The sequence below is a fragment of the Pseudomonas sp. VS40 genome, assembly GCF_018587885.1.
In the GTDB taxonomy this organism is placed as follows: Bacteria; Pseudomonadota; Gammaproteobacteria; order Pseudomonadales; family Pseudomonadaceae; genus Aquipseudomonas; species Aquipseudomonas pergaminensis.
Window position 1 is genome coordinate 109,678 of record NZ_JAGYWD010000009.1, and the last position, 113,237, is coordinate 222,914.

Genomic DNA, 113,237 nt, shown 5'->3' on the forward strand with positions numbered 1-113,237 from the left:
TTGGTCAGGAAGCCCCGCGTTGCTTGATGGGGCCTCATCGGGGGCAAGTCGAACCGTCGCACCGCCCCTCCCACAGGGGAATGCATTCCAAATGTGGGAGGGGCGGTGCGACGGTTCGACTTGCCCCCGGTAGCGATGTTAAATCTTGCGTACCCGCAAGCAGCGCCACAAGGCTGCCGTCATGAGCAGGCTCACTACCGCCCAGCCCCAAGCCTGCTGGTTCAATAACCCCTCACGGTACAACTGCGGCGCAATGCCCGCACCGATGATAAAGGCCAGCAGTGCAATCTCCCGACGTGGTCCGGTCACCGGACGCGCCAGGTACACCAGGGCCGGCAACACCAGCGCGGCACTCGGGAAGCTGCGGTAGCGTGGGTCGAACACCAACGCCAGCATCATCACGGCACCGGCAAACCCGGCAATTGCCACCAGCCAGCCCGCGCGCTGCTCCAACCAATTGAACGCGCGTGCGCGCCAAGCTTCTCGCGAGCTCAGGGCCAGTGCTGCATGGGCCAGTACCAGCAGGTTCAACACCACCAGCAAGCCCGCCCACACCCATTCATCATTAAAGCGCGCAGTCACGCGGGTCAGCTCGGCCCAGGTGCCAATGGAACAGGCCGCTACCGCACCCAGCAGTGGCAGGGCAATTGCCGCGCGGGTAGTGCGTACACGTCCGCCCAACACCAAGGTGCCCAACAGGATGATCCCACCCACGCCCAGCCATAGCGGCCAGTACGGCACATTGGTTACCGGCCCGGCGAGGATGCCCTTGTCCTGGCGATCGGCATCGAACAGGCCCCAGTAACCACCCACGGCGCCTTCACTGGCCCGCTTCCACGGCTGGTCAAAGGCTTCGATCAGGTTGTAACGCCAGCCATTGGCCTCGGCCATGGCCACGAAGCCGCGCATGAACTTGGCTTCATTCACCCGGCTCGGCACGGCCGTTTCGCGCTGGCGGCCTTCGCTCGGCCAGCCGGTTTCACCGATGAGTATGTCCTTGGGCGCAAACTTGTTGCCGAAGGTCTGGCGCACATCGCCCACGTGCTTGAGGGCCTGGTCGATGCCCGACGGGTCATCTTCCCAGTACGGCAAAAGGTGGATGGTCAGGAAGTCCACCGCCGGCGCGATTTCCGGGTGCTGCAGCCAGAACTCCCACACATCTGCATAGGTCACCGGCTGCTTGATCTGGCTCTTGACCGTATGGATCAGCGCCACCAGCTGCTTGGCGGTCACTTCCTTGCGCAGCAAGGCTTCGTTGCCGACGATCACCGAAGTCACGACATCCGGGTGGGCGTTGGCCGAAGCGATCAATTCGTTGATTTCCTTTGCGGTCGCCACCGGGTCACTGCTGACCCAGGCCCCGGCCATTACTTTCAGCCCGTGCTTGCGCGCCATCTCCGGCAAGGCTTCCAGGCCGGTCATGGAGTAGGTGCGGATGCACTCGAAGCGGGTCGCCAGAAGCGCAAGGTCAGCGTCCATGCGTTCGGGGCGCAGGGTGAACGGCTGGTCGAACGGCGATTGGTCTTTATCGAATGGGGTGTAGGACGCGCACTGCATCTTGTGCGTGGCACTGGCGACATCAGGCAGCACCACGGGCCGGCCGAGGCCATACCAGTAAGCGAACAGGGCCAGCAGGCCGAGGATCAAGGCGAAGCAATAGGGCAGGGCGGGGAAGCGGGCAGTCGCGGGCATGGTCGGCTTATCTGGAAGAGCAAAGGCGCGCATCTTACCCGGATTTGGCCCGACCCAGTGGGGCTGCATAATTTTGACATGCAAAGTTCGGGCGGGATTTTGGCGTCAAGTCCTACAAAGCATCCTGCTGGCGATGTGATGTCGTTCCTTGCTTGTAGGATGTCGCTGACAGAGCAGGTCCAACACCCGAGCAGGTTGATGATCGAAGTGTCAGTACTCCGCTGACGGCGCACTACCGTGATCGATGCGCGTGAAGGGGGCGCGGTGCACCACATAACAACAGGTTGACGTCGCTCGGCATCCGCCGGGCGCAGCACTTTCGGGGAAGTACTATGAAGATGCGACGACTCTTGGGCGCAGCTGCCACTCTGGTAGTTGCGATGAGCTCCACACTGGCCAGCGCCGACAGCAAGACCCTGAGCATCGGCTATGTGGATGGCTGGTCCGACAGCGTTGCCACCACCCACGTGGCGGCAGAGGTGATCAAGGCCAAGCTCGGTTATGACGTCAAGCTGCAAGCGGTCGCCACCGGGATCATGTGGCAGGGCGTGGCCACCGGCAAGCTCGACGCCATGCTATCTGCCTGGCTGCCGGTGACCCACGGTGAGTACTGGGCCAAGAACAAGGACAAGGTGGTCGACTACGGCCCCAACTTCAAGGACGCGAAGATCGGCCTGATCGTGCCGGAGTACGTCAAGGCCAAGTCCATTGAAGACCTCAAGACCGACACCACCTTCAAGAACAAGATCGTCGGCATCGACGCCGGTTCAGGCGTGATGCTCAAGACCGACGAGGCGATCAAGGCTTATGGCCTGGACTACAAGCTGCAAGCCAGCTCGGGTGCGGCGATGATCGCCGAGCTGACCCGTGCCGAAGACAAACAGGAATCCATTGCGGTCACCGGTTGGGTGCCACACTGGATGTTCGCCAAGTGGAAACTGCGTTTCCTGGACGATCCAAAAGGGATTTATGGTGCTGCTGAAACCGTCAACAGCATCGGCAGCAAGGGCCTGGAGAAGAAAGCGCCGGAAGTCGCGGCCTTCCTGAAGAAATTCCAATGGGCCTCCAAGGATGAAATCGGCGAAGTCATGCTGGCGATTCAAGAAGGCGCCAAGCCTGATGCAGCGGCCAAGGATTGGGTCGCCAAGCACCCTGAGCGTGTCGCCGAGTGGACCGGTAAGTAACCAATAACCGGTAGAAAGTACGCCGCAGACCTAATGTGGGAGCGGGCTTGCTCGCGAAAGCAGTGTGTCAGTCGATGCATAAGTTGACTGAACCACTGCATTCGCAAGCAAGCCCGCTCCCACATTTTTTCGCCTGTATTTCAGGCTGCTGTTTATTTGTTCGACGCAAAACTTGCGAAGTTGCTATCTCCTTCTACTACTAAGGTCGTCTGGAACCTCTACGGCAGCCGCATACAGTGGATACGTTCCAATAATAAAAAAGCTGTGCTGCGAGGATAAAAACAATGAACGACAGCATTTACCTCTCGATTCAAAACAGCCCGCGTTTCAAGGAGCTGGTGAGAAAAAGGGAAAGGTTCGCCTGGATTCTCTCGGCGATCATGCTAGGGCTTTACTCCGCTTTCATCCTGTTGATTGCCTATGGGCCACAAGTACTGGGGGCCAAGCTCAGCCCCGGTTCGTCGATTACCTGGGGCATTCCCCTGGGCGTCGGGCTGATTGTGTCCGCCTTCATCCTGACCGGCATCTACGTGCGCCGGGCCAATGGCGAGTTTGACGACCTGAACAATGCGATTCTCAAGGAGGCTGCGCAATGATCCGGCGTCTACTGGCAGTATTCGGCGCTTCGCTCTTTGCCCCGGCCGTTTGGGCGGCGGACGCATTGACCGGTGAAGTGCACAAGCAACCCCTGAACGTTTCGGCCATCGTGATGTTCGTCGCGTTCGTCGGCGCCACCCTGTGCATCACCTACTGGGCCTCCAAGCGCAACAAGTCGGCGGCCGACTACTATGCGGCCGGCGGCAAGATCACCGGTTTCCAGAACGGCCTGGCGATTGCCGGTGACTACATGTCGGCGGCGTCCTTCCTGGGGATTTCCGCGCTGGTCTACACCTCTGGTTATGACGGCCTGATCTACTCGATCGGCTTCCTGGTGGGCTGGCCGATCATTCTGTTCCTGATCGCCGAGCGCCTGCGTAACCTGGGCAAGTACACCTTTGCCGACGTGGCGTCCTATCGCTTGGGCCAGACCCAGATTCGCAGCCTCTCGGCCTGTGGCTCGCTGGTGGTGGTGGCGTTCTACCTGATTGCGCAGATGGTCGGTGCGGGCAAGCTGATTCAGCTGCTGTTCGGCCTGGACTACCACGTTGCGGTGATCCTGGTCGGTATCTTGATGGTGATGTATGTACTGTTCGGCGGCATGCTGGCGACCACCTGGGTACAGATCATCAAGGCTGTATTGCTGCTGTCCGGTGCCTCGTTCATGGCACTGATGGTGATGAAGCACGTCAACTTCGACTTCAATACCCTGTTCTCCGAGGCGATCAAGGTTCACCCTAAAGGTGAGGCGATCATGAGCCCCGGCGGCTTGGTGAAAGACCCGATTTCCGCGTTCTCCCTCGGGCTTGCGCTGATGTTCGGTACGGCTGGCCTGCCACACATCCTGATGCGCTTCTTTACCGTCAGCGACGCTAAAGAAGCGCGTAAGAGCGTGTTCTATGCCACCGGTTTCATTGGTTACTTCTACATCCTGACCTTCATCATCGGCTTTGGCGCGATCCTGCTGGTCAGCACCAACCCGGCGTTCAAGGATGCGGCAGGCGCCTTGCTGGGCGGCAACAACATGGCGGCGGTGCACCTGGCCAATGCGGTGGGTGGCAGTATCTTCCTGGGCTTCATCTCGGCCGTGGCCTTCGCCACCATTCTCGCGGTGGTTGCCGGCTTGACCCTGGCCGGTGCGTCGGCGGTGTCCCATGACCTGTACGCCAGCGTGATCAAGAAAGGCAAGGCCAACGACAAGGATGAGATTCGCGTTTCGAAAATCACCACCGTTGCCTTGGGCGTCCTGGCGATTGGCCTGGGTATCCTGTTCGAAAGCCAGAACATCGCGTTCATGGTTGGCCTGGCGTTCTCCATTGCCGCCAGCTGTAACTTCCCGGTGCTGCTGCTTTCCATGTACTGGAAAAACCTCACCACTCGTGGCGCGATGATTGGCGGCTGGCTGGGCTTGATCAGTGCCGTTGGCCTGATGGTGCTGGGCCCGACCATCTGGGTCTCGATCCTGCACCATGAAAAAGCCATCTTCCCTTATGAGTACCCGGCGCTGTTCTCGATGATCATTGCGTTCGTCGGCATCTGGTTCTTCTCCATTACCGACAAGTCGGCGGCAGCAGAGAAAGAGCGTGCGCTGTACTTCCCGCAGTTTGTGCGTTCGCAAACTGGCCTGGGGTCGAGTGGGGCGGTTTCTCACTAAGGTCGTAGCTGGATAGGAAAAAACCCCGGTCGAAAGGCCGGGGTATTTTTTTCTCTATAAATTAGGGATTGATCTGACAAAACTGTTTCTCAAATCCTGCACAAATAAAAACGGCCTCCGCTAAGGGAGGCCGTTTTCAGTGCAACTAAGCGATGCTTACTTGCGATCTTCCAGCTTGGTGATGTCACGCGACTCGTAGCCGGTGTACAGCTGGCGCGGGCGGCCAATCTTGTACGGGCTGGAGAGCATTTCTTTCCAGTGGGAGATCCAGCCCACGGTCCGCGCCAGGGCGAAGATCACGGTGAACATGCTGGTTGGAATGCCGATCGCCTTGAGGATGATCCCCGAGTAGAAGTCGACGTTCGGGTACAGCGAGCGTTCGATGAAGTACGGGTCGGTCAGGGCGATCTCTTCCAGGCGCATGGCCAGTTCGAGTTGCGGATCGTTCTTGATGCCCAGTTCCTTCAACACTTCGTCGCAGGTCTGCTTCATGACGGTGGCGCGTGGGTCGCGGTTCTTGTAGACCCGGTGACCGAAGCCCATCAACTTGAACGGATCGTTCTTGTCCTTGGCCTTGGCGATGAACTTGTCGATGTTCGAGACATCGCCGATTTCATCGAGCATGGTCAATACGGCTTCGTTCGCACCGCCGTGGGCAGGGCCCCAGAGTGCGGCGATACCGGCGGCGATACAGGCGAACGGGTTGGCACCCGAAGAGCCTGCCAGGCGGACGGTAGAGGTGGATGCGTTCTGCTCGTGGTCGGCGTGGAGGATGAAGATCCGGTCCATCGCCTTGGCAAGCGTCGGGCTGATCGGTTTGATCTCGCACGGCGTGTTGAACATCATGTGCAGGAAGTTTTCCGCGTACGTCAGGTCGTTGCGCGGGTACATCATGGGTTGACCCATGGAGTACTTGTAAACCATTGCGGCCAGGGTCGGCATCTTGGCAACCAGGCGGATCGCGGAGATTTCGCGATGCTGCGGGTTATTGATGTCGAGGGAGTCGTGATAGAAGGCCGACAGGGCGCCGACCACGCCGCACATGACGGCCATCGGGTGGGCGTCGCGACGGAAGCCGTTGAAGAAGGTCTTCAACTGCTCGTGAACCATGGTGTGGTTCTTCACGGTGCTGACGAACTGGGCTTTTTGCTCGGCTGTTGGCAGCTCGCCATTTAGCAGCAGGTAGCAGGTTTCCAGGTAGTCCGACTGTTCGGCGAGTTGCTCGATCGGGTAGCCGCGGTGAAGCAGAATGCCATTGTCACCATCGATATAGGTGATCTTCGACTCGCAAGAGGCGGTCGACATGAAGCCTGGGTCGAATGTGAAACGGCCCGTGGCCGTCAGGCCCCGTACGTCGATAACATCGGGACCAACGGTGCCGGTTAAAATGGGCAGCTCGACGGGGGCTGCGCCCTCGATGATCAACTGCGCTTTTTTGTCAGCCATGTGGCCTCCTATTTATGCTTCAAATCATCAGACAGACCCCCCACGCAGGGCCCGCACCACTATATTGATATAAATCCAGATGTCAATTTGCCTAAAGTCTTGCGCCAGAAGGCTTTAACCGTACTTTTTCCTCGAAATTGCCTGCCATTTACGCCTTTTATTCCTCCAGCGCAATCCGCTATTAGGGTGAGGAGTGCGCGTTGTCATTAGTAACCTAACTGTCTATACTCGGCCACCGACCGCCAAGGGCTTTTGGGCTTGCTTTCATTGGGGGTCGCACTCCCTGGGTGGTGCTTACCTGACCAGTGCACTCCCCAACAACTTTGCCCTGATTGTTAGGGGCTCTTCAGTGTGAAAAAAAGCCGTGAATAGCCAACGACCTGTAAACCTAGACCTAAGGACCATCAAACTCCCCATCACCGGCGTTACGTCGTTCCTGCACCGTGTTTCCGGCATCATCCTGTTCCTGGGCTTGGGCATCATGCTTTATGCATTGAGCAAATCCCTGGGTTCCGAGGAAGGATACGCCGAGGTGAAGGCATGCTTGACCAGCCCGCTGGCCAAGTTCGTAGCATGGGGCCTCCTGTCTTCTCTTCTGTATCACCTGGTAGCCGGTGTGCGCCACTTGATCATGGACATGGGCATCGGTGAGACGCTGGAAGGCGGCCGCCTGGGCTCGAAAATCATCATCGCCATTTCCGTGGTGCTGATCGTTCTGGCAGGAGTTTGGATATGGTAACCAGCGTTACGAACCTTTCGCGTTCGGGCCTCTATGACTGGATGGCACAGCGTGTGTCTGCGGTCGTTCTCGCGGCTTATTTCATTTTCCTGATCGGATACCTCGTCGCAAACCCGGGCATCGGCTATGAGCAATGGCACGGCCTGTTTTCCCACAATGCGATGCGAATCTTCAGTCTGCTGGCCCTTGTTGCCCTGGGCGCACACGCCTGGGTAGGCATGTGGACCATCGCGACCGACTACCTGACGCCGATGGCGCTGGGCAAGTCCGCGACTGCAGTACGTTTCCTCTTCCAGGCAGTATGCGGCGTCGCGATGTTCGCTTACTTCGTCTGGGGTGTGCAGATTCTTTGGGGTATCTGATTCATGGCTAACATTCCAACTATTTCATTCGACGCCATCATTATTGGTGGCGGCGGTGCTGGCATGCGCGCTGCGCTGCAGCTGGCCCAGGGCGGTCACAAGACTGCCGTGATCACCAAGGTGTTCCCGACCCGTTCCCACACCGTATCGGCCCAGGGTGGCATCACCTGCGCCATCGCCTCCGCCGACCCGAACGATGACTGGCGCTGGCACATGTACGATACCGTCAAGGGTTCCGACTACATCGGTGACCAGGACGCTATCGAATACATGTGTCAGGAAGGCCCGGCCGCGGTGTTCGAGCTGGACCACATGGGTCTGCCGTTCTCCCGTACCGAGCAAGGCCGTATCTACCAGCGTCCATTCGGCGGCCAGTCGAAGGATTACGGTAAAGGCGGGCAGGCTGCCCGTACCTGCGCCGCATCCGACCGTACCGGTCACGCGCTGCTGCACACCCTTTATCAGGGCAACCTGAAAGCCGGTACCACGTTCCTGAACGAGTACTACGCGGTCGACCTGGTGAAAAACGCCCAGGGCGAATTCGTCGGTGTAATCGCCATCTGCATCGAAACCGGTGAAACCACCTACATCCGCGCCAAGGCTACCGTGCTGGCGACGGGCGGTGCAGGCCGTATCTACGCGTCGACCACCAACGCCCTGATCAACACCGGCGACGGCGTTGGCATGGCACTGCGTGCTGGCGTACCGGTGCAAGACATCGAAATGTGGCAGTTCCACCCGACCGGCATTGCCGGCGCTGGTGTACTGGTTACAGAAGGTTGCCGTGGTGAAGGCGGTTACCTGATCAACAAGCACGGCGAGCGTTTCATGGAGCGTTACGCTCCGAACGCGAAAGACCTTGCTGGTCGTGACGTTGTGGCTCGTTCGATGGTTAAAGAAATCATCGCCGGCAACGGCTGTGGCCCGAATGGCGACCACGTACTGCTGAAGCTCGATCACCTCGGCGAAGAAGTCCTGCACAGCCGCCTGCCAGGTATCTGCGAGCTGTCCAAGACCTTTGCCCACGTTGATCCGGTGGTTGCTCCGGTTCCGGTTGTTCCGACTTGCCACTACATGATGGGCGGCGTGCCGACCAACATTCATGGCCAGGCGATCACCCAGAACGCCGAAGGCGAGGACGAGATCATCCACGGTCTGTTCGCTGTAGGCGAAGTGGCGTGCGTATCGGTTCACGGTGCCAACCGCCTGGGCGGCAACTCGCTGCTCGACCTGGTGGTCTTCGGCCGTGCTGCCGGCCTGCACCTGGAAAAGGCGCTGACCGACGGCATCGAATACGACGACGCTACCGACGCCAACATCGAGGCCGCCCTGGCGCGCCTGAACGCTCTGAACGAGCGCACTGATGGCGAAGACGTGGCTACCCTGCGTCGCGAGCTGCAAAGCTGCATGCAGAACTACTTCGGTGTATTCCGTACCGGCGAATACATGCAGAAGGGTATCGCCCAGCTGGCTGACCTGCGCAAGCGCATTGCCAACGTCAAGATCAACGATAAGAGCCAGGCGTTCAACACCGCTCGTATCGAAGCCCTTGAACTGCAAAACCTGCTGGAAGTGGCTGAAGCGACCGCAATCGCCGCCGAGGTTCGTAAGGAATCCCGTGGTGCCCACGCCCGTGAAGACTTTGAAGATCGCGACGACGAAAACTGGCTGTGCCACACCCTGTACTTCCCGGGTGACAAGCGCGTGACCAAGCGTGCCGTGAACTTCTCGCCGAAGACGGTTCCGACGTTTGAACCGAAGATTCGGACTTACTAAGGGTGGCTGCCATGTTGAAAGTCAGTGTTTATCGCTACAACCCTGATCAGGACGCTGCGCCGTTCATGCAGGAATTCCAGGTCGATACCGGTGGTAAAGACCTGATGGTGCTGGATGTATTGGCACTGATCAAAGAGCAGGACGAAGGTTTCTCCTATCGTCGCTCTTGCCGTGAAGGTGTATGCGGTTCCGACGGCATGAACATCAACGGCAAAAACGGCCTGGCGTGCATCACGCCGCTGTCCGCCGTCGTTAAAGGCAACAAGCTGATCGTTCGTCCTCTGCCAGGTTTGCCGGTTATCCGTGACCTGGTCGTCGATATGAGCATCTTCTACAAGCAATACGAGAAAGTTAAGCCGTTCCTGCAGAACGATACGCCGGCTCCGGCCATCGAGCGTCTGCAGTCCCCGGAAGAGCGCGAGAAGCTCGACGGTCTGTACGAGTGCATCCTGTGCGCTTGCTGCTCGACTTCGTGCCCGTCCTTCTGGTGGAACCCGGACAAGTTCCTGGGCCCAGCTGCCCTGCTGCAAGCGTACCGCTTCCTGGCAGACAGCCGTGATACCAAGACGTCCGAGCGTCTGGCTTCGCTGGATGACCCGTTCAGTGTATTCCGCTGCCGCGGGATCATGAACTGCGTCAACGTATGTCCCAAAGGCCTGAACCCGACTAAGGCCATTGGTCACATCCGTAACATGCTGCTGCAGAGCGGCGTGTAACCGACGTTGTAGTAAAGGCAGGACCGTTGTGCCCGTAAATGCTACGGCGCAGGCTTCAACCGGCGCCGTAGTTTTAACTTGAGCAGCGACTTACAAAGCCGCGGCTCTTATTTTGAAGAAATGAGACAAGCAGGGGCATTCGGGTTGGTACCCGAACTATCAGCGTGATCCTAAGTGGCTTGTTTTGGTCGCTGCACTTGGCCTTTTGCAAGCAAACTCGGTGTTTTCGCCGGTGGTGTCCCCAAATCGAGGGTGACCAAGCATGCAAGAAAGCGTGATGCAGCGCATGTGGAACAGCGGCTATCTTTCAGGTGGTAACGCTGCCTATGTGGAAGAGCTTTATGAGCTCTACCTGCACGACCCTAACGCTGTGCCAGAAGAATGGCGCACCAAATTTCAGACGTTGTCTTCAGACGGCAACGCTGCCACCGATGTATCGCATGCAACAATTCGCGATCAGTTTGTGCTGCTGGCAAAGAACCAGCGCCGCGCCCAACCGGTTTCCGCCGGGAGCGTGAGCAGTGAGCACGAGAAGAAGCAAGTTGAAGTACTGCGACTGATCCAGGCCTACCGGATGCGTGGCCACCAGGCGGCCCAGCTTGACCCGCTGGGGCTCTGGAAGCGTCCTGCACCTGCTGACCTGTCGATCAATCATTACGGCTTGACCAATGCCGATCTTGATACGACCTTCCGTGCCGGCGACCTGTTCATCGGCAAAGAGGAAGCGAGCCTACGCGAAATTCACGAAGCGTTGCAGCAGACATATTGCCGCACCATTGGCGCTGAGTTCACGCACATCACCGATTCCGAGCAACGCCACTGGTTCCAGCATCGCCTGGAAGGTGTGCGTGGTCGTCCGGTGCTGTCTGCCGACGTACGCAGCCACCTGCTCGAGCGCGTAACCGCTGCCGAAGGCCTGGAAAAATACCTGGGCACCAAATACCCGGGCACCAAGCGTTTCGGCCTGGAAGGCGGCGAAAGCCTGATCCCGATGCTCGACGAGCTGATCCAGCGTTCCGGTTCCTACGGCACCAAGGAAATCGTGATCGGCATGGCCCACCGTGGTCGCTTGAACGTGTTGGTCAACACCTTCGGCAAGAACCCGCGTGAGCTGTTCGACGAGTTCGAAGGCAAGAAGAAGGTCGAGCTGGGTTCCGGTGACGTTAAATACCACCAGGGCTTCTCGTCCAACGTGATGACCACCGGCGGTGAAGTTCACCTGGCCATGGCCTTCAACCCATCCCACCTGGAAATCGTTTCTCCAGTGGTCGAGGGTTCGGTGCGTGCTCGCCAGGATCGTCGTAATGACACCACGGGTGAGAAGGTCCTGCCGATTTCCATCCACGGCGACGCGGCATTCGCCGGTCAAGGCGTGGTCCTGGAAACCTTCCAGATGTCGCAGACTCGCGGCTTCAAGACGGGCGGTACCGTTCACATCGTCATCAACAACCAGGTCGGGTTCACCATCAGCAACCCGCTGGACGCGCGTTCCACCGAGTACGCCACCGACGTTGCCAAGATGATCCAGGCGCCGATCCTCCATGTGAATGGTGATGATCCGGAAGCCGTGCTGTTCGTGACCCAACTCGCCATCGACTACCGCATGCAGTTCAAGCGTGACGTGGTGATCGACCTGGTCTGCTACCGCCGTCGCGGTCACAACGAAGCCGACGAACCAAGCGGCACCCAGCCGTTGATGTACCAGCAGATCACCAAGCAGCGCACCACCCGTGAGCTGTACGCCGAAAGCCTGACCAAGGCCGGCGTGGTTGACGATGCGCGTGTTCAGGCGAAAGTCGATGAATACCGCAACGCGCTGGACAATGGTCTGCATGTGGTGAAAAGCCTGGTCAAAGAGCCGAACAAAGAGCTGTTCGTGGACTGGCGTCCGTACCTGGGCCACGCCTGGACTGCGCGTCACGACACTTCGTTCGACCTGAAGACCCTGCAGGAACTGTCCGCCAAGCTGCTGGAAATTCCAGAAGGCTTCGTGGTGCAGCGCCAGGTTGCGAAGATCTACGAAGACCGTCAGAAGATGCAAGCCGGCGGCCTGCCGATCAACTGGGGTTACGCCGAAACCATGGCGTACGCGACCCTGGCGTTCGAAGGCCACCCGATCCGCATGACCGGCCAGGACATCGGCCGCGGTACGTTCTCGCACCGTCATGCCGTGCTGCACAACCAGAAAGACGCGGGCACCTACATCCCGTTGCAGAACCTGTACGAAGGCCAGCCACGTTTCGACCTGTACGACTCGTTCCTGTCCGAAGAAGCCGTGCTGGCGTTCGAATACGGTTACTCGACCACCACGCCAAACGCGCTGGTGATCTGGGAAGCCCAGTTCGGCGACTTCGCCAACGGTGCCCAAGTGGTTATCGACCAGTTCATCACCAGCGGCGAGCACAAGTGGGGCCGCCTGTGCGGTCTGACCATGCTGTTGCCACACGGTTATGAAGGCCAGGGCCCTGAGCACTCCTCGGCCCGTCTGGAGCGTTACCTGCAGCTGTGCGCCGAGCACAACATCCAGGTGTGCGTGCCGACTACCCCGGCCCAGATCTACCACTTGCTGCGTCGCCAGGTGATCCGCCCGCTGCGCAAGCCGCTGGTAGTGCTGACGCCGAAGTCGCTGTTGCGTCATAAGTTGGCCATCTCGACCCTGGAAGATCTGGCTGATGGTTCGTTCCAGACCGTTATTCCAGAAATCGACACGCTGGACGCGGCCAAGGTGACTCGCCTGGTGCTGTGCAGCGGCAAGGTCTACTACGACCTGCTGGAAAAACGCCGTGCCGAAGGCCGCGAAGACATCGCCATCGTGCGTATCGAGCAGCTTTACCCGTTCCCGGAAGACGACCTGATGGAGGCCATCGCGCCTTACACCAACCTCACTAACGTGGTGTGGTGCCAGGAAGAACCGATGAACCAGGGCGCGTGGTACAGCAGCCAGCATCACCTGCGTCGCAGCATCGGCAACCACAACAAGGCCCTGGGCCTGGAATATGCCGGCCGTGATGCTTCCGCTGCACCTGCGTGTGGTTATGCGTCGATGCACGCCGAGCAGCAGGAAAAACTGCTGCAAGATGCTTTCACTGTTTAACGCCTTCGCGCTGACTGAAACCGAATTTTAAGGACCCACAGATAATGGCTATCGAAATCAAAGCCCCGTCATTCCCGGAATCGGTTGCCGATGGCACCGTTGCCACCTGGCACAAGAAACCAGGCGACGCCGTAAAGCGTGACGACCTGATCGTCGACATCGAGACCGACAAAGTTGTGCTGGAAGTGTTGGCCGAAGCTGACGGCGTGCTGGGTGCAATCGTTGCCGAAGAAGGCGCTACCGTTCTGTCGAACGAAGTCCTGGGCTCGATCGAAGAGGGCAGCGCTGCTGCTGCCGCTCCTGCCGCCGCTGCTGCACCGGCTGCTGCTGCCTCGGCTCCTGCCGCCGCTCCGGCTGCTGGCGCTGAAGACCCGATCGCTGCACCGGCTGCCCGTCAGCTGGCTGAAGAGAACGGCATCAACCTGGCGTCCGTCAAAGGCACCGGCAAAGACGGTCGCATCACCAAGGAAGACGTGGTTGCCGCTGTTGAAGCCAAGAAAAACGCGCCAGCCGCCGCGCCAGCCAAGGCTGCTGCCCCGGCTGCCGCTGCGCCTGTGTTCGCCGCTGGCGACCGCACCGAGAAGCGTGTACCGATGACCCGTGTACGTGCCACCGTGGCCAAGCGCCTGGTTGAAGCACAGTCGAACATGGCGATGCTGACCACCTTCAACGAAGTCGACATGACTGAAGTCATGGCCCTGCGCTCGAAGTACAAGGACCTGTTCGAGAAGTCCCATAACGGCGTGCGCCTGGGCTTCATGTCCTTCTTCGTGAAAGCGGCCACCGAAGCGCTGAAACGCTTCCCGGCAGTCAACGCTTCCATCGACGGCAACGACATCGTTTACCATGGCTACGCAGATATTGGCGTTGCCGTGTCCAGCGACCGTGGCCTGGTGGTGCCGGTACTGCGTAACGCCGAACTGATGAGCCTGGCTGAAATCGAAGGCGGCATCGCTACCTTCGGCAAGAAAGCCCGTGACGGTAAGCTGACCATCGACGAGATGACCGGCGGTACCTTCACCATCACCAACGGTGGTACCTTCGGTTCGATGATGTCGACCCCGATCGTCAACCCGCCACAAGCTGCGATCCTGGGCATGCACAACATCATCCAGCGTCCGATGGCCATCAACGGCCAAGTCGTGATCCGCCCGATGATGTACCTGGCACTGTCTTACGATCACCGCCTGATCGATGGTAAAGAAGCCGTGACTTTCCTGGTGACCATCAAGAACCTGCTGGAAGACCCGGCTCGTCTGCTGCTGGACATCTAAAGACGCAGCGGCAAGTTGCGAGCTACAAGCTGTAGGAAAAAGCAGCTTGGCTTGCGGCTTGTCGCTTGAAGCTTGTCGCTGAATAGAGGAACTATTTTCATGTCGCAGAAATTTGACGTTGTAGTGATTGGTGCCGGTCCTGGCGGCTACGTCGCCGCCATCAAGGCCGCACAACTGGGCCTCTCGACTGCTTGCATCGAAAAATACACCGACAAGGAAGGCAAACTGGCACTGGGCGGTACTTGCCTGAACGTCGGTTGCATTCCTTCCAAGGCGCTGCTGGACAGCTCCTGGAAATTCCACGAAGCCCAAGACGGTTTCGCGATCCACGGCATCAACCATGCTGGCGTGACCATGGACGTACCCGCAATGGTCGGCCGTAAAGCCAACATCGTTAAAGGCCTCACCTCCGGCGTTGCCACTTTGTTCAAGGCCAACGGCGTGACTTCCCTGCAAGGCCACGGCAAGCTGCTGGCGGGCAAGAAAGTTGAAATCACCAAGCCAGACGGTTCGGTAGAAGTCATCGAAGCCGAGAACGTGATCCTGGCTCCAGGTTCACGCCCAATCGACATTCCACCGGCTCCGGTTGACCAGAACGTGATCGTCGACTCGACCGGCGCCCTGGAATTCCAAGCCGTGCCTAAGCGCCTGGGCGTGATCGGCGCTGGCGTGATTGGCCTGGAACTGGGTTCGGTATGGTCCCGCCTGGGTTCTGAAGTCACCGTGCTGGAAGCCCTGGACACGTTCCTGCTGGCTGCCGACACCGCCGTGTCGAAAGAAGCGCTGAAAACCCTGACCAAACAAGGTCTGGACATCAAGCTGGGCGCCCGTGTGACCGGTTCCAAGGTCAACGGTGAAGAAGTTGTCGTGACCTACACCGACAAAGACGGCGAGCAGACCATCACGTTCGACAAGCTGATCGTGGCCGTGGGTCGCCGTCCAGTGACCACCGACCTGCTGGCTTCCGACAGCGGCGTAAACATCGACGAGCGTGGTTTCATCCACGTTGACGATCACTGCGCTACCACCGTGCCGGGCGTCTACGCCATCGGTGACGTGGTTCGCGGCATGATGCTGGCGCACAAGGCTTCCGAAGAAGGCATCATGGTTGTCGAGCGCATCAAGGGCCACAAAACCCAGATGAACTACGACCTGATCCCATCGGTTATCTACACCCACCCGGAAATTGCATGGGTCGGCAAGAACGAACAGCAGTTGAAAGCTGAAGGCGTTGAAGTTAACGTCGGCACCTTCCCGTTCGCTGCTTCTGGCCGTGCCATGGCAGCCAACGACACCGGTGGTTTTGTCAAAGTCATCGCTGATGCCAAGACTGACCGCGTATTGGGCGTCCACGTGATTGGCCCAAGCGCTGCAGAACTGGTTCAGCAAGGCGCGATCGGTATGGAATTCGGCACCAGTGCCGAGGATCTGGGCATGATGGTCTTCTCTCATCCGACCCTGTCCGAAGCGCTGCATGAAGCCGCGTTGGCAGTGAATGGCGGCGCCATCCACATCGCCAACAAGAAGAAGCGCTAAGCGAGATAATAAGAAACCACGGCGGAGTTGCCCGTCGTGAGCCTTGCGCGCAAGACTCACCGCGGAATATCCGCTGGACGCAGTCTTGCGCAGCTTTACGGGCCTTGAGCCCCGCAAGTTGCGCAAGCAGCAGTCACAGGTGGCGCGGCACTCATAATGAGCGCAGCGCCGAATGCGCAGTACCTAACGAAGACGGTAAAAAGCATGAATCTTCACGAGTATCAGGGTAAGCAGCTGTTCGCTGAATACGGCCTGCCAGTTTCCAAGGGCTACGCAGTAGACACCCCGGAAGCAGCAGCAGAAGCTTGCGACAAAATCGGCGGCAGCGAGTGGGTTGTCAAAGCCCAGGTCCACGCCGGTGGTCGCGGTAAAGCGGGCGGCGTTAAGCTGGTTCGCAGCAAAGAAGACGCCAAGGCCTTCGCACAGCAGTGGCTGGGCAAGCGTCTGGTGACTTACCAGACTGATGCCAATGGCCAGCCAGTCACCAAGATCCTGGTTGAATCGTGCACTGATATCGCTAAAGAGCTGTACCTGGGCGCTGTCGTTGACCGTTCGAGCCGTCGCATCGTGTTCATGGCGTCCACCGAAGGTGGCGTGGACATCGAGAAGATCGCTCACGAAACCCCAGAAAAAATTCTGAAAGCCACTATCGATCCACTGGTTGGCGCTCAGCCATTCCAGGGTCGCGAGCTGGCTTTCCAGTTGGGTCTGGAAGGCAAGCAAGTTGCCCAGTTCGCCAAGATCTTCGTAGGTCTGGCCAAACTGTTCCAGGATCACGATCTGGCCCTGCTGGAAGTGAACCCGCTGGTGATCAAGGCTGACGGCGATCTGCACTGCCTGGACGCCAAGATCAACATCGACGCCAACGCCATGTACCGTCAGCCTAAGCTGAAGACTTTCCACGATCCGTCGCAAGACGATCCGCGCGAAGCGCACGCTGCCAAGTTCGAACTGAACTACGTAGCGCTGGAAGGTAACATTGGTTGCATGGTCAACGGTGCTGGCCTGGCCATGGGTACCATGGACATCGTCAACCTGCATGGCGGCAAACCAGCCAACTTCCTCGACGTGGGCGGTGGTGCTACCAAAGAACGCGTAACCGAAGCCTTCAAGATCATCCTGTCCGACTCCAACGTCGCTGCAGTACTGGTCAACATCTTCGGCGGCATCGTTCGTTGCGACATGATTGCCGAAGGCATCATCGGTGCAGTGAAAGAAGTTGGCGTTAAAATCCCGGTTGTTGTTCGCCTTGAAGGTAACAACGCTGAACTGGGCGCTAAAGTACTGGCAGAAAGCGGTTTGAACATCATCGCGGCTACCAGCCTGACCGACGCTGCTCAACAAGTTGTCAAAGCTGCGGAGGGCAAATAATGAGCGTCCTGATCAATAAAGACACCAAAGTTATCTGCCAGGGTATTACCGGTTCGCAAGGTAGTTTCCACACCCAGCAAGCCATTGAATACGGCACCAAGATGGTTGGCGGCGTAACACCGGGTAAAGGCGGCACCGAGCACCTGGGCCTGCCAGTGTTCAACACCGTGAAAGACGCTGTAGCTGCCACTGGCGCCACCGCCAGCGTGATCTACGTTCCAGCTCCTTTCTGCAAGGACTCGATCCTGGAAGCAGCATTCGGCGGCATCAAGCTGATCGTCTGCATCACCGAAGGCATTCCTACCCTGGACATGCTGGACGCTAAAGTTAAGTGCGACGAGCTGGGCGTAGTCCTGATCGGCCCTAACTGCCCAGGCGTGATCACTCCAGGCGAATGCAAGATCGGCATCATGCCAGGTCACATTCACTTGCCAGGTAAAGTCGGTATCGTTTCCCGTTCCGGCACCCTGACCTATGAAGCTGTGAAGCAGACCACTGACGCCGGTTTCGGTCAGTCGACTTGCGTCGGCATCGGCGGTGACCCGATCCCAGGTTCGAACTTCATCGACATCCTGAAGCTGTTCCAGGAAGACCCGAAGACCGAAGCGATCGTAATGATCGGTGAGATCGGCGGTTCGGCTGAAGAAGAAGCGGCTGCCTACATCAAGGCACACGTAACCAAGCCGGTTGTTTCCTACATCGCTGGTGTGACTGCCCCTGCTGGCAAGCGCATGGGCCATGCTGGCGCAATCATCTCTGGCGGCAAAGGCACTGCAGACGAGAAATTCGCTGCACTGCAAGACGCAGGCGTAAAAACCGTGCGTTCGCTGGCAGACATCGGCAAGGCCCTGGCCGAGCTGACCGGTTGGGCTGTCAAGTAAGCCTCGCGCTTAGCTGACGCTTCACCCCACAAAGGCCACCTTCGGGTGGCCTTTGTGCGTTCTGGGGTTTAATAAAGATCAAAATGTGAGAGGGGGCTTGCCCCCGATTGCAGTGGGTCGGTTAACAAATACAGTGACTGACACTCCGCCATCGGGGGCAAGCCCCCTCCCAGATTTATCTGCATTGCCAGATTAAGTATGAAAACGCGACATAGAGATGTCGCTTATCGGACAGTCCGCCCCGCAACAGTGCGTTTGTCAGCCCAATTCTGTACCCTAGCCGCCTCTTTATGCGTCCGCATCCCAAAAGGAAGCCGCGCGCTAGACCGGTCGGCTCCCATAAGGGCCGGCAGTATTTCCCTCATCCATAGGGAATCCCTCTCTAAATTCCGATTCAGTAGTGTGGTATTTCCTCAAATGAAAGTGTTGAAAAGCCAGGATATCCTGGCGCTGGGCTTCATGACGTTTGCCCTGTTCGTGGGCGCTGGCAACATCATCTTCCCGCCTATCGTTGGTTTGCAGTCCGGGCCTCATGTCTGGATGGCAGCGCTGGGCTTCCTGATCACCGCCGTTGGCCTGCCGGTGGTCACCGTGATCGCCCTGGCCAAGGTTGGCGGCGGCATGGACGCGTTGAGCAGCCCGATCGGCAAGATCGCCGGTGGCCTGCTGGCGGCGGCGGCGTACCTGGCGGTAGGGCCGCTGTTCGCCACCCCGCGTACCGCGACCGTCTCGTTCGAGGTGGGCCTGGCGCCGCTGACCGGCGAAAGCCCGCTGGCGCTGTTCCTCTACAGCTCGGTGTACTTCCTGGTGGTGTTCTTCGTTTCCCTGTACCCAGGTCGACTGCTGGACACCGTTGGGCGTTTTTTGGCGCCCCTGAAGATCATCGCTCTGGCCATCCTTGGTATCGCCGCGTTTGCCTTGCCGGCCGGTGATGTGGGCGTTGCCACGCCGGAATACGTGGCTGCACCGTTCTCCCAAGGCTTCATCAATGGCTACCTGACCATGGATACCCTGGGCGCCCTGGTGTTCGGCATCGTGATCGTCAACGCCATTCGTTCCCGTGGCGTGGAATCGCCGCAGTTGATCACCCGCTACGCGATCATTGCCGGGCTGATTGCCGGCGTGGGCCTGGCCCTGGTGTATGTCAGCCTGTTCCGCCTGGGCTCGGGCAGCCATGCCGTGGCGGCCGGTGCCAGCAATGGCGCGGCGGTGCTGCACGCCTATGTGCAACACACGTTTGGCTCCTTGGGCAGCGGCTTCCTGGCGGTACTGATCTCCCTGGCGTGCCTGGTGACTGCGGTGGGCCTGACCTGCGCCTGCGCCGAGTACTTCAGCAAAATCCTGCCGCTGTCCTACAAGGCATTGGTGGTGATCCTCGCGCTGTTCTCGCTGTTTGTGTCGAACCTGGGCCTGACCAAGCTGATTGCGTTCTCGATCCCGGTGCTCACCGCGATCTACCCGCCGTGCATCGTGCTGGTGGCGCTGAGCTTCTGCAAAGACTTCTGGCAGGAGCAGGGCCGCATCGTTGGCCCGGTAATGCTGGTGTCGTTCATCTTCGGTTGCATCGACGCGCTCAAGGGCGCGGGCCTGGCGGACTGGCTGCCCGCGCAGTTGGCGCACCTGCCACTGAGCGAGCAGGGCCTGGCGTGGTTAGTGCCATCGGTGATGACACTGGCCGTAGCGTTTGGGGTCGATCGCATGCTCGGTAAGCGCAGCGAAGCCATCGCTTAAATAACCGGGTTTACGTTACAAGGAAATGCCTCGTATCAATCGATACGGGGCATTTTTTATGCTTATAGAACACGATCCTGTAGGCGCTGGCTTGCCAGCTCCAAGAATAGATTGTGTTCACCCAACCAACGTTGATAGGACCCGCATGTCGTTCGTCGAAACCAATCAGATCCACCTGCTTGCCGCGCTCTGGTTCGTCCTGTGCTGGGGCGGCTACACCCGTTATGCCACCTGGAAGGCCCGGGATACCGCGTGCCTGGCCAGTGTGCTGCACCTGTATCGCGAAGACTGGATGCGCCGGATGCTGCTGCGCGATAACCGTATCGCCGACGCCAGTGTGATCGGCAACCTGGAGCGCAATGCCTCATTCTTTGCCTCCAGCACCCTGATCATCCTGGCCGGTATTCTTACCGTGCTGGGTGCCTCGGAGCGTGCGGTGTCGTTGCTGGCAGATATCCCCATGGTGCAACAGGCTTCCCAGGGCATGTCGGAGATCAAGCTGCTGTGTTTGGCGTTGGTGTTTGTCTATGCGTTCTTCACGTTCAGTTGGTGCATGCGCCAGTACAACTTCGCGGCGGTGCTGGTGGGCTCGGCGCCGATGATCGGCGAGCGACATGTGTCCGAACAGGAGCGCCGGGCGTTTGCCCTGCGGGCGGCGCGGGTGATTTCCATGGCCGCCAACCAGTTCAACTTTGGCCTGCGGGCTTATTACTTCGGCATGACCATGCTGGCGTGGTTTGTCAGCCCCTGGTTGTTCATGTTGATGAGCAGTGGGGTGGTGTTGGTGCTGTACCGTCGGGAGTTTCACTCCGACGTCTTGCAAGTGATGGTGTATACCCAGACGGACACACCGCCACCGGAAGCGGTTAAAGAAGCCGGTTAACTAACCCTTCAAATAAAAAAGCCAGGCAAAGAAAAGCCCGCTATCTAAGCGGGCTTTCTTTTTGCAGCGAAGCTATTTCAAACCGCGGTCTCAAGAACCGGTGGCAGGGGTAGCAGGTGCTGCTTCTTTTGCGGCGGCTTCGTTCGATTCAGCCTGAGCTTTGGCAGCATCGGCGTTTTCTTTCGCAGCGTCGTTCACTTTATCCTGAGCCTTGGCCATATCTTTCTGAGCTTGCTCAGAATGTGCTGCGGCGTCTTGGGCTTTGTCTTCGGATTTCTTATCGCAGGCAGCGAGACCGAGGGCAGCGGCCAACATCATGGAAATAGCTAAAGTCTTGCGCATGGGGTGTTTCTCCTTATTGAAGATATCTACTGGCCTTTCGAGCATGGCGGTTCGGCATTAGTTCCTTTTATTCCATAGATATATAAATCGCTGACTAGCCGGAACTTTTGCCCGCCCCACCCATTCTGCGGATCAACACTAATAAGAGTCTGGAACGAATGACCGAAAACCCCTTGTTAGAGCGTGCGACACGCTTTGTCTCGGCCTTGCGCCATTGCCAAGTGCTGGGTATTACCGCTCATCATGCCAACGCAGACGGCATCACGCTGATCATGCCCTACGCACCGCATCTGGTTGGCGACCCCCGGACCGGCGTGATCCACGGCGGCGCGCTGACCTCGCTGATGGACACCGCGTGCGGCATGGCTACCCTGTGCGTTTTACCCGAATTCGAAGTGTGCCCGACCCTGGACCTGCGCGTTGACTACATGCATCCCGCCGCGCCACATAAACCTGTGTACGGCTTTGCCCAATGCTACCGGGTGACCACCGACGTGATCTTCACCCGTGGCTTTGCCTACCAGGACGATCCGCAGGAACCCATCGCCCATGTGGTGGGCACATTCATGCGCATGGGCAAGCGCCTCAAGGGCGCGCAAGGACTGGGCAACACGATCAAGGGAGAGCAACCATGACGCACCGATTCAAGACTCGCCTGGAGCAGGCCCACGAGCGCGGCGATTACGAGGCGCTGCTGAGCCTGGTTCCCTACGCCAAGCTGATCGGCATCGAATGCACCCGGCTGGGGGATGAGTTGCTGTTTCGATTGCCGGCCAACAAGGACAATATTGGTAACCCTATATTGCCGGCTCTCCACGGCGGCGTGATTGCGGGCTTCATGGAGCTGTCCGCTGCATTGCATCTGCTGGTGTTCACCGGCGCGCCAGGCTTTCCGAAAATCATCGATTTTTCCCTGGATTACCTGCGCGCCGGCCAGTTTCGCGACACTTACGCCAAGTGCCAGGTGTGGCGCCAGGGCCGACGGGTGGCGAACGTGGCGATTACCGCCTGGCAAAGCACTGCGTCCGAGCCGATCGCCACTGCCCGCGCGCATTTCAAGATCGAGGAACCAAGCAGCCCTTGAAATCCTGGTCTTAGCCCCCAACTTTGATGACAACCCGCCGCCAACCCTTTAGGGCGCGGCCACTGCCATCCAATTGGAGTTTGATGACCATGAGTGTGGAAACTCAAAAGGAAACCCTGGGCTTCCAGACCGAGGTGAAGCAACTGCTGCACCTCATGATCCATTCGCTGTATTCCAACAAGGAAATCTTCCTTCGCGAATTGATCTCGAACGCCTCTGACGCTGTCGACAAATTACGTTTCGAAGCCCTGTCCAAGCCTGAGTTGCTGGAAGGTGGCGCCGAACTGAAAATCCGTGTGAGCTTTGACAAGGACGCCAAGACCGTCACGATCGAAGACAACGGTATTGGTATGAGCCGCGAAGATGCGATCACCCACCTGGGGACCATCGCCAAATCCGGTACTGCCGACTTTATGAAGAACCTGTCGGGCGACCAGAAGAAGGATTCGCACCTGATCGGCCAGTTCGGCGTGGGCTTCTACTCGGCCTTTATCGTGGCCGACAAGGTTGAAGTATTCAGCCGCCGCGCCGGCCTCGACGCCAGCGAAGGCGTGCACTGGTCGTCCAAAGGCGAGGGCGAGTTCGAAATCGCCACTATCGACAAGGCCGACCGTGGTACCCGCATCGTCCTGCACCTGAAATCCGGTGAAGACGAATTCGCCGATGGCTGGCGCCTGCGCAACATCGTCAAGAAGTACTCCGACCACATCGCTTTGCCGATCGAGCTGCCGAAAGAACAAGCGGCCGCCGAAGGCGAAGAGGCACCTGCCCAGGAATGGGAAGTGGTCAACCGCGCCAGCGCGCTGTGGACCCGTCCGCGTACCGAGATCAAGGACGAGGAATACCAGGAGTTCTACAAGCACATCGGTCACGACTACGAAAACCCGCTGAGCTGGAGCCACAACAAGGTCGAAGGCAAGCTGGAATACAGCTCGTTGCTCTACGTACCGGCCCGTGCCCCGTTCGACCTGTACCAGCGTGAAGCGCCAAAAGGCCTGAAGCTCTACGTGCAGCGCGTGTTCGTGATGGACCAGGCGGAATCCTTCCTGCCGCTGTACCTGCGCTTCATCAAAGGCGTGGTCGACTCCAACGACCTGTCGCTGAACGTGTCGCGGGAAATCCTGCAGAAAGACCCGATCATCGACTCCATGAAGTCGGCGCTGACCAAGCGCGTGCTCGACATGCTGGAAAAACTGGCGAAGAACGAGCCTGAGCAATACAAAGGTTTCTGGAAAAACTTCGGCCAGGTCATGAAAGAAGGCCCGGCGGAAGATTTTGCCAACAAGGAAAAAATCGCCGGCCTGCTGCGTTTTGCCTCCACCCAGGGCGACGACGGCGAGCAGGTTGTGTCGCTGGCCGAGTACTTGGCGCGCGCCAAGGAAGGTCAGGACAAGATCTACTACCTCACCGGCGAAACCTACGCACAGGTCAAGAACAGCCCGCACCTGGAAGTCTTCCGCAAGAAAGGCATCGAAGTGCTGCTGCTGACTGACCGTATCGATGAGTGGCTGATGAGCTACCTCAACGAGTTCGATGGCAAGTCCTTCGTCGACGTGGCCCGTGGTGACCTGGACCTGGGTAACCTGGATTCCGAAGAAGAGAAGAAAGAAGCCGAAGAAGTCGCCAAGTCCAAAGAGGGCCTGGTTGAGCGGATCAAGGCGTCCCTGGGCGATGCGGTCAGCGAAGTGCGGGTTTCCCACCGCCTGACCGATTCCCCGGCGATCCTGGCCATCGGCGAGCAGGACCTGGGCATGCAGATGCGCCAGATCCTCGAAGCCAGCGGCCAGAAGGTTCCGGATTCCAAGCCGATCTTCGAATTCAACCCGGCTCACCCGCTGATCGAGAAGCTCGATGGCGAGCAGAGCGAAGAGCGTTTTGGCGACCTGTCGCACATCCTCTTCGACCAGGCGGCCCTGGCCGCTGGTGACAGCCTGAAAGACCCGGCTGCCTATGTGCGCCGCCTTAACAAGTTGTTGGTAGAGCTGTCGGTCTGACCCCGTTGTAGAAAAACCCGCTTCGGCGGGTTTTTTCGTTCTAGTGCACCTCAACTGGAGTAAATGATGAGCCAAGTCACTGTACGTTCCGTGGTCTATCAGATTGATGGCCAGTCTTACGAAAGCCGCCTCGCGTTCGATGCCAGCCACACGGGCCCGTTGCCCGGCCTGCTGATGGCGCCGAACTGGATGGGGGTGAGTGCGGGTGCTGAAGAAATTGCCAAAAGCGTGGCCGGCAAGGGCTACGTGGTACTGATCGCCGACCTGTACGGGCAGACCGTACGCCCGTCGAATGGCGATGAAGCCGGCGCTGCGATGATGCCGTTGAAGAACGACCGTGCATTGTTGAACAAGCGCATGCAGGCGGCCTTCGAGCAACTGCAGGGCCAGACCGAGGCAGCGGTTGATACCTCGAAACTGGCGACCTTTGGTTTCTGCTTCGGCGGTTGCTGCTCCCTGGAGCTGGCGCGTACCGGTGCGCCGGTCAAGGCTGCCATCTCGTTCCACGGCACCCTCGACACGCCAAACCCGGCGGATGCGAAGAACATCAAGGGCTCAGTGCTGGTCCTGCATGGCGCTTCTGACCCGTTGGTCCCTAAAGAGCAACTGCCGGCGTTCGAAGATGAAATGAACGCGGCCGGCGTGGATTGGCAATTGCTGAGCTACGGCGGCGCGGTGCATTCCTTCACCGACCCGCATGCGAATGTGCCGGGCAAGATGATGTACGACGCGAAGACGGCCAAGCGGGCTTTCCAGTCGATGCATAACTTGCTGGATGAAGTGTTCAAGGGCTGATTCTTCAGCGCCTGTTCTGGCCTCTTCGCGAGCAAGCCCGCTCCCACATTTGATTTGTGAACACCGTCAAATGTGGGAGCGGGCTTGCTCGCGAATGCTACCTCACCGGCAACTCAATTCTTTCAGACTCACCCGGCACCGTCGGCCAATCCCCAGCCGCCCACCGCTGCCTGGCCTGTTCGATCACCGCCGGATCACTCGCGACAAAATTCCAATTGATCCGCCGAGGCCCATCCAGCGGCGCACCGCCAAACACCACCAGGTGGCAATCGCTTTCGGCAAACAGTGTCATCTCCTGACCAGCCGGCAGCACCACCAGGCTGTGCACTTCAAGCGTCTCGCCGTCCAACTGCGCTTCCCCCTCCAGCACATACACCGCGCGTTCCTCATGCTCATCCGGAATCAGCAGGGTTGTGGCCGTTTGCATCTGCACCTCGGCATACAGCGTGGGCGACAGCACCGGCACCGGCGATTTGAGGCAGAACCCATCGCCCGCGATCAGGCGTATCTGCACGCCCAGGTTGTCACTCACCGGCAGGCTGGCTGCCGGGTGATGGCTGTAGTGCCCCGGCCCAGTCTCGTGGTCCTTGGGGGAGGCCAGCCACACCTGCAACCCGTGCAGGCTGAAACCTTCGGCCCTGACTGCTTCGGGGGTGCGTTCGACGTGAGCAATGGCGCTGCCGGCGGTCATCCAGCTGACGTCGCCGGCCTGCACCACTTGGTCCGAGCCCAGGCTGTCTTTGTGCTGCAACGCGCCTTCAAACAGGTAGGTGAGGGTCGACAGCCCGATATGCGGATGTTGGCGGATATTCATGCCGTCACCCGGCGCATAGCGGGTGAGCAACATGTGGTCAAAAAACACAAAAGGCCCGACGCTGCGGCATTCTCGCGAAGGCAGCGGGCGCAGGATAGGTTGGCCTTCGACATCTTCGGGGCGAGGGCGGATCACGGTAAGGGTGGTCATGGTGCGTCCCAGTCTGAGCGGGTTAGATGCTGCTGAGCATAACCCGCTCGACGGGAGGTTGCCGCTATTGGCTGAACGCGCCTTCCGACAGTTGGGTGTCGATGCTGATCTCGGCGGTGGTCATCAGCTTGTGCACCGGGCAGCGATCGGCCACGCGATGCAGTTCATCGCGCTGTTCGTCGGTGAGTACGCCCTTGAGCGTCAGCTTGACGTTGAGTGTGTATTTGCCCTTTTGTTCTTCGGCGGCATCGTGGGTGACTTCCACGGTCACACCGGTCAACGGGATGTCTTTTTTCTGTGCGTAAAGCTTTACGGTCAGGGCTTTGCAGGAGGCCAGTGCGGCGTCGAAGTAGTCATGGGGGGAGGGCGCCGAATCATCGCCACCCAGGCTTTTGGGCAGGTCGGTGAACAACTCGTGGTTGTTGATCGTGACGCTATGGCGGAAGTTGTCCTGGTTCAGGGTATTTACGGTAACTGGCATGGCAAACCTCACAAGATGGCAGGATGAAGGTCATGCAGTTATAGAGCATGCTGGCACTTCGGTGTTCCGCGTTTTTTGCCGGATGAACCCCGGCAGGGCGCAAAAGGTCTACCCGTATCAGCCCTTATCGAGGTTTTACCGTGCCCTGGACCCGCCTGAGCCTTGCCCTGTTGCTCACCGCCAGCAGCCTTGCCGTGCAGGCCCGCGACTATGCCTACAGCGATGCGCACCTGCATTACGTCGATTTTTTCCAGGAAACCGCCGGCATGGACAAGCTGCTCAAGGCGATGGCTGACAACCGCATCGAGCACGTGATGATTTCCGGCATTCCGGTCGCAAAGAAATGGCACGAAGACGAACCCAAGCGCCCGCGCTACTACGCCGGTGACGATGCCGATGCCTACTGGTACAGCGCCACCGACGTGATCGTGGCCGCAGCGGTCAACAAACTGCCCCCTGAGCAGCGCCCACGCTTTCATCCGTTTCTGTCCGGCTTCAACCCCAACGACAAGAACTCGGCGGCCCATATCCAGCGCATGCTCGACCTCAACCCGGGGCTGTGGCAGGGCATCGGCGAAGTCTTCACCCGCCATGACGACCTCACGGCCATCACCGCCGGCGACACCCCACGCGCCAATAACGAAGCCATGACCCGCATTTATCACTTGGCGGCGGAACATGACCTGCCCGTGATGCTGCACTCCAACATCACCTCCAAGCGCGAGCGCAACCCGCTGTACCTGGCCGAGGTCGAGCAGCCCCTGCGCAACCATCCCCATACCCGCTTCATTTGGGCCCATGCCGGCACCAGTAAGGAAATCCACCGCCATCAGGTGCAGATGGACTTTTTGCTGCCGACCTTGAGCCGCCTGCTGGAGACTTACCCCAACCTGTACATCGACCTGTCCTGGAGCATGCTCACGCCGTATTTGCTGGATGACGCAGGGCTGCCGCGCCCGGAGTGGGTCAAGCTGGTGGAGCGCTTCCCCGAGCGGTTTATGCTGGGCTCGGACGTTGTAGGGCGGTTCAACAAGCTCGGTAAGGAAATGCGCCGCTTCGACCCGTTCCTGGATGCCCTGCCGGAGGACGTCGCTCGCAAAGTCGCACGGGACAACTTTTTGGCGATCCTGCCTAAAGCGCCGAGCGATGGTGTAGCGCGTTGATATCGCGTTTTCGTCTTACGCAAAACGAGCAATAGGCCGATACCTTTCAAGAGCCAGCTGCAAATGGATGCAGCGCAATTGGAAGGAGCCAAGGCATGAGTATCAGAAGTCTGAATATCGCCCCGCGCGCGGGCTTGGGGTTTGGCCTATTGGCGTTGATGGTATTTGCCCTGGGCGGCTTTGCCCTGTTGCAGATGGCCAATATGCGCCAGCAATCGGACCAGGTGGAGAACAACTGGCTGCCCAGCGTGATGGCGGTGGGGCAGATGAGTCAGGACTTGCTGCGTGTTCGGGCGCTGACCTTGCGCCTGCTGGTCAACCGCGATTCCCAGGCGCTGGCGCAGAACGAACAGAAACTGGGCGACCTGAAAAGCGGCCTGCATCATGCGCAGACTCTCTACGAGGCGCTGATTGTGCTGCCCGAGGAACGCACGCTGTTTGATCGCTTCAAGGCCCAGGAGCAGCAATACCTGCAACGCCAGGAGCAGGTCATGGGGTTTTCCAAGGCCAACCAGCTGGAAGACGCGATCAGGGTGGTCAATGGCGAGATGAACCAGATCGCCGATGAAATGGCCGCGACCCTGCACGAATTGGTCAACCTCAACAAAGCCAACGCCAACCAGGCGGCCAGCCTGGCGCAGAGCGTGTTCAGCCAGTCGCGCAGCTGGGTGGTCGGCATGATCGTGCTCACGGCGCTGATCACCATCGGCCTGGCGGTGTGGCTGACGCGCAGCATCGTGCTGCCCCTGGCGCAGTCGTTGAAAGTGGCCCAGGGCGTGGCCAGTGGCGATCTGACGGGCGAGATCAGCGTCAGTGGCAACGACGAGCCGGCGCGCCTGCAGCAGGCGCTCAAGGGCATGCAGGAGAACCTGCGCGACACCATCCGGCGTATCTCCGAGTCTTCCAACCAGTTGGCGTCAGCCTCGGAAGAACTCAGTTGCGTGACCGAAGACGCCACCCGCGGCTTGCACCAGCAGAATCAGGAAATCGAGCAGGCCGCCACGGCGGTCAATCAGATGACCTCAGCGGTGGAGGAGGTGGCAAGCAATGCAGTGGCCACGTCCCAGGCGTCACGCGAGTCCGACCGCATTGCCCAGCACGGGCGCGAGCAGGTGCACCAGACGGTGGTGTCCATCGAGGCGCTGGCCACTGACGTGACCGACAACGTGACGCAGGTCGAGGACCTGGCGCAAAAGGTCTATGGGATCAGCAAGGTGCTCGACGTGATCCGCTCGATTGCCGAGCAGACCAACCTGCTGGCGCTGAATGCCGCCATTGAAGCCGCACGCGCCGGGGATGCCGGGCGTGGCTTTGCGGTGGTGGCTGATGAAGTGCGCGCCCTGGCCCATCGCACCCAGCAGTCGACCCAGGAAATCGAGCAGATGATCAGCGGCATTCAGCAGGGCACCGATCAGGCGGTCAGCTCGATGCAGCAGAGCAATACGCGGGCGCGTTCGACCTTGGATATCGCCAAGTCGGCGGGCACGGCGCTGGAGGAAATTGCGTCGGCGTTCACCTTGATCAACGAGCGCAACCTGGTAATCGCCAGCGCATCCGAGCAACAGGCGGCGGTGGCGCGGGAGGTGGATCGCAACTTGATGAACATCCGCGACCTGGCGCATCAGACATCGACCGGGGCGAATCAGACCAGTGCGGCGAGCCAGGAGTTGTCGCGCTTGGCGGTGGACCTGAACACGATGGTGGCGCGGTTTTCGGTGTAGGGCCGGGTACCGAGTTGGCGCTATCGCGGGCAAGCCAGCTCCCACAGGGGAATGCGTTTCAAATGTGGGAGCTGGCTTGCCTGCGATGAAGCCGACTCGGTCTCAAATCCATTACCCACAAAAAAGCCCCGAACCAGTCGGGGCTTTTTCATGCAATCAAGCTACAGGTCTTACTGACCCTGCCAGCGTTTCAGCACCAGGGTAGCGTTAGTGCCACCAAAGCCGAAGCTGTTGCTCATCACGGTGTCGATTTTTGCATTCTCAACGGTCTTGGTCAGGATCGGCATGTCAGCCACCACCGGATCAATCTCGTCGATGTTGGCCGAACCGGCCATGAAGTTGCCTTCCATCATCAACAGGCAGTAGATCGCTTCGTGAACGCCGGCGGCGCCCAGGGAGTGACCGGACAGGCTCTTGGTGGAGCTGATGGCCGGGGCCTTGTCGCCGAATACCGCACGCACGCCTTCCATTTCCTTGGCGTCGCCGACCGGAGTCGAGGTGCCGTGGGTGTTCAGGTAGTCGATTGGAGTATCCACAGTGGACATGGCCATCTGCATGCAACGGATGGCGCCTTCACCGCTCGGGGCAACCATGTCGTAGCCGTCGGAGGTCGCGCCGTAGCCAACGATTTCCGCGTAGATCTTGGCACCACGGGCCAGAGCGTGTTCCAGCTCCTCGACCACCACCATGCCGCCACCGCCGGCGATGACGAAACCGTCACGCTTGGCGTCGTAGGCGCGGGAGGCCTTTTCCGGGGTTTCGTTGTACTGGGTGGACAGCGCGCCCATGGCGTCGAACAGGAACGACTGGCTCCAATGCTCTTCTTCACCGCCGCCGGCGAAGACGATGTCCTGCTTGCCCAGCTGGATCTGCTCGACGGCAGTACCGATGCAGTGAGCACTGGTGGCGCACGCGGAGGAGATCGAGTAGTTCACGCCCTTGATCTGGAACGGCGTGGCCAGGCAGGCAGAAACGGTGCTGCCCATGGTCCGTGTAACACGGTACGGGCCAACGCGCTTCACGCCTTTTTCGCGCAGGATGTCCAGCGCTTCCATCTGGTTGAGGGTCGATGCGCCGCCGGAGCCGGCGATCAGGCCGGTGCGTACGTTCGATACCTGGTCTTCGCTCAGGCCGGAGTCGGCGATCGCGTCTTTCATCGCCAGGTAGGCGTAGGCGGCAGCGTGGCCGACGAAGCGATAGATCTTGCGATCGATCAGTTCTTCGAGGGGCAGGTCGATGGAGCCGGAAACCTGGCTACGCAGACCCATTTCGGCATATTCCGGGTTGAAGCGGATGCCAGGGCGACTTGCACGCAGGTTAGCGGTGACGGTCTCTTTGTCATTGCCCAGGCAAGAAACAATGCCCAGACCAGTGATAACGACGCGGCGCATGCGGATAACCCTTAAAAGTTGTCAGTGGAAGTGAATACGCCGACCCGAAGGCCTTCGGCAGTATAGATCTCGCGACCGTCGACGCTCACCGAACCATCGGCGATGGCGAGGTTCAGCTTGCCCTTGAGGACGCGCTTGATCTGAATGTTGTAGGTGACTTTCTTGGCGGTCGGCAGGACCTGGCCAAAGAACTTCACTTCGCCCGAACCCAGGGCGCGACCGCGACCCGGCAGGCCTTGCCAGCCGAGGAAGAAACCGACCAGTTGCCACATGGCGTCAAGGCCCAGGCAACCTGGCATCACAGGGTCGCCTTCGAAATGGCAGGCGAAGAACCACAGGTCCGGGGTGATATCCAGCTCGGCGACCAATTCACCTTTGCCGTACTTGCCACCCTCTTCGCTGATATGGGTGATGCGATCCACCATCAGCATGTTCGGGGCGGGCAGTTGCGCGTTACCTGGGCCGAACAGCTCACCGCGACTGCAGCGCAGCAGGTCTTCCCGAGTAAAGGCGTTTTGTTTGGTCATGCGAGCTCCTCAATAATCCCATGCGGCAGGGTAGGGCAAATCTTCCCGAACCGAATGAAGCGTTCATGCCTCATGTCGGCAGCCTACACATAGACTATTGCGTTGTAGTGAAAGTCACAGCGGCAAGGCACTGAATGTACACTTGTTCACTGAAATTTTAAACCGGGCCTGTTTATGGGCCCGTTCGGGTGCCTAAGACTGCCGCACTTTCGTCTTTCACGCCAGTCGGAGTTGGCTGATGGCGCGGCGCTATTGCACCCAGCGCTGCAGGATTTGCTGCAAATCCGTGCGTTTGAACGGCTTGGCCAGGTAATCGTTCATTCCGGCTGCCAAACAGGCTTCCCGGTCACCCTGCAAGGCGTTGGCGGTGAGGGCGATGATCGGCAGGTCGGCGCAGCCCGGCAGTTGGCGAATTTGCCGGGTGGCCTCGTAGCCATCGATCAGCGGCAACCGGCAATCCATCAGGATCACCGTGAAAATCAGGCTCTCGGCGCTGCGGATCGCTTCGGCGCCGTCGGCGGCCAGGCTCACTTCAAAGCCCAGGCTGCGCAGCATGGCTTCGACCACGGTGCGGTTGACCGGGTTGTCTTCCACCAGCAGGACATGCCGGCCATTGCCGGCGCTGGCCTTGCCGTCGGCATCGCTGGCAATGGCCGGCACGCTGTGCTGGTCGATGGCCAGGGGGATTTCCAGGGTGAACACCGAACCACGGCCTTCTTCGCTCTGGGCGCGCAGGGTGCCGCCCATGCGTTCGGCCAGGGTGCGGGCGATGGGCAGGCCCAGGCCGGTGCCGCCGTAACGTCTTGAAATGGAACTGTCGGCCTGCTGGAACGCGTCGAACATCAATTCCAGGCGTTCGGTGGAAATCCCGATGCCGCTGTCGCGCACGGTGCAGGTGAACCACACCAGTTCATGGTCGAGGGTCTGCCAGTGCGGCTCGACGCTGACGCTGCCGTGTTCGGTGAACTTCAAGGCATTGCCGATCAGGTTCACCAGGATCTGGCGGATTCGCGTCGGGTCACCCTGCACCCGCAAGGCGTCCATCCCCGGCGGGATCGACAGCTGCAGCGCCAACCCGCGCTGCTGGGCGCTGTGCTGGAATGCCTGGGCGCAGCTGTTGATCAGGTCCGCGAGGTTGAATGGAATGTGCTCCAACTCCAGGGCGGCGCGTTCGATCCGCGAGAAGTCGAGGATGTCGTTGATGACCTTGAGCAAATGCTCGGTGGATTCGGAGGCCAGCGCCGCGTACTCGGTCTGCTCCTCGGTCATCTCGGTGGTTTCCAGCAACTGCAACATGCCCAGCACGCCGTTCATGGGCGTGCGCAACTCATGGCTCATCATCGCCAGGAAATCCGACTTGGCGTTGTTGGCGCGCTCAGCCTCTTCGCGGGTCTGGATCAACTGGGCCATGGCTTGTTGCTGTTCGCGACTGGCCTGGTTGAGGCCCTCGGCGAGGTTGTTGATATGCCGCGACAGGTCGCCCAGTTCCGAGTCATCCACGATGGGCAGCGGGGTCTTGTAGTCGCCTTGCTGGATGGCCTTCACCGCGTGGCCCATGGCACTGATCGGCTGCGACAGGCTGGCGGCCAGGCGCCTGGCGAGCAGGAAGGTAAACAGCAGGGCGAACAGCGCGAGGATGCCGGCCTTGAACAGGATCTCTTGCTGGCGCTGGCTGAACGCGTCGTTGGACATGCCGACGATCACCCGGCCCAGGTAGTCCGCGCGCGGCGCCTTGGGTTCGTTGAGGTTGTCCTGGAAGAAGTCATTGCCCAACTGGATGTGTTGCAGGCGGATCGGCGCCTGGAACACTTTGACCGACAGCGAGCGGTCATGTTTTTCCGACGGTTGCTCGACATACACCAGGATGTTCTCGCTGCTGTCCTGGATCTCCAGGAACCGCACGTGGGGCGTGGCCAGCGTGGCGCGCAACAGGCTGTCGAGCACATCGTTGTTGCCGGAAATCACCCCGTACTCGGTGGCGGGCGCCAGTTGGTTGGCGATCAGCTGGCCGGTGTGGTCCAGTTCCTGGCGCAGGTCCTGGATACGCACGAAGGTGAAGAAGCTGATCAACAGCAACGTCAGCAACAGCGCCGGGCCCAGGGTGATGAGCTGGGTGCGGGTGTTGATGTCCCAACGACGACGCAAGGTCATGGGCGTTTTTCTCCTTCGGCCAATCGGGTGGCGACACTGGCTTCGTCCACCTGTTCGATCCCCAGTGAGCGGGCGACTTGCGGGTTGCCCACGACTTTGAAGCGTTCCGGGTACAGCGAGCGCGGCCAGTTCCCCGGTGGATGGTCGAGCAAGCGGTCGAGCACCGTCAGCCAGTCGGCCTGGTCGCTGTAGGTGCTGGCCAGGCTGCCGGCGCGCACAAAGCCCGCGTTCGGGCCCACCAGCGGCAGTTGCTGGGCGTAGCTGCTCAGCAACAGGTTCTTCGCGGTCTTGGGGTTGTACAACTGCGGGTCGTCGAGGCCGAGCAGCACGTCACTGTTGCGAAACAGGGTTTGCAGCGGCCGACTGTCATTAATGTTGCCCCAGAGCTGCGGCACGATCTCCAGGCCCAGGGGCGTGGCGTGCTGGCGCAGTTCGGGCAGGAGAAATTCACTGTCGGCGCCATAGAGCACGCCGATGCGCCGCGCCTGGGGCAGGATGCTCGCGATCAGGCGCAGTTGGCGCTCCAGCGGCGGGTCGCTCCACAGCAGGCTGATGCGTGGGTGCTGGGTGCTGCCCAGGCGCTGGTGGGCCTGCAGCCGGCTGATGCGCAGCACCAGTGTCGGCGGGCCCTGGGTGTCCTGCAAACGCCAGTCGAGGCCCGGCAGGTCGAGCAGGATCAGCCGTGTGTTGGCCGGCAGGCGGCTGGGGGCCGGCATGTCTTTGAGCGGTGTGAAGGTGACGTGGTCTTCGGGGCGTTGCTGGGCCAGGGCCTGGGTGAAGGCCTGCACGCCGGCGCCGTCTTCGGCGGCGGTCAGCAGGATATCGGCGCTCCAGGCTGGCGCGCTGAATAGCAGGCACGCGAGCAGCACCGCGCGTCGCCAGCGCCGAGTGATAAAGAAGCAGGTCATCCGTGACGAGTCGCCCATGTCAGAACTCTAACTCCGCGCTGAAGTAGAGCACATGGCGATGGTCATAATTGTTGTCGGCCCAGGTGGTGGGCTGGTTATCCAGGCGTTCCTGCAACATGCCGGCCAGCTCCACGTTGGCTTTGCCCAGGGCAATGCGCTTGGCCACCCGCAGGTCGACCCGTTCGAAGCGATATTGGTTGAGCGCGTCATCGCCGTAGTAGAACAGCGCGCTGGACCAGCCTCGGCCCCATTCGCGCAACCAACCGGCGGAGCCGCTGTTGCGCGCGGTCTGCGCTTTGTCCCGCGGGTTGCTGCTGGTGGCGTCGATGTAAGCATAGGTCAGCCGCAGGCGGTCGGCGTTGCTCACGCGCCAGTCGAACTGGGATTCGGCGCCGGTGAACCGCGAACTGTTGGCGTTGCTGGCAATGTATTGGTTATTGCGCAGCGGCGAGCTGATCATGTCGGTGATCTCGTCATAGAACAGTTTCACGTCCATGTTCAGCCCGATGTCGGCAAAGAAGCCGTTGTACCCCAGTTCCCGTGACTTCATCATCTCTTTATCGAGGTTGCCCGGGCCCCGGGTCTTTACGAAGTATTGCCCGGTGGTCTGCCCATAGGCGGGGGAGCTGAGGTTGGTGACGCGGTAGCTCCAGTTGACGTTGTTCTCGAACATGTCCGGTGAGCGGATCGCTTCGGAGTACACCGCGCGCAGGCCGTGGCGCGGGTTGATCAGGTAGTTGACCGCCACCCGGGGCGTCAGCGAGTTGCCGCTCAGGTGGGTGTCTTCATACATGGCGCCGCCTTGCAGCAGCCAATGCTCGCTGGCACGCCACTCCAACTGGCCGAACAGGCGCCAGGTGGTGTCGTCCAGGGTGCCGTTGAAGTAGGTGTCGGAGTCGGCGCGGTCGTAGCGGTAGTTCATGCCGCTGACCAGGCGCAGGCTGTCGGACAGGCTGAGGGTGTCCTGAACCTCCAGGTCATAGCGGCTTTCGCGGGTGCTCTGGTCGATGTCACCGCACACGCTCTGGCTGGCACCGTCGCGCCATTGCTGCAGCACTTGGTTGGCCAGCGCTTGCTCGGCGGCGCTGCCGGGTGGTGCGCTGCCCTGGCTGTAGGTGTCCATGTGCCGGGCGAGCAGTTCGGCGTAGTTGGGGTTCATCTGCCACAGCTGGGTCAACTCGGGGCTGAACGACACCTTGGCGTCACAGGCCTTCCAGATTTGCCGGCGGTCCCACTGTTGCGCCGAGCCTTGGATATACAGGCTGTGGTCTGGGTTGAAGTCGAAGTTCCAGCGCAGGGAGCCGGCGTAGTCCTTGGCCGTGACGTCGGAATTGTTGCCGCCTTCGGTAATCCCGGCAAATACCGGGCTGTAGGTATAAGGACGCTGGTTGGTGCCTTCCTTTGCATCCAGCTGCAAGTCGATGCTTTGTTGCGTGTTCAGCGTCTGGCTGATCGCCAGGCTGAAGCGGTTCAGACGCCGGCTGTCACGGCGGTCGGCGCCTGCGGCATCGCTGTCGAAGCCGTCGTCCTGTTGCCCGGAGAGGGACAGGCGCAAGTCACCGGTTTCCCAGCCCGCGCCCTGGCTGGCATAGAAGTCATTGATGCCGCGTTCGCCGCGCACCACCTTGACCCGCGTGCCGTGGCTGTTGGCCGGTGAGCGCGTAAGAATGTTGACCACTGCCATCAAGGCATTGGCGCCATAGCTGACGGTGTTGGGGCCGCGGAACACTTCGATGCGCTCGATATCTTCCATGGCCACCGGAATGTCACTCCAGTCCACAGTGGCCAGGCCGGCGCGGTACACCGAGCGGCCATCGATCAACACCTGCATGCGCCGAGCATCGCTGGCACTGGTGCCGTGGTAGTTCACTGCTGCCTGGTTGCCGGTGGTGTAGCCGACCATCATCCCCGGCACCAGGCGCAGCAGCTCACTGATGTCCCGTGCACCGCTGGCCTTGATCAGCTCGCTGTCGATCACGGTCATGCTGCCGGGCACGGCGGCGGCCGATTGCTTGAGGCGCGTGGCAGTCAGCACCTGGGGCAGCGGCTGGCTGTCGAGGAACAGGTCGTCGGCCAGCGCCGGTGCGCTGCACAACAACATCAACCAGAGGGATGAGCGAGGAGGAGGGCCCAAATACACGGCACGGCCTTGATAATTGCGGATAGCCGCCCATGTTAACTGAGGTGGGGCCTTTTGCCAGTCGCCGGACTTGCAATTACTTCATGTAAACCTGGCATTTTCCGACAAACGCACGAATTGATACGGGGGCTGGCCGCAAGCGGGTCGGCCCGTATAATGCCGGCATCGCCACTGGTATGGATTAACGGATTGCATATGACTGAACAGCGCCCTATCGCGGTCCTGGGAGGCGGAAGTTTTGGTACCGCCGTGGCAAACCTGCTGGCCGAGAACGGTCACGCTGTGCGCCAGTGGATGCGCGATCCCGAACAGGCCGAGGCCATCCGGGTGCACCGGGAAAATCCGCGTTACCTCAAAGGCATCAAGATTCATCCGGCCGTCGAGCCTGTTACCGACCTGCTGGAAACCCTCACCGCCTGCGACCTGTGCTTCGTCGCGCTGCCCTCCAGCGCCTTGCGCTCGGTGCTGGCGCCCCACGCCGAACGCCTGGCGGGCAAGCTGCTGGTCAGCCTGACCAAGGGCATCGAAGCGCAAACCTTCAAGCTGATGAGCGAGATCCTCGAAGAGATCGCGCCCCAGGCGCGCATTGGCGTACTGTCCGGGCCGAACCTGGCGCGGGAAGTCGCCGAGCACGCGCTGACCGCCACAGTGGTGGCCAGTGAAGACGAGGAACTGTGCGAGCGCGTCCAGGCGGTGCTGCATGGCCGTACCTTCCGGGTCTACGCCAGCAGCGATCGCTTTGGCGTCGAGCTGGGCGGTGCACTGAAAAACGTCTACGCGATCATCGCCGGCATGGCCGTGGCGCTGGGCATGGGCGAAAACACCAAAAGCATGCTGATCACCCGTGCCTTGGCCGAGATGACCCGCTTTGCAGTGAACCAGGGCGCCAACCCGATGACGTTCCTGGGGCTGGCCGGCGTCGGCGACCTGATCGTCACCTGCTCCTCGCCGAAAAGCCGCAACTACCAGGTGGGGTTCGCCCTCGGCCAGGGCTTGAGCCTGGAAGACGCGGTCACGCGCCTGGGCGAAGTGGCCGAAGGCGTCAACACCCTCAAGGTGCTCAAGGCCAAGGCCCAGGAAGTCGGTGTGTATATGCCGCTGGTCGCCGGGTTGCACGCGATCCTGTTTGAAGGGCGCACCTTGAACCAAGTCATCGAGTTGCTGATGCGCGCCGAGCCGAAAACCGATGTCGACTTTATTTCCACCAGTGGTTTCAACTGAGGAACGCGTCATGAACGATCCGAAAGCAGCCCCCAAGTACGAATCCATTGCCTTGCGCATCCTCTGGATGCTGGTGTTTGCCCTGGTGTGGCAGGTGGCGCAGTTCCTGCTCGGTGCGTTGGTGGTGGTGCAGTTGATCTACCGCCTCGTCTACGGCGCGCCGAACCTGGGCCTGATGAACTTCGGCGACAGCCTCAGCCAGTTCCTTGCACAGATCGGCCGTTTCGGCAGCTTCCACACCGAACAGAAGCCCTGGCCGTTCGCCGACTGGCCCACCCCCCGCGCGCCCGAGGGCGAAACCGCCCACAGCGTGCCGCCCGCGCCACACCCGGTGCGTGACGAGGAGCCGAAGCTGTGAAGCTGTGGATACTGCGCCACGGTGAGGCCGAAGGGCATGCGCGCACCGATGCCGAGCGCAACCTCACCGAGCATGGCCGCGCCGAAGTGTTGCGCAGTGCTGCGCAACTGATCGGTCAGCCCCTCAGCGCGATCATCGCCAGCCCCTATGTGCGGGCGCAACAGACCGCACACCTGGTGCGTGAGGCGTTGGGTTTTGAGCCGCAGATTCGCACGGTGCCGTGGCTGACACCGGAGGGCAACCCGCAGTTGGTGCTGCAAAACCTCGACAGCGATGACAACGTGCTGCTGGTCAGCCATCAACCGTTGGTGGGCAGCCTGATCAGCTTCCTGCAGCATGGCCATCAGCGTCAGCCGCAGCCGATGCACACCGCCAGCCTGGCGGAACTGGAGGGAGATTTCCCGCTGGCAGGGCTGATGAACCTGGTCAGTGTGAAGAATCCGTAGGCGTTATCGCTGCTTTGTGTGTGCTATATAGTCAACCGAGCAAGTGCTTGGTTGGCTATCATCGGACCACAAAGGAGCGCGTCCCATGCCCGTCGCTTTTCGTTTGCCGTTGCAGGTCTTCTTTGAACGTGAAGCGCGACATCCGCGCCAGACTTTTCTGGTCCAGCCCGTCGGCGGCGGCCAGGTCCAACGCCTCACCTGGAGCGAGGCCGGCCACCAGGCCCGCTGCGCCGCGCACTGGCTGCGCGCCCGGGAGTTGCCTCAGGGCTCGCACATTGCCCTGATCTCGAAAAACTGCGCCCACTGGATCATCGCCGACCTGGCGATCTGGATGGCCGGGCATGTCTCGGTGCCGCTGTACCCCAACCTCACCGCCGACTCCGTTGCCCATGTGCTCAGCCATTCCGAGGCGGCGCTGGTGTTTATCGGCAAGCTTGACGACTGGCCAGCCATGGCGCCCGGCGTGCCGTCCGATGTCCCGACCATTAGCTTGCCGTTATGCCCGCCGGGCGCATTCAATTTCACCTGGGCCGACCTGCAAGCCAGCTCGCCGATCCAGGACAATCCTCAGCCGGCCGCCGCAGAGCTGGCCACCATCATCTATACCTCCGGCACCACCGGCTTGCCCAAAGGCGTGATGCACAGCTTCGGCGCGCTGGGGTTTGCCGCCACCCGTGGCACCGAGTTGTTCGGGTTGGGGGAGGGCGACCGGCTGCTGTCGTACCTGCCGTTGTGTCACGTGGCAGAACGGATGTTTGTGGAAATGGCGGCGATCTACACCGGGCAGACGGTGTTTTTCGCCGAAAGCCTGGATACCTTTCTGACTGATCTGCGTAGGGCGCGTCCGACCGCACTGTTTGGTGTGCCGCGCATTTGGACCAAATTCCAGATGGGCGTCTACGCCAGGATCCCGGAAAAGCGCCTCGACTTCCTGCTGCGCCTGCCCTTTATCGGCAAGCGCGTGGGCCACAAGGTGCTCGCCGGCCTGGGCCTGGATGCGTTGCGCATCGCGCTGTCCGGCGCGGCGCCGGTGCCCGAGGCGCTGCTGCGCTGGTATCAGCGCCTGGGCCTGGATGTGCTGGAGTGTATGGCATGACCGAGAGCTGTGGCTACTCCCACGTGTGCCGACCCGGCCAGCAGACCCTCGGCTGGATCGGCCTGCCGTGCCCCGGTGTGGACGTGCGCATCGACCCCTCGGGCGAAGTCCAGGTGCGCAGCGGCGCGACCATGCTCGGCTATTACAAGGACCCGCAGAAAACCGCCGAGACGATCACCGCCGATGGCTTCCTGCGCACCGGTGACAAGGGCGAGCAGGATGCCGATGGCCGGCTGCGCCTGACCGGGCGGCTCAAGGAAATCTTCAAGACCAGCAAAGGCAAATACGTCGCTCCCGCGCCGATTGAAAACCGCCTGGCCGAACATGCGCGTATCGAGCAGGTGTGCGTGGTGGGCGATGGTCTCACCGCGCCGATTGGGCTGTGCGTGTTATCGGCGGTAAACGAAGACCCGCACGCACTGCGCAGCAGCCTTGAACGCTGGCTGGAACAGGTCAATCAGGCGCTGGATAAACATGAACGCCTGCGCCAGTTGGTGGTGGTGAAAGACAACTGGGCGGTGGAAAACGGCTTCCTGACCCCGACCCTGAAGATCAAGCGCAACGTGATCGAATCGACTTACGGTGCACATTTCCAAGCCTGGAGCGAGCGCTCCGAATCCGTTCTGTGGCAGGATTAGGCTCATCATAAAACCAAAAAGGACAACGGCATGAGCCTGTGGCGCACTCAACCGAATATCGATCAACTCAATGCGATCCAGAAAAACACCATCGGTGAACTGCTGGACATTCGCTTTGAAAGCTTTGACGACGACTCCCTGACAGCCAGCATGGTGGTTGATCATCGCACCCATCAGCCCTACGGCTTGTTGCATGGCGGTGCGTCGGTGGTGTTGGCCGAAAGCGTGGGTTCCATGGCCGCCTACTTGTGCATCGATGCCAGCAAGTTCTATTGCGTGGGGCTGGAGGTCAACGCCAACCACCTGCGCGGTGTGCGCAGCGGGCGCGTGACGGCGGTGGCCAAGGCGATCCACATCGGCCGCACCACCCAGGTCTGGGACATCCGCCTGACCAGCGACGATGGCAAGGCCAGTTGCGTCTCGCGGCTGACCATGGCCGTGGTGCCACTGGGCGAGAACCCACCGGCGCGATAGGCGTGGCATGAGTGTCATCATTCCTGGCAGTTACAGTCATTGCTGTGCCGGCCGGGCATGGTGACAATCAATCTCTGTTTTTGTAGATGGATCTGGTATGTCGCAGCACGTGTTTTTTGCCCACGCCAATGGCTTCCCCTCGGCCACCTACGGCAAGTTGTTCGCCGCGCTGGCCCCGGAATACGCGGTGGCTCACCTGCCGCAGCACGGTCACGACCCCCGGTTTCCGGTGGACGATAACTGGCAGAACCTGGTGGACGAGTTGATCCATCACCTGGAGCAGCAACCTGAACCGGTGTGGGGCGTGGGCCATTCCCTTGGGGGCGTATTGCACCTGCACGCGGCCATGCGCTGCCCGCAGCTGTATCGCGGGGTGGTCATGCTCGATTCGCCGGTGCTGACCCGTGCTGACCGCTGGGTGATCCGCGCGGCCAAGCGCTTCGGCTTTATCGACCGCCTGACCCCGGCCGGGCGCACCCTGGGACGCCGCGAAGAGTTCAGCGACCTGGACGCCGCGCGCAGCTATTTCGCCGGCAAGACCTTGTTCCGTGGCTTTGACCCGGAATGCTTCGACGCTTACCTGCAACACGGCCTGCACCAGGTCGGTGACCGCCTGCGCCTGCGTTTCGACCCGGCCACCGAAATCAGCATCTACCGGGGCGTGCCCCACACCAGCCCCGGTCAGGTGCGCCAGTTGAAAGTGCCGCTGGCGGTGGTGCGCGGCCGGCAGAGCCGGGTGGTGATGCGTCACCACGCCAGCGGCGTCGGGCGCCTGCCCATGGGCGAAATGCTCACCATGCCCGGCGGCCACATGTTCCCCCTTGAACGCCCCCAGGACACCGCGGCCTTGATCAAAAACCTGTTTTCCCGCTGGCAAGCCCGCGAGCGCAGTTGCGCATGAGCACACCGGTCGAAGAAGTGCGCCTGAGCCTGCCGCATATCGAACTGGCGGCCCATCTGTTCGGTCCCGAGGACGGTTTGCCGGTGATCGCCCTGCATGGCTGGCTGGACAACGCCAACAGCTTTGCGCGACTGGCGCCGAAACTCCAAGGCTTGCGCATCGTTGCACTGGACATGGCCGGGCATGGGCATTCGGCGCATCGTCCTACGGGGGCCGGTTATGCCTTGTGGGATTACGTCTTCGATGTGCTGCAAGTCGCCGAGCAACTGGGCTGGAAACGTTTTGCATTACTTGGCCACTCCCTCGGCGCCATTGTGTCGCTGGTGCTGGCCGGTGCGTTGCCGGAGCGCGTGACGCACCTGGGATTGATCGACGGTGTGATCCCACCGACGGCCAGCGGTGAGAACGCCGCCGAGCGCCTGGGCATGGCGTTGCAGGCGCAATTGAACCTGCAGGACAAGCGCAAGCCGGTCTATAACACCCTGGACCGAGCGGTGGAGGCGCGCATGAAAGGCGTGGTGGCGGTCAGCCGTGAAGCCGCAGAACTGCTGGCCCAGCGCGGTTTGATGCCGGTGCCGGGCGGCTATACTTGGCGTTCCGACAGCCGCTTGACCCTGGCGTCGCCGGTGCGTCTGACCGATGAGCAGGCGATGGCCTTCGTGCGGCGGGTAAGTTGCCCTACGCAGTTGGTGGTGGCCGCCGACGGCATGCTGGCGAAACATTCCGAATTGCTTTCTCAGCTACCTTTTACGGTAACCACGCTGCCGGGTGGCCATCATTTACACCTGAATGACGAGCCCGGCGCGGTCCTTGTTGCAGACTGTTTCAATCGGTTCTTCTCCACGCCTTGACTTGGCGCGGTCAACTGCCGAGGCTGGGCGGATTGAAAGGGAGTCAACCATGAACCATCTCAACACCGCTGTGCTCTCCGATGGCCAGGGCACATTGATCCGATGAGCCTTCGTAAAGGATGTATCCGTGCCCTCGGGCTGTGCTGTTTCAGCCCCCTGGTGTTCGCCGCCGATGTGCCGGGAAGCCAGGATTTACCGGCAGTGTCCCGTCAGGTCGACTCACAGATCGTCGACTACCGCCCGGCCGAAGAGAAGGAGCGCATCTACCCTATGGGCGCGATCCGCAAGATCAGCGGCCAACTGCGTTACGAAGGCCAGGCCACCGCCCGTGGGCAAGCCACGGCAATTACCTACGAATTGCCCGCCGAACACACCTCCAGTGCAGCTTTTACCGCAACGCGCGAAGCGTTGCAGGCGAAGGGCGCGCAGTTACTGTTCTGGTGCCAGGCCCGCGATTGCGGCGAAAGCAGCCTGTGGGCCAATGAAGTATTCGGCAACGCCAAGCTGGTGGGCGCCGACGGCCAGCAGGAATACCTGCTGCTGCGCCTGGCAGCCCCCCAGGACAATTCCCTGGTGGCGCTGTACGGCATCACCCGCGGCAATCGCCGCGCCTACCTGCATGTGGAGCAATTGGATGCCAACGCGCCGCTGGGTGACCTGTTGCCCACGTCGGCCACGCTGTTGCGTGAGTTGAAAAGCACCGGCGAGCTGGACTTCCCCGCGCTCGGCGGCGACCCTGACGACACCTGGCTGACCCTGATTTCCCGTGGGTTGAACCTCGATACCACCTTGCGCGTCAGCCTTACCGGCCCGAACGCCGAAGCCTGGCGCCAAGCCCTGGTCGACAAAGGTGTGCGCGCTGCGCGCATGGAAACCGGCGCCGCTGAAACCAAAGGCCTGCACCTGCATCTGATACGCTGACCGTCACAAGGCGAGCGGACCCGCGCCGTTCGCCTAAGCTCTCTTCCTACAGCCTTCTTCTAGAGATACTCCATGCCCAATAACGATCGCCTACTGGTGCAAATCCTGCTGCTGGTGCTGTTCGGTGCCAGCTTCTGGGTGATGGCGCCGTTCTGGTCGGCGCTGTTCTGGGGCGCGGTGCTGGCGTTTGCCAGTTGGCCGCTGATGGTCCTGCTCACGCGCTGGCTGGGCGGTCGCGAATCCTTGGCCGCCGGCATCCTCACGTTGTGCTGGATGTTGCTGGTGGCGCTGCCGCTGGTGTGGCTGGGTTTCAATCTCGCAGACCATGTGCGCGATGCGACGGCGTTGATCAAGGATATCCAGGTCGATGGCCTGCCGGAGGCGCCCACCTGGCTTGGCTCGATCCCCTTTGTCGGCGAACGGCTGGTGGCGATGTGGGACAGCATCGACCAGCAGGGCGCAGCCTTGATGGTCAGCATCAAGCCGTACCTGGGGCAAGTCGGCAATTGGCTGCTGGCGCGCAGTGCGCAGATCGGCGGTGGAATCCTGGAGCTGACCCTGAGCCTGGTCTTCGTATTCTTTTTCTACCGGGACGGGCCGCGCCTGGCGATGTTCGTCCACCGTCTGCTGGAGCGCTTGATCGGCGACCGCGCCGGCTACTACATCGAACTGGTGGCGGGGACGGTCCAGCGGGTGGTCAACGGCGTGATCGGCACCGCCGCCGCCCAGGCCGTGCTGGCGCTGATCGGTTTCCTGATCGCCGGCGTGCCGGGTGCGCTGGTGCTGGGTATCGTCACCTTCCTGCTCAGCCTGATCCCCATGGGCCCGCCGCTGGTGTGGATCCCGGCCACGGCCTGGCTGGCCTGGAAAGGCGACTACACCTACGCGGTGTTCCTCGGTGTGTGGGGCACGTTCATCATCAGCGGCGTGGACAACGTGCTCAAACCCTACCTCATCAGCCGTGGCGGCAACCTGCCGCTGGTGATTGTGCTGCTCGGGGTGTTCGGCGGCTTGATCGCCTTCGGTTTCATCGGCCTGTTTATCGGCCCGACCCTGCTGGCGGTGGCCTATAGCCTGTTGATGGATTGGAGTGCGACCCAGGCCCAGGGACGCCGAGAAGACAAACCGCTGTGATCCATGGGAACCGGGGTCAGGTCCTGGGCAACCACATCACTGCAGTCAAGCCACCGCCTGGGGTTTCTTCGAGTTCCAGTCGACCGCCGAGGCGCTCCGCAGCCTCCTTGGAAATCGTCATGCCCAGGCCGACCCCGCCGGAGTTGCGGTTGCGTGAGCCCTCAAGCCGATAGAACGGCTCGAAAACCGCCTCGCGCTTGTCCGCCGCGATGCCGGGGCCGTGGTCGATCACGCGGATGACCAGGGCTTCGCGGCTGTCCGTCAGTTCGATGCGCGCCGTGCCGGCATAGCGCAAGGCGTTGTCGATCAGGTTGTTGAGGCACGAACGCAAGGCCATCGGCTGCACCTGCAGCGGCGCGCAGGTGCCGGCGAATTGCACATCAGAGCCTTGGTCCTGGGCGTTTTCGCTCATCGACTCCACCAACGCCTGCACGTCCAGCCAATGCCGGGTTTCGCTGGTGCGTTGCTCGTGCAGGTAGCTCAACGTGGCGTCGAGCATGCCGATCATGTCGTCGAGGTCCTGGCGCATCTGGCCCTGCAGCTTGGTGTCTTCGATCTGTTCCAGGCGCAGCTTGAGGCGTGACAGCGGGGTGCGCAGGTCATGGGACACCGCGCCGAGCATGCGCGCACGCTGGCTGACCTGTTCGCGGATACGTCGTTGCATCAGGTTGAAGGTCGACGCTGCCTGCCGTGCCTCCCGTGGCCCCGACTCGTCGAGAGGTGGGCTGTCGAGGTCCAGGCTCAAGCGCTCGGCGGCTTCACTCAGGCGCTGGATCGGCCGGCTCAGCAGCTTGGCGCCGTACCAGGCAGCAATGATCAGCGAGATGAATTGGAACGTCAGCGGCACCACCGGGCCACCGAACCAGGGGCGGCGATGCTCCTTGTGCAGCGGCTTCATGGATCCGTCCGGCTGCTCCACGAAGACTTCCCGGGGCGGTGGCGGCGGGGGCGGGCCGTAGTAGCGAAACCAGGAGATTGCCAGCACGTGGGCCAGCACAATGGCCACCAACAACACGCCAAACAGCCGACCGAACAGCGTGTTGAAGGCGTTGCGCATCAGCCGATATCCCGGGCGTCGAACAGGTAGCCTTCGCCGCGTACGGTCTTGATCAGTTGCGGCGCCTTGGGGTCATCCCCGAGTTTCTGCCGCAGGCGCGACACCAGCAAGTCAATGCTGCGATCAAAGGCTTCGATCGAGCGGCCACGGGCGGCATCCAACAATTGCTCGCGGCTCAGCACCCGACGCGGACGCTCGATAAACACCCAGAGCAGGCGGAATTCGGCGTTGGACAGCGGCACCACCAGGCCATCGTCGGCCACCAGTTGGCGCAGCACACTATTAAGACGCCAGTTGTCGAAGCGGATATTGGCGCGCTGTTCGGTGCGGTCATCGCGCACGCGACGCAGGATGGTCTGGATGCGTGCCACCAGCTCACGCGGCTCGAAGGGCTTGGACATATAGTCGTCGGCGCCCAGCTCCAGGCCGATGATGCGGTCGGTGGGTTCACAGCGGGCGGTGAGCATCAGGATCGGGATGTCCGATTCCGCGCGCAGCCAGCGGCACAGCGACAAGCCGTCCTCGCCTGGCAGCATCAGGTCGAGCACGACCACGTCAAAGGTTTCGGCCTGCATGGCCTGGCGCATGGCGGTGCCGTCGGTGACACCGGTGGCCAGGATGCCGAAGCGGGCGAGGTAGTCGATCAGCAGTTCGCGGATCGGCACATCATCATCAACGATCACCGCGCCTTTTTGCTCGTCGGTCATGGAGACGGAAGGGGTATGCATAATGCGATCATCTGCCCTGTTGTTGCGGTCAGCATAGGCGCCCAGCCCCATGGCTGGAAGTGCTGGTCGGTGGGTCGTGCGAGCGAGGCTAGCCGTGGGGCGTGTTGGGGGCATGTCGTGAATGTATCAGCTTTGAAATAATTGCCCGAAAACGCCCGCCCAATGGCGCTTGGTCAGTATTTACCGATCATCGGATCCCGCAACGGCGCTGCTTGCGCTACAATCCGCGCCGATTTCGACTTGCCTGAGAGCCCATTCCAATGTCCGTCTGCCAGACTCCTATCATCGTCGCCCTGGATTACCCCACTCGTGACGCCGCACTGAAGCTGGCTGACCAGTTGGACCCGAAGCTGTGTCGGGTCAAGGTCGGCAAGGAACTGTTCACCAGTTGCGCCGCAGAAATCGTCGGCACCTTGCGTGACAAAGGTTTCGAGGTGTTCCTCGACCTGAAATTCCACGATATCCCGAACACTACTGCCATGGCGGTCAAGGCTGCCGCCGAGATGGGCGTGTGGATGGTCAACGTGCATTGCTCCGGTGGCCTGCGCATGATGAGTGCCTGCCGTGAAGTGCTGGAACAGCGTAGCGGGCCTAAGCCGTTGCTGATCGGTGTGACTGTGCTGACCAGCATGGAGCGTGAGGACCTGGCCGGTATTGGCTTGGACATTGAGCCTCAGGAGCAGGTGTTGCGCCTGGCAGCGCTGGCACAGAAAGCTGGCCTTGATGGCCTGGTGTGTTCGGCGCTGGAAGCCCAGGCGTTGAAAACTGCGCACCCGTCGCTGCAACTGGTGACCCCGGGGATTCGTCCGGCGGGCAGTGCCCAGGATGATCAGCGGCGCATTTTGACGCCGCGGCAGGCGTTGGATGCGGGCTCCGATTACTTGGTGATCGGCCGGCCGATCAGCCAGGCGGCTGATCCGGCCAAGGCGTTGGCGGCGGTTGTTGCCGAAATCGCCTGACCGAGACGTCCTGTTGGAGGCGGCCTGACCGATGGCCGCTGTCTGACTGAAGCCCCGCGATCCAAGTGAGGGAGCGGGCTTGCCAGCGACGGTGGCATAACTGCCGACCACTCTTCAACTGCTGCCCTGCGATCCAAATGTGGGAGCTGGCTTGCCTGCGAAGGCGGCCCGACAGCCGACCACACTCCAACTGTCACCCCGCGATCCAAAACTGTGGGAGCTGGCTTGCCTGCGAAGACGACCCGACAGCCGACCACTCTCCAACTGTCACCCCGCGATCCAAAACTGTGGGAGCTGGCTTGCCTGCGAAAGCGGCCCGACAGCCGACCACAATCTAACTATCACCGCGCGATCTAACTGTAGGAGCTGGCTTGCCAGCGATGGCGACCTAACGCCGACCACAATCTAACTGTCACCTCGCAATCCAAATGTGGGAGCTGGCTTGCCTGCGAAGACGGCCTGACTGCCGATCACTCTCTAACTGTAGCCCCGCGATCTAAAAATGTGGGAGCTGGCTTGCCTGCGAAGGCGGCCTGATAGCCGACCGGGATGTTGGATCAGACCGAGTACATATCCGTTACTCGGGTAACGGCTGCTAATGGTTCCGCCCTTACGGCGGGTCACTTTGGAAAAGAGCCCCAAAGTAACCAAAGGGCTCTTGCCCCAACACTCGGCACCTCGCCTAGGCTCGGTGTGCCCGTAATCCGACAGGGATTTGGGGGGCCGCCGCCACGCGCCATCCATGGCGCGGGGCGGCTAAACCGGCATCCCTGCCGGTTTACCCCCCAAATCCCTGTCGAATTCCGGCCAGCGTGTTTGACGGGGCGCCTAAGGTCAAAAGCCAGATCAAAAGCTAGATCAAGATCACGATCAACAGCGGCTCGCTTCGCATCGTGGTTACGTTGGGGCAGCTTTTTCAGATGACTTTGAGTACGAGTTTCCCAAAGTTTTCGCCGTTGAATAGCTTCATCAGCGTCTCGGGGAAGGTTTCCAGCCCTTCTACGATGTCTTCTTTGCTCTTGAGTTTGCCCTGGGCCATCCAGCCGGCCATTTCTTGGCCGGCGGCGGCGAAGTGGGCGGCGTGATCCATGACGACAAAGCCTTCCATGCGTGCGCGGTTGACCAGCAGTGACAGGTAGTTGGCCGGGCCTTTCACGGCTTCCTTGTTGTTGTATTGGCTGATGGCACCGCAAATCACCACGCGGGCTTTTAATGCCAGGCGGCTGAGCACTGCGTCGAGAATGTCGCCGCCGACGTTATCGAAATACACGTCTACGCCTTTGGGGCACTCGCGCTTGAGTGCGGCGGGTACGTCTTCGCTTTTGTAGTCGATAGCCGCATCGAAGCCGAGTTCGTCCACCAGGAACTTGCATTTGTCTGCGCCGCCGGCAATGCCCACCACGCGGCAGCCTTTGATTTTGGCGATTTGCCCAGCAATGCTGCCCACGGCACCGGCCGCACCGGAGATCACCACGGTTTCGCCGGCCTTGGGCGCACCGGTGTCCAGTAGGGCGAAGTAAGCCGTCATGCCGGTCATGCCCAGGGCCGACAGGTAACGGGGCAGCGGGGCCAGTGTCGGGTCAACCTTGTAGAAACCCCGAGGCTCGCCCAGGAAGTAGTCCTGTACGCCCAAGGCGCCGTTGACGTAGTCGCCGACCGCAAACTTTGGGTTGTTCGAGGCAATCACTTTGCCCACGCCGAGGGCGCGCATTACTTCACCGATGCCGACCGGCGGGATGTAGGACTTGCCTTCATTCATCCACCCACGCATGGCGGGATCGAGGGACAGGTATTCATTGCGCACCAGCACCTGGCCGTCCTTGGGCGTGCCCACGGGCACTTCCTGATAGGTGAAGGTTTCCCGGGTGGCCGCGCCGACCGGGCGCTTGGCGAGCAGGAATTGGCGATTGGTCTGGGCGGTCATGGCAGCGACTCTTCTGGAAATGAACCTGAAGTGATAGACCTTGAACAGTCTGGGAGCAAGGTTCACCGAGGGCGCGAATGCCGCTCGATAGGCACTGCTGATAGTCGGGCGGTGGCTCTTATCACTGCGATTCATGCAGCCTCAACTGGCCTTCTGATAGTGCTGACGCGCTCGGCGCGGCGTTGGCTAGACTCGACCCACAGTTATTTTTCCCACGGGACATCTTCCATGAGCATGACGTTTTCCGGCCAGGTTGCCCTGGTGACTGGCGCCGCCGCCGGTATTGGCCGCGCTACCGCGCTGGCGTTCGCCGCCGAAGGCTTGAAGGTAGTGGTTGCCGACCTGGATGCAGCGGGCGGTGAAGGCACCGTCGCCCTTATCCACCAGGCCGGTGGCGAAGCGCTGTTTGTGCGCTGCAACGTCACGCAGGAAGCCGAAGTACAGCAATTGATGGCCCAGACCCTCGCCGCCTATGGCCGCCTGGACTACGCCTTCAATAATGCCGGCATCGAGATTGAGAAAGGCAAGCTGGCTGACGGCAGCCTGGATGAGTTCGACGCGATCATGGGGGTCAACGTCAAGGGCGTGTGGTTGTGCATGAAGCACCAATTGCCGCTGCTGCTGGCCCAGGGCGGCGGGGCGATCGTCAACACTGCATCGGTCGCGGGGCTGGGCGCGGCGCCTAAGATGAGCATTTATGCCGCGTCCAAGCATGCCGTGATCGGCCTGACCAAATCGGCGGCCATCGAGTATGCGAAGAAGAAAATCCGCGTCAATGCGGTGTGCCCGGCCGTGATCGATACCGATATGTTCCGGCGTGCCTACGAAGCCGACCCACGCAAGGCCGAATTTGCCGCCGCCATGCACCCGGTGGGACGCATTGGCAAGGTCGAGGAAATCGCCAGCGCGGTGCTGTACCTGTGCAGCGACGGTGCGGCCTTTACCACCGGCCAAGCCTTGGCGGTGGACGGTGGCGCGACGGCTATCTAGGACCTCGGGTCGCCCTTCATTCGAAAACGGTGTGGGGGGCGTGAGGTATTTCCATAGCTGGCACCGTGCCTTGTCAGATTGTGTATCAACAGGTAAATAACTCAATAAAATCAATACTTTAATAAAACTTGGCGAGCGGCCGGGGTGGGCTTCTGTGCTTAACTGTCTTGGGTTGAATAACAGACAGTGAAGTGAGTGGCGCATGGATTTAGGGATCGATCGACAAGCCCTTGTACCGGTGGTGCAGCAAATCATCAGCGCGGTGGCGCAATGGATTCGCACGAGTGGGGCGAGCCCTGGCACACGCTTACCGTCCGTTCGCCAGGTGGCCCTTGATAACCTGCTCAGCCAGTCCAGCGTGATCGAGGCGTTTGAACGATTGGTCGCGCAGGGAGTGCTGGTTTCAAAACAAGGTTCGGGTTTCAGCGTTGCCCAACCGCCGACGTCGCACGAAGGCCAGTGGTACGAAGGGGCCGAGCAAGACTGGGGAGCCTTCGCCGATAACCCGTTGGGTGAGCTGAAACTGGGCTGCGGCTGGTTGCCGGATACCTGGCGTGAAAGCGATGACATCAGTTACGCGGTCCGCGAAGTGACCCGTACCGACACCGCTGGCCTGTTCAACTACAGCACGCCCTTGGGGCTGCCCGCGTTGCGCGAGCAATTGCTCAAGCGCCTGGGCCAGGTCCACATCGCTACCCATCTTGACCACATCCTCACCACGGCCGGCGCCAGCCATGCCCAGGACCTGCTGATCCGCACATTGCTCAAGGCCGGCGATTGCGTGGTGGTCGAAACGCCGGGGTACGGCAACCTTTATCGGCAATTGGCGTTCCACGGCGTGCAACTGCTGCTGGTGCCACGCACTCGCGGTGGCCCGGACATCCCGGCGCTGGAAACGCTGTTGCAGCAGCATCGGCCCAAGTGCCTGTTCATCAACAGCCTGTACCACAATCCCACCGGCTCCAGCCTGAGCCGCACGGTGGCCGAGCGTTTGCTGGAGCTGGCGCGCCGCGAAGATTTCCTGATCATCGAAGAGGATGTCTTCGGCGACCTGCAGCACGCCAGTTGCACACGGCTTTCGGCGTTGCCCCATGATGACCGGGTGATCTACGTATCGAGTTTTTCCAAGACCCTGAGCAGCGCCTTGCGCGTGGGTTACCTGAGTGCCAGCGCGGCGATCATCGGGCAATTGGCCAGTCTCAAGACCTTGACCGGCTTCGGTACCTCGCGATTTGCCGAGGCGGTGGTGGCCACGCTGCTGGCCAACGGCACCTACCGCAAGTGGGTGCAGCGTTTGCGCAAGCGCCTGAATGCGCAAATGGCTGCCACGTTGCAGGTGCTGGAAGACGAGGAGTGGGAGGTGTTCACTGCTCCGGCCGGCGGGATGTTTGTGTGGGCGCGGCCGGGGTCGGGGGATCGGTCGCGGTTGCAGGCTTGTGCGCGGCGGCTCGGGGTTTTGTTATCGCCGGGGGCGCTGTTCAGTCCAACCCATGAGCCCTGCGACTGGCTGCGCATTAATGTAGCCTATGCGGCGGATCAACGCGCCTTGGCGTTGTTCCGGGCCATGGGCCCCGCCAGATCGACCTCGACCATTCTGAAAACGACGAGCGTGTAGCTTTTTGCCATTATTGTGGCGCCAACGACTTGTGCTCAGTGCCTTGTGGTTGCGAATCTCGCCTGTGTAAACCGGGCTCGATGGCAATTGCCATTGCAAGAGGATTCAAGTGCAATGATTTCGGCCGTGCAACGACAATTCGCCAACCTCGGTATGGCAAAAAAACTGGGCTTGGGCTTCACCCTGGTGCTGCTGTTGACGGCGGTGGTCGCGGCGATCGGCGTGTGGTCCCTGCAAACCGTTGGCCAGCGTTTCGAAGGCCTCAAGGCCATGTCCTCGCTCAACAGCGGCTTGCTCAAAGTGCGCCTGATCGAGCAGGACTACGCGCTGCATGCCGACCCCAAGGCCGTCGACGCGCTGCATGAAAGTGTCGACGCGTTGGCGGCCCTTGCCGCGAGCCTCAAGGCCCAGTCGGCGACCAATGTGCCGGTCATGACCGACGTCGAGCAGGCCCTGGCCGCTTACCGCAAGGCGTTCGATGAGTTTGTCGAACTGACCCAGACCAAGGACCTGGCGTTGGAAATGGCCAGTTGGTCGGTGTCCAGCGTGGCCAATAACCTCGATGTGCTGCAAGCCGGGCTGGCAGATGACGGTGCCTATGGCCTCAAGGAAAGCCAGGGCAAGGAGGGTGCCGAATTCATCGAGCAGGCCGGGCAAGTCAGCCAGGTGTCGCGCCTGATGCTGCAAGCCATGAACGAAGCGCGGGTGCGCCTGGACCAGAGCCGCAAGGTGAGCGAGGAAGAAACCGAACAGGGCAAGATCGAGCAGGCCGACCAGGCTTTGGCCCAGGTCGAGCAACTGAAGACCTCGGTCAAGGACCCCGGCTACCAGACTGTGCTCAACGAAGTGTCCGGGCATATTGCCGCCTTCAGTGAAAAACTCGGTGAGTACACCGGCTTGCTGGCCCAGGAGAAGGTGGTCTACAAACAGCTGCATGACCGCGCGGGTGAGGTAGTCAGCCGGGTCAACCAGGCGTATGACGCTGAAGACCAGTCCATGCAGGGGCAGTTGAAGAAAAGCGCGATGCTGATCATCGGCTCGTCGGCCCTGGCCTTGCTGGTAGGGTTGATTGCGGCGTGGGTGATTACCCGGTTGATCGTCGCCCCGCTGCGCAGTGTGATCGCGGTAGCCCAACAGATTGCCGCCGGCGACTTGAGCGGGCGCATGGAGGTCAGCCGTCGCGATGAAATCGGCCAACTGATGCAGGCCATGCAACAGATGGGCAACGGCCTCAGCCAGATGGTCAGCGGCCTGCAAGCCGGTATCGAGCAACTGGCGAGCTCGGCGCATTCGCTGTCCAGCGTCACCGAGCAGACCAACGTCGAGGTCAGCAGCCAGAAAGAAGAAACCGAGCAGGTCGCCACGGCGATGAACCAGATGACCGCCACGGTACACGACGTGGCACGCAACGCTGAAGAGGCCGCGCAAGCTGCACAAACCGCAGACGACAAGGTCGACAGTGGCCAGCAGGTGGTGCGCCAAAGTCTGCAGCGCATTGAATTGCTCGCCACCTCCAGCACCAGTGCCAGCGCCAGCATCGAGAGCCTGAGCGTCGAGATCCAGAATATCGGCACGGTGTTGAGTGTGATCAAGAGCGTGGCCGAACAGACCAACCTGCTGGCCCTCAACGCCGCCATCGAAGCCGCCCGTGCCGGCGAGCAAGGGCGTGGCTTTGCGGTGGTGGCGGATGAAGTACGGGCCCTGGCCAAGCGTACCCAGCAATCCACCGAAGAAATCGAGCGCCTGATCAGTAGCTTGCGCAGCGCGGCCCAGTCGTCGGTGCAGCAGATCCAGCAAAGCGGGGAGCTCGTAAAGCTGGCGGTGAGCGACGCCCTGGAAACCGAGAGTGCCCTGGGCAGCATCGCCGTGGCGGTGTCGTTGATCCAGCAGATGAACCAGCAGATCGCCGCGGCCGCCGAGGAGCAAAGCTCAGTGGCCGAAGAGATCAACCGCAGTGTCACCAGTATCCGCGCCAGTGCCGATCAGTCGGCGCTGAGCATGCAGGGCAACGCCGCGTCGAGCATCCAGCTGGCGCAGTTGGGGGCGGAGCTCAAAGGGATGGTGGGGCATTTCCGCCTGTGATCGCCGCGTTGGCGCAGCGATCACAGGGAAGGGGGGTCAGGCGTTGTTGGCGAGGAAGGTCAGCAGCGCTTCGTTGACGAAGTCCGGATTTTCCCGGGCGCTGATATGGCCCGCCTCTGGAATCAGGATCAGGCTGCAGCCAATCAGGCCGGCCATTTCCTCGGACTCGGCGGGTGGGCGTGGTTTGTCCTGCTCGCCACACATCACCAGGGTGGTGTCGGCGTCCAGGCGTGGCAACTGCTCCAGCACAGCCTCGCGACTGAAGATCAAGCGGCCCAGGGGCACGATGCTCTGCAGCAGGCGCTCTTTGGAGTAGCCCTGCAATTGCCTGCGAAAATCCTGGTACAGCGCTGATTCGCGGTCGATACCCGGGCGGAAAAAGATCGGCGCGACCACGTCCAGCAAGGGCTCAGGGATGGCACCGGCATCTTCGATCATCTTGAACAGCGAGAAATAGTACTGGCGCGTGGCTTCGGGCTCGGCGCCCAGGTACGTGTCCATCAGCACCAGGCTGTTGATGCGCTGCGGCGCCAGCAACGCCAGGCGTGCGCCCCACATGCCTCCGACGGAGAGCCCCACGAGGTTGATCTGGGGGATGTCCAGTTGGTCCAGCAAGGCCAGGGCCTGGCGCGCGAGGTCGTCAAGAGAGCGGGTGTGCGCCGGCAGTGGGCCGGATTCGCCATGGCCCCACAGCTCGGGCACGATCACGCGGTATTGTTGCGACAGGGCTTCGATCTGCGGCGCCCACATGTCGGCGCCCCATAGGTAGCTTGAGCCCAGCAGGACGACGGGGCCTGAGCCCTGGTCGACGTAGTGCAGTGGTTGTCCATCAATGACGGCGACAGGCATAGCAGGCCTCTGACTTCGTGGAGTAAGGGGCACTTTTGTACGCTAGTCGGAGGCGGGGGGATAGATGCAAAGTGATGGCATGTGGCGAACTGGGTTTGCCACAGGGGGCGTCTGGGGATGGTGCTGGACCACAAGCCACAGCTATCTAACTGTCACCCCGAGATCCAAACTGTAGGAGCTGGCTTGCCTGCGAAGGCGGCCCGACAGCCGACCACAATCTAACTGTCACCCCGCGATTCAAAAATGTGGGAGCTGGCTTGCCTGCGAAGGCGGCCTGACAGCCGACCACAATCTAACTGTCACCCCGCGATTGAAAAATGTGGGAGCTGGCTTGCCTGCGAAGACGGCCCGACAGCCGACTACAATCTAACTGTCACCCCGCGATTCAAAAATGTGGGAGCTGGCTTGCCTGCGCAGGCGGCCCGACAGCCGACCACAATCTAACTGTCACCCCGCAATCCAAAAATGTGGGAGCTGGCTTGCCTGCGAAGGCGGCCTGACAGCCGACCACAATCTAACTGTCATCCCGAGATTTAAAAATGTGGGAGCTGGCTTGCCTGCGATGGCGGCCTGCCAGCCGACCAGGATGTTGGATCTGACCGGGTACATATCCGTTATTTGGGTCACGGCTGCTATGGGTTCCGCCCTTACGGCGGCTCACTTTTGAACAGCGCAAAAGTAAGCAAAACGCTCTTGCCCCAACACTCGGTACCTCGCCTAGGCTCGGTATGCCCGTAATCCGACAGGTATTTGGGGGGCCGCCGCCACGCGCCATCCATGGCGCGGGGCGGCTAAACCGGCATCCCTGCCGGTTTACCCCCCAAATCCCTGTCGAATTTCGGCCAGCGTGTTTGACGGGGCGCCTAAGATCAAAAGCGAGATCAAGATCAAGATCAAGATCACGATCACGATCACGATCAACAGCGACTCGCTTCGCATCGTGGTTTGGGGGTGGTGGTTACAGCGTTGTTAGGCACCTATGCACTGAGAGGGCATCATTAGTCGTAAATAACTTTTTTCTTCCACTCGGCGTCGGCGTCGACCACCTTGAGGCCTTCGGTCAGTTCGTTGACTTCGTCTTCGGCCGGTTTGCTGTTGGTCAGCACGGTGGAGTTGGCGCGGGCCAGTTGGGCTTCCAGTTGTTGCAGTTGTGCGCTGTAGATCACCGGCTCCGGCTGTTTGCGCAGGTACTGCACGCCACGTTCGAAGGCCAGGCGTGCCTGACCCGGTTGGCCTTGTTGCAGGGCGTGCTGGCCGAGGTTGTTGAAGAATTCGATGTGCAGCAACACCAGGATATGGCGGATTTCCCTGATCCAGTGCTTGGCTTCGTTGGCCGGCAGGAAACCGTCCTGGGCCGCGCGGGTGACTTGGCCATGCAGGGCTTCGAGCAGGAAGCGCACGTCCTTGGCCTTGGCTTCGGTCTGGATCGGCGCGGGTGGGTTGTTCACCGGGATGGATTCACCCTGGGCCACCAGCGTATTCAGCTCGGCAATGCGGGCCTTGATCGGTGCGCTGCCTTTGTTGAGGTTCAACAGGCGCTGGTTGACGTTGAGTTCCAGGCGAGTCAGTAACAGCTTGAGCGCCGGGGTCATCAACTGGCCGGGGAAGGTCTCGGTGATTTCACCGCAGCGGCGCAGGCGATCGTTGAGTTCGATCTCGGTGCGCTTCTTTTCCAGCTTGTTGTTTTCCACCACGTGGTTCATGTAGCCAATGGCGATCAGTATTGCGATCCCGGCTATTACCAGCAGGGTGATCATGAGTGGTGTCACCGGTGTGACCTCTTTATAGGGTTTACAGTGGAGTGTAGTGACTGGGCCATCCGGCGGATAGGACTGATCGACCAGTTGCCCGGGTACTTTGCTTCTATATAGAAAGGCGTTCCCTGCATGGATGCACATTGCCATCATTTGCTGGAACGAACTATAGCGTCTTGTCGGGCGCCAGAATATAGGCGTCAAGGGCCGGACGGGCAGAATGCCCGCCAGGGCCCGGAAAGCAGGGCGAAGTCATTGATTTAAATAAATTTATCCTTGGGGGTTGACGACCTTTCAATCCATCCATAGAATGCGCGCCACTTACAGCGTAAAGCACACAGCGAAACGCGGTAGGGAGTGAATGTTGTACGTGTGTCCCCTTCGTCTAGTGGCCTAGGACACCGCCCTTTCACGGCGGTAACAGGGGTTCGAGTCCCCTAGGGGACGCCAATATGCGGGAATAGCTCAGTTGGTAGAGCACGACCTTGCCAAGGTCGGGGTCGCGAGTTCGAGTCTCGTTTCCCGCTCCAAATTTAAGCAGTGTTGCCTTCGGGCGGTACTGAGTGAAACCAGGGCATAATCTTCGGATTTAATCTCTGGACACTGAAATACACACCATGTGTTTCAGTTGTGTGTCCCCTTCGTCTAGTGGCCTAGGACACCGCCCTTTCACGGCGGTAACAGGGGTTCGAGTCCCCTAGGGGACGCCATTTGCGGGAATAGCTCAGTTGGTAGAGCACGACCTTGCCAAGGTCGGGGTCGCGAGTTCGAGTCTCGTTTCCCGCTCCATATTCAATGAAAACGCCGATCAGCGATGATCGGCGTTTTTGTGTGTGCGTGATTTGTGCGCAAACGCCGCAGGCCTGCTGCGGCGCCGTTCAGTGCGCTGTGAGGGCTTCCTGCCCGGGCATGAAAAAACGCGCAAACAGCTCGGATTGAGACTTGATGTTCAGTTTGTTGTAGAGGTTGCGACGGTGGACTTTGATGGTCTCCGTCGACAGGTTCAGCTTGCCGGCGATTTCTTTGTTGGAAAAACCGCTCAACAGCAACCTGAGCACATCTTTTTCCCGCACAGTGATTTGTGCGCCCAATTGCACGATGGCCTCTGACCAAGGCGGCGGCTCGGCCTGGCTTTTTTCTGCATCGCTCTCAAAGCACATGCGTTGATGCATCAATGCCATCACCCAGGGCTTGATGATGTCCAGCGTGGTGATCTGCTGTGGGCTGTAGCGCACGTTGCTGCCCAATGAAATGCACAACGTTCTGTCGGCATCAAGCTGGACGTTGTATTGCACCTCATCCACGCTGACGTACTGGGCAAAATATTGGTGGTAGTACTCGGTGGTCAGGAAGTGCTCCGGCGCAATGTCGGACAGGTGAAAAAAACCACTCTGCGGCTGCTCTCGGTTGGCGATGTAAAACGGGTCCAGCAGGTACAGCCCCTTTACATAGCGCTGGGTCAGCGCGTCCACTTCATCCGCATCGGCGACTTCGGTCATGCTGATGACCCGCACGTGTTGGTCGCTGAAGATCAGCACCACCCAGTTGTCGATCTGCACGTATTCCTTTAACACGCGAACCAGCGAGCTCCAGAAGGCCGGGCGGTTGAGCTGCATGATCAGCGTCCCGGCCGACCGATGCCAGGCCAGGTTGTGAAGGTCGAGCGACATTTACTACCCCTTTAGGGTTAGTGATGCGTTGAACGGGGCTAAGTACTTATAGGTATTTACTAATCGGACGTGCCGAGTATATTCACCCCCCAATGGATGAAGGCCATGATGGCCTGTCGTTTTTGACAAGGATAGCTATATGAGTCAACCCCATTTGCGCGGCATTTTTATGTCTGTGTTGGTCTGCCTATGTGTCAGTGCGCCGGTTTCGGCGGCCGAATCACGGGTCAACCTGTACAACTGGTTCGGGCTGATCGCGCCGGAAACGCCGAAGGAATTCGAGCAGAAAACCGGTACCCGGATGCACTTGGATGCCTTCGACAGCGCCGAGATCATGCAGAGCAAGGTCATGGCCGGACGCACCGGGTATGACGTCGTCGTCGCCACCTCAAATGTCTTGCCCAGCCTGATCCAGGCCGGCGTGCTTGCACCGTTGGACCGCTCCCAACTGAGTAATTTCTCGCACATCGATCCAGCGATGCTGGCACTGCTCGAAGCCAATGACCCCGGTAACCGCTACGCCGTGCCTTACTTGTGGGGCACCACCGGCATTGGTTATGACGTGGACAAGGTCAAGGCCGCCCTGGGCGACGATGCTCCGGTGGACAGCTGGGACCTGATCTTCAAGGAAGAGAACATCAGCAAGCTCAAGTCGTGTGGCGTGGCGATGCTCGACTCCCCGAGTGAAATCATTTCGATCGCCTTGCATTACCTCGGGCTGCCGAGCAACAGCCAGAACCCTGAGGACTACCAGAAAGCCCAGGCGTTGTTGCTGAAGATCCGCCCTTACGTGCTCTATTTCGATTCATCCAGAACGGATGCTGACTTTGCCGACGGCAATATTTGTGTGGTGGTGGGCTGGGCGAGCGGGGCGCTGACGGCGCAGGCCATCAATGAAAAAAACAAAACCGGCCGCAAGATCGCCTACAGCCTGCCGCGTGAAGGTGGGCTGGTGTGGTCGGAAAACTTCGTGCTGCTCAAGGATGCGCCCCATGCCCGGCAAGGCCTGGCGTTTATCAACTACATGCTCGACCCGCATGTCATAGCCAAGAGCTCCAACCACACGCTGTACCCCAACGCCAACAAGGATGCCACCGAGTTGGTCGAGCAGAAGTTGCGCGACAACCCCTGGATCTATCCGTCCAAAGAGACCATTGCCACCTTGGTGCCCCTTGAGCCGCTGCCCTTGAAGTTGGAGCGGATCCGCACGCGTGTGTGGACCAAGGTGAAGAGTGGGACGTGATCGCGTGAATGAATAGGCATGTCCAGCGGTTGGCTATGCAGCTGTCGCAGACGTTCCAGTCAAGGAGATCAATCATGGGCCAAGGCTATTATCAGCGTGACGTGAAGTCGAACGATGACAGTGCGTACAAGGAAATCGAAGAGCAGATCGGCCACTGTACGCCCGAACAAGCCTGGGCCATGTATTACGTCTCGACGGGCATGGTGCGTGAGTACATCACGCGGGCGGTGATGGAGCATATTGGCCGGGGCAACCGGGCGTTGCTGCTGGAATTCCCGGAGCTTGCCCGGGCCGAAGAGAAATCCCGCTTCCTGCTGCCGCTTTGACCGAATGCCGATCAGTGATGATCGGCATTTTTTTGCGCGTGTGCGTGCGCGTTCACCGCGTTGGCCAGGCGTAATGTAGCCTCGCGGATCTCGTCCTGGTTGAGTGAGGCGAAGCCCAGGCGCAGCGCATTTTCTGGCTGGTCCAGCGGCGAAAATTGCCGGCCACTGCGCACGACCAGCCCATGGTCCACGGCGGTTGCCACCATCTGGTCGACGTTTATCTGATCGTCGAACCGCACCCACAGCGCCAGCCCGCCTTCGGGCTCCCGCACGCTGATCCGCTCCCCAAACGCCGCATGCAGGCATGTCTGCAAGGTTTCGCGGCGTGCACGGTATTCCTTCGATACCCGGCGCAGGTGCTTCTTGAGTTCGCCGTTGTTGATCAGGTCCGCGAGCATCTTCTGCGCCACTGCATCGGCGTCCCCCAGCATCAATGCAGCGTTGCTGTGCAGGGCTTCAACCACCGGCGCGGGGGCGACCACATAACTGCAGCGAAACGTTGAGCCGAGCGCCTTGGATAACGACCCGACATAGATCACATGGCGTTGCGAGCGGTCGCTGGCCAAGGGCAGGTAGGGCCGTCCGTTAAAGTGATATTCGTGGTCGTAGTCTTCTTCGATGATGCAGAAGTCGTGCTGCGCCGCCAATGCCAGCAGCTGTTGCCGCCGTGCTGCGTGCAGGCTCACGGTGGTAGGGAATTGGTGATGCGGCGTGAGATAGATCATCCGCACGTTATGTTCGCGACACAGGCGGTCGATCTGGTCCGTTCGACAGCCTTCGTCGTCTACGTCCACCGTGACCAGTTGCGCGCCCAGCTTGCGAAAAATCTCCCATGCCGGCGGGTAGCTCAGGCGCTCCACCAGTACCACATCGCCCGGCTTGAGCAGCAGGCTGGCGGTCAGGTACAGCGATATCTGGGTGCCTTGGGTCAGGCAGATATTCTCGGCGCTGACCGTCAGCCCACGGTTATTGCGCAGCATCTCGGCCAGCGCGCAGCGCAGCTCATAGCCGGTGCCTTCACTGCCATAGCGCACGGTGTTGGAGGCAAAGCTGTTGCGCAGGGCATTGCGGTAATAGCGATGCAGGACGGCTTGGGGCAGCAAACGGTGGTCGCTGGTGCCGTTATCGAAAAACAGCGCCCCCTGCCGATGCTGCAGGGCCGTCACCTGGGCGTTCTGAGTGAAATACGGGGCGTTCGCCTGCGCCAGGATGGGCGGTGCGAAGGACTGCTGCGCGCGACTCGGCAATGGCTTGGGCGTCAACTGCGCATTGACGAAGGTCCCGCGTCGCGGCTCGCTGACCAGCCAGCCTTTGGTCAGGGCCTCTTCGTAGGCCAGGATCACGGTCTTGCGGTTGACGTCGAGCAACTGCGCCATTTCCCGCGTGCCGGGCAGCAAGGTGCCGGGCGGCAGACGGCCTTCCACGATTGCAGTCACCAGGCCTTCGGCAATCTTGCGGTAGGACGCCTGGTTGCCACTTTCGTCCAGCTTGAGCAGCGGGCGCCATTTTCGCATCTGGACCATCTGAAGTATCCAAAACTGGAGGTTTTAATGGGCCTAGTCTAGCGCAACAATCAAGCCTCACTCACCCCGAGGTTGTTATGAATACACGTCATGTCATCGAACTGTCCCCCTCGGGGAAAACCTTTGAGGCCGGTGACGAGCTGTTGCTCGATGCGATGCTCGCCAATGGCCTGTCCGTGCCGTTTTCCTGCCGGCGCGGGGCCTGTGGATCGTGCAAGGTGGTGGTCGCAGAAGGGGAGTACCGGGCCAAGCAGCTGGGGCCAGGTGCCCCCGCGCCGTGCTATCCGTTGGCGGCGAATGAAATGCTGTTGTGCCAGAGCCATGCCTGCGGCGACATGCGCCTGGAAATCCCCGGCTGGTCGCTGGACACGCCGGTGCTGATGGTCGAGGCACAGGTCGTGAGCAAGCGCGCGCTGGCCCCCGACATTGTTGAGCTGGTGGTGATGCCGGATAGACCATTGGCGGTGCGGGCGGGCCAGTACCTCAAGTTCCGACTGGTTGACGGTGACTCGCGGTGTTTCTCGATCGCCAACCTGCCGGCCGAAGACGATGGGCGCCTGGTCTTCCAGATTCGCCGGGTCAGCGGCGGGCTGTTTTCCGAGGCCATCCTGGGCGACCTGGAAGCCGGCGATCTGGTGCAACTGGAAGGACCTTTTGGTGCCTGCACCTGGCAGGACACGGACGACAGCCCTGTCGTCCTGTTCGCCACCGGCACCGGTTATGCGGGCATCAAGCCGATACTGCTGACTGCATTGGCACGCAACATCGAGGTCACGCTGTACTGGGGCGGGGCGCAACCGACGGACTTTTATGACCGTGCCTTCCTGGCTGACGCGAGCGCCGAGCATCCGCGATTTTGCTGGCATCCGGTGCTGGCGTCGCAGGGCAGGGTGCAGGAGGTTGCGTTGAGTCACGGGCATGCCTGGGAGCACGCTCAGGTGTACGCGTGTGGTAACGGCGCAATGATCCGCCAGGCCCGCGAGCAGTGCCTCGACGCAGGTTTGCCGGCTCACCGGTTTGTCGCCGAGGCCTTTGTGCCGAGTGGGCGCTCCGGCGCGCTAACGCCGTCACCCGCGTTTGACCCGATCTGGGAAAAAGTCGGCCCGCGCTACTCGTTTGACGGCATGCTGGCGGCCCGTGACCAATCCATCCGCGCCCTGGCGGCGATCGCCAGTCGCCTGAAGGTTGGCATGACCACCGGCGAAGCCCTCGACATGGCCGCCGAACAACTGCAGGCCATGGGCGCGTCCCACACGTGGCACCCGACGTATATCCGCTTTGGCGACGACACAGTACGCCCACCGCGCGAAGGCATTGACCGCCAGCGCAGGCTGCGCGCCACCGATATCGTCGTGGTTGATTTGGGCCCGGTGTGGGACGGTTACGAAGGCGACTACGGCGATACCTTTGTGTTCGGTGACGCGCCGCTGCACCTGGCGTGCAAGACCGCACTGCATGAGGTGTTCGACGAAACTCGCGAAGCCTGGATGCGCGGCCTCACAGGTCGCGAACTGTATGACTTTGCCGAACAGAGCGCGGTGTCAAAAGGCTGGAGGCTGGCGCGTAACCTTGCAGGGCACCGCCTTGCGGATTTCCCCCACGCGTTGTTCGAGAGCAAGGTGCTGGCGGACCTGGAGATCCCGCCGAGCGAAATGGCCTGGGTGCTGGAAATCCAGCTGTGCCATCCCACGGAACCGGTCGGTGGTTTTTTCGAGGATATGTTGATGCTCCAAGCCTGAAGAGCCCGCCGTTGCGGCGGGCTGCTTTTTATCAGAGCTTCGGCAACTGGCCGATACGGCCCATCATCTCGGTGACGATCTGCAGGTCCAGCAGGAACTGGTCGACGGTCTTGAACTCGTTGTCGGTGTGCCCGGTGTACTTCACTTCCGGACGCGCCAGGCCGAATTGCACGCCGTTGGGCAGTTCATGCACGGAGGTCGCGCCGGCCGAGGTGCCGAACTTGTGCTCCATACCCAGGTTTTCGGTGGACACTGCGAGCAGGGCCTTGACCCATTCGCCTTCAGGGTTACGGTACATCGGCTCTGCGACCAAGTAGGTGAAGTCCACCTTGACCTTGGATTGCTTGTCCCAGGCGCTCAGTTTGTCGGCAATCTCGGCCTTGAGTTTCTCCGGCGACTTGCCCTTTGGCACCCGCAGGTTCACCGCCAGCTTGAAGGCTTTGTCATCCAGGCCGACAAAGGTCAGCGAGGTGGTCAGCGGCCCCATGAACTCATCGGAGAAGCCCACGCCCAACTTGCCGCCCAGGTAATCCAGGCCCCAGTTGTCGGACGCATAACGCGCGGCGTCAGTGATGTGGTTGTGCTTGAGGGCGATTTTGCCGTCGACGCTGTGGATCAGCTCCAGCATGCGCGCGACCGGGTTGACCCCAGACTCCGGCTCGGACGAGTGAGCGGACACGCCGGTGACCGTCAGCTTGACGTTTTTGCCGTCGACCTTGGCGGCCACTTCAAAATCGCCACCGTTGTTCTTGGCGTATTCAGTGCCGGCTTTTTGCAGGCTGGCGGCCAATTCGGCTGGCTTGTCGGTGACAAACGTCGCCACCGACGCCGACGGAATCTGGTTGGTAGCCATGCCGCCGGTCATCGAGATGATTTCCGCGCCTTTGCCTTCACCCTTGCGACGCGGGAACGTCGCCATCACCGTGCCGTAGCCTTTTTCGGCAATCACCACCGGGTAGCCACCGTCCAGTGCCAGGTTGTATTGCGGTGTCGGATTCTTTTCGAAGTAGTAGGGGATCGCGTCGCCGGAAGTTTCTTCGGTGGTGTCCACCAGCAGCTTGAAGTTGCGCGCCAGCGGCAGCTTCTCTTCCTTGATCACTTTCATGGCGTACATGGCGACCACGATGCCATTCTTGTCATCCTCGGTGCCACGGCCATACATGCGGTCGCCGATCAGCGTGACTTTGAACGGGTCGAGCTTGGTGCCGTCTTTCAGCACCCAATTCTCCGGCGTCACCGGCACCACATCGGCGTGGGCGTGGATGCCGACGACTTCATCGCCGCTGCCTTCCAGGGAAATTTCGTACACACGGTTATCAATGTTGCGGAAGTTCAGGTTAAAGGCCTTGGCCAGGTCCTGGATCTTGCCGGCGATCTTGATGAATTCCGGGTTCTTGTACTGCGGCACACCATCGACGTTAAAGGTCGGGATTTCCACCAGCTCGCGCAGGGTTTCGGTGGCGGCCTTGCCGTACTTCACTCGGGTGTAGATACCGAGCAGGCGATTGATCTCGTTCTGCTGATCCGCGCTCAAGGTTTTGTTATCAAGAAACGCACTGATCGCCGGGCCCACGTCACTGGTCTTGCCCAGGTCGCCCTTGGCCAGGGTGCCGAGGAAACCACGGAAATCGGTGACGGAGGTTTCGTTGAAATGCTTCAGAATCGCTGTGCTTTGGTCTGGAGTGATGTTGGCGAAAGCGGGGCTGGTGATGGCCGAAAGGCTCGCCGCGAACAGGGTGGCAGCGGCCAGTTGCTTGAGTGGAAAGTGCATGGAAAGACGCATTCCTTTGCAGGTAGTAAGTGGGAAGTTTCTGATCAAACTGTCAGAAACATTTCCACACACTACCACTGCGAAGGCGTGGGAGGGGAGATGCGAATGAAGGAAATATCTTACTTCAATAAAAAACGCCGCGTCTTCATGAGCGGCGTTTTTGCAGGGTCAGCGGGGAACCAGATACAAGGTTTGCTTGAATCTGCCGTCGGGCATGGGTTCGGAATTCATGTGTCCTGTAAAACCTCCATACTTCCCGGTGCTGCCCAGAATGGCTACGGTGGAAAGGCCTGTTTCATGCTCTTGTCCGCCTACGACAATGGTACCTACGATGTTCCCGGTGGCATCCATGAATATCAATGTCCACTGACACTGGCTGTGAGCACCAGGCAGTGTGGTGACGCAGTAGCCGCTGTTGCTGCCGATGTCCTGTCCGCCCTGATCCTGCAAAGGTTGGTCATAGACAAACAGGTCGCCTTGGGAGGGGCCCGGTGCACCTGTATCCACGGGCGTCTTGAGGCCCCGAGTACCATCGGCATAGGTGACCAGCATGACTGCTGGCGAGTTGTTGACGCAGGCGCTGAGGGAGATAAGCAGAAGCAGTGCGCACAAGGTGCGAAGGGTAGCGGTTTTCATGGCTGTGCTCTCGTGTGGGTGGGCTCCGGGCGCAGCACCGCTAAAGCTGCGTCCGGAGCCTGAAAAGGCTAGCCGCCAATTGCCAGAATTCAAATGTCCGCAAGCCGATTTCGTATCACAAGGTTCCCGGGTGCGGAGCCGCATACTCAGCCGTCACACCCAACGCCTTGGCATACGGCCCATCCCACAACTGCTCATGCAATGCCCCGACACGCTTGGCCATCGCTTCGCTGCGCATCACCACTTCCAGATTGCGCGAATTATCCAGATACCCGCCCAGCCAGTTGCTGGTGCCGATCCAGGCAACCTGTCCGTCGATCTCCATGGTCTTGCTGTGGATTACTCGCGCATACGGGATAAAACCTTGCTTGGCCTCGGGGAGGGTGACGATTTTGATCTGGACGTTAGGCAGCACCGCCAAGCTTTTGAGGTAGGGCAGTTCCAGCGTGTCGGTATTCCAGTTGGACACCATCAGCTTGATCGACACCCCACGTGCCGCCGCCGCACGGACGGCATTGTCGATCACCGCGTAGTACGGGCGGGTCTTGTCCGGTCCGTAGGACAGGGGGGCGTAGTCCAGCAGTTGCACGCGCACTTCGTGTTTTGCTTCGCTCAGTAAACGCGGCAGTTCCAGCTGTGAATCGCCTACGCCCGGTGGGTTGTAGCGTTGCGGGCTAGCGACCAGGTAGTTGCCGGTGCGCGGTGGTTCGTTGCTCGTGGCAGGCAGCGGCACCGGTTGGTTGTCGGTCAAGGCCTGCTGGGCTTTCCAATCCTGCTCGAAGATCGCCTGCACCTGGCTCACCACGGTCGAGTTGGTGATGAGCAGCCCGGTTTCGTGGATGTGTTCCAGGGAGCGCCAGTCGAAATTCTGGCTGCCGACAAAGGCCTGCTTGCCATCCACCACTAGGTATTTGGCGTGGATGATTCCACCGCTCACGCGCGCGTAGGGCAGCACACGAAAGGTCAGGTTGGGGATCGCCCGCAGGCGTTCAAGGGTGGACGCTTCCGACAACTTGATGCCTTTTTCTTCCAGCAAAAAGCGAATTTTCACACCGCGCTTACCGGCGGCTTCCAGGCGTTCGATCACGCCGTCCATCACCGAGCCTGGGTGATCGGCAGCGTAGAACTGGCCGATATCGATACGGCTTTTTGCGCCGTCAAACAGCTCGCTCCACACCGGGCCGGGCTGGCGCAGGTCGTCGGTGCCGAGGGCGGTGTCCACTGGCACGGTGTGCACCAATTCAAACCCCGGAATCGAAAAGTCCGCCTGGGCCAGCGGACTTATCAGCAAGCCGGCCAAGCCTGCGATGCGCAATTTCAAGGAAACAGACATAGGGATTCCCATCACAAAAGAAAGCGGGCGCATTGCGCGCCCGCTTGAACGTTTACGCCGTGCGGCTATGCAGCGGCGTTGGCACCAGGTGCGGCAGTTCACTCTGCACGCGGGCACCGGTGGCGGCGCGGATCAGCAGGATTTTTAGCTGGTCGTTGATGCGCTCCAGGCTGTCCTGGAAGAAGTTGTGGAACACCACGCAGAACAGCGCGATGGCGATCCCCAGGCCGGTGGCGAACAACGCCGTGCCGATGCCACCAGAAATCTGCCCTGGGTCGGACACACCGGCCGTGGCCAGCGCCTTGAAGGTGTCGATGATGCCGAGGATGGTGCCCAGCAAGCCCAACAGCGGCGCGGCGGTGGTGATCGTTTCGATGATCCACAGGCTGCGGGCCAGCGGTGCGCGGGTGGTCAGGTACTGGGTTTCGATGACGTCATCCAGGTCCTTGCGCGACCCTTGCGACGCTTTCTGTGCCAGGACCGGCAGCACCATGTTCAGCGGCAGGCTGTCACGGCGCGTCAAGCTTTCCGGCAGGTCGCGCTCGCTGTGTACGTGGGCGCCGAGCACCTCGGTCAGCGCGCGGGCCTGGCGGCGTACGTAAGCGAAGTAGATACCGCGCTCGATGGTGATAAAGATCGCGATGGCCATCGCGGCATACATCACATAAAAGGTGATGTCGTGGAGCAGGTTCATGTCCATGTTCAATTACCTCGCCGTCAGAAATTGGCTTCCAGGGAAACCGTCACAGTGCGTTCCAGGCCCACGATGTAGGCCGGGTCGCCGTCGCGGAACCCGCCGTAGGTGGCCGCGTTGGTCTTGGTGGTGTACACGCCGTCCAGGTACTTCTTGTCGAACAGGTTGTCGACGTTCAGGCGCAGCGTTGCGTCCTTGACCACCTTCTTGTCCACCGGCAGGTAGATACCGGCGCCGGCGTTGAACACGGTGCGCCCGGAGATGGCTTCGTCGTTGGTCAGGTCGCCGTAGAGCTTGCTGGTGTACTTGCCGCCGAAGGTGCCGTAGAAGCGGCCGTCGTCGTAGCCGATGTTGGCGGCCAGCATGTTCTTCGGCACGTTGGCGAACTGCTTGCCGCTGGTGGGCAAGAGGATGGCTTGGCCGGCGTTGTAGACGGTCAGGTCGTCCTGCTGTTCGGCCTTGGTGTAGGTGTAGGAGGTGTAGTAGTTGAAGTGGTTGGGCAGCAGGCCGCTCCACTCCAGTTCCAGGCCGCTGTTGTTGACGGACCCGGCGTTGATGTCGGCGAAGTCACCGTTGATGTCGCGCGACGACACCTGGCGGTCCTTGAACTGCATGTAGAACAAGGTGGCGGCTACGGTCATGTCGTCATCGGTGTAGCGCCAGCCCAGTTCGTGGTTCCAGCTGGTTTCCGGCTTGGCGTCGATAGAGCCGGCGCCCTTGTCGTACAGCACGTAGTTCTGCGGGATGCGCATGTTGCGCGACAGGCTGTAGAACAACTGGTCGCGCTCATCCAACTGGTATTTGAGGCCGACGTTGGGCAGCAGTTTGTTGTAGGTCTGGTTACGTTTTTCCGCCTGCTCGGTGAGGCTGCCGTGGTTGGTGCCGTCACGCTTGACGTTCATGTAGGCCAGGCCCGCCACCAGGGTCCAGTCCGGGTTGATGTACCAAGTGTCCTGGGCCCAGACCTTTTGCGCGGGGGTGACGGTAAAGCGGTCGCGGCCCTGGATGGTGTTGCCATTGGCATCGACCACGGCGTCGTTGGAGTCCGGCCAGGTGTCGACCGGTTTGCCGCTGGCCTTGAGCGGAATGAACGGTTGGGTCTGGCTTTGGCGTGCGCGCTCGTACCAGTAGCCCACTTGCACGCTGTGATCGCCCAGGTCCCAGTTCAACTTGGTGGTGATGCCCGGACGCCAGGTCTGTGTGCGCGAAGGGCGGTAGTACACGCCGCTGTTCGGGGTGCCATCGGCATTGTACTGGGCGCCGGTAGGCAGGTTGCCCAGGTCAAATACACCGCCCTGGTTCGAGCCACGGTTCAGTGCATAGCTGGACGAACCGACACCGCTGCCGTTACCCCAGTAGTAATACGGGATCACCGACAGTGCGAGGTTGTCTGCCAGCTTGAACTGGGTGTTGAGCACGGCGGTGAAGGTCTGGAAGGGGTTCTGCGCCAGGGCGTAATAGCTGTTGTACTTGCCGTTGCTGCCCACCGTAGGCGTGGCCGGGTAGGGGTCGTACTTGCGGCCGTTCTGCTGGTACTGGGCCTTGGTCAATTGGCTGTAACTGTTGTTGTCCTGCTCGTGGTACTTGAGGATCAGGTTGGCGGTGTTGCCATCGCCAGCGTCGAAGAAGCTGTTCCACTCGACTTTGTCCGCGCGCACGGCGCCCGAACCGCGCCACATCTGGCCTTCGGTATGGGACGCCGACAACCAGTTGCTCAGGCCATTGATCTCGCCGGTGTTGAGGCGGGCAAAGGTTTTGCGCGTGGCGTTGCTGCCCATGATCTGTTTGACGAACGCGCCGGTTTCCTTGGTCGGGCGAATGGTCACGATGCCGATGTTGCCGCCGCTGGAACCGATGTGCGGGCCGTCGGCTTCCGCCGAGCCCTGGGTGACGAAGATCTGCTCGATATTTTCCGGGTCGCCCAGCAGGTTGGAGTACAGCGCGTAATTGCCGGAGTCGTTGATCGGCATGCCGTCAACCGACATGCCCACCTGGTCGGAGTTGAGGCCGCGCATGGTGAAGCGAAAGCCCGACAGGCCGGTGGCGTCTTCGCTGGAGATGTTCAAGCCCGGGGTGTATTTGAGCTTGTCCACGGCGTTACCGGTGGCGGTCTGTTTATCCAGCGCCTCCTTGGTCACGGTGGAGCGGCCCTTGATGCTTTCTTCCTGCACCATGTAGCCGCCACCTGCCGTGGCCTTGCCCTGGACCCCAATGGTCCCGACGTCGCTGTCGCTGGTGTCGGCCATAACCATGCCATGGCCCATGCTTGCGGCAACGAGTGCCAGATGAATCCGTGTGAACCTCATCACTGTCGTCCTGGTGTCGGGTGCTTATTGCACGCTGTAGTTGAAGGTGGCGGTGAAGCGCTGCTCATTGCGCCCCCCGAAGGCTTGCTCGGGGAACGGCTTGACCTGCTTGATACGGCGCAAGCTGTTGGTGGCGGCCCGGTTGAGCAACATGCTCGAGGCCTGGGTCTGCAAGCCGGAGTCGAGAACCCGACCCTGGCGGTCTACCAGCAACCAGATCACCACTTCGCCGGTCGGGCGTTCGAGGGAGGCCTGGCGGCCGGTGGGGTATTGCTTGTAGGTGTCCAACTCATTGCGCAAACCCTTGAGGTAACCGCCTTCCAACGCTTGGCCGTCGACTTTGGGGGGGGCCGGCGGCGCCGGCGTTGGCGCAGCCTGGGCAACGGGCGCGGGTGCCGGTTTGGCGGCGACCGGTGGTGGTGTCGGGGCGGGCGTTGGCTTGGCGACCACTGGCTTGGGCACAGTTTTTGGCTTGGGCTCAGGCTTGGGTTTCGGCAAGGGTTTAGGTGGCGGCGGTGGCGGGGCCGGCTCGGACTCTTCATCCTCGATCACCGGCGGTGGCGGCTCTTGTTCCACCACCGGCTCGGGGATCACTTGCGGCTCTGGCTCGACCAGCGCCAACTCGACCGCCGACTCGTCATACACCGGCTCGACCTTCAACGTCTGGGACTGGATGCCCAGTGCAATCAGCACCAGGGCGATCAGGGCCGGCACACTGCCGAGCAGCTGACGCGCACGAAACAGGACGTACATGATCAGGACTTACGCGTGGCGATGGACACGGAGGTAAAGCCACCCAGGCGCAGGGTGTCCATCACCTCGACCAGGCGCGAAACCTCTACGCCTTTGTCGCTGTTAACGATGATGGTCGACTTGGTGTCGGGCTTCTCGGCAGCCTTCAACGCCGGTACCAGCGCATCGACTGTCAGGTCCTTGCCATCCAACTGCAGTTGGCCTTCGAGACCCAAGGTGAGGATGAATTTGTTCTGTGGCTTGAGCTGCTGCGAACTGCTGGCACTCGGCAGTTGGGTCTTCATGCCGAGGGCCGGAATCACGTTCAGGCTCACGAGTACGAAAAACACCAGGAGGAACATCATCACGTCGATCATCGGGATCAGTTCGATGTGCGCCTTGCGTTTTTTCGGTTCGTCCCAGGTTCTCATTCCGTTACCCCGTTATTGAATTAGGGGCGACACGCTAACAACCAAAAATGACCGATTGGTTAACTTTAATTGACGTTTTGAGGGCTCTAGGACGCGTCTTACAGGTGAATCGCAAGACATTTTTGTGACGTAACAGAATTGACATGCGGCAGGGGCATTCTCAAAAACTTTACATCGAGGGCCCCCGGAAATGAGTAGTGAACTGCCACAGTTGTCCACCCCGCGACTGTTAATGCGCGCCCTGGAAAAACACCAGGCCGACAGGTTGTGCGCCCTCGCCAACGGCCCGAAGATCGCCGACAACACCGCCAGTATTCCATCGCCCTACACCCTGGAAACGGCGCAGGATTTTATCGATGGCATGCAGGAGAAATATCGTTCGACGGGGCTGTTGAGTCTTGGCGTGCATGTGCGTGACACCGGCGAGTTGATCGGTGTTGCCAGCTTGCGCATCCATGCAGATCATCACTATGGGCACCTAGGCGGCTGGGCGGCGGCGGACGCGCGCAACCTGGGGTATGCCACCGAAGCCGCGACCGCGTTGATGGACTACGGCTTTGCCGAACTCGGCCTGCATCGCGTGGGCAGCCAGTGCTTCAGCCGCAACAACGAATCGGCGCGGGTCATGGAGAAAATCGGCCTGCAGTACGAAGGCTGCAGGCGCGGGGCGTTCTTCAAGAACGGCGTGCATGAAGACCTGCTGGTGTTCGCCACCCTGCGTGAGGATTGGGAGTACCGGCTGTGAGGGGCGAGGTGGATCATGGCCGGCGCCGGGTACTTGCCGGGCTGGCGGTCGCTACCACCTTTTCGATCCTCAGCCCGTTTGCCCGCAGTGCCGGGGTGGAATATCCGTTCACCCTGGGCGTGGCCTCCGGGGATCCGCTGCCGGATGGGTTTGTGATCTGGACGCGCCTGGCGCCGCTGTTCAATGCCGCGGACGGTCGTGGTGGCTTGAGCCGTTCAGTGCCGGTGCGTTGGCGGGTTGCCAGCGATGCGGCGATGACTCGCGTGGTGCGCCAGGGCGAGGTGATGGCCAGCGAGCGCTGGGCGCACTCGGTGCATGTGGAGGTGGCGGGACTGGAGCCGGGCAGGCCGTATTGGTATCAGTTCGAAGGGCTCGGCGCGCAAAGCCCGGTGGGGCAGTCGCGCACGGCGCCGGCGTTGCATGCCATGACGTCGGCGCGCTTGGGGTTTGTCTCGTGCTCGCATTGGGAACGTGGCTATTTCAGTGCCTATCGCCACTTGGCGCAAGAACAGCCCGACCTGGTGTTCTTTCTCGGCGACTACATCTACGACAGTTCCTACGCGGCGGATTCGGGCAAAATCATTCGCCCCCATGGCAGCGGCAATGCGGTGAGCTTGAGTGACTACCGCAACCGCTATGCCTTGTACAAAACCGACCCGGATCTACAGGCCCTGCACGCCGCAGCGCCCAGCGTCGCGACCTGGGACGATCACGAAGTGCAGAATGACTACGCCAACCGCTGGTCCCAGGACCCGAAGATCCCGGTCGGGCAATTCTTGCAGCAGCGGGCGGCGGCCTACCAGGCTTACTACGAACACATGCCGCTGCGTGCCAGCAGCCTGCCCAAAGGCGCGGACATGCGCATTTATCGGCGCCTGGACTACGGGCGGTTGGCCCGTTTCCATGTGCTGGACGGCCGACAGTATCGCTCCGAACAACCCTGCATCTTGGCCAATGGCAGTCACCAAGGGCATATCGCCGACAACCTTTGCCACGATTTGCGCGACCCCGGTCGTACGATGCTCGGTTGGCAACAGGAAGCCTGGCTGGATCAGGGCTTTGCCCAGTCGAAGGCGCAGTGGAACATCATCGCCCAGGACCTGCTGGTCGCGCCGCTGACCCAGCGCGACCTGACCAATCACAAGCCGGGACGCTGGACCGATGGCTGGGATGGCTACATGGCCAACCGCTCACGGATGCTGGCGTCCATCGAGCGCCATCGTGTCCAGAACCCGGTGTTCTGGGGTGGCGATATCCATTCGTTCTGGGTGACGGACTTGCATGCGGATGCCAGCAACCCGGACTCGCCGGTGGTTGCCACTGAGTTCGTCGGCACGTCGGTGACGTCTGATGGGCCGCCCTTTGAGGCGTTCAGCAAGATTCTGCCGCTCAATCCCCATGTGAAGTTCTTCGACAGTCGCCAGCGCGGGTATGTGTCGGTGGAAGTGGAGGCGCAGAAGATGCTGACGCACTTTCGTGTGATTACCGATCCGCGCGACCCTGCGGCGACCGTTTCGACCTTGAAATCATTTGTGAACGAGTCCGGCCGACCCGGCGCAATCCTGTAGGCGCCGGCAAGCCGGCTCCTGCTGGGGTTGTGGTGATTACAGCGGCGCGGTTTCGTTGAGGCTGTAGCGCACGGACAGCGCACCCTTTTTTTCGGAAAGGGCCAGGATGGTCACCTGGCCCAGTTCACCCAAGGTTTGCACGTGGGTACCGCCGCAGGCATACGCGGGCAACTCGCCAAAGCCGACTTCGCGGGTGCCGTCTTCCAGGTTCATATGGCGCGGGTAGTCTGCCGCGATCCATCGGTTGACCTGTTGCTGGATCGTCTCGGCTTCCATGGCTTGCGCGGTTTCGCCACGGATGAAGGTGATCTTGCCTTCGCCCGGCCAGTGATGGGCCTTGATCGGCATCCAACCCAGGGTCTCGCCCACGTTGCCGATCAAGTGCCCCGCGGAATGCAGCCGAGTGTGCAGTGCGCGACGCTGTTCATCCACCCGCGCAGTGATCGGGCCAGGTGCCAGCGGGCGGTCGACGTAGTGCACCACGCGATCGCCTTCCTGGATCACGCGCAGCACGCTGCTCTCACCGAGCCAACCGGTATCGAAGGGTTGCCCACCGCCCTGTGGGTGAAAAATCGTCGATTGCAGGATCACCGCAAACTGGTCTTCATGGGGTGTACAACTCAACACCTCCAGCTCGGCAGTCAGGTGGTCGTGGGTGAAAAACAGGCGCTCGGTCATGATCTACATCCGCATCAGGGTTCTACCGGCAGTATAAATAGTGCGTAGATGGGTGATAATCCGCTCAATTATCAATGGACCTGTGCACCATGAGCATCAATCTACCGTTGCCATTGCTGGGCGAAATGGCGATTTTCGTCAAAGTAGTGGAAACCGGCAGCTTCTCCGAAGCCGCCCGGCAAATGGGCGCCTCGCCTTCATCGGTGAGCCGCAGCATCTCGCGCCTGGAGAAGGCCCTGGCCACACGGTTGCTGCAACGCACCACGCGCAAGTTGCGTTTGAGCGAGGGTGGTGAAGAGGTGTTCAAGCGGTGCCAGGAGATGGTCAACGCGGCGCGTTCGGTCATGGAGATCAGCGGCCAGTTCACCCATGAAGCCGAAGGGCTGGTGCGGGTCAGCGTGCCCAAGGCAGTGGGGCGCTTTGTGGTGCACCCGCATATGCCGGAGTTCCTGCGGCGTTATCCCAAGGTGGATGTGCAACTGATCCTTGAGGACCGGCAGGTGGACATGATTGATGACAACGTCGACCTGAGCATCCGCATCACCGACAGCCCGCCACCGGGATTGGTCGGCCGGCAGTTGCTGCCCATCGAGCATCTGTTGTGCGCGACCCCGCAGTACCTGGCCGAGCATGGAACACCGGGCCACCCCCAGGACTTGCTGGCACACAGTTGCATCTACCTGGGAGAGACGCCGGGGGATTCACGCTGGAAGTTTCGCCAGGCCGGCAAGGCGGTGACGGTCGCAGTGCGCGGGCGTTACGCGGCAAACCACACAGGGGTGCGGCTGGATGCGGTGTTGCAACATGTGGGCATTGGCAGCTTGCCGTACTTTACGGCGCGGCATGCATTGGAGGAGGGGCGGTTGGTGCAGGTGTTGCCAGGGTGGGACTTTATTGCGTCCTACCACGGCGAGGCGTGGTTGCTGCATTCGCCCACGCGGTATCTGCCGCCGAAGTTGCGGGTGTTTATTGATTATCTGGTGGCGTGCATGGCGAAGGAGCCGACGTTGCGCAAACGGTAGGAGTGCGGTCGAAACTGTAGGAGCCGGCTTGCCGGCGATTGGCCCTTGAACCCAGTGCAGGACTCAAGGCCGCCATCGCCGGCAAGCCGGCTCCTACAAGGGAATCAGTGCTTGCTTTGGTCGTCCGGCATGGCCAGCAGCTGTTTTTCCTGGTTCCAGTCGAACGGTTCGTCGTTCTGTTCGGCTTCGAAGCGACGTTCTTCCAGGGCTTGGTACAGGTCCAGTTCTTCGTCGGGCATGAAGTGCAGGCAGTCACCGCCAAAGAACCACAGCAGGTCGCGCGGCACCAGGTGGGCAATTTGCGGGTAGCGCAGGATGACCTGGCTCATCAGGTCCTGGCCCAGGTATTGGCTTTCGATCGGGTCGATCGGCAGCAGGGCGCGCAATTCGTCGAAACGCTCCAGGAACAATGTGTGGCTTTCCTCGGGCACCTGTTCGGCTTCGCCGACGGCAACCAGGATGCTGCGCAAGTGGTCGAGCAAGACGAGATGATCGGCAACGACGTTGGACACGAGATAAGTCCTCTAAAGCAAAAACGGGCGCGAGAGTATATAGCTCTCGCGCCCGTATTTATATGACCGCTCGACTCAGCGGACCTTGCCCTCAGCCTGGGTCAGGTCTTCCTTGCTGAAGTCATCCACGTCGATCACCTTGCGCCGCGCTGCTTCAGCGTCACGCAGGGTTTGCGCTTCGGCGGGTTGCAGCACGCCGGCGTGCAGCGCCGCATCGATGGCGTGTTCCCCGGCAGTCGGTTTGACCTGGCCGCTTTTGAGCGCGGTGTGCAGTTTTTTCTGCAGCGGATGGCTGGCGCCGAGCAGGTCGTAGGCATGTTGCAGGGCGCCCACCGGGTCCTCCGCCGATTGCGGGCGGTAGCAGCCGGCCAGCAACTCTTCCAGGGTCGGATCGCCTTTGGCACGGCCGATCACCGCGGCCACTTCGGCATCCAGTGCATCGGACGGCCCGGTATGGCGACGCCCGAACGGGAACACGATGACCCGCAGCAGGCAACCCAGCACCTTGTTCGGGAAGTTGCTCAGCAGTTCATCCAGCGCACGCTCGGATTCACCAAGGCTTTCTTCCATGGCCCAGGCGAACAGCGGTTCCAGGTGGTCCGGCGAATCCAGGTCGTGGTACCGCTTGAGTGCAGCCGACGCCAGGTACATATGGCTCAGCACATCACCCAAGCGTGCCGACAGGCGTTCGCGCCGCTTCAGCTCGCCACCCAGCAGCATCATGCTCAGGTCGGCCAACAGCGCGAAGGCGGCAGCCTGACGGTTGAGCGCGCGGAAGTAACCCTGGCTCAAACGATTGCCCGGAGCCTTCTCGAAATGGCCCACGCCGAGGTTCAGCACCAGGGTGCTGGCGGCGTTGCTCACGGCGAAGCCGATGTGTTGCATCAGCAGGCCGTCGAATTCCTTCAGCGCCTGGTCGTGGTCTTCGCGGCCGGCCAGGGCCATTTCCTTGAGCACGAATGGATGGCAACGGATCGCGCCCTGGCCGAAGATCATCAGGTTGCGCGAGAGGATATTCGCGCCTTCCACGGTGATGAAGATCGGCGCGCCTTGCCAACTGCGACCCAGGTAGTTGTTCGGGCCCATGATGATGCCTTTGCCGCCGTGCACGTCCATGGCGTGGCTGATGCACTCGCGACCGCGTTCGGTCAGGTGGTACTTGAGGATCGCCGAGAGGACCGACGGTTTTTCCCCCAGGTCCACGGCATTGGCCGTGAGCATGCGTGCGCTGTCCATCAGCCAGGCGTTGCCGCCGATGCGCGCCAGGGCTTCCTGGATACCTTCAAAGGCGGAAAGCGGCACGTTGAATTGCTCGCGCACCTGGGCGTATTGGCCGGTCACCAGGCTGGTGAACTTGGCCGCGCCGGTGCCCACCGCAGGCAGGGAGATCGAACGCCCCACGGACAGGCAGTTCATCAGCATCATCCAGCCCTTGCCGAGCATTTCCTGGCCGCCGATCAGGAACTCCAGGGGGATGAACACATCCTTGCCAGAGTTGGGACCGTTCATGAACGCGGCGCCCAAGGGCAGGTGACGACGGCCAATTTCCACGCCGGGCGTGTCGGTCGGGATCAGCGCCAGGCTGATGCCCAGGTCTTCCTCTTCGCCCAGCAGGTGGTCCGGGTCATGGGCCTTGAAGGCCAGGCCCAGCAGGGTCGCGACGGGGCCGAGGGTGATGTAGCGTTTTTCCCAGTTCAGGCGCAGGCCGAGGGTTTCCTTGCCTTCCCATTCACCTTTGCAGATCACGCCAGTGTCGGGCATGGCGCCGGCATCGGAGCCGGCCAGCGGGCCGGTCAGGGCAAAGCACGGGATGTCATCGCCACGGGCCAGTCGGGGCAGGTAGTGGTTGCGTTGTTCGTCGGTGCCGTAGTGCAGCAACAGCTCGGCCGGGCCGAGGGAGTTGGGCACCATCACGGTCGAGGCCAGGTCGCCGCTGCGGGTGGCGAGTTTCATCGCGACCTGGGAGTGGGCATAGGCAGAGAAGCCCTTGCCGCCATATTCCTTGGGAATGATCAGGGCGAAGAAGCCGTGGGTCTTGATGTGTTCCCAGGCCGCCGGCGGCAGGTCCATGGCCTGGCCGATTTCCCAGTCGCTGACCATGGCGCAGAGTTCTTCGGTAGGGCCGTCGATGAACGCTTGTTCCTCTTCGGTCAGTTGGACCTTGGGGTAGGCCAGCAACTTGTCCCAATCGGGGCGACCGCTGAACAGCTCGCCGTCCCACCACACGGTGCCGGCGTCGATAGCGTCGCGCTCGGTCTCGGACATCGGCGGCAAGACTTTCTGGAACCAGCTGAACAGCGGTTTGGTGAAGTATTGGCGACGCAGGTCGGGCAGCAGCAGGGGAGCGGCCACGACGGCGATCAACACCCAGAAGATCAGCAGCAGCCAACCCGGTGCGTGGCTCCAGGCACCCATCGCCAGCAGGTAGACGGCGACCACACCCAGTGCGGGCAGCGGGGCGACGCGGCGGTGTGCGAGGTAGGCAATGCCGATTACCAGCACCAGTATCCACAACAACAGCATATTCAATCCTCCGTGAAACCAGGGGCGAAACCACCAGGGAGCTTAGTCGGCATCCGAGCAAGCGGGGTGATCAGGGTGTTACAAGTTGTACTGGGAGCACCTGGCAACAGGCGCCGACATTTGGCCGATTCGTCGTTATCGCTGTGGCAGACCTGTCGTTAAACTCCAGGCTTACCCCGGAGATCACGCTCATGGATATGTACCTGAGTCCCAGCCGCTTCATCGATAGTGACCACCCTGCGGTGGTGGAGTTCGCCGAAAAACATCGCGGAACCCGCGCGGCTTCTAGTGACCAGGCAGTCAGCCTTTACTACGCCGTGCGTGAGGCGATTCGCTACAACCCCTACACCTTCAGCCGTGACCCAGGCACCTTGAACGCCAGCTTCGCCCTGGCCAGCGGCGAAAGTTACTGCGTGCCCAAAGCCACCTTGCTGGCGGCCTGCGCCCGCCACTGCGGCATCCCGGCGCGCATCGGCCTGGCGGACGTGCGCAATCACTTGTCGACGCCGCGCCTGCTCGCCTTGCTCAAGAGTGATGTGTTTGCCATGCACGGTTATACCGAGCTTTACCTGCAGGGTCGCTGGGTCAAGGCCACGCCCGCGTTCAACCAGCAACTGTGCGATGTGTTCGACGTTCCGCCGCTGGACTTCGACGGCGTCAACGACAGTGTCTTCCACGCGTTCAACCGCCAGGGCCAGCGTTCGATGGAATACGTGGTCGACCACGGGCAATTTCCTGACGTGCCCGAGGCGTTTTTCTTCGCGCATATTCAGCAGTGTTATCCCCACTTGTTCAGCGAGGACATGCCGACCCTGCTGGGCGATATGCAGAGCGATTTAAGCCGCGCGTGAACCGGCGTATGCTGCTGCGTTCATCAAGCCATGTTCATCAACAATAAGGCGCGGTCATGCTGAAAATCTGGGGTCGTAAAAATTCGTCAAACGTCAGGAAGGCACTGTGGTGCGCCGAAGAACTCGGCCTGGACTATGAGGCAATTGATGCGGGCGGGGCTTTTGGTGTGGTCGACACGCCGCACTACCGCGCGTTGAACCCCAATGGCCGGGTGCCGATGATCGAGGACGGCGACTTTGTGCTGTGGGAGTCCAACACCATCGTGCGCTACCTCTGCGCCAAGCAGGCCTCCAACTGGTACCCGAGTGACCTGAAGGCCCGCGCCAACGCCGAAAAATGGATGGACTGGACCACCTCCACCTTTGCCGAACCGTTCAAGATCGTGTTCTGGGGCGTACTGCGCACCCCGGCGGAAAAACAAAACTGGGACACCATCCACGCCGGGCGCCAGGCCTGCATCGATGTGCTCAAGACCGTCGACCAGGCGCTCGCTACACAGCCGTATCTGTCGGGTAAGGAGATCGGCATGGGCGATATCCCCCTGGGCAGCTTCATCTACGCCTGGTTTGAAATGCCCATCGAACGGCCGGCAATGCCCCATCTAGAGGCCTGGTACCAGCGCCTGCAACAGCGCCCGGCCTACCGCAAGGCGGTCATGACTGCGTTGACTTAATACCCACTATTAATACGGGTGACTGTACTTGTGCGGCGCGGGCAAGCACCATGCTTGTCATGCGCCGCCGTTGAACTACCTGGGCTGCGCCCCCATCTACTCTTTCTATTCTCTTCTTTGGTGCGTATTCCGATATGAGTTCCGCTCTGTCCATCCGGCAGCTAACCAAAACCTACGGCAACGGTTTCCAGGCCCTGAGTGGTATCGATCTGGACGTCGCCGAAGGTGACTTCTTCGCCTTGCTCGGCCCTAACGGCGCCGGCAAATCCACCACCATCGGTATCCTCTCCACCCTGGTCAACAAGACCAGCGGCTCGGTGAATATCTTCGGCCACGACCTGGACAAATCCCCGGCGGCGCTCAAGCGCTCCATCGGCGTGGTGCCCCAGGAATTCAACTTCAACCAGTTTGAAAAGACCTTCGACATCGTCGTGACCCAGGCGGGCTACTACGGCATCCCGGCGAAAGTCGCCAAGGAACGCGCCGAGCAGTACCTGACCCAACTGGGCCTGTGGGACAAGCGCGATGTGCCTTCGCGTTCGTTGTCCGGCGGCATGAAGCGCCGCCTGATGATCGCCCGCGCACTGGTGCACGAACCGCGCCTGCTGATCCTCGATGAACCCACCGCTGGCGTGGACATCGAGCTGCGTCGTTCGATGTGGACCTTCCTTACCGAGCTGAACGAGAAGGGCATCACCATCATCCTCACCACCCATTACCTGGAAGAGGCTGAGCAGCTGTGCCGCAACATCGGCATCATCGACCACGGCACCATCGTCGAGAACACCAGCATGCGTAACCTGCTGGGTCAGTTGCATGTGGAAACCTTTTTGCTCGACTTGAAGAACAACCTGTCGGTGCCGCCGCAATTGCTGGGCTACCCGAGCCGGCTTGTCGACAGCCACACCCTGGAAGTGCAGGTGGACAAGGCCATGGGCATCACCGCGCTGTTCACCCAGTTGGCGGCCCAGCAAATTGAAGTGCTGAGCCTGCGTAACAAAACCAATCGCCTTGAGGAGTTGTTCGTGTCCCTGGTGGAGAAAAATCTGGCGAAGGTGGCGGTATGAGTTCCGAACTGCAACCCAACCTCGTCGCGCTGCAAACCATCGTTTATCGCGAAGTGAAACGCTTTACCCGGATCTGGCCGCAGACCCTGCTGCCGCCGGCGATCACCATGGTCTTGTACTTTGTGATCTTCGGTAACCTGATTGGCCGGCAGATCGGCGACATGGGTGGCTTCACCTACATGGAGTACATCGTGCCGGGCCTGATCATGATGTCGGTGATCACCAACTCCTACGGCAACGTGGTCTCGAGTTTCTTCGGCAGCAAGTTCCAGCGCTCGATCGAAGAACTGATGGTGTCGCCGGTGTCGCCGCACACCATCCTGATTGGCTACACCCTGGGTGGCGTGCTGCGCGGGCTGATGGTGGGCGTGATCGTGACTCTGCTGTCGTTGTTCTTCACGCATTTGCAGGTGCATCACCTTGGCGTCACCATTCTGGTGGTGGTGCTGACTGCGACGATCTTCTCGCTGCTGGGCTTCATCAACGCTGTGTTTGCGCGCAACTTCGATGATATTTCGATCATCCCGACCTTTGTGCTGACGCCGCTGACCTACTTGGGCGGGGTGTTCTACTCCATCACGCTGCTGCCGCCGTTCTGGCAGACTGTGTCGCTGGCCAACCCGGTATTGCACATGGTCAACGCCTTTCGCTACGGCATCCTGGGGGTGTCGGATATCAAGATCAGCGTGGCGATCACCTTTATGATCGTCGCCACGGTGGTGTTGTATATCGGCTGTGCGCGGTTGTTGGTGAGCGGGCGTGGGATGCGTACCTGAGCAGCGATCCGCAATGAAAAAACGGCCTCGGATGAGGCCGTTTTTTTTGCACCGCTGTGGGAGCTGGCTTGCCTGCGAAGGCGGCCTGACAGCCGACCTGGATGTTGGATCTGATCGGGTACATATCCGTTATTTGGGTAACGGCTGGTATGGGTTCCGCCCTTACGGCGGGTCACTTTGGAAAAGCCCCAAAGTAACCAAAGGGCTCTTGCCCCAACACTCGGCACCTCGCCTAGGCTCGGTGTGCCCGTAATCCGCCAGTGATTTGGGGGGCCGCCGCCACGCGCCATCCATGGCGCGGGGCGGCTAAACCGGCATCCCTGCCGGTTTACCCCCCAAATCCCTGTCGAATTCCGGCCAGCGTGTTTGACGGGGCGCCTAGGATCAAGATCAAAAGCAAGAGCACGGCGGCCTGACAGCCGGCCTGAGTGGTTGGATCAAAGGCAGATACGTGTAGGAGCTGGCTTGCCGACGATTCGGTACATCAGGTATACCCAGATGATGCCATCGCCGGCAAGCCGGCTCCTACAGGGGAGGTTCAGGCGTTGAGTGCCAGTTCGATCAGGGCGTGCAGTTCTTGCACGGTCAGCGGGGCGTTCGAAAATAGAATGCGAAACACCGTTGGCGCTGCGATCAGGTTGATCAGGTGGTCCACGCTCGGCGGCGTGCTTTGCGGGTAGCGATCGACAATCGCCTGCAACTGCCCACTCAGGATGCTCACGCAGTATCCCGGCGTGATCGTGCACTGCAGGTCGCGCATCATGTTGCGGCCCGGCTCCGAACTCATTTCATCCAGGTATTGCTCGGCCCAGGCCTGCAGGTCGCCGCGCAGGCTGCCGGTGTTGGCGGGTTCGCTGTCGGGGCGCATGCGCGCCAGGGCCACGTCCGCGAGCAGCACGGAGAGGTCGCCCCAGCGCCGGTAGATAGTCGAGGGCGTGACGCCTGCGCGTGTGGCAATCATGGGCACGGTGACGCTGGAGCGCTCGTGGGCTTCCAGCAGTTCACGCACCGCCGAATGGACGGATTCTTGTACCCGGGCACTGCGGCCCCCCGGGCGAAGGCCTTCTTTTATCGCCATGTTTGTGACCTTAACACAAAGAATTTGCTTTAAGCGCTGGCGGGTAGCACACTCTGCAAAAGCAAAATATTAGCTTTAGCGGAGCGTGTGCATGTCCAGTCCTGTTTCCCATCGTTCCAGCCTGGTGTTTCTCGCGATCACCTTGCTGACCTTCCTGGCCGCTTCGAGTGCGCCGACGCCGTTGTACCACCTGTATCAGGAAGGCCTGCATTTTTCGGCAGGCATGCTGACGCTGGTCTTCGGTGTCTACGCCCTCAGCCTGCTGGCGGCGCTGTTGACCGTCGGCTCTTTGTCGGACCACCTGGGGCGCAAGCCGGTGATTTTTGCTGCGCTGCTTCTGGATATGCTGGCGATGCTGCTGTTTATCAATGAAGGCAGCGTGGCCTGGCTGATTGCCGCCCGCACGTTGCAAGGGTTTGCCACTGGCATGGCCACCGCCGTATTGGGCGCGGCACTGCTCGACACCGACCGCCAACAGGGCCCGCTGGTCAACAGCGTGGCGCCGCTCTTGGGCATGGCTTGCGGGGCGATGGGCAGCAGTCTGCTGGTGGAATTCGCGCCCCTCCCGACCCAGTTGATCTACTGGACGTTGCTGGCCTTGATGCTGTTGCAGGCCCTCTACGTATGGCGCCTGCCGGAAACGGTGAGCCGCATCCCCGGCGCACTGGCGTCGCTGCGCCCAACATTGCATGTACCGCCCCAGGCACGCCGGGCGTTGTGGCTGTCATTGCCGGTGGATGTGGCGGTGTGGGCGATGGGTGGCTTCTACTTGTCACTGGCCCCGTCGCTGGTGCGGGCCGCCACCGGGTCTACCTCCAACCTGATCGGTGGCGGCCTGGTGGCCGTGCTGACCCTGAGCGGCGCGTTGATGATCTTTACCTTGCGTAATCGTCCGGCCGACAAGGTGCTGCGTCTCGGCGCCGGCTTGCTGGCCATCGGTGTAACGCTGATCCTCACGGCGGTGCACAGCGCCAGCCTGCCCCTGTTCTTCATCGCCACGCTGATCGCCGGCAGTAGCTTTGGCGCGGGCTTTCTTGGCGCCTTGCGCAGTGTGGTGCCGTTGGCCTTGCCCCACGAGCGCGCGGGGCTGATGTCGGCGTTCTATGTGCTGAGCTACCTGGCGTTCTGCTTGCCTTCGTTACTGGCGGGCAACCTGATTCGCAGCTTTGGCCTGATCGCCACCACCGACGGCTACGGCGCGGTCCTCATCCTGCTGGCTGTCGGTGCGCTCATTGCCTTGCTGTTGCAGGATTCGGCGCGCGTGAGGGCGACGACAGGCGGCTGATGGGTAATAATCAGGGCCCCGTATCCGCCTGATCGAGATTCGCGCATGAAGATCATCCGCAGCAAGGACTTCACCGGCAGCCGTGCCTGGGAGGCGCTGGACATCGCCAACATGAATGGCATCACCACGCGCCTGCACTGGACCGACCAGCCCTATCGCTGGCATATCAACGACGGCGAAGAAGTGTTTGTGGTGCTCGATGGCCGGGTGCAGATGCACTACCGCGACAATGGTTTCGAACAGGTGGCGGAGCTGGGCGTCGGGGACATCTTTTACGCCAGCGTGGGCACCGAGCACGTGGCCCACCCGCAAGGGCCGGCGCGGATTCTGGTGATCGAGTGCGAAGGCAGCGTCTGACGATATATAGGTAAAGTAGATAACAGATAGAGATATTACCCGTTATATAGATATTCGATTCGGTTCTACCATGGTCTCACCCTCATGCGAGGAAGAGGATTGCCATCATGACCTGCTCGAATAGCATCAGTTACAAACCCTTCAGTCACCTGACCCGTCCACGGGAAGTGATCCGCCAGTTCACGCCGAACTGGTTTGCCGCCACCATGGGCACTGGTGTGCTGGCACTGGCCCTGGCGCAGTTGCCAGTCAACCTGCCTGGCCTGCACGCCATCGCCGAGGCGTTGTGGGTGTTCACCATCGGTCTGTTTGTGTTGTTCAGCGTGTTGTACGCGGCCCGCTGGGTGATGTTTTTCCACGAGGCGCGGCGCATTTTCGGTCACTCCACCGTCTCGATGTTTTTCGGCACCATCCCCATGGGGCTCGCGACGATTCTCAACGGCTTGCTGTTATTTGGCCTGCCGCGCTGGGGCGCCGGTGTGATACCGCTGGCTGAAACCCTGTGGTGGCTGGACGTGGCCATGGCCCTGGCCTGCGGCGTGCTTATCCCCTTCATGATGTTCACACGCCAGGAACACAGCATCGACCAGATGACCGCCGTCTGGCTGCTGCCTGTGGTTGCCGCTGAAGTTGCCGCGGCCAGTGGTGGGCTGCTCGCACCGCACCTGGCAGACGCGCATTCGCAACTGGTGATGCTGGTGACCAGCTATGTGCTGTGGGCGTTTTCGTTGCCGGTGGCGTTCAGCATCCTGACCATCCTGATGCTGCGCATGGCCCTGCACAAACTGCCCCACGCCAACATGGCCGCGTCGAGTTGGCTGGCCCTGGGTCCCATCGGCACCGGTGCGCTGGGCATGTTGCTGCTGGGGGGCGATGCGCCGGCGATCTTTGCGGCCAATGGCTTGCCGGGTGTTGGTGAGATCGCCAACGGCCTCGGCCTGGTAGCGGGCATTACGTTGTGGGGCTTCGGCCTGTGGTGGATGCTGATTGCGGTGCTGATCACCCTGCGTTACCTGCGCGCCGGTATCCCGTTCAACCTCGGTTGGTGGGGTTTCACCTTCCCGCTGGGCGTGTATGCCCTGGCGACGCTGAAGCTGGCGAGCCTGCTGCACCTGGGGTTCTTCAGCGTTTTTGGCAGCGTGCTGGTGGTGGCATTGGCGCTGATGTGGCTGATCGTCGCCAAGCGCACCGTGCAGGGCGCCTATAAAGGTGAGCTTTTTGTTTCGCCGTGCATTGCGGGACTAGCGAATAAGTAAGCAGGATTAGGTAAAGTCGTGGCCTGAACGCTTTTACAAAAAACAGGCCACGCAGGAACACGGACGATGAGCCACCCCTCGCAATTCACCTTGCTGCGCACACGGCGTTTCCTGCCGTTTTTCATCACCCAGTTGCTGGGCGCTTTCAACGACAACATCTTCAAGCAATCGCTGATCCTGGCCATTCTCTACAAGCTCACTATCGACGGTGACCGCTCGATCTGGGTCAACCTCTGCGCATTGTTGTTTATCCTGCCGTTCTTCCTGTTCTCGGCCCTGGCCGGGCAGTTTGGCGAGAAATTCAACAAGGACGCGTTGATCCGCGCGATCAAGATCGGTGAGATCGTGATCATGGCCGTGGGCGCGACGGGCTTCCTCACCAATCACCTGGAGCTGATGCTGCTCGCGCTGTTTGCCATGGGCACTCACTCGGCGCTGTTCGGCCCGGTGAAGTACTCGATCATGCCCCAGGCATTGCATGACGATGAGCTGGTCGGCGGCAACGGCCTGGTGGAAATGGGCACGTTCCTGGCGATCCTGGCCGGCACCATCGGCGCCGGGATCATGATGTCGTCCACCCATTACGCCCCCGTGGTGTCCGTGGCGATTGTCGGCGTAGCGGTGCTGGGTTACCTGGCCAGCCGCAGCATTCCGCGCGCGGCGGCGTCGACCCCGGAACTGCGCTTGAACTGGAATATCTTCAGCGAATCCTGGGCCACCCTGCGCTTGGGCCTGGGGCAAACACCGGCCGTTTCGCGCTCCATCGTCGGCAACTCGTGGTTCTGGTTTGTCGGTGCGATCTACCTGACGCAGATCCCGGCCTACGCCAAGGAGTGGTTGTACGGCGACGAGACCGTGGTGACACTGATCCTCACGGTGTTCTCGGTGGGTATCGCACTGGGTTCGATGCTCTGCGAAAAGCTCTCCGGGCGTAAGGTCGAAATCGGCCTGGTGCCGTTCGGTTCATTCGGCCTGACGGTGTTCGGCCTGCTGCTGTGGTGGCACTCCGGCGGCTTCCCGCAGAACGTCCAGGCCAACGATTGGCTTGCCGTGCTCAGCTACGGCCAGGCGTGGTGGGTGCTGTTCGATATCCTCGGCCTGGGTGTATTCGGCGGCTTCTACATCGTGCCGCTGTATGCATTGATCCAGTCGCGTACCGCCGAGAACGAACGCGCGCGCGTAATCGCCGCGAACAACATTCTCAACGCGCTGTTCATGGTGGTCTCGGCCATCGTGTCGATCCTGCTGCTGAGCGTGGCCAAGCTGTCGATCCCGGAACTGTTCCTGGTGGTGTCGCTGCTCAACATCGCGGTCAACACCTACATCTTCAAGATCGTCCCCGAGTTCACCATGCGTTTCATGATCTGGCTGCTCAGCCATTCCATGTACCGCGTGGAGCATCGCAACCTGCAGGCGATCCCGGATGAAGGCGCGGCGTTGTTGGTGTGCAACCATGTGTCGTTTGTGGATGCACTGTTGATTGGCGGCGCGGTGCGTCGGCCGATTCGCTTCGTCATGTACTACAAGATCTACCGCTTGCCGGTGCTCAACTTCATCTTCCGCACCGCCGGGGCGATTCCGATTGCGGGGCGCAACGAAGATATCCAGATCTACGAAAAGGCCTTCACGCGCATTGCGCAGTATTTGAAGGAAGGGGAGTTGGTGTGCATCTTCCCGGAGGGCAAGCTGACCGCCAATGGCGAGATGAACGAGTTTCGCGGGGGCGTGACGCGCATCCTTGAAGAAACCGCGGTTCCGGTGATTCCGATGGCGTTGCAAGGGTTGTGGGGGAGTTTCTTCAGCCGCGATCCGAACAAAGGCTTCTTTCATCGCATCTGGTCGCGGGTGGTATTGGTGGCGGGTGAGCCGGTGGCGGTCGAGTCGGCGACCCCAGCGCAGTTGCAGGAGAAAGTTACTCAGCTGCGCGGCACGGTCCTGTAGGAGCGCGGCTTGCCGGCGATGGCTATCTTCAGGCCGCCATCGCCCGCAAGCGGGCTCCTACAAGGGTTATGTGGAGATTTTCAGGCCAATAAGCCCACAAATGATCAACGCCACGCTGGCCAACCGAAACAACGCCATGGATTCCCCAAACAGGATAATCCCAGCGATCACGGTGCCCACTGCACCCACGCCGGTCCAGATGGCATAGGCGGTGCCCAGCGGCAGTTCCTTCATGGCGAGCCCCAGCAGGCCAAGGCTGATGGCCATGGCGGCAATCGTCAGGGCGGTGGGGAGTGGCTTGCTGAAACCGTCGGTGTACTTCAGGCCGACGGCCCAGCCGACTTCAAACAGACCCGCGAAAAACAGAATGATCCAGGACATGATGACCTCCTAACACTAGGTGGGGTCGTCCCCGGAGTAGTCGCTTGAGCGCGTCGCGGGGTCGTCCCCACGAAGCGCGTTAGAGTGCCGAAAAGTGCTCGGCTGATCAAGTTTGCGGGGTGTTCTCCAGGGCGCGACGGTCTTCCTTTTCGCTCATGCGGCGGAAGTAAGTCGACAGCAATGCACCGGAGATATTGTGCCAGACACTGAACAAGGCACTCGGCACCGCCGCCAGCGGCGAAAAATGCGCACTGGCCAGTGCGGCGCCCAGCCCGGAGTTCTGCATGCCCACCTCCAGCGCCAGCGACTTGCGCTGCGCCAACGGCAACTTGAACACGCGGCCAGTGAAGTAACCCAGCAGGTAGCCAAAGCTGTTGTGCAGCATCACCACGGCCATGATCAACAAGCCCGACTCGGCGATCTTCGCCTGGCTGGCGGCAACCACCGCCGCGACGATGATCACGATGCTCACCACCGACACCAGTGGCAGCACATCGACCGCATGCCGAACCCGATCGCCGAGCACGCGTTGCGCCAGCACGCCGAGCACGATCGGCAGCAGCACCACCTGCAGGATCGACCAGAACAGCTCCATGAACGACACCGGCAGCCAGGCCGAGGCCAGCAGCCAGATCAATGCTGGCGTGAGCAGCGGGGCGAGGAGGGTGGTGACGGCGGCGATGGCCACCGACAACGCCAGGTCGCCACGGGCCAGCCAGGTCATCACGTTGGACGAGGTGCCGCTTGGGCAGCAACCGACCAAGATCACGCCGACGGCGATTTCCGGGGGGAGATGGAAGGCCTGGCACAGCAACCACGCCACGCCCGGCATGATCACGAAATGCGCAACCACGCCCAATGCCACACGCCAGGGGTGGCGGGCGACTTCGGCGAAGTCATCGAGTTTGAGGGTCAGCCCCATGCCGAACATCACCAGGCCCAGCAGCGGGACAATGGCACTTTTAAGGCCAATGAACCAGCCGGGTTCGAGGAAGGCGACGACGGCGAAAATCAACACCCAGTAGGCGAAGGTATTGCCGACGAAGCGGCTCAAGGCGGCGAGTGCGCGCATGGGGATGTCCTTTTTTGTTGGATTCGATCAAATGTGGGAGGGGGCTTGCACCCGATTGCAGTCTGTCAGTCATAGGTGTTTTAACTGACAGAATGCTATCGGGGGCAAGCCCCCTCCCACATTTTGAATTTCACACGGTTTAGATACCCTGCGGAGTCTCTTCACCGCCCAATGCTTCAACCAGCGCCGGCAAGAAGTCGCCAAACGTCAGCATCATCAGGGTAAAGCTGGCATCCAGTTGGCCCAGGGCTTCTTCACCGCCGTCCTGTTCGGCCTGGTCTTGCAGCAGGTCTTCGAACTTCAGGCGCTTGACGGTCATTTTATCGTCGAGCATGAAGGACAGCTTGTCCTGCCAGGCCAGGGCCAGTTGGGTCACGACTTTGCCGGTGGTCAGGTGCAGCTGGATCTCTTCGCCGGTCAGGTCCTGGCGCTTGCAGCGCACGATGCCGCCGTCTTCGTGGGTGTCGCGCAGTTCGCACTCGTCGAGGACGAAGAAGTCATCGGCCGGCTTCTGGGTGGTGACCCAGTCGGTCATGACCGCCGTCGGTGCGGTTTTTACCGTCAGTGGGCGAACGGGCAGGGTGCCGATCACTTCACGCAGGGTCGACAGCAAGTCTTCGGCGCGTTTCGGGCTGGCGGAGTTGACCAGGATCAGGCCTTGTTTCGGCGCGATGGCCGCGAAGGTCGACGAGCGACGGATAAAGGCGCGGGGCAGGAAAGCCTGGATGATTTCATCCTTGATCTGGTCGCGTTCCTTCTTATAGACCTTGCGCATTTGCTCGGCCTCGATCTCTTCGACTTTCTCTTTCAGTGCGTCACGCACCACGCTGCCCGGCAGGATACGTTCTTCCTTGCGCGCGGCGATCAGCAGGAAGTCACCGCTGACGTGAACCAGGGGAGCGTCTTCACCTTTACCAAAAGGCGCGACGAAACCGTAAGTGGTCAACTCCTGGCTTGCACACGGGCGCGCCAGTTTGGTGGCCATGGCCGCTTCCAACGCCTCGGCATCAACAGGCAGATCTTGGGTCAGGCGATAGATAAGCAGGTTCTTGAACCACATGGGGTGAGTCTCTCCTTTATACAAAGGGGGGCATTATTGTCTTGATAACGCCCCAGGCCAACCCTGCCTAAGCCATTGGAAGCTATCAAAAAAAAGATTTAAGAAAGTGCTTGCCAGACCCAGGGTCGCTCCGTAGAATGCGCGCCACACCGAAACGAAGGGTGATTAGCTCAGCTGGGAGAGCATCTGCCTTACAAGCAGAGGGTCGGCGGTTCGATCCCGTCATCACCCACCATTCGCTTCATGTGTTACGCGCAGCGGTAGTTCAGTCGGTTAGAATACCGGCCTGTCACGCCGGGGGTCGCGGGTTCGAGTCCCGTCCGCTGCGCCATATTCGGTTACCTGGAACGCTGAACGCCAGGTCACCACAGGAAGCCCGCTCATTGAGCGGGCTTTTTGCTGTCTGGGCTTTGCAAAAGCCGATAAAAACGCCGCCGATCATTTTCAATGATCGGCGGCGTTTTTTATTGGGGGCTAGAAATCCCAGCGGGTGGTCACCATGAAGTTGCGCGGCTCGCCGTAAGCGGCGGAGTTATAGAAGCCGATGTTGGTGTAGTAGTGCTTGTCGAACAGGTTGTTGACGTTCAGCGTGGCCGACAGGTTTTTGCTGACCTGATATTTGGTCATCAGGTCCACCAGCCAATAGGCATCCTGGGAGAACTCTTCGTATTGGCTGTGCGGGTTGTTGTAGATGTCCTGCCAGCCCACGCTTTGCCAGCGCACGCCACCGCCGACGGTCAGCTTGTCCAGGTTGCCCTTGAGCTTGTAGGTGGTGAACAGCTTGACCTGATCTTCAGGTTCGAAGGTGGAGATCTTCTCGTCCTTGTCGTCGCGCACCACCTTGTGGGTGTAGCCGGCCTGGAGTTGCCAGCCAGGGGCAATCTCGCCGGACATTTCCAGCTCATAACCTTTGGTGACGGCCTTGCTGCTCTTGTAGGCGTAGTTGTTCGGGATGGGCGTCTGGTTGTTGTACTCGTCATCCGACAGTGCGCGATTGGATTCGTGGATTTCAAAGTAAGCCGCGCTGGCGTTCAAGCGACCGTCGAAAAAGTCGGCTTTCATGCCCAGTTCCCAGTTCTGGCCTTCGTCCGGCTCAAGCAGCTTGTTGTCTCGATCGCGGTTGTAATTCTCCTGCGGCATGAAGATATCGGTGTAGCTGGCGTAGACCGAATAGGTGTCGTTGAGGTCGTACACTGCACCGATGTAAGGGACGAAACGCCCGGACTCACGGTAGTTGGGGTTGTAGCCCGTGACCTGATAGTTGACCACACGCCCGCCCAGCAGCAGCTTGAGGTCGTCGGCGAGGTTCAGGCGGGTAGTCACATAAGCGCCTGTCTGGCGCACGGTGTCGTCGGTCAGTGATTGCGCGCGGCCCCAGTCCGGTATCGTGGCGTGGCCGTGCCAGTTATTGAAGTCGACGATATTGGGGGAGAGGTTCCAGTAGCCCTTGCCTTTCCATTCCGAGGCGCTGATAGAACCGCCCAGCACCAGTTCATGTTCGCGACCGCCCAGGCTGAAGGGACCGCTCACGTACAGGTCGGCGGAATCGCTGACGGTTTCCCCGGTGTACTTGCCCGAGGTGAGTTGCGCGGTGCCGTCGGGCTGCGGCTGGTCACCCTGGATCGAGCCCATCAGGGCGTGGTAGCCGTTGATCTTGTGATCCAGTTGCAGCTTGGTCACCCAGCCATTGCCCAGGTCGTGTTCGAGCATGGCAAATACGGTGCGTGTGTATTGCTCCCAACTGCTCCAGTCGGCAGCGTTGTTGAACGAGCGCTTGACGCTATTGCTGTCGCCTCTGGAGTTGATCAACGGGAAACTGCCCGACCACGAAGAGCCCTTTGGCAGCGTGTCTTGATAGTCACCGCCGACCGTGAGCAGGGTATCGGGTGACAGGTCGAACTCCATGATGCCGTAGTACGTCGGGCTCTGGCGCGAGTAGTGGTCCATGAACGAATGTTTGTCCTGGTAGGCCGCTACGGCCCTGCCACGCACGTTGCCGCTTTCGGTCATGGGGCCGCTGACATCCAGCTCGCTACGGTAATTGTCCCAGGAACCGGCCCCGAGGGTCGCATGCCCCTTGAAGTCGGCGGTGGGCTTCTTGCGCACCAGGTTGATCGTCGCGCCCAGCGAACCCGCGCCAGTGAGCAGGCCGGTGGCGCCCTTGAGCACTTCGACACGGTCATAGATCGCCATGTCGCTCAGGGTGTTGCCCGCCGAGTAAGCGACGTTGCGCGCCGTGGACGGAATGCCGTCGTATTGGAAGTTATTGATCGAGAAGCCCCGGGCGTAGTAGTTGGTACGCTCGGTGTCGAAGGCTGAAACGGTGATGCCGGGTGTGTGGCGCATCACGTCATCGACGTTGTTCAGGCCGAAATCATCCATGTGCTGGCGGGTGACCACCGATACCGACTGTGGGGTTTCCTTGGGTGTCAGCACCATCCGCGTGGCGGTGGCGATCGTGCCGGGCGTGTAGGAACCGGTGTCTTCGGTGACGTTGCCGAGTTGGTTGCCGCTGACCTGGGTCGGGCTCAGTTCCAGGCTGCCGTCGCCGGCGGTGGGGGCGGGTTGCAGGGCATAGACCTGATCACCTTTTACCGCGCGGTAGCCGCTGCCTTGCAACAACCTGTCGAAACCGTCCTGGATCGCGTAATTGCCTTTCAGGCCTGGGCCTTTGAGGCCTTCCAGTTCGTGGGACTGGAACACGATCGCCACACCGGCCTGCTGGGCGAAGCGGTTGAGCGAACTGCCCAGCGGCCCGGCGGGGATGTCGTAGGTCTGGGCTGCAACGCTGACGGCATCGGCTTGGGCCATGCTGATGTTCAGCGTAGTGGCGGTGAGCATGGCCAGGGACAGCGGCGCGCTTTTCAGGAGCCGAAAGCGTCCGCGCGGGTAGGAAGGGGTGTGCATGGTGAAGGCAGTCCTTTATGTGTCGAATTACCTTCCTTGACGGGCAGCCTCGAAAAAACCGGAAGCAAATGCGAATAATTATTTATTGGGCGGTGTCTCGGGGCTTACCACGATCAACCAAGGGGTGAAGGCCTGCACCTGGATCGGCAAGGTTTGCGCGAGTAATTGCAAGGCATGGTCGCTGTTATCCAGCGGGATCACGGCAGACACTCGCAGGCCTTGCAGCGCACGGCGATCAAATTGCACGCGGCCGGCGCGATGCCGGGCGATTTCGTCCAGGACCTCGGGCAATGGCTTGTTCTCCACGACCAGTTGATGGCGACGCCAGGCTTCGTTGATGCTGGTCGGGTCGACAGTGCCGGCCAGGCGAACGTCGCTGGAACGCATCAAGGCTTGTGAGCCTGCGTCGACTTCCAGCGTCTGCTCGCCGTTGGCACTGTGTGCGGCCACGCGGGATTCGAGCATGCTCAGCACGGTGACATCACCGTCTCGCTTGACCACAAACCGTGTGCCCAGCGCTCGCAGGGTGCCTTGAGGCGTCTGCACGACAAACGGCCGCGTGGTGTCGTGGGCCACCTGCACCAGGATTTCGCCTTGCAGCAATTCGATACGGCGTTGTTTGCTATCGAAATGCAGATTTGCCGCGCTGATACCGTTGAGGGTCAGCGTTGAGCCATCCGCCAGTTGCAGGGTTTGCCATTGGCTTGGCCCGTTGCGCACATCGGCCATCCATTGCTGCGGATAAGGGCTGACCAACAACGCCGCTGCCGGAATCGCCAGGCTGCAGGCCACTACCAGCGCGCGCACGGCGTTTTTGCGTCGACGGTTTTTGGGCTGGGCAAAGGCTGCGTTCAGCGCCGCCCGTGCCGGGGCTTTTTTGCCACGCAGTGCCTGCATGCGGGCGATAACGGCTTCCATGCGGGCGGCCGCTGCGGCGTGTTGCGGGCTTTGCTGTTTCCAGCACTCGAACGCCAGTCGCTGGGCCTCGTTCAGTTCGCCGTCGTGCAGGCGCAGCAGCCATTCGGCCGCTTGTTGTTCGATCTGTGGGTGGGCGTCCGGCATGCTCAATCAGTGTCCATACTGTGGCCGCAATGCATGAGCGCCTTGATCAGGTATTTGCGCACGGTGCGTTCCGACAACTTGAGCTGTCGGGCGATTTGCTGTTGGGTCATTTCTTCGAGGTAATACAGCACGAATGCCTGGCGCGAATATTCGTGCATGCCTTCCAGGATAAACGCGATCTGTTCGAGGGCTTCGAGGGTGGTGTGGATCTGCTCCGGGGATTGAAACCCTTCCAGCGCGTCCACGGTGAGGGCCAGTTCCTGCAGGTAGGCCTGTTCGATCTGCTTGCGCCGCGCCTGGTCGATGAGCAGGCGCCTGGCGGTGGTGCTCAAATACGCCCGGGGCTCGCGAATGCCGGCGACAGACTCGCGCGCGTTCAGAATGCGTGCAAAGGTATCCTGCGCCAGGTCGGCTGCGTTCTGCCGGCAGCCCAGTTTGCGGCGCAGCCAGGTGAGCAGCCAGCCATGATGCTCGCTGTAGAGCTGGGTAATTTCCCGTTGGAATGGCGGTTCACCCACAGACATAGGCGTGGCTCAGGCGTTATTGAGAATGGTTTTTAATTGTGCGGCCAAGCCACGGGTAAACGCAATAGACTCGCGTTTGAGGGCGCAGAAGCCCGTTTTTGCTGGGGTTTGCTCTGGACGAGAAAATATTTCAAATAAAGTGCATTTAAATCAAGACATTGCGGATTTTTAGTGTATGATGCCGCCCACACCGAAACGAAGGGTGATTAGCTCAGCTGGGAGAGCATCTGCCTTACAAGCAGAGGGTCGGCGGTTCGATCCCGTCATCACCCACCATTCGCTTCATGTGTTACGCGCAGCGGTAGTTCAGTCGGTTAGAATACCGGCCTGTCACGCCGGGGGTCGCGGGTTCGAGTCCCGTCCGCTGCGCCATATTCGGTTACCTGGAACGCTGAACGCCAGGTCACCACAAGAAGCCCGCTCATTGAGCGGGCTTTTTTTCGTCCGCGATTTATCCTCCTGGCGCCTTGCCATTGTGCACTGCCTAGTTGCCCTGAACTGTGCTGGTGCGCCATGACGTGAGGGAATACCCCCATGCACATTGGTTGATTGCGCCCTCGGCCGCTTAAACGTTTATTAATAGCCACGCGAAGACTTCCAGGCGAGTGACTGGCAGCAGGATGCTGCCGTACCCGCTCATTCACATAAAAATAGTCTGCAAGGGGAATGGCTCTACATGAAATATCCACTGCGTCCGTTGGTGTTCTGGCCAACTTTCCTGATTCTGCTGGCGGCGGTGATCGCCAGCTACGTCGACCTGAATGCCTTCCTGGCGGTCAGCAAACAGCTTAACAACCTGATCCTGAAAAACTTCTCTTGGCTGTTCAGCGCCGGCTCGTTTGCGATGGTCGTGCTGACCGCTATCGTCTACTTCTCCGCGCTGGGCAAGGTGCGCATCGGCGGTGAAGACGCCCAGCCCCTGCTGAGCAAATGGCGTTGGTTCATGGTGGCGCTGTGCACCACGCTGGCAGTGGGCGTGCTGTTCTGGACCACCGCCGAACCGCTCTATCACCTGTACGGCCCACCCACCAGCCAGCCAATCGAAGCGGGCAGCTCGGCGGCCAAGAGCTTTGCCATGTCGACGATGTTCCTGCACTGGACCATCACGCCCTACGCCATCTACCTGGTGCCCTCGCTGGTGTTTGCGCTGGTGTTCTATAACCGTCGCAGCAACTTCTCCATCGGCGCCATGCTTGAGCCGCTGCTGGGGGCCGCGCGGGTCAAGCGCTACGCCGGGCTGATCGACACCCTGGCGATGTTCGCGCTGGTGGCCGGCATGGCCTCGTCCCTGGGCACGGGTGCGCTGACCCTGGCCGGTGGCCTGGCCCAGTACATTGGCGGTGAAACCACACCGTTTCGCTTGGCTATCATCATTGCGATCATCGTCATCACCTTTGTCGCCTCGGCCGCCAGCGGCCTGCAAAAAGGCATTGTGATGCTGTCCTCGTTCAACACCTGGATCATGCTGGCCCTGGGGATGTTCGTGCTGCTGTGCGGGCCGACCTTGTACATGTTCAGCCTCGGCGTCGAGTCCCTTGGCGTGTACCTCGACACCTTCTTCAGCCGCAGCCTGTTCACCGGCGCCGCCAGTGGCGACACCTGGCCGTACAGTTGGACGGTGTTCTACTGGTCGGTGTGGTTTGCCTGGGCGCCGGTGAGTGCGCTGTTCCTCGGCAAGATCGGCCGTGGCTATACCGTGCGTGAATTCATCCATATCAACATGCTCTACCCGGCGTTGTTCACGGCGGTGTGGATCTGCATCTTCTCCGGCACCAGCCTGTACTTCGATGCGCTGGGCGACGGCAGCCTCAACCGGGTGTTGAACGAGCAGGGCGTGGAGCACGTGCTGTACCAGATGTTCCAGCAATTGCCGGCCAGCGGCCTGATGATCGCGTTCCTGCTGTTTGTCGCGTTCATCTCTTTCGTCACCGCGGCCGACTCCAGCACCGACGTGATCGCCAACCTGTGCAGCAAAGGCGTGACCGCCGATTCCGACCTGGACGGCAACCCGCTGCTGAAGATTGTCTGGGGCCTGATCATCGGCTCGGTCTCGTGGGTGATGGTCGCGTTTGTCGGCATCGACGGGGTGAAGATGCTCTCCAACCTCGGCGGCTTGCCGGGCATGATCCTGGTGTTGCTGGCCAGTACCTCGTTGATCTTCTGGCTGAAGAACCCGGCGCTGCTCGATGTGAAAAACGTCCGGCCGGCCACCGAGCCCGAGCTGCGCGGCACCAGCCCCGTGGCGGAATTTGCCCGCTAGACCCAACCACCTTGTGTGCCTCCCCACGCGCTCCCCTGCGGGCGTGGGGGAGCCGTTTGTTCGCAATAAACGCGTTTGGAGTTACCGATGGAAATCGTTACCGAGTTTGCCTATAAGGTCCGTGAAATCGAGCACTGCCTGATCCCCTTGAAGGACGGCACCCAACTGGCTGCCCGTATCTGGCTGCCCGAAGTCGCCGGCTCGCAGGCCTTCCCGGCGATCCTGGAATACCTGCCGTACCGCAAGCGCGATGGCACTGCCGTGCGTGATGCGCTGACCCATCCGTGGATGGCGGGGCAGGGCTATGTGTGTGTGCGTGTGGATATGCGTGGCAATGGCGAATCCCAGGGGTTGATGGCCGATGAATACCTGCTGCAGGAACAGGAAGACGCCCTCGAAGTGATCGACTGGCTGTGCCAGCAACCCTGGTGCGATGGCAATGTCGGCATGATGGGCATCTCCTGGGGCGGCTTCAACGGCCTGCAAGTCGCGGCGCGCCAGCCCGAGGCGCTGAAGGCGATCATCACCCTGTGCTCCACCGATGACCGCTTTGCCGACGACATTCATTACAAGGGCGGCAACCTGCTGATGGAGAACTTCGGCTGGGCCGCCACCATGCTCAACTTCAGCGCTGCCGTGCCCGATCCTGTGCTGGTCGGCGATGGCTGGAAAGATCTCTGGCACCAACGCCTGGACGCCATGCCGTTGCTCGCCGAGACCTGGCTGCAGCACCAGACCCGTGATGACTACTGGCGCCATGGCTCGGTGTGCGAGGACTATTCGAAGATCAAGGCAGCGGTCTATGCCGTGGGCGGGTGGGGCGATGCCTACCGCAATACCGTTTCGCGCCTGATGGAAAACCTGCCGGGGCCGAAGAAGGCCATGATCGGTCCTTGGATTCATAAATACCCGCATTTCGCCGTGCCCAATCCGGCCATCGGCTTTCTGCAAGAAGCCAAACGCTGGTGGGATCACTGGCTCAAGGGCGTCGATAACGGGGTGATGGATGACGCAGCCTGCACTTTTTACCTACAGGATGTTCTGCCGCCGAAGGGCAGTTACGCTGAACGGCCGGGTATCTGGGTGCAGACAGCGGGCTGGCCGGATCCGCAGGTGCAATGGCGCGATTTCAGCCTCGGCGAACACGGCTTGAATGCTGGCATCCAACCTTTGGCCGCACCGCGCAGCATTTGCTCGCCGCTGACCACCGGCCTGCACCAGGGTGAATACTGCGCGATCTGGTTTGGCCCCGATGGCCCGACGGACCAGCGCCGTGATGATGCCCACTCGCTGTGCTTTGACTCCCAACCCTTGACCGAACCTTTGGCGCTGCTCGGTGATGCGCGCCTCAAGCTGCGCGTGGCCAGTGACACATCCTGTGGTCAGTTGGTGGCCCGGTTGAACGCAGTATCCCCGGAGGGCCACGTCACGCAGATCAGCTACGGCGTGCTCAATCTCACGCTGCGCGAGGACCTTTCCCACGTAACACCTGTAGTTCCGAATGAACCGATGGACGTGCAGTTAAACCTCGATCACATCGGCATGCGCCTACCCACCGGCTACCGTTTACGCCTGGCGTTGAGCACCGCGAGTTTTCCGCTGCTGTGGCCGAGTCGCGAGCTGACCACCCTGACCTTGCTGCCGACGCTGCAAAGCCTGCAACTGCCGGTATTCAACGGCAAGGCGGTGGACTGCCCGTTCGAAGCGCCACAGGCGGCGACCCCGGTCGCCATGGAAGTCCTGCGCGCCGCCGCGCCGAAACGCACGTTGATCGAAGATGTCGGCAGTGGTGAAGTCTGCGTCAAAATCGAGGATGACCTGGGCGCGGTGCGTTTTATCGACCACGGCCTGTCGGTGGACCAGCGTTGCACCGAGCAATACCGCACCTTGCCCTGGGACCCGCTGTCGACGCGTGCCGATATTCAGTGGCACTACCGCGTGGGCCGTGACCAGTGGGCCGTGGAAGTGGAAAGCCTGCTGAGCGTGCACGCCGATGCCGAGTGGTTCTACATCGAAGCGGAGCAGACCGCCTGGGAAAACGGCCAGTTGGAACACCGTCGGCAATGGAGTAAACGCGTGGCCAGGGTCGCGCTGTGAGCGGGCAACTGGCAGGATGCCTGCCAACGTGATCTCTGCGGGCCTGGGCAAACCCAGGCCCGTGACTGCCAATGGACCTGCTCATGTCGCGCCGAAACGTCGATCTTCCGCCCCTCAACTGCCTGCAGACCTTCGAGGCGGCTGCCCGCCATTTGAGCTTTACCCAGGCGGCCCATGAGCTGAACCTGACCCAGAGTGCGGTCAGCCGCCAGGTCAAGCGCCTCGAAGAAGACCTGGCCCGCCCGCTGTTTTACCGGCTGGCCCAGGGCCTGAGCCTGACACCCGCCGGGGTCCGATATTTCCGCACCATCCAGCGTCTGTTGCGTGAGCTCGACCGTGAGTCTGCCGAGTTGCGCCGGCGTGGCGCCGACCGCCAACTGACCCTGGCCAGCACGCCCACCATCAGTTCGATCTGGCTCGCCGGCCTGTTACCGCAGTTCCAGCGCGAGCACCCGGACCTGGACATCCGCATCCTGTGCAGCGAAAGCCCCAGCCACCTGGACGTCAGCGAATATGACCTGGGCCTGTTCTATCACCTGGATGAACTGGCCGCGCCCCTTGGCCTGGAGTTGTCGCCGGTGTTCGACAGCGAGCAGGTCATCACCGTGTGCAGCCCCGGCTACATTGAACGCCACGGCCCGATTCGCGATCTGCACCACTTGTTGCACGCTCACACCTTGTTGATCGTCGAGGACCACTACCATGACTGGCTGACCTGGACCGACTGGTTCGCCGACGCCGGCGCCGACTACTACACCCCGCGCCATGCATTGCGTACCAACAGCTATCAACTGCTGATGCAGTCGGCGGTGATGGGCCACGGCGTCGCACTGGGCTGGAAGAGTCTGCTGGAAGACGATCTGGCGTCCGGGCGCCTGCAAATGGCCTTGCCTCACACCATGCACAGCCGGGGCCGCCTGCATCTGATGCAACCCCACCACCGCAACCCGCCGTCGGCTGCGCGCAGTTTTCGTCAATGGTTACTGGCCAAGGCTGCCGAGGTCGAGTGATCTGGCTGAAGGTCAACGTTGGCCGGTTTTTTTCTTGCGGGTCTGACGCGTCGCCAAGTGCTCGAAACAAAAAGACGCGGTGCCGAACACTGCAATCAGGGTGAGTACGAGCATGCCGAGGGTTGAGCTTTCCACGGTGGTTTCCTACAGGTGATGAAGTAGGTCTTCACGGTAGAGGCGGGGAGAAAGCGGCTCAATAGACCCGACGCAATCCTTATGCGGGCGGGCCTATTGTTACGCACTTTTTACGGGGCGTTGCGGCTGTGGCGGTAATCGCTGACCGCTTCATACACCGCCTTGCGCAAGCGGTTGATGCCGCCGATGGGGCGATGCTCTGCTACGCCGAACCAGGGGTTGAACGACTGGTTGTCGCACGCCAGGTTCTGCTCGGGGGTATCGAAGTCCTGCGCCGGGATCCGCACCTTGGCCACCGTCTCATACGGCGCGTCGCTTTCCTTCCACTCGATGCTGGTGTCTTCGATGGGCATGAATTTCTGCGGGTTCTGCCGCTGGATCTGCAGCACGAAACACGCCGGCACGCGATCGGTAGACAACTGCTGGCTCAAGGCACTGCGCAGGAAATTCGGCAGGTCCTGATTCTGCTTTGGCAACACATACTCCGGGCAGCTTTGCGGATCAGGCGCGACACGGAACTTGGCGTTGGCCGCGCCAAACTTGTAGGGCGAGACCGAAAAGTACGTGGTCTGCGTCGGGCTGGCCGGGGCCGGCGCCAAGGTGGCCAGGGCGATGAACAAGTGGCGCACTTGCCAGCTGCGCGGGTCGACTTTGGGGAAGAACGCCAGTACTTTTTTGCCATCCGCCTGGGCGCCGATGTTCTGTGCGTATTCCGCCACATCACTGACAAAGAAGTTCGGGTGGCTGAACATCACGAAGTCCTGTTCCGTGCGTGTCTGCTGGTCGGCCAGCAGTTGCTTGCCCGGCACGTCCAGCAGCTTGAGGGCCATGCCCCGTGCATCACGAATGCTGTCGAACTGCGGATAGGCGTTGCCGTTGGACAGCCGTATCAGCGCCTGCCAGGTCTTGCCCGGCTCGGCGAACACACCCTGGCGCAATGCCGGGTCCAGATCGGCCAGCACGTTGACTTCGGCCTTCACGCAGCCATGGGCCTTGGCGTGGGCATCGCGCAGGTAGCGTGTGCCTTCGCGGTGTTGGTCAACGATGCGCACCGCCGTCTGGATGATGCCCTGGGTCATGGCGGCCTCGCCGGGCGGAATCTGCTCGTTCGGCGACACCGGGCCGCTGTGCTGCCAGGCGTACCAGGCGCTAGCGGCTAGCCAGCCAAGCAGGCCGAGGCCCACCAGCCACAGCAAGGCCTTGCCCAGGAACGCGCCGATGCGCAGCCAGAGGCGGGCAAGCAGGGAGGGTTGGTCGTATCGGGATCGAATCATCATGGCAGTTGTTGCTCCAGCGGGCCGCCCAGCACTTTGAGGTATTCCAGTAGCGCCCAGCGTTCCTGCGGCAGCAGGCCACGGCCGATGACGCCGTTGCCACGAGCGCCAGCACGGAATTCGTGGCCGCTGTTGTGGTTGCCGGTGATCCGGGTGTCGAACAGGAAGGCATTCTTGAACGCCTCGGTCTCGAAGCCGAGATGACGCGGGTCGTAGTTGAACGTGCCTTTATAGAAGGTGGTGCTGCGCTCGTCCTGGGGCGAGAGCAACTGGTAGATCGTCGGCACCGAGCCGTTATGCAGGAACGGCGGGGTGGCCCACACGCCAGCCAGCGGCCGTGCCTTGTAGGCGCGCAACTCGCGTACGCCGATGGGCAGGCCGTAACCGTCCAGGCGCGGGCGCTCGGCCGGGGTCACGCCGGCGGCGCGGTAGGCGTGCGCTTCGACGAAGGCTGTGACGTAGGCGAGGCCCTTGGCCACGGACATCTTTTTCAGGTCCAGCGGCTCGGTCGGGGTGGGGTGCAACTCGACGTTGAGCCTGGCCAGTTCCGCCGGGTCCCATTGCAGGGCGCTGAGGTCGTAGCGTTGGTCGGCAATGTTGCTGGCGGTGCCGGGGTCGGTGCCGATGTAGTCCACGGGCAGCATTTTGAGGGCCTGCACCGGGCGGCCATTTTCCTGGGTGATGCTGGGCACGTGGCAGCCGGCGCAGTTTTCGGCAAACAGCGCGCGGCCTTGGGCGGCGAGGGGCTTGTCGATGGCGCCGAACAGGTCCTCGGGCCAGGTCGGTGGCTTGAGGCGTTGCAGGGTTTCTTCGATCAGGTTGAGGTCGCGCACCCGAACACTGGACGGGTAACGCGCATCGCCCTGGAGCGGCTGGCCGGCGGCGTCGAAAAAGGTCAGCGTCGCGCCCACACCCAAGGCTTCACCAATGTTGCGTGCCATGGGCTGCTGGGCCGAGCCGTTCCATTGCACCCAGTCGAAGGTCCAGATATCCCACAAGTGCGGGTAGTCCACGGGGGCATTGGCGACGCGATAATTGTCCGGGGAAATGGCATCGCCAAAACTGGCATTGGCGATACGGCCAAAGGCGTCGGTGCGGCCAGGGCCTTCTTCGGTGGGGTAGAGGCCACGGTGGGTATCGTTCCAGGCCACCTTGAGGAACTGGTTCAGCGACTGCTTGAAGTCCTGGCGCAGTTGTGTGTGCTCTGCGTCATAGCGATCCCCCAGCACGTGGCGCGCGAAGCGCTCGAACTTCCACGGGTTGTAATAGGTGGCGGCAAGGCTGGCGACCAGGGCCTGGCCAAAACTGCCGCCGCGCAGGGTCGGGACGCTGGAGGGCAGCACGTGTTGGGCCGAGCCGCCGTCGATGCGCAGGGCCTGGCCTTTGAAACGTAGTTCGCCGGTATGGCAGGCGGCGCAGGTGATGTCCAGGTAGTCGACGTTACTGCCGGGGTTTTTATGCCGGGCGAAACCCACGGGCAGGTTGCCAGGGTTTTGCGTGGTGGGCACTTGTTTGGGGTCGACCAGGAAACCGAAGCGCGCCAGGTACTCCGGCGCGGCGAAGCGTCGCTCGGAAAACGGCAGTTCCAGGGCGGTGAACCAATCGTAGTGCAGGCCTTTCACTTGGGTGCCCTGGGGCGTGAAGTAATAGGTCTGGCGGTCGGCGGCACTCCATTGGTCCTGGTAGTGCACCTGCTCCACGGGCGTGTAATCCGGCAGCTTGGGGTTGACGGTGTAGTAGAGCACCACAGCCAGGACGATGCCCAGCACAGTGAGTATCAGGAGTAAAACACGGGAAAAAATGCGCAAGATGGCTATCCTTGTCTCGGCCTTGTCGAGGTGTAGCGCTGTTATGCCACCACGCCACGGGTGCGGCAAGTGGCCATGAGCCTGGGAACAGGCGGTCCGCGATCCGTCGCGGGCCTACATCATGAATGAAAATGCTTTTAAACACGTGAACTTATCAGAAGTTTCCTGCTCAGATGCCGGTAGCCATTGGTCGTGGCCGCCTGATAAGCTCGCGACTTTATTCGAATGCCCTTTTGGCGCATGAACAAGGAAATAGCATGAAACAGCATCGGTTGGCGGCGGCGGTGGCCCTGGTTAGCCTGGTACTTGCGGGTTGTGATTCGCAGACCAGCGTAGAGCTGAAAACCCCGGCGCAGAAAGCTTCCTACGGCATCGGCCTGAACATGGGCAAGAGCCTTGCCCAAGAAGGCATGGATGACCTGGACTCCAAAGCAGTAGCCCAAGGCATCGAAGATGCTGTCGGCAAGAAAGAGCAGAAGCTCAAAGACGACGAACTGGTTGAAGCGTTCGCCGCACTGCAAAAGCGTGCTGAAGAACGCATGACCAAAATGAGCGAAGAGTCGGCAGCCGCCGGCAAGAAATTCCTCGAAGACAACGCCAAGAAAGACGGCGTCGTCACCACCGCTTCCGGTCTGCAGTACAAGATCGTCAAGAAAGCCGACGGCCCTCAGCCTAAGCCGACTGACGTGGTGACTGTGCACTACACCGGCAAACTCACCAACGGCACTACCTTTGACAGCTCCGTGGATCGCGGTAGCCCGATTGACCTGCCGGTCAGCGGCGTGATCCCGGGTTGGGTCGAAGGCCTGCAACTGATGCACGTGGGCGAGAAGGTCGAGTTGTACATTCCTTCCGACCTGGCCTACGGCGCACAGAGCCCGAGCCCGGCGATTCCAGCCAACTCCGTGCTGGTTTTCGACCTGGAGCTGCTGGCCATCAAGGACCCAGCCAAGGCTGAAGCGCCTGCTGCACCTGCCGCCAAGAAGTAATCGGCGCCTGAACACACAACGCCCCGTCTCGACGGGGCGTTGTTGTTTCTGGGAGGTGCACATTTCTAAATGTGGGAGCTGGCTCACCTGCGATAGCGGTGGATCAGCCCGCCCTCTATGACAAAACGCCGCAGTCGCAGGTAAGCCAGCTCCCACATTGAAGCCAGTGCAGATCCAAACGAACGTCTGTGGCAGGTAACAGTCTGATATAAGACTCGAGTACGGGTAGCCGCACATCAATGCCAAGTCAATGAAATCTTGGGTTTTTTTTATGTGCGCAAAAAACGCCCGATCTGACTGCAAGCCTTGTACTACGTGGCTTTCAGGCCAGAAAATAGGCTCTGTTCACAAGGTTATCCACAATTTGTGTGGATAACCTTTTATGTCGCCTGGAACTGGAGTGACCCATGAAACCACCCTTCAATTTCACCCGTTTCCTGCCCATGGCCGCACGCCTCCTGGGTCGCGGGCGCTTGCCGACGCTGTTGTTCGCGGTCGCCGCCAAAGGCTCGAGCCAGGGCAACCGGCTGGGCAAGCTCAAGGATGATCTCAAGTTGCTCCAAGCCCTGTGCCTGGCCTACTGGCGCGGCGAATACCGGTCGATCAGCCCCAAGGCGCTGATCTCGGTGGTGGCGGGGCTGATGTATTTCCTGAGCCCGATCGATGCGATCCCGGACTTTATCCCGATGTTCGGCATGCTCGATGACATTGCCGTGCTGGCATGGGTCATGAAGACCCTGGAAGGCGAACTGAGGGCCTTTCGCACCTGGCGTGACGCCCAACGCCCGGAGAAGCTCGCCGTGGTTGAGCGCCTGCCTGCGACGCCAGCGCTGCTGGCCAAGGAAAACCCGCAAAAAAACCCATGACGTGGCTATCCCCCTGCGACCTTTGTGGCTGTTAGGATTACACTCCTAAGGAAAGAGCTTACTAAGTAAGTGCAGTTATCCTACGGGGCAGTCATGGATATTCAGATAATTTCACGCAATGGCGAACCCGAATACGCGGTGTTGCCATGGGACCAGTACCAGGCGCTGCTAAAAGCTGCCGGTCAGCTACAACCAACGCTACTTCCGTCTGCATCGACTGCCCAAGCCGTCCCCGACCAGGACCTGCGCCCGCTCGCAGACCTGCGCGGCTTGCGCGAAGCCAAGGGCCTGGCGATCGAGACCCTGGCGCGTACCGTGGGTATCAGCCCGTCATACCTTGGATTGATTGAAAGTGGTGAGCGCCAGCCGGATGCCGCGATCCGCCGCAGCCTGGCCTGGGAATTGGGCGTTGCAGGTTGGAGGGATGAATCTTGAGCCTACGTATCAGCCGTCAACACTGGGATGGGTTACTCAACGAACTGGACCAGGCGCGCCGCCAGCGCCATCTGCTGACTTACCGTGCGCTGCTGGAGCGCCTGCAATTTCCCACACCGGCCATGCAAACCCTGGCTGCCGCCCTGGAGCACCTGGCGGCGCTGGACGCCAAGGCCGAGCAGCCGTTGCGCAGCTCGCTGGTGATCAGCCAGGGGGCCAGCCGCTTGCCGCGTACCGGGTTTTTTGAATGCGTGGAGCGCCTGGGGCGTTTCAGTGGGCCGTCGGATGGCGTGGCCGCTGCCTCCTGGCATGCATCGGAAGTGGTGCGGGTGTTCGAATACGAGTATCCGGAATCCGCCGAGGCCTAAAGCGCCTGGGCTAGCGCGTCCATGCTGTCGATCACATGTATGCTGTAGCCGGCCATGTCCTTTGCATGGTGTTTGGCTTGCGAGGCCAGTTCCGCCAACTGGCTGGCATCGAGTTGTCCACAGGCCTGTGGATACAAATGCACCACGCCGATGGACAGCGACAGCAGCGCAAACTCCTGGCGCACGCCCTGGCGGTTCAGCGCCACGAAACAGCCAGCATCCAGGTGCTCGGCGCGGTAGAAGCGTCGGCATTGGGTGTGGAAGTCGTCCAGCAGCTGGTTGAGGCGCTTGCGCCAATCCTGCGGGCCGAGCACCAGTAAAAAGTCATCGCCACCGATATGCCCGACAAAGTCGCGGCTGGGATCGACGCGGTCGTTCAGGCACTGCGCCAGGCACAACAACACCTCATCCCCACGTCCATAGCCGTAGATGTCATTGAACGGCTTGAAACTGTCGATATCCACGTAGCAGATCACCGACTCCCGCTGTTGTTGCAGCAGGCGAGTCAGGCATTGCTGGATCGGCACATTGCCCGGCAGCAGGGTCAGCGGGTTGGCGTAGCGCGCCTGTTGAATCTTCAATTCAGTGATCAGCTTGAGCACATCGATCACCCGCCCAAGGCCCAAGTAGTCGCCATTGAGGGTGATGATGAAATCTTCTTCGATACGTTGCCGCGCGCGGCTGGTGAGCAAGCGGCTGACCTGTTGCAGGGACTGGCTCAGCTCCACCGCCAGGAAGTCGGTGCTCATCAAGCGGCTGATGGGCTTGCGCGCAAACAGGTCGGTGGCGAACGGCTTGAGCAGCGCGTCCGACAACAAGTGCCGGTGCACGATACCGATCGGGTGCCCACGCCCATCCAGGACCGCCAGGGAGTTGAGGTTGGCCTGGCGCCGGAACGCTTCGAGCACCTGGGCGGTGGCGGTGTCCTGGTCCATCGCCGGTTGTTCGCTGAGCAGGGCGCTAAGGTCACTGCCTTCATCATTCAGCGCCACGTTGGCGCTGTCGGGCTTAGGCAGCATCAAGCGTGCTTCCTGTGGCGGTTGCTCCTGCGGTCGGCAGAGCAGGTAGCCCTGGACCAGGTCTACGCCCATCTCCGTCAGTACCGCCAATTCCTCGGGCAACTCAATGCCTTCGGCAATCACCTGGGCACGCGAAGCCTTGGCGATCTGCAGGATGGAGCCGACGAACTCGCGCTTGAGCGCGTCCTGATGGATGCCATCGATAAAGTGCCGGTCGATCTTCACGTAATCCGGGCGCAGCTCCGACCACAGTCGCAGGCTGGAATACCCGGCGCCCAGGTCATCGAGTGCGATGGCAAACCCCATGTCACGGTAATGATGCAGGGCGGTTTGCAGCAGGTCGAAGTCATCGGTCGGCGTTTGTTCGGTGAGTTCGATCACGACTTGACTGGGGGGAATGCCGAAGTCGCGCAGCAGTTGCAGTGTGCGTCCCGGTTGGTGCGCGGTTTCCATCAAGGATTCCGGCGAAATGTTCAGGAACAGCTTGCCCGGCAGCTTCTGTTCGCTGAAGCGTCGACAGGCGCTTTCTCGACAGGCCATTTCCAGTTCGCTGAGGCGCCCGGCATGGCCGGCCACCGAGAACAGGGCGACGGGGGAGTGCAGCGGGCTGTTGGAGGGGCCACGGCTGAGGGCTTCGTAGCCGAGAATGCGCCGTTCAGACAGGCAGATGATCGGTTGGAACAGGCTGTGCAAACTGCCTTGAGCCAGGATTGAGCCCAATGCATTCAGCTGTTCGGTCATGGTCATGGCGATCTCGATCGAAAAAAAAGGACCGCAGGCTTGAAACCTGCAGTCCTTCATTTCACGACAGAATGATGTCTATATGATGACACTCCAAGGAGCGTTCACATTAAATCGCCATCATTTACTGCTTGGCCACCTGCTTGGTGATCTTCAGGTAGTCCAGCAGGATCCGGCCTGTCTCGGCCAGGTAGGCATCATCTTCCGGCTTGGTTTTGTCAGCCTCGGCCGGCAGTGCATCTTCGTCTTCTTTCTTCAGTTCCTTGAGTGGATCCTCACCCTTGGCCTTGCGGCGGATGTTTTCCAGTACAAGTTGCTTGTTCTCGATGTCGGAGTGCTGCGCACGGCGGTCCACTTCATTGAGGCTGACGGTTTTTTCTTCCATCAGCTTCTTGGCCAGGGCCAGCTTGTCGCGGATGAACACGAACTCGGCATCCTTGGCGGAGCGGGTATCGTGGTCAGCCTTCAACTGCGCCAGGAATGGCTTGAACGGATCCGACGCCGGCTTGATCGCAGGGCGGATGGTGTCCCACGGCATGGCTTCCGGCAGGGCACTTTCGCCGATTTCCTTGGTGTCGATGATCGACGGGAAATCGATGTCCGGCAGTACGCCCTGATGCTGGGTGCTCTGCCCGGAAACCCGGTAGAACTTGGCCAGCGTCAGTTTCAGCTCGCCGTGGTTCAGCGGCTGGATGGTCTGCACGGTGCCTTTGCCGAAGGTCTGGCCGCCGATGATCAGCGCGCGGTGGTAGTCCTGCATGGCGCCGGCGAAGATCTCCGAGGCCGACGCCGAGAGGCGGTTGACCAGCAATGCCATCGGGCCTTTGTAGAACGCACCCGGGTTCTCGTCTTCGAGCACGTCGACACGGCCGTCTGCGTTGCGTACCAACACGGTCGGGCCCTTGTCGATAAACAGGCTGGTCAGCTCGGTGGCTTCCTGCAGGGAGCCGCCGCCGTTGTTGCGCAAGTCGATGACCACGCCGTCGACTTTTTCCTTCTGCAGCTCAGTGAGGATTTTCTTCACGTCGCGGGTGGTGGACTTGTAGTCCGGATCGCCAGCACGGAAGGCCTTGAAGTCCAGGTAGAAGGCCGGGATTTCAATCACCCCCAGCTTGTAGTCCTTGCCATCCTGCTTGAGGTTGAGGACTTTCTTCTGCACAGCCTGGTCTTCGAGCTTCACCGCTTCACGGGTGATGGACACGATCTTGCTGGTCTGGTCGTTTGGCGCATTGGTGTGCGGAATCACTTCCAGGCGCACCACGCTGCCTTTCGGCCCGCGGATCAGCTTGACCACTTCGTCCAGGCGCCAGCCGACCACGTCGACCATCTCTTTGTCGCCTTGGGCAACACCGATGATCTTGTCGGCCGGGGCGACCTGCTTGGTCTTGTCCGCCGGACCTGCCGGCACCAGGCGCACAATCTTGACCTGGTCGTTGTCGCTTTGCAGGACGGCACCGATGCCTTCCAGCGACAGACTCATGTTGATATCAAAATTTTCCGCGTTATCTGGCGATAGATAATTGGTGTGCGGGTCGTAGGACATCGCGAAGGTGTTGATGTAGGCCTGGAAGATATCTTCGGCACGGGTCTGATCCAGACGCGCGAGTTGATTCTTGTAGCGCTTGGTCAACAGCTCCTGGATGGCCTTCGGCTCTTTGCCGGCGATCTTCAGGCGCAGCACTTCGTCCTTGACGCGTTTGCGCCACAGGTCGTCGAGGGCGGCGGTGCTGGTCAGCCAAGGCGCGTCCTTGCGGTCCACCAGAAGGGTTTCCTTCTGGGTGAAGTCGAGCTTGTCGACGCCTTTGTCCAGCTCACCCAGGGCGAAGTCCAGACGCGCTTTGACGCGGTCCAGGTAACGCTTGTAGATAGTGAAGGCGGGCTGCAGGTCGCCGCTCTTGAGGAAGTCGTCGAACTGCGTCTTCCACTTGTCGAACTCGGCGATATCACTGGCCAGGAAGTAGCTGCGCGACGGATCCAGCAGCTTGAGGTAGCTGTCGTAGATGATCACCGAGCGCGCGTCGTCTAGCGGCGGCTTGCTGTAGTGATGGCGCTTGAGCAACTCGACGACGTTAAGGCTGGCAATCACCTCATCGCGATCCGGCTGAAGGTTGTCCCAGCTGTTGGCTGCGAACGTATTGGTCGACATCGACGCGAAGCCGAGACCAATGAAAAGAGCGAGGGCGGTGCAGGGGAACAAATGCTTCATGCTGATTCGACGCGGGGGCAATTGATAACGCATATTAGGCCGTCTTTGAGGGAGCCGGTTCCATATGGTCCGGTCGCATAATGCAAAAAGCCCGGCGATACAGCTACGGGCTCAGTCCAGACTCACTATGGAGGCACTGTGAAAGCATTGCAAGGCGTTGACGGTCATGTGGAGTGGTTGGAAGAACCCAGTCCTACCTGCGATGTAGGGCAAGTTCGCATTCGCGTGGCGGCAGCGGGCCTCAATCGCGCCGATTTATTACAGCGTGCAGGGCTTTATCCACCACCACCAGGCGCCAGTCACGTACTGGGCCTGGAGTGTTCCGGGGTGATCAGCGAAGTGGGGGCGGGCTCATCCTGGCAAGTCGGCGACCGCGTCTGCGCACTGCTCGCCGGTGGCGGCATGGCCGAAGAAGTGGTGGTGGATGCGCGCCACGTGCTGCCCGCGCCGGAAGGCTTGTCGCTGATTGAAGCGGCGGCGCTGCCTGAGGTGTACAGCACGGCGTGGCTCAATCTGTTCCAACTGGCGGGCCTCAAGCCGGGTGAGAAAGTGCTGTTGCATGCCGGCGCCAGCGGCGTGGGCTCGGCGGCGATCCAGCTGTGCAAGGCGTTTGGCAGCCCGTGCTGGGTCAGCGTCGGCTCGGCGGAACGCCTGGCCTACTGCGAGGAACTCGGCGCCCAGGGCGGTGTGGTACGGACCGACGGGCTCGAAGGACTGCGGGATTTCGGGCCGTTCGATGTGATCCTCGACCCGGTCGGTGGCAACTATGCAGCACTGGACCTCAAGCTGCTGGCCCTCGATGGGCGCTGGGTATTGATCGGATTGATGGGCGGTCGCGACGCGCAACTGGACCTGGCCCAGGTGCTGGGCAAGCGTATCCAGCTACTAGGCTCGACCTTGCGCAGCCGCAGTGATCAGTTCAAGGCGGACCTGTTCAGCGACTTGAGCCAGCATGTATGGCCGCTGTTTGTCGAAGGGCGGCTGAGCCCGCAACTGGCCAAGACCTTCCCGATCAAGGATGCCGAGGCGGCGTTTGCCGAGTTGGCGACCAACCAGATTTCCGGGAAGTTGGTGTTGGTGATCGACGAAAGTTTGAGCTGAATGCGGTCAATGTGGGAGGGGGCTTGCCCCCGATGGCGGTGGGACAGTGAAGAATTCTTCATCTGACACACTGCCATCGGGGGCAAGCCCCCTCCCACATTTTGATCTCGGTTCAATCAGGTCCAGTGATGGATTGGCCAGCCAGCTTTTTCGGCGTGTTCGCGCAGTACCGGGTCCGGGTTCACCACCTGCGGATGATCCACCTTCAGCAGCAACGGCAGATCATTGCGTGAGTCCGAATAGAAATACGCGCCTTCCAGCGTTTCACCTTCCTGTTCCAACCACGCCAGCAGACGCGTGATCTTGCCTTCACGGTACGTCAGTACACCCGCGGTACGCCCGCTGTACACGCCATGGCTGACGTCCAGTTCAATCCCTAGCACTTCATCAATGCCGATCCGCGCCGCAATCGGCGTGACCAGGTGCGTGCCCGACGCCGAGATCACCAGGATCCGGTCGCCATTGGCGCGATGGCGCGCGATGGTCTTGGTGGCGTCGCTGTAGATCAGAGGCTCGATCACGTCCTCGACCCAGGGCTCCACCAAGTGCTCGATTTCTTCCGGCGTGCGGCCGATCATCGGCTCCAGGCTGAAGTCCATGAAGTCTTCCATGCGTAGCTTGCCCTGGCTGTAGGCGTCCATCAGCTCGTTGTTCTTGCGCATGAACGACTCGGGGTCGACCCAGCCCAGGCGGCCCATCTGCTCGCTCCACAGGGTGGCGCAGTCGCCGTGGATGAGGGTGTCGTCCAGATCAAAAATTACCAATGCCATCCGTCATGCTCTCTCAAATGAAACGTTGCATCAGGCTACTTCACACAGGGCACTGGGGTCGATGGAAAGTGCCAGGCGTTGCCCGTCCGGGTGCAGGTCGTCGGCCGATCGGTTGAGCACATCCACCACCAGTTCCACGCCGCGCGCTTCGATGCGGTAGCGGATCACGTTGCCCAACAGGCTGTGGCTGCGCACCAGGGCGTCCAGTTCGCCGTCGCGGCTCAGTTCGATGGCCTCCGGGCGAATGGCGATGCGGCTGTTGATCGGGCGTTGCAGCAACTGGGTGGCCTTGTCGGCGTCCAGCAGGTTGTAGTTGCCGATGAAGCCGGCGGCGAACACATCGACAGGCGCGGTATAGAGGGTTTCGGCATCGCCGCTCTGCACGATCTTGCCCTGGTTCATCAGGAAGATCCGGTCGGACATGGTCAGGGCTTCTTCCTGGTCATGGGTGACGAAGATGGTGGTCAGCCCCAATTCTCGCTGGATCTGGCGGATCTGTTCGCGCAGGTGCTTGCGAATGCGTGCATCCAGCGCCGACAGCGGCTCATCCAGCAACAACAGGCGCGGGCGGGTGACCAGCGAGCGGGCAAGGGCCACGCGCTGGCACTGGCCGCCGGACATCTGGTGCGGGTAGCGGCCCGCCAGGTCCTTGAGCTCGACCAATTGCAGCACTTCTTGCACGCGCTTGTGGCTGTCGTCGGCGTTGACCTTTTGCATGCGCAGGCCGAAGGCAACGTTCTGTTCCACGGTCATGTTGGGGAACAGTGCATAGCTCTGGAACACCATGCCGATATGGCGTTTCTGCGGGCTCAACGGGACGATGTCCTGGCCATCAAGGAGGATTTTGCCACTGTCCACCGAGGTCAGCCCGGCGATGCAACGCAACAGCGTGGACTTGCCGCAACCGGACGGGCCGAGCAGGGTGACGAACTCGCCCTTGGCGATCTCGCAGTTGATGTCACTGAACACCGGGGTGCCGGCGTAGCCTTTTTGCAGGTGTTGGACGCTGACGAAGCTCATTGGCTTTTGTCCTTGTTCAAGATATTGGCGGCCCAGGTCAGCACCAGCACAAAGAAGAAATAGGAAATCACGACGGCACTGGTGAAATGGCCGCTGCTGTTGCGCATGTTGTTCAGGTAGACCTGCAGGGTTTCGTAGCGGGTGCCCACCAGGATGTTGGCGAACACGAACTCGCCGAACAGGAAAGAGAAGGACAGCAACAGCGCTACCATCAGGCCTTTGCGCAGGTTGGGCAGCACCACTAGGATCGCCGCCTGCCAGGTGCTGGCACCGAGCAGTTGGGAGGCGTCCATCAGGTCGCGCAGGTTGATCGCCTGCAGGTTGTTGGTGATCGCCCGGTACATGAACGGCAGCGCGACGGTGAAGTAGCAGCCGATCAAGATCCACGGCGTGCCCACCATCGCCATCGGCCCGGAGCCATACAGCTGCAGCAAACCCACCGACGACACCACGGGTGGCACCGCGAAAGGCAGCAGGATCAGGATGTTCATCAGCGCATCCAGCTTGGGAAAGTGATAATGCACCACGAACAGCAGCGGCAAAATCAACACCACCGACAGTACCAGTGCGCCCACGCACACCAGCAACGATTGCCCGAAGGCCATCAGGAAACGCGGGTCGCTCCACAGCTGTACGTACCATTTCACCGTGAAACCGGCGGGCAGGATCGTCGCCGACCAACTGCTGGCGATGGAATAGACGAAGGTGCCGATCAGCGGCAACACCAGGATCGCAAACAACAGGTACACCACCACGCGGTGGTAGAGGGAGGCCGGGCCGGCTTCAGCGCGAGACATGGT

98 protein-coding genes, 8 tRNA genes and 3 pseudogenes (2 of these 109 only partly in view) are annotated in these 113,237 nt (G+C 60.8%); 66 read left to right on the plus strand and 43 right to left on the minus strand.

The features are described 5' to 3' along the window. On the plus strand, positions 1 to 27 hold the 3' end of the coding sequence (locus KHP07_RS24270) for a hypothetical protein (RefSeq protein ID WP_214498158.1). It extends 342 nt beyond the left edge of the window; only the last 27 of its 369 coding nucleotides appear in the window; the start codon falls outside the window, past its left edge; its stop codon occupies positions 25 to 27. A gap of 111 nt (positions 28 to 138) precedes the next feature. Here KHP07_RS24270 and KHP07_RS24275 read toward each other — a convergent pair whose 3' ends face one another. Continuing rightward, the gene (locus KHP07_RS24275; RefSeq protein WP_078047626.1) at positions 139 to 1,692 is read right to left on the minus strand and encodes a glycoside hydrolase family 17 protein; all 1,554 of its coding nucleotides are present in this window, start codon (positions 1,690 to 1,692) and stop codon (positions 139 to 141) included. A gap of 332 nt (positions 1,693 to 2,024) precedes the next feature. On the opposite strand from KHP07_RS24275, the gene KHP07_RS24280 reads away from it, so the two are divergent. The 3 genes from KHP07_RS24280 to KHP07_RS24290 all read left to right on the plus strand — a co-directional run bounded on the left by KHP07_RS24280 (position 2,025) and on the right by KHP07_RS24290 (position 5,127). Then, positions 2,025 to 2,876 (plus strand): glycine betaine ABC transporter substrate-binding protein, encoded by an 852-nt coding sequence (locus tag KHP07_RS24280; RefSeq protein ID WP_099492436.1) that lies wholly within the window; start codon positions 2,025 to 2,027, stop codon positions 2,874 to 2,876. A 284-nt stretch (positions 2,877 to 3,160) separates the two neighbouring features. Continuing rightward, positions 3,161 to 3,472 carry a DUF485 domain-containing protein gene (locus KHP07_RS24285; RefSeq protein WP_016972153.1) on the plus strand — a complete coding sequence of 104 codons (312 nt, stop codon included), beginning with the start codon at positions 3,161 to 3,163 and terminating at the stop codon, positions 3,470 to 3,472. Then, entirely contained in the window at positions 3,469 to 5,127 is a 1,659-nt protein-coding gene (locus KHP07_RS24290) for a cation acetate symporter (RefSeq protein ID WP_078047628.1), read from the plus strand. Before KHP07_RS24285 ends, KHP07_RS24290 begins: the two co-directional genes overlap by 4 nt. A gap of 156 nt (positions 5,128 to 5,283) precedes the next feature. Here the strand turns inward: KHP07_RS24290 and gltA are convergent, their stop codons facing one another. After that, positions 5,284 to 6,573 (minus strand): citrate synthase, encoded by a 1,290-nt coding sequence (gene gltA, locus KHP07_RS24295; protein ID WP_078047629.1) that lies wholly within the window; start codon positions 6,571 to 6,573, stop codon positions 5,284 to 5,286. 364 nt (positions 6,574 to 6,937) lie between these two features. Here gltA and sdhC point away from each other — a divergent pair, with 364 nt between their 5' ends. The 11 genes from sdhC to KHP07_RS24350 all read left to right on the plus strand — a co-directional run bounded on the left by sdhC (position 6,938) and on the right by KHP07_RS24350 (position 20,936). After that, positions 6,938 to 7,312 carry a succinate dehydrogenase, cytochrome b556 subunit gene (sdhC, locus tag KHP07_RS24300; RefSeq protein WP_003190005.1) on the plus strand — a complete coding sequence of 125 codons (375 nt, stop codon included), beginning with the start codon at positions 6,938 to 6,940 and terminating at the stop codon, positions 7,310 to 7,312. After that, on the plus strand, positions 7,306 to 7,674 hold the full coding sequence (gene sdhD / locus KHP07_RS24305) for a succinate dehydrogenase, hydrophobic membrane anchor protein (RefSeq protein ID WP_003172805.1): 369 nt from the start codon (positions 7,306 to 7,308) through the stop codon (positions 7,672 to 7,674). Before sdhC ends, sdhD begins: the two co-directional genes overlap by 7 nt. 3 nt (positions 7,675 to 7,677) lie before the next feature. After that, the gene (sdhA, locus tag KHP07_RS24310) at positions 7,678 to 9,450 is read left to right on the plus strand and encodes a succinate dehydrogenase flavoprotein subunit (protein ID WP_010211741.1); all 1,773 of its coding nucleotides are present in this window, start codon (positions 7,678 to 7,680) and stop codon (positions 9,448 to 9,450) included. Between the two features lie 11 nt (positions 9,451 to 9,461). Further along, the gene (locus KHP07_RS24315; RefSeq protein WP_003172807.1) at positions 9,462 to 10,166 is read left to right on the plus strand and encodes a succinate dehydrogenase iron-sulfur subunit; all 705 of its coding nucleotides are present in this window, start codon (positions 9,462 to 9,464) and stop codon (positions 10,164 to 10,166) included. Positions 10,167 to 10,428: 262 nt separating this feature from the next. Then, a complete protein-coding gene (locus KHP07_RS24320; RefSeq protein ID WP_099493386.1) occupies positions 10,429 to 13,260 on the plus strand; it encodes a 2-oxoglutarate dehydrogenase E1 component in 2,832 nt (943 codons plus the stop codon). A 44-nt stretch (positions 13,261 to 13,304) separates the two neighbouring features. Then, a complete protein-coding gene (gene odhB, locus KHP07_RS24325) occupies positions 13,305 to 14,534 on the plus strand; it encodes a 2-oxoglutarate dehydrogenase complex dihydrolipoyllysine-residue succinyltransferase (RefSeq protein ID WP_078047631.1) in 1,230 nt (409 codons plus the stop codon). Positions 14,535 to 14,633: 99 nt separating this feature from the next. Beyond that, a complete protein-coding gene (gene lpdA, locus KHP07_RS24330) occupies positions 14,634 to 16,070 on the plus strand; it encodes a dihydrolipoyl dehydrogenase (RefSeq protein ID WP_078047632.1) in 1,437 nt (478 codons plus the stop codon). A gap of 204 nt (positions 16,071 to 16,274) precedes the next feature. Then, complete coding sequence (sucC, locus tag KHP07_RS24335; RefSeq protein ID WP_003190011.1) at positions 16,275 to 17,441, plus strand: ADP-forming succinate--CoA ligase subunit beta; 1,167 nt, start codon at positions 16,275 to 16,277, stop codon at positions 17,439 to 17,441. After that, positions 17,441 to 18,322: a succinate--CoA ligase subunit alpha gene (gene sucD, locus KHP07_RS24340; protein ID WP_003172813.1), complete on the plus strand. Its 882-nt coding sequence runs from the start codon at positions 17,441 to 17,443 to the stop codon at positions 18,320 to 18,322. Before sucC ends, sucD begins: the two co-directional genes overlap by 1 nt. 417 nt (positions 18,323 to 18,739) lie before the next feature. Continuing rightward, positions 18,740 to 20,053: a branched-chain amino acid transport system II carrier protein gene (gene brnQ / locus KHP07_RS24345; RefSeq protein WP_078047633.1), complete on the plus strand. Its 1,314-nt coding sequence runs from the start codon at positions 18,740 to 18,742 to the stop codon at positions 20,051 to 20,053. Between the two features lie 145 nt (positions 20,054 to 20,198). Beyond that, positions 20,199 to 20,936 carry a DUF599 domain-containing protein gene (locus KHP07_RS24350; protein ID WP_078047634.1) on the plus strand — a complete coding sequence of 246 codons (738 nt, stop codon included), beginning with the start codon at positions 20,199 to 20,201 and terminating at the stop codon, positions 20,934 to 20,936. Positions 20,937 to 21,026: 90 nt separating this feature from the next. On the opposite strand, the gene KHP07_RS24355 is transcribed toward KHP07_RS24350, so the two are convergent. Further along, the gene (locus KHP07_RS24355) at positions 21,027 to 21,278 is read right to left on the minus strand and encodes a hypothetical protein (protein WP_010211724.1); all 252 of its coding nucleotides are present in this window, start codon (positions 21,276 to 21,278) and stop codon (positions 21,027 to 21,029) included. 158 nt (positions 21,279 to 21,436) lie between these two features. On the opposite strand from KHP07_RS24355, the gene KHP07_RS24360 reads away from it, so the two are divergent. From KHP07_RS24360 to KHP07_RS24375, 4 genes are all read left to right on the plus strand, one after another. Further along, positions 21,437 to 21,913: a PaaI family thioesterase gene (locus KHP07_RS24360; RefSeq protein ID WP_099493388.1), complete on the plus strand. Its 477-nt coding sequence runs from the start codon at positions 21,437 to 21,439 to the stop codon at positions 21,911 to 21,913. Continuing rightward, positions 21,910 to 22,362, plus strand: coding sequence for a PaaI family thioesterase (locus KHP07_RS24365; RefSeq protein WP_099493389.1), 453 nt, complete (start codon positions 21,910 to 21,912; stop codon positions 22,360 to 22,362). The genes KHP07_RS24360 and KHP07_RS24365 overlap by 4 nt, the downstream gene beginning before the upstream one ends. 89 nt (positions 22,363 to 22,451) lie before the next feature. Beyond that, on the plus strand, positions 22,452 to 24,356 hold the full coding sequence (htpG, locus tag KHP07_RS24370; protein ID WP_100492490.1) for a molecular chaperone HtpG: 1,905 nt from the start codon (positions 22,452 to 22,454) through the stop codon (positions 24,354 to 24,356). Between the two features lie 66 nt (positions 24,357 to 24,422). Continuing rightward, a complete protein-coding gene (locus tag KHP07_RS24375) occupies positions 24,423 to 25,151 on the plus strand; it encodes a dienelactone hydrolase family protein (RefSeq protein ID WP_099493390.1) in 729 nt (242 codons plus the stop codon). 97 nt (positions 25,152 to 25,248) lie between these two features. On the opposite strand, the gene KHP07_RS24380 is transcribed toward KHP07_RS24375, so the two are convergent. Together KHP07_RS24380 and KHP07_RS24385 are read right to left on the minus strand one after the other, a co-directional pair. After that, complete coding sequence (locus KHP07_RS24380; protein WP_100491182.1) at positions 25,249 to 26,115, minus strand: pirin family protein; 867 nt, start codon at positions 26,113 to 26,115, stop codon at positions 25,249 to 25,251. A gap of 64 nt (positions 26,116 to 26,179) precedes the next feature. Further along, a complete protein-coding gene (locus KHP07_RS24385; RefSeq protein ID WP_078047639.1) occupies positions 26,180 to 26,596 on the minus strand; it encodes an OsmC family protein in 417 nt (138 codons plus the stop codon). Between the two features lie 140 nt (positions 26,597 to 26,736). Between KHP07_RS24385 and KHP07_RS24390 the strand changes: the two genes are divergently transcribed. From KHP07_RS24390 to KHP07_RS30000, 3 genes and pseudogenes are all read left to right on the plus strand, one after another. After that, a complete protein-coding gene (locus KHP07_RS24390) occupies positions 26,737 to 27,759 on the plus strand; it encodes an amidohydrolase family protein (RefSeq protein ID WP_214498159.1) in 1,023 nt (340 codons plus the stop codon). 95 nt (positions 27,760 to 27,854) lie between these two features. Then, positions 27,855 to 28,625, plus strand: a pseudogene (locus KHP07_RS29995) (MCP four helix bundle domain-containing protein); the annotation flags it as partial. Next, the gene (locus tag KHP07_RS30000) at positions 28,617 to 29,480 is read left to right on the plus strand and encodes a methyl-accepting chemotaxis protein (RefSeq protein ID WP_371857063.1); all 864 of its coding nucleotides are present in this window, start codon (positions 28,617 to 28,619) and stop codon (positions 29,478 to 29,480) included. The pseudogene KHP07_RS29995 and the gene KHP07_RS30000, both read left to right, overlap by 9 nt. A gap of 170 nt (positions 29,481 to 29,650) precedes the next feature. Here KHP07_RS30000 and fabB read toward each other — a convergent pair whose 3' ends face one another. The 5 genes from fabB to KHP07_RS24420 all read right to left on the minus strand — a co-directional run bounded on the left by fabB (position 29,651) and on the right by KHP07_RS24420 (position 36,597). Further along, positions 29,651 to 30,871 carry a beta-ketoacyl-ACP synthase I gene (gene fabB / locus KHP07_RS24400; protein ID WP_016979549.1) on the minus strand — a complete coding sequence of 407 codons (1,221 nt, stop codon included), beginning with the start codon at positions 30,869 to 30,871 and terminating at the stop codon, positions 29,651 to 29,653. 11 nt (positions 30,872 to 30,882) lie between these two features. Then, positions 30,883 to 31,398, minus strand: a complete 516-nt coding sequence (gene fabA, locus KHP07_RS24405) for a 3-hydroxyacyl-[acyl-carrier-protein] dehydratase FabA (protein ID WP_010211704.1) — start codon at positions 31,396 to 31,398, stop codon at positions 30,883 to 30,885. A 249-nt stretch (positions 31,399 to 31,647) separates the two neighbouring features. Further along, positions 31,648 to 33,549: an ATP-binding protein gene (locus KHP07_RS24410; RefSeq protein WP_078047642.1), complete on the minus strand. Its 1,902-nt coding sequence runs from the start codon at positions 33,547 to 33,549 to the stop codon at positions 31,648 to 31,650. After that, complete coding sequence (locus KHP07_RS24415; RefSeq protein WP_078047643.1) at positions 33,546 to 34,475, minus strand: ABC transporter substrate-binding protein; 930 nt, start codon at positions 34,473 to 34,475, stop codon at positions 33,546 to 33,548. Before KHP07_RS24415 ends, KHP07_RS24410 begins: the two co-directional genes overlap by 4 nt. 1 nt (position 34,476) lies before the next feature. Next, on the minus strand, positions 34,477 to 36,597 hold the full coding sequence (locus KHP07_RS24420; protein ID WP_352152670.1) for a TonB-dependent receptor plug domain-containing protein: 2,121 nt from the start codon (positions 36,595 to 36,597) through the stop codon (positions 34,477 to 34,479). 195 nt (positions 36,598 to 36,792) lie between these two features. Between KHP07_RS24420 and KHP07_RS24425 the strand changes: the two genes are divergently transcribed. The 9 genes and pseudogenes from KHP07_RS24425 to KHP07_RS24465 all read left to right on the plus strand — a co-directional run bounded on the left by KHP07_RS24425 (position 36,793) and on the right by KHP07_RS24465 (position 44,637). Then, positions 36,793 to 37,818 carry an NAD(P)H-dependent glycerol-3-phosphate dehydrogenase gene (locus tag KHP07_RS24425; RefSeq protein WP_012723107.1) on the plus strand — a complete coding sequence of 342 codons (1,026 nt, stop codon included), beginning with the start codon at positions 36,793 to 36,795 and terminating at the stop codon, positions 37,816 to 37,818. 10 nt (positions 37,819 to 37,828) lie between these two features. Then, positions 37,829 to 38,176 (plus strand): DUF4389 domain-containing protein, encoded by a 348-nt coding sequence (locus KHP07_RS24430; protein ID WP_099493393.1) that lies wholly within the window; start codon positions 37,829 to 37,831, stop codon positions 38,174 to 38,176. Further along, positions 38,173 to 38,622: a phosphohistidine phosphatase SixA gene (gene sixA / locus KHP07_RS24435; RefSeq protein ID WP_099493394.1), complete on the plus strand. Its 450-nt coding sequence runs from the start codon at positions 38,173 to 38,175 to the stop codon at positions 38,620 to 38,622. Before KHP07_RS24430 ends, sixA begins: the two co-directional genes overlap by 4 nt. An 85-nt stretch (positions 38,623 to 38,707) precedes the next feature. Beyond that, positions 38,708 to 40,356, plus strand: a pseudogene (locus tag KHP07_RS24440) (AMP-binding protein). A 30-nt stretch (positions 40,357 to 40,386) separates the two neighbouring features. After that, complete coding sequence (locus KHP07_RS24445) at positions 40,387 to 40,830, plus strand: hotdog fold thioesterase (RefSeq protein ID WP_034102975.1); 444 nt, start codon at positions 40,387 to 40,389, stop codon at positions 40,828 to 40,830. 97 nt (positions 40,831 to 40,927) lie between these two features. Continuing rightward, positions 40,928 to 41,731, plus strand: coding sequence for an alpha/beta fold hydrolase (locus KHP07_RS24450; protein ID WP_078047648.1), 804 nt, complete (start codon positions 40,928 to 40,930; stop codon positions 41,729 to 41,731). Next, positions 41,728 to 42,582, plus strand: a complete 855-nt coding sequence (locus KHP07_RS24455; RefSeq protein WP_099493396.1) for an alpha/beta hydrolase — start codon at positions 41,728 to 41,730, stop codon at positions 42,580 to 42,582. The genes KHP07_RS24450 and KHP07_RS24455 overlap by 4 nt, the downstream gene beginning before the upstream one ends. A gap of 102 nt (positions 42,583 to 42,684) precedes the next feature. Then, the gene (locus tag KHP07_RS24460; RefSeq protein WP_078047650.1) at positions 42,685 to 43,503 is read left to right on the plus strand and encodes a DUF4892 domain-containing protein; all 819 of its coding nucleotides are present in this window, start codon (positions 42,685 to 42,687) and stop codon (positions 43,501 to 43,503) included. 72 nt (positions 43,504 to 43,575) lie between these two features. Beyond that, positions 43,576 to 44,637 (plus strand): AI-2E family transporter, encoded by a 1,062-nt coding sequence (locus KHP07_RS24465; RefSeq protein WP_078047651.1) that lies wholly within the window; start codon positions 43,576 to 43,578, stop codon positions 44,635 to 44,637. A gap of 16 nt (positions 44,638 to 44,653) precedes the next feature. On the opposite strand, the gene KHP07_RS24470 is transcribed toward KHP07_RS24465, so the two are convergent. Both KHP07_RS24470 and KHP07_RS24475 read right to left on the minus strand, forming a co-directional pair. Next, positions 44,654 to 45,694: a sensor histidine kinase gene (locus KHP07_RS24470; RefSeq protein ID WP_078047652.1), complete on the minus strand. Its 1,041-nt coding sequence runs from the start codon at positions 45,692 to 45,694 to the stop codon at positions 44,654 to 44,656. After that, on the minus strand, positions 45,694 to 46,422 hold the full coding sequence (locus KHP07_RS24475; RefSeq protein ID WP_214498160.1) for a response regulator: 729 nt from the start codon (positions 46,420 to 46,422) through the stop codon (positions 45,694 to 45,696). The genes KHP07_RS24470 and KHP07_RS24475 overlap by 1 nt, the downstream gene beginning before the upstream one ends. Before the next feature lie 260 nt (positions 46,423 to 46,682). Between KHP07_RS24475 and pyrF the strand changes: the two genes are divergently transcribed. Then, entirely contained in the window at positions 46,683 to 47,381 is a 699-nt protein-coding gene (pyrF, locus tag KHP07_RS24480) for an orotidine-5'-phosphate decarboxylase (protein WP_010211681.1), read from the plus strand. Positions 47,382 to 48,297: 916 nt separating this feature from the next. Here the strand turns inward: pyrF and KHP07_RS24485 are convergent. Next, positions 48,298 to 49,305, minus strand: a complete 1,008-nt coding sequence (locus KHP07_RS24485) for an NADP-dependent oxidoreductase (RefSeq protein WP_099493398.1) — start codon at positions 49,303 to 49,305, stop codon at positions 48,298 to 48,300. 228 nt (positions 49,306 to 49,533) lie between these two features. On the opposite strand from KHP07_RS24485, the gene KHP07_RS24490 reads away from it, so the two are divergent. From KHP07_RS24490 to KHP07_RS30010, 4 genes and pseudogenes are all read left to right on the plus strand, one after another. After that, complete coding sequence (locus tag KHP07_RS24490) at positions 49,534 to 50,295, plus strand: SDR family oxidoreductase (protein WP_078047655.1); 762 nt, start codon at positions 49,534 to 49,536, stop codon at positions 50,293 to 50,295. Between the two features lie 202 nt (positions 50,296 to 50,497). After that, complete coding sequence (locus KHP07_RS24495; protein WP_214498161.1) at positions 50,498 to 51,910, plus strand: aminotransferase-like domain-containing protein; 1,413 nt, start codon at positions 50,498 to 50,500, stop codon at positions 51,908 to 51,910. A gap of 1,023 nt (positions 51,911 to 52,933) precedes the next feature. Then, positions 52,934 to 53,134 (plus strand): annotated as a pseudogene (locus KHP07_RS30005) (HAMP domain-containing protein); the annotation flags it as partial. A gap of 15 nt (positions 53,135 to 53,149) precedes the next feature. Beyond that, entirely contained in the window at positions 53,150 to 53,992 is an 843-nt protein-coding gene (locus KHP07_RS30010) for a methyl-accepting chemotaxis protein (protein WP_410896877.1), read from the plus strand. A gap of 36 nt (positions 53,993 to 54,028) precedes the next feature. Here the strand turns inward: KHP07_RS30010 and KHP07_RS24505 are convergent, their stop codons facing one another. Next, the gene (locus KHP07_RS24505; RefSeq protein ID WP_078047658.1) at positions 54,029 to 54,841 is read right to left on the minus strand and encodes an alpha/beta fold hydrolase; all 813 of its coding nucleotides are present in this window, start codon (positions 54,839 to 54,841) and stop codon (positions 54,029 to 54,031) included. Positions 54,842 to 55,839: 998 nt separating this feature from the next. Continuing rightward, complete coding sequence (locus KHP07_RS24510) at positions 55,840 to 56,610, minus strand: hypothetical protein (RefSeq protein ID WP_099493402.1); 771 nt, start codon at positions 56,608 to 56,610, stop codon at positions 55,840 to 55,842. A gap of 359 nt (positions 56,611 to 56,969) precedes the next feature. Here KHP07_RS24510 and KHP07_RS24515 point away from each other — a divergent pair. From KHP07_RS24515 to KHP07_RS24530, 4 genes are all read left to right on the plus strand, one after another. Further along, a tRNA-Glu gene (locus KHP07_RS24515) sits at positions 56,970 to 57,045 on the plus strand. A 4-nt stretch (positions 57,046 to 57,049) separates the two neighbouring features. Then, positions 57,050 to 57,125: transfer RNA gene (locus tag KHP07_RS24520), tRNA-Gly, on the plus strand. 104 nt (positions 57,126 to 57,229) lie between these two features. Beyond that, positions 57,230 to 57,305, plus strand: a tRNA-Glu gene (locus tag KHP07_RS24525). Positions 57,306 to 57,308: 3 nt separating this feature from the next. Continuing rightward, a tRNA-Gly gene (locus KHP07_RS24530) sits at positions 57,309 to 57,384 on the plus strand. An 89-nt stretch (positions 57,385 to 57,473) separates the two neighbouring features. Here the strand turns inward: KHP07_RS24530 and KHP07_RS24535 are convergent. Next, positions 57,474 to 58,265, minus strand: coding sequence for a response regulator transcription factor (locus KHP07_RS24535; protein ID WP_078047660.1), 792 nt, complete (start codon positions 58,263 to 58,265; stop codon positions 57,474 to 57,476). 139 nt (positions 58,266 to 58,404) lie between these two features. Between KHP07_RS24535 and KHP07_RS24540 the strand changes: the two genes are divergently transcribed. Together KHP07_RS24540 and KHP07_RS24545 are read left to right on the plus strand one after the other, a co-directional pair. Beyond that, on the plus strand, positions 58,405 to 59,508 hold the full coding sequence (locus tag KHP07_RS24540; RefSeq protein WP_078047661.1) for a polyamine ABC transporter substrate-binding protein: 1,104 nt from the start codon (positions 58,405 to 58,407) through the stop codon (positions 59,506 to 59,508). A 74-nt stretch (positions 59,509 to 59,582) separates the two neighbouring features. Then, positions 59,583 to 59,834 (plus strand): hypothetical protein, encoded by a 252-nt coding sequence (locus tag KHP07_RS24545; protein ID WP_078047662.1) that lies wholly within the window; start codon positions 59,583 to 59,585, stop codon positions 59,832 to 59,834. Positions 59,835 to 59,845: 11 nt separating this feature from the next. Here KHP07_RS24545 and pdxR read toward each other — a convergent pair whose 3' ends face one another. Then, the gene (gene pdxR / locus KHP07_RS24550) at positions 59,846 to 61,357 is read right to left on the minus strand and encodes a MocR-like pyridoxine biosynthesis transcription factor PdxR (protein ID WP_214498162.1); all 1,512 of its coding nucleotides are present in this window, start codon (positions 61,355 to 61,357) and stop codon (positions 59,846 to 59,848) included. A gap of 77 nt (positions 61,358 to 61,434) precedes the next feature. Here pdxR and KHP07_RS24555 point away from each other — a divergent pair, with 77 nt between their 5' ends. Beyond that, complete coding sequence (locus KHP07_RS24555) at positions 61,435 to 63,096, plus strand: M24 family metallopeptidase (protein WP_214498163.1); 1,662 nt, start codon at positions 61,435 to 61,437, stop codon at positions 63,094 to 63,096. Positions 63,097 to 63,127: 31 nt separating this feature from the next. On the opposite strand, the gene KHP07_RS24560 is transcribed toward KHP07_RS24555, so the two are convergent. The 7 genes from KHP07_RS24560 to KHP07_RS24590 all read right to left on the minus strand — a co-directional run bounded on the left by KHP07_RS24560 (position 63,128) and on the right by KHP07_RS24590 (position 70,999). Continuing rightward, positions 63,128 to 64,867, minus strand: coding sequence for a dipeptidase (locus KHP07_RS24560; protein WP_214498164.1), 1,740 nt, complete (start codon positions 64,865 to 64,867; stop codon positions 63,128 to 63,130). 168 nt (positions 64,868 to 65,035) lie between these two features. Further along, positions 65,036 to 65,503, minus strand: coding sequence for a hypothetical protein (locus tag KHP07_RS24565; RefSeq protein ID WP_214498165.1), 468 nt, complete (start codon positions 65,501 to 65,503; stop codon positions 65,036 to 65,038). A gap of 115 nt (positions 65,504 to 65,618) precedes the next feature. Then, a complete protein-coding gene (locus KHP07_RS24570) occupies positions 65,619 to 66,836 on the minus strand; it encodes a phospholipase D-like domain-containing protein (protein WP_214498166.1) in 1,218 nt (405 codons plus the stop codon). 52 nt (positions 66,837 to 66,888) lie between these two features. Next, on the minus strand, positions 66,889 to 67,536 hold the full coding sequence (locus KHP07_RS24575; protein WP_100491170.1) for a MotA/TolQ/ExbB proton channel family protein: 648 nt from the start codon (positions 67,534 to 67,536) through the stop codon (positions 66,889 to 66,891). Between the two features lie 17 nt (positions 67,537 to 67,553). Continuing rightward, on the minus strand, positions 67,554 to 69,836 hold the full coding sequence (locus KHP07_RS24580; RefSeq protein WP_078047668.1) for a TonB-dependent receptor: 2,283 nt from the start codon (positions 69,834 to 69,836) through the stop codon (positions 67,554 to 67,556). 24 nt (positions 69,837 to 69,860) lie between these two features. Further along, entirely contained in the window at positions 69,861 to 70,589 is a 729-nt protein-coding gene (locus KHP07_RS24585) for an energy transducer TonB family protein (RefSeq protein ID WP_214498167.1), read from the minus strand. Between the two features lie 2 nt (positions 70,590 to 70,591). After that, positions 70,592 to 70,999: an ExbD/TolR family protein gene (locus KHP07_RS24590; protein WP_005786670.1), complete on the minus strand. Its 408-nt coding sequence runs from the start codon at positions 70,997 to 70,999 to the stop codon at positions 70,592 to 70,594. Positions 71,000 to 71,189: 190 nt separating this feature from the next. Between KHP07_RS24590 and KHP07_RS24595 the strand changes: the two genes are divergently transcribed. Then, the gene (locus KHP07_RS24595) at positions 71,190 to 71,744 is read left to right on the plus strand and encodes a GNAT family N-acetyltransferase (RefSeq protein WP_214498168.1); all 555 of its coding nucleotides are present in this window, start codon (positions 71,190 to 71,192) and stop codon (positions 71,742 to 71,744) included. After that, positions 71,741 to 73,312 carry an alkaline phosphatase D family protein gene (locus tag KHP07_RS24600; protein WP_214498169.1) on the plus strand — a complete coding sequence of 524 codons (1,572 nt, stop codon included), beginning with the start codon at positions 71,741 to 71,743 and terminating at the stop codon, positions 73,310 to 73,312. Before KHP07_RS24595 ends, KHP07_RS24600 begins: the two co-directional genes overlap by 4 nt. A 36-nt stretch (positions 73,313 to 73,348) precedes the next feature. On the opposite strand, the gene KHP07_RS24605 is transcribed toward KHP07_RS24600, so the two are convergent. Then, positions 73,349 to 73,990 (minus strand): alanyl-tRNA editing protein, encoded by a 642-nt coding sequence (locus tag KHP07_RS24605; RefSeq protein WP_099490959.1) that lies wholly within the window; start codon positions 73,988 to 73,990, stop codon positions 73,349 to 73,351. An 89-nt stretch (positions 73,991 to 74,079) separates the two neighbouring features. Here KHP07_RS24605 and KHP07_RS24610 point away from each other — a divergent pair, with 89 nt between their 5' ends. Continuing rightward, complete coding sequence (locus KHP07_RS24610) at positions 74,080 to 75,012, plus strand: LysR family transcriptional regulator (protein ID WP_078047673.1); 933 nt, start codon at positions 74,080 to 74,082, stop codon at positions 75,010 to 75,012. A 104-nt stretch (positions 75,013 to 75,116) separates the two neighbouring features. On the opposite strand, the gene KHP07_RS24615 is transcribed toward KHP07_RS24610, so the two are convergent. Then, positions 75,117 to 75,524, minus strand: a complete 408-nt coding sequence (locus KHP07_RS24615) for a PA2817 family protein (protein WP_025858812.1) — start codon at positions 75,522 to 75,524, stop codon at positions 75,117 to 75,119. A 75-nt stretch (positions 75,525 to 75,599) separates the two neighbouring features. Then, a complete protein-coding gene (locus tag KHP07_RS24620; protein ID WP_214498170.1) occupies positions 75,600 to 78,047 on the minus strand; it encodes an acyl-CoA dehydrogenase in 2,448 nt (815 codons plus the stop codon). A 191-nt stretch (positions 78,048 to 78,238) separates the two neighbouring features. Here KHP07_RS24620 and KHP07_RS24625 point away from each other — a divergent pair, with 191 nt between their 5' ends. From KHP07_RS24625 to KHP07_RS24640, 4 genes are all read left to right on the plus strand, one after another. Next, positions 78,239 to 78,898 carry a transglutaminase-like domain-containing protein gene (locus tag KHP07_RS24625; RefSeq protein ID WP_099490961.1) on the plus strand — a complete coding sequence of 220 codons (660 nt, stop codon included), beginning with the start codon at positions 78,239 to 78,241 and terminating at the stop codon, positions 78,896 to 78,898. 56 nt (positions 78,899 to 78,954) lie between these two features. After that, on the plus strand, positions 78,955 to 79,572 hold the full coding sequence (locus KHP07_RS24630) for a glutathione S-transferase family protein (protein ID WP_099490962.1): 618 nt from the start codon (positions 78,955 to 78,957) through the stop codon (positions 79,570 to 79,572). Between the two features lie 134 nt (positions 79,573 to 79,706). Beyond that, positions 79,707 to 80,639, plus strand: coding sequence for an ABC transporter ATP-binding protein (locus KHP07_RS24635; RefSeq protein WP_078047677.1), 933 nt, complete (start codon positions 79,707 to 79,709; stop codon positions 80,637 to 80,639). Next, positions 80,636 to 81,415 (plus strand): ABC transporter permease, encoded by a 780-nt coding sequence (locus KHP07_RS24640; protein WP_005786689.1) that lies wholly within the window; start codon positions 80,636 to 80,638, stop codon positions 81,413 to 81,415. Before KHP07_RS24635 ends, KHP07_RS24640 begins: the two co-directional genes overlap by 4 nt. Before the next feature lie 538 nt (positions 81,416 to 81,953). Here KHP07_RS24640 and KHP07_RS24645 read toward each other — a convergent pair. Then, positions 81,954 to 82,493 carry a TetR/AcrR family transcriptional regulator gene (locus KHP07_RS24645; RefSeq protein WP_028615763.1) on the minus strand — a complete coding sequence of 180 codons (540 nt, stop codon included), beginning with the start codon at positions 82,491 to 82,493 and terminating at the stop codon, positions 81,954 to 81,956. Between the two features lie 91 nt (positions 82,494 to 82,584). Here KHP07_RS24645 and KHP07_RS24650 point away from each other — a divergent pair, with 91 nt between their 5' ends. The 4 genes from KHP07_RS24650 (at position 82,585) to KHP07_RS24665 (ending at position 87,332) form a co-directional block, all read left to right on the plus strand. After that, a complete protein-coding gene (locus KHP07_RS24650; protein ID WP_214498171.1) occupies positions 82,585 to 83,778 on the plus strand; it encodes an MFS transporter in 1,194 nt (397 codons plus the stop codon). Positions 83,779 to 83,823: 45 nt separating this feature from the next. After that, positions 83,824 to 84,135: a cupin domain-containing protein gene (locus tag KHP07_RS24655; RefSeq protein WP_028615765.1), complete on the plus strand. Its 312-nt coding sequence runs from the start codon at positions 83,824 to 83,826 to the stop codon at positions 84,133 to 84,135. Positions 84,136 to 84,242: 107 nt separating this feature from the next. After that, positions 84,243 to 85,391 (plus strand): TDT family transporter, encoded by a 1,149-nt coding sequence (locus tag KHP07_RS24660; protein WP_214498172.1) that lies wholly within the window; start codon positions 84,243 to 84,245, stop codon positions 85,389 to 85,391. Positions 85,392 to 85,457: 66 nt separating this feature from the next. Continuing rightward, the gene (locus tag KHP07_RS24665) at positions 85,458 to 87,332 is read left to right on the plus strand and encodes an MFS transporter (RefSeq protein ID WP_078047680.1); all 1,875 of its coding nucleotides are present in this window, start codon (positions 85,458 to 85,460) and stop codon (positions 87,330 to 87,332) included. Positions 87,333 to 87,398: 66 nt separating this feature from the next. On the opposite strand, the gene sugE is transcribed toward KHP07_RS24665, so the two are convergent. The 3 genes from sugE to rdgC form a co-directional block, all read right to left on the minus strand. After that, positions 87,399 to 87,713 carry a quaternary ammonium compound efflux SMR transporter SugE gene (gene sugE, locus KHP07_RS24670; protein WP_003237114.1) on the minus strand — a complete coding sequence of 105 codons (315 nt, stop codon included), beginning with the start codon at positions 87,711 to 87,713 and terminating at the stop codon, positions 87,399 to 87,401. 106 nt (positions 87,714 to 87,819) lie between these two features. Beyond that, complete coding sequence (locus KHP07_RS24675; RefSeq protein ID WP_012723140.1) at positions 87,820 to 88,785, minus strand: bile acid:sodium symporter family protein; 966 nt, start codon at positions 88,783 to 88,785, stop codon at positions 87,820 to 87,822. 139 nt (positions 88,786 to 88,924) lie between these two features. After that, positions 88,925 to 89,845 carry a recombination-associated protein RdgC gene (gene rdgC / locus KHP07_RS24680; protein ID WP_078047682.1) on the minus strand — a complete coding sequence of 307 codons (921 nt, stop codon included), beginning with the start codon at positions 89,843 to 89,845 and terminating at the stop codon, positions 88,925 to 88,927. A gap of 159 nt (positions 89,846 to 90,004) precedes the next feature. Between rdgC and KHP07_RS24685 the strand changes: the two genes are divergently transcribed. Together KHP07_RS24685 and KHP07_RS24690 are read left to right on the plus strand one after the other, a co-directional pair. Continuing rightward, positions 90,005 to 90,080 (plus strand) — tRNA-Val (locus tag KHP07_RS24685). Between the two features lie 19 nt (positions 90,081 to 90,099). Continuing rightward, positions 90,100 to 90,176: transfer RNA gene (locus KHP07_RS24690), tRNA-Asp, on the plus strand. Positions 90,177 to 90,319: 143 nt separating this feature from the next. Here the strand turns inward: KHP07_RS24690 and KHP07_RS24695 are convergent. The 3 genes from KHP07_RS24695 to KHP07_RS24705 form a co-directional block, all read right to left on the minus strand. Beyond that, entirely contained in the window at positions 90,320 to 92,752 is a 2,433-nt protein-coding gene (locus tag KHP07_RS24695; RefSeq protein ID WP_214498173.1) for a TonB-dependent siderophore receptor, read from the minus strand. Between the two features lie 78 nt (positions 92,753 to 92,830). Beyond that, positions 92,831 to 93,814: a FecR family protein gene (locus tag KHP07_RS24700; RefSeq protein ID WP_099494219.1), complete on the minus strand. Its 984-nt coding sequence runs from the start codon at positions 93,812 to 93,814 to the stop codon at positions 92,831 to 92,833. Positions 93,815 to 93,816: 2 nt separating this feature from the next. After that, the gene (locus KHP07_RS24705) at positions 93,817 to 94,338 is read right to left on the minus strand and encodes a sigma-70 family RNA polymerase sigma factor (RefSeq protein ID WP_078047685.1); all 522 of its coding nucleotides are present in this window, start codon (positions 94,336 to 94,338) and stop codon (positions 93,817 to 93,819) included. 200 nt (positions 94,339 to 94,538) lie between these two features. On the opposite strand from KHP07_RS24705, the gene KHP07_RS24710 reads away from it, so the two are divergent. The 5 genes from KHP07_RS24710 to KHP07_RS24730 all read left to right on the plus strand — a co-directional run bounded on the left by KHP07_RS24710 (position 94,539) and on the right by KHP07_RS24730 (position 99,705). Then, positions 94,539 to 94,614: transfer RNA gene (locus tag KHP07_RS24710), tRNA-Val, on the plus strand. A 19-nt stretch (positions 94,615 to 94,633) separates the two neighbouring features. Next, positions 94,634 to 94,710: transfer RNA gene (locus KHP07_RS24715), tRNA-Asp, on the plus strand. Between the two features lie 304 nt (positions 94,711 to 95,014). After that, on the plus strand, positions 95,015 to 96,598 hold the full coding sequence (locus KHP07_RS24720; protein ID WP_214498174.1) for a BCCT family transporter: 1,584 nt from the start codon (positions 95,015 to 95,017) through the stop codon (positions 96,596 to 96,598). Positions 96,599 to 96,685: 87 nt separating this feature from the next. Next, the gene (locus KHP07_RS24725; protein ID WP_214498175.1) at positions 96,686 to 98,695 is read left to right on the plus strand and encodes a CocE/NonD family hydrolase; all 2,010 of its coding nucleotides are present in this window, start codon (positions 96,686 to 96,688) and stop codon (positions 98,693 to 98,695) included. 83 nt (positions 98,696 to 98,778) lie between these two features. Next, positions 98,779 to 99,705, plus strand: coding sequence for a LysR substrate-binding domain-containing protein (locus KHP07_RS24730; RefSeq protein ID WP_078047688.1), 927 nt, complete (start codon positions 98,779 to 98,781; stop codon positions 99,703 to 99,705). Positions 99,706 to 99,717: 12 nt separating this feature from the next. Here the strand turns inward: KHP07_RS24730 and KHP07_RS29730 are convergent, their stop codons facing one another. The 3 genes from KHP07_RS29730 to KHP07_RS24740 all read right to left on the minus strand — a co-directional run bounded on the left by KHP07_RS29730 (position 99,718) and on the right by KHP07_RS24740 (position 102,922). Beyond that, a complete protein-coding gene (locus KHP07_RS29730; RefSeq protein WP_256572963.1) occupies positions 99,718 to 99,840 on the minus strand; it encodes a hypothetical protein in 123 nt (40 codons plus the stop codon). 110 nt (positions 99,841 to 99,950) lie between these two features. Next, the gene (locus KHP07_RS24735) at positions 99,951 to 101,117 is read right to left on the minus strand and encodes a catalase family protein (protein ID WP_214498176.1); all 1,167 of its coding nucleotides are present in this window, start codon (positions 101,115 to 101,117) and stop codon (positions 99,951 to 99,953) included. After that, the gene (locus tag KHP07_RS24740; RefSeq protein ID WP_214498177.1) at positions 101,114 to 102,922 is read right to left on the minus strand and encodes a di-heme-cytochrome C peroxidase; all 1,809 of its coding nucleotides are present in this window, start codon (positions 102,920 to 102,922) and stop codon (positions 101,114 to 101,116) included. The genes KHP07_RS24735 and KHP07_RS24740 overlap by 4 nt, the downstream gene beginning before the upstream one ends. Before the next feature lie 257 nt (positions 102,923 to 103,179). Here KHP07_RS24740 and bamJ point away from each other — a divergent pair, with 257 nt between their 5' ends. The 4 genes from bamJ (at position 103,180) to KHP07_RS24760 (ending at position 105,580) form a co-directional block, all read left to right on the plus strand. After that, positions 103,180 to 103,911: a BamJ family beta-barrel-assembly machinery protein gene (gene bamJ / locus KHP07_RS24745; RefSeq protein WP_078047691.1), complete on the plus strand. Its 732-nt coding sequence runs from the start codon at positions 103,180 to 103,182 to the stop codon at positions 103,909 to 103,911. Between the two features lie 407 nt (positions 103,912 to 104,318). Beyond that, positions 104,319 to 104,777, plus strand: coding sequence for a YkvA family protein (locus KHP07_RS24750; RefSeq protein ID WP_214498178.1), 459 nt, complete (start codon positions 104,319 to 104,321; stop codon positions 104,775 to 104,777). Between the two features lie 93 nt (positions 104,778 to 104,870). Next, positions 104,871 to 105,212, plus strand: a complete 342-nt coding sequence (locus KHP07_RS24755) for a helix-turn-helix domain-containing protein (RefSeq protein WP_078047693.1) — start codon at positions 104,871 to 104,873, stop codon at positions 105,210 to 105,212. Further along, positions 105,209 to 105,580 (plus strand): hypothetical protein, encoded by a 372-nt coding sequence (locus tag KHP07_RS24760; protein WP_005786715.1) that lies wholly within the window; start codon positions 105,209 to 105,211, stop codon positions 105,578 to 105,580. Before KHP07_RS24755 ends, KHP07_RS24760 begins: the two co-directional genes overlap by 4 nt. Here KHP07_RS24760 and KHP07_RS24765 read toward each other — a convergent pair. Next, a complete protein-coding gene (locus tag KHP07_RS24765; RefSeq protein ID WP_078050889.1) occupies positions 105,577 to 107,346 on the minus strand; it encodes a bifunctional diguanylate cyclase/phosphodiesterase in 1,770 nt (589 codons plus the stop codon). The genes KHP07_RS24760 and KHP07_RS24765 overlap by 4 nt on opposite strands. Before the next feature lie 118 nt (positions 107,347 to 107,464). After that, the gene (locus KHP07_RS24770) at positions 107,465 to 109,546 is read right to left on the minus strand and encodes a carboxy terminal-processing peptidase (RefSeq protein WP_214498179.1); all 2,082 of its coding nucleotides are present in this window, start codon (positions 109,544 to 109,546) and stop codon (positions 107,465 to 107,467) included. A gap of 138 nt (positions 109,547 to 109,684) precedes the next feature. Here KHP07_RS24770 and KHP07_RS24775 point away from each other — a divergent pair, with 138 nt between their 5' ends. Further along, positions 109,685 to 110,647 carry a zinc-binding dehydrogenase gene (locus KHP07_RS24775; RefSeq protein ID WP_078047694.1) on the plus strand — a complete coding sequence of 321 codons (963 nt, stop codon included), beginning with the start codon at positions 109,685 to 109,687 and terminating at the stop codon, positions 110,645 to 110,647. Between the two features lie 116 nt (positions 110,648 to 110,763). Here the strand turns inward: KHP07_RS24775 and KHP07_RS24780 are convergent, their stop codons facing one another. The 4 genes in view from KHP07_RS24780 to KHP07_RS24795 are tightly spaced (at most 30 nt apart) and all read right to left on the minus strand, a layout consistent with a single transcriptional unit that may run on beyond the window. Continuing rightward, positions 110,764 to 111,417, minus strand: a complete 654-nt coding sequence (locus tag KHP07_RS24780; protein ID WP_100491156.1) for an HAD family hydrolase — start codon at positions 111,415 to 111,417, stop codon at positions 110,764 to 110,766. A 30-nt stretch (positions 111,418 to 111,447) separates the two neighbouring features. Then, complete coding sequence (locus tag KHP07_RS24785) at positions 111,448 to 112,437, minus strand: ABC transporter ATP-binding protein (RefSeq protein WP_016980251.1); 990 nt, start codon at positions 112,435 to 112,437, stop codon at positions 111,448 to 111,450. Next, positions 112,434 to 113,234, minus strand: coding sequence for an ABC transporter permease (locus tag KHP07_RS24790; RefSeq protein ID WP_025859118.1), 801 nt, complete (start codon positions 113,232 to 113,234; stop codon positions 112,434 to 112,436). Before KHP07_RS24790 ends, KHP07_RS24785 begins: the two co-directional genes overlap by 4 nt. Next, positions 113,221 to 113,237 carry the end of an ABC transporter permease gene (locus KHP07_RS24795; protein WP_078047696.1) on the minus strand. 820 nt of this gene lie beyond the right edge of the window, so the window shows 17 of its 837 coding nt (coding positions 821–837); the start codon falls outside the window, past its right edge; the stop codon is at positions 113,221 to 113,223. The genes KHP07_RS24790 and KHP07_RS24795 overlap by 14 nt, the downstream gene beginning before the upstream one ends.

Excerpts from the sequence above, each read along its gene's own strand:
- KHP07_RS24275 (WP_078047626.1), bottom strand. The coding sequence starts at position 1,692 with ATGCCCGCGACTGCCCGCTTCCCCGCCCTGCCCTATTGCTTCGCCTTG.
- KHP07_RS24280 (WP_099492436.1), top strand. The coding sequence starts at position 2,025 with ATGAAGATGCGACGACTCTTGGGCGCAGCTGCCACTCTGGTAGTTGCG.
- KHP07_RS24285 (WP_016972153.1), top strand. The coding sequence starts at position 3,161 with ATGAACGACAGCATTTACCTCTCGATTCAAAACAGCCCGCGTTTCAAG.
- KHP07_RS24290 (WP_078047628.1), top strand. The coding sequence starts at position 3,469 with ATGATCCGGCGTCTACTGGCAGTATTCGGCGCTTCGCTCTTTGCCCCG.
- gltA (WP_078047629.1), bottom strand. The coding sequence starts at position 6,573 with ATGGCTGACAAAAAAGCGCAGTTGATCATCGAGGGCGCAGCCCCCGTC.
- sdhD (WP_003172805.1), top strand. The coding sequence starts at position 7,306 with ATGGTAACCAGCGTTACGAACCTTTCGCGTTCGGGCCTCTATGACTGG.
- sdhA (WP_010211741.1), top strand. The coding sequence starts at position 7,678 with ATGGCTAACATTCCAACTATTTCATTCGACGCCATCATTATTGGTGGC.
- KHP07_RS24315 (WP_003172807.1), top strand. The coding sequence starts at position 9,462 with ATGTTGAAAGTCAGTGTTTATCGCTACAACCCTGATCAGGACGCTGCG.
- KHP07_RS24320 (WP_099493386.1), top strand. The coding sequence starts at position 10,429 with ATGCAAGAAAGCGTGATGCAGCGCATGTGGAACAGCGGCTATCTTTCA.
- odhB (WP_078047631.1), top strand. The coding sequence starts at position 13,305 with ATGGCTATCGAAATCAAAGCCCCGTCATTCCCGGAATCGGTTGCCGAT.
- lpdA (WP_078047632.1), top strand. The coding sequence starts at position 14,634 with ATGTCGCAGAAATTTGACGTTGTAGTGATTGGTGCCGGTCCTGGCGGC.
- sucC (WP_003190011.1), top strand. The coding sequence starts at position 16,275 with ATGAATCTTCACGAGTATCAGGGTAAGCAGCTGTTCGCTGAATACGGC.
- sucD (WP_003172813.1), top strand. The coding sequence starts at position 17,441 with ATGAGCGTCCTGATCAATAAAGACACCAAAGTTATCTGCCAGGGTATT.
- brnQ (WP_078047633.1), top strand. The coding sequence starts at position 18,740 with ATGAAAGTGTTGAAAAGCCAGGATATCCTGGCGCTGGGCTTCATGACG.
- KHP07_RS24350 (WP_078047634.1), top strand. The coding sequence starts at position 20,199 with ATGTCGTTCGTCGAAACCAATCAGATCCACCTGCTTGCCGCGCTCTGG.
- KHP07_RS24355 (WP_010211724.1), bottom strand. The coding sequence starts at position 21,278 with ATGCGCAAGACTTTAGCTATTTCCATGATGTTGGCCGCTGCCCTCGGT.
- KHP07_RS24360 (WP_099493388.1), top strand. The coding sequence starts at position 21,437 with ATGACCGAAAACCCCTTGTTAGAGCGTGCGACACGCTTTGTCTCGGCC.
- KHP07_RS24365 (WP_099493389.1), top strand. The coding sequence starts at position 21,910 with ATGACGCACCGATTCAAGACTCGCCTGGAGCAGGCCCACGAGCGCGGC.
- htpG (WP_100492490.1), top strand. The coding sequence starts at position 22,452 with ATGAGTGTGGAAACTCAAAAGGAAACCCTGGGCTTCCAGACCGAGGTG.
- KHP07_RS24375 (WP_099493390.1), top strand. The coding sequence starts at position 24,423 with ATGAGCCAAGTCACTGTACGTTCCGTGGTCTATCAGATTGATGGCCAG.
- KHP07_RS24380 (WP_100491182.1), bottom strand. The coding sequence starts at position 26,115 with ATGACCACCCTTACCGTGATCCGCCCTCGCCCCGAAGATGTCGAAGGC.
- KHP07_RS24385 (WP_078047639.1), bottom strand. The coding sequence starts at position 26,596 with ATGCCAGTTACCGTAAATACCCTGAACCAGGACAACTTCCGCCATAGC.
- KHP07_RS30000 (WP_371857063.1), top strand. The coding sequence starts at position 28,617 with ATGCAGGAGAACCTGCGCGACACCATCCGGCGTATCTCCGAGTCTTCC.
- fabB (WP_016979549.1), bottom strand. The coding sequence starts at position 30,871 with ATGCGCCGCGTCGTTATCACTGGTCTGGGCATTGTTTCTTGCCTGGGC.
- fabA (WP_010211704.1), bottom strand. The coding sequence starts at position 31,398 with ATGACCAAACAAAACGCCTTTACTCGGGAAGACCTGCTGCGCTGCAGT.
- KHP07_RS24410 (WP_078047642.1), bottom strand. The coding sequence starts at position 33,549 with ATGACCTTGCGTCGTCGTTGGGACATCAACACCCGCACCCAGCTCATC.
- KHP07_RS24415 (WP_078047643.1), bottom strand. The coding sequence starts at position 34,475 with ATGGGCGACTCGTCACGGATGACCTGCTTCTTTATCACTCGGCGCTGG.
- KHP07_RS24425 (WP_012723107.1), top strand. The coding sequence starts at position 36,793 with ATGACTGAACAGCGCCCTATCGCGGTCCTGGGAGGCGGAAGTTTTGGT.
- KHP07_RS24430 (WP_099493393.1), top strand. The coding sequence starts at position 37,829 with ATGAACGATCCGAAAGCAGCCCCCAAGTACGAATCCATTGCCTTGCGC.
- KHP07_RS24445 (WP_034102975.1), top strand. The coding sequence starts at position 40,387 with ATGAGCCTGTGGCGCACTCAACCGAATATCGATCAACTCAATGCGATC.
- KHP07_RS24450 (WP_078047648.1), top strand. The coding sequence starts at position 40,928 with ATGTCGCAGCACGTGTTTTTTGCCCACGCCAATGGCTTCCCCTCGGCC.
- KHP07_RS24455 (WP_099493396.1), top strand. The coding sequence starts at position 41,728 with ATGAGCACACCGGTCGAAGAAGTGCGCCTGAGCCTGCCGCATATCGAA.
- KHP07_RS24460 (WP_078047650.1), top strand. The coding sequence starts at position 42,685 with ATGAGCCTTCGTAAAGGATGTATCCGTGCCCTCGGGCTGTGCTGTTTC.
- KHP07_RS24465 (WP_078047651.1), top strand. The coding sequence starts at position 43,576 with ATGCCCAATAACGATCGCCTACTGGTGCAAATCCTGCTGCTGGTGCTG.
- KHP07_RS24470 (WP_078047652.1), bottom strand. The coding sequence starts at position 45,694 with ATGCGCAACGCCTTCAACACGCTGTTCGGTCGGCTGTTTGGCGTGTTG.
- KHP07_RS24475 (WP_214498160.1), bottom strand. The coding sequence starts at position 46,422 with ATGCATACCCCTTCCGTCTCCATGACCGACGAGCAAAAAGGCGCGGTG.
- pyrF (WP_010211681.1), top strand. The coding sequence starts at position 46,683 with ATGTCCGTCTGCCAGACTCCTATCATCGTCGCCCTGGATTACCCCACT.
- KHP07_RS24485 (WP_099493398.1), bottom strand. The coding sequence starts at position 49,305 with ATGACCGCCCAGACCAATCGCCAATTCCTGCTCGCCAAGCGCCCGGTC.
- KHP07_RS24490 (WP_078047655.1), top strand. The coding sequence starts at position 49,534 with ATGAGCATGACGTTTTCCGGCCAGGTTGCCCTGGTGACTGGCGCCGCC.
- KHP07_RS24495 (WP_214498161.1), top strand. The coding sequence starts at position 50,498 with ATGGATTTAGGGATCGATCGACAAGCCCTTGTACCGGTGGTGCAGCAA.
- KHP07_RS30010 (WP_410896877.1), top strand. The coding sequence starts at position 53,150 with ATGGTCAGCGGCCTGCAAGCCGGTATCGAGCAACTGGCGAGCTCGGCG.
- KHP07_RS24505 (WP_078047658.1), bottom strand. The coding sequence starts at position 54,841 with ATGCCTGTCGCCGTCATTGATGGACAACCACTGCACTACGTCGACCAG.
- KHP07_RS24535 (WP_078047660.1), bottom strand. The coding sequence starts at position 58,265 with ATGTCGCTCGACCTTCACAACCTGGCCTGGCATCGGTCGGCCGGGACG.
- KHP07_RS24540 (WP_078047661.1), top strand. The coding sequence starts at position 58,405 with ATGAGTCAACCCCATTTGCGCGGCATTTTTATGTCTGTGTTGGTCTGC.
- KHP07_RS24545 (WP_078047662.1), top strand. The coding sequence starts at position 59,583 with ATGGGCCAAGGCTATTATCAGCGTGACGTGAAGTCGAACGATGACAGT.
- pdxR (WP_214498162.1), bottom strand. The coding sequence starts at position 61,357 with ATGGTCCAGATGCGAAAATGGCGCCCGCTGCTCAAGCTGGACGAAAGT.
- KHP07_RS24555 (WP_214498163.1), top strand. The coding sequence starts at position 61,435 with ATGAATACACGTCATGTCATCGAACTGTCCCCCTCGGGGAAAACCTTT.
- KHP07_RS24560 (WP_214498164.1), bottom strand. The coding sequence starts at position 64,867 with ATGCACTTTCCACTCAAGCAACTGGCCGCTGCCACCCTGTTCGCGGCG.
- KHP07_RS24565 (WP_214498165.1), bottom strand. The coding sequence starts at position 65,503 with ATGAAAACCGCTACCCTTCGCACCTTGTGCGCACTGCTTCTGCTTATC.
- KHP07_RS24570 (WP_214498166.1), bottom strand. The coding sequence starts at position 66,836 with ATGTCTGTTTCCTTGAAATTGCGCATCGCAGGCTTGGCCGGCTTGCTG.
- KHP07_RS24575 (WP_100491170.1), bottom strand. The coding sequence starts at position 67,536 with ATGGACATGAACCTGCTCCACGACATCACCTTTTATGTGATGTATGCC.
- KHP07_RS24580 (WP_078047668.1), bottom strand. The coding sequence starts at position 69,836 with ATGAGGTTCACACGGATTCATCTGGCACTCGTTGCCGCAAGCATGGGC.
- KHP07_RS24585 (WP_214498167.1), bottom strand. The coding sequence starts at position 70,589 with ATGTACGTCCTGTTTCGTGCGCGTCAGCTGCTCGGCAGTGTGCCGGCC.
- KHP07_RS24590 (WP_005786670.1), bottom strand. The coding sequence starts at position 70,999 with ATGAGAACCTGGGACGAACCGAAAAAACGCAAGGCGCACATCGAACTG.
- KHP07_RS24595 (WP_214498168.1), top strand. The coding sequence starts at position 71,190 with ATGAGTAGTGAACTGCCACAGTTGTCCACCCCGCGACTGTTAATGCGC.
- KHP07_RS24605 (WP_099490959.1), bottom strand. The coding sequence starts at position 73,990 with ATGACCGAGCGCCTGTTTTTCACCCACGACCACCTGACTGCCGAGCTG.
- KHP07_RS24610 (WP_078047673.1), top strand. The coding sequence starts at position 74,080 with ATGAGCATCAATCTACCGTTGCCATTGCTGGGCGAAATGGCGATTTTC.
- KHP07_RS24620 (WP_214498170.1), bottom strand. The coding sequence starts at position 78,047 with ATGCTGTTGTTGTGGATACTGGTGCTGGTAATCGGCATTGCCTACCTC.
- KHP07_RS24625 (WP_099490961.1), top strand. The coding sequence starts at position 78,239 with ATGGATATGTACCTGAGTCCCAGCCGCTTCATCGATAGTGACCACCCT.
- KHP07_RS24630 (WP_099490962.1), top strand. The coding sequence starts at position 78,955 with ATGCTGAAAATCTGGGGTCGTAAAAATTCGTCAAACGTCAGGAAGGCA.
- KHP07_RS24635 (WP_078047677.1), top strand. The coding sequence starts at position 79,707 with ATGAGTTCCGCTCTGTCCATCCGGCAGCTAACCAAAACCTACGGCAAC.
- KHP07_RS24640 (WP_005786689.1), top strand. The coding sequence starts at position 80,636 with ATGAGTTCCGAACTGCAACCCAACCTCGTCGCGCTGCAAACCATCGTT.
- KHP07_RS24645 (WP_028615763.1), bottom strand. The coding sequence starts at position 82,493 with ATGGCGATAAAAGAAGGCCTTCGCCCGGGGGGCCGCAGTGCCCGGGTA.
- KHP07_RS24650 (WP_214498171.1), top strand. The coding sequence starts at position 82,585 with ATGTCCAGTCCTGTTTCCCATCGTTCCAGCCTGGTGTTTCTCGCGATC.
- KHP07_RS24655 (WP_028615765.1), top strand. The coding sequence starts at position 83,824 with ATGAAGATCATCCGCAGCAAGGACTTCACCGGCAGCCGTGCCTGGGAG.
- KHP07_RS24660 (WP_214498172.1), top strand. The coding sequence starts at position 84,243 with ATGACCTGCTCGAATAGCATCAGTTACAAACCCTTCAGTCACCTGACC.
- KHP07_RS24665 (WP_078047680.1), top strand. The coding sequence starts at position 85,458 with ATGAGCCACCCCTCGCAATTCACCTTGCTGCGCACACGGCGTTTCCTG.
- sugE (WP_003237114.1), bottom strand. The coding sequence starts at position 87,713 with ATGTCCTGGATCATTCTGTTTTTCGCGGGTCTGTTTGAAGTCGGCTGG.
- KHP07_RS24675 (WP_012723140.1), bottom strand. The coding sequence starts at position 88,785 with ATGCGCGCACTCGCCGCCTTGAGCCGCTTCGTCGGCAATACCTTCGCC.
- rdgC (WP_078047682.1), bottom strand. The coding sequence starts at position 89,845 with ATGTGGTTCAAGAACCTGCTTATCTATCGCCTGACCCAAGATCTGCCT.
- KHP07_RS24695 (WP_214498173.1), bottom strand. The coding sequence starts at position 92,752 with ATGCACACCCCTTCCTACCCGCGCGGACGCTTTCGGCTCCTGAAAAGC.
- KHP07_RS24700 (WP_099494219.1), bottom strand. The coding sequence starts at position 93,814 with ATGCCGGACGCCCACCCACAGATCGAACAACAAGCGGCCGAATGGCTG.
- KHP07_RS24705 (WP_078047685.1), bottom strand. The coding sequence starts at position 94,338 with ATGTCTGTGGGTGAACCGCCATTCCAACGGGAAATTACCCAGCTCTAC.
- KHP07_RS24720 (WP_214498174.1), top strand. The coding sequence starts at position 95,015 with ATGAAATATCCACTGCGTCCGTTGGTGTTCTGGCCAACTTTCCTGATT.
- KHP07_RS24725 (WP_214498175.1), top strand. The coding sequence starts at position 96,686 with ATGGAAATCGTTACCGAGTTTGCCTATAAGGTCCGTGAAATCGAGCAC.
- KHP07_RS24730 (WP_078047688.1), top strand. The coding sequence starts at position 98,779 with ATGTCGCGCCGAAACGTCGATCTTCCGCCCCTCAACTGCCTGCAGACC.
- KHP07_RS24735 (WP_214498176.1), bottom strand. The coding sequence starts at position 101,117 with ATGATGATTCGATCCCGATACGACCAACCCTCCCTGCTTGCCCGCCTC.
- bamJ (WP_078047691.1), top strand. The coding sequence starts at position 103,180 with ATGAAACAGCATCGGTTGGCGGCGGCGGTGGCCCTGGTTAGCCTGGTA.
- KHP07_RS24750 (WP_214498178.1), top strand. The coding sequence starts at position 104,319 with ATGAAACCACCCTTCAATTTCACCCGTTTCCTGCCCATGGCCGCACGC.
- KHP07_RS24755 (WP_078047693.1), top strand. The coding sequence starts at position 104,871 with ATGGATATTCAGATAATTTCACGCAATGGCGAACCCGAATACGCGGTG.
- KHP07_RS24765 (WP_078050889.1), bottom strand. The coding sequence starts at position 107,346 with ATGACCATGACCGAACAGCTGAATGCATTGGGCTCAATCCTGGCTCAA.
- KHP07_RS24770 (WP_214498179.1), bottom strand. The coding sequence starts at position 109,546 with ATGAAGCATTTGTTCCCCTGCACCGCCCTCGCTCTTTTCATTGGTCTC.
- KHP07_RS24780 (WP_100491156.1), bottom strand. The coding sequence starts at position 111,417 with ATGGCATTGGTAATTTTTGATCTGGACGACACCCTCATCCACGGCGAC.
- KHP07_RS24785 (WP_016980251.1), bottom strand. The coding sequence starts at position 112,437 with ATGAGCTTCGTCAGCGTCCAACACCTGCAAAAAGGCTACGCCGGCACC.
- KHP07_RS24790 (WP_025859118.1), bottom strand. The coding sequence starts at position 113,234 with ATGTCTCGCGCTGAAGCCGGCCCGGCCTCCCTCTACCACCGCGTGGTG.